Here is a 115343-nt window from a genome sequence, read left to right on the forward strand (position 1 = left end):
TTCTAAATCTTCGGTAGCAATACGGGTCGATGCCAATAAACCAAATCCGGTATTGATTCCATAAGCCGTACGCTTCTCTGCCAAAATGGCCTGGACGCAATCTACACTTTGCTGAATGGCAGAATGAGCACTTTCATCCAGAGTGATATGCACGGGATGCTGATAAATATGCCGCAAATCAGCCAGCGTCATTTGGCCGGGACGCAGGGTCATTGTTTCGAGAGTTGTTTTCATTATTGTTTACCTCGTGTCGCGGCAACCATTGGCAAGTTCAGCCCCTGCTCTTGTGCACAATTAATGGCGATGTCATAACCCGCATCAGCATGGCGCATCACGCCAGTTGCCGGATCATTATGTAAGACTCGAGCGATACGTTCAGCGGCTTCATCGCTGCCATCACACACAACTACCATGCCCGAATGTTGCGAGAAGCCCATTCCTACCCCGCCGCCATGATGCAGTGACACCCACGTTGCGCCACTCGCTGTGTTCAGTAGCGCGTTAAGTAATGGCCAGTCCGATACAGCATCGGAACCGTCCTGCATGGCTTCAGTCTCACGGTTAGGGCTAGCAACCGAGCCAGAATCCAGATGGTCACGACCAATCACGATGGGGGCCGACAACTCGCCGGTACGCACCATCTCGTTAAAAGCCAGCCCCAACTTCGCACGCTGACCTAAGCCGACCCAGCAAATACGTGCGGGTAGCCCTTGGAAGCTGATTCTTTCACGCGCCATATCCAACCAATGATGTAAATGTTCATCATCAGGGATAAGTTCTTTAACTTTTGCATCTGTTTTATAAATATCGGTAGGATCGCCGGAAAGTGCAGCCCAACGGAACGGGCCAATACCACGGCAAAACAGTGGGCGGATATAAGCAGGTACAAAACCAGGGAAATCAAAAGCCTGAGTAACACCCATATCTAGTGCCATCTGGCGAATATTATTGCCGTAGTCAAATGTTGGGATACCCATGTTGTGGAAAGCCAGCATCGCTTCAACATGTTCTGCCATTGATTTCTTAGCAGCATTGACCACGAGAACCGGCTCACGTTGAGCACGCTGACGATACTCTTCCCAACTCCAGCCTTTTGGCAGATAACCATTCAACGGGTCATGGGCGCTGGTTTGGTCTGTCACCATATCCGGGCGAACCCCACGGCGAACTAACTCAGGTAAAATCTCTGCCGCGTTGCCACACAAGGCGATGGAAACCGCGTCACCCGCAGCGGTGTATTTTTCAATACGCGCGAGTGCATCATCCAGATTAGCCGCTTGTTCATCGACATAACGAGTTTTAAGACGAAAGTCGATACGGCTCTGTTGACACTCAATATTGAGAGAACAAGCACCGGCCAAGGTTGCCGCCAGTGGCTGTGCGCCGCCCATCCCCCCTAATCCTGCCGTTAATACCCAGCGCCCTTTTAAGCTACCACCAAAGTGCTGCCGACCAGCCTCTACGAAGGTTTCATAGGTGCCTTGCACAATGCCCTGACTCCCAATATAGATCCAACTACCAGCGGTCATCTGGCCATACATGGCTAACCCTTTAGCATCAAGTTCGTTGAAATGTTCCCAATTAGCCCAATGAGGAACTAAATTTGAGTTAGCAATTAAAACTCTAGGTGCATTACTGTGAGTTTTAAATACGCCGACAGGCTTACCAGACTGAATCAGCAATGTTTCGTCGTCGTTCAGATGAGTCAGACTTTCTACAATTTTGTCATAGCATTCCCAGTTACGGGCCGCACGGCCAATACCACCGTAAACCACTAATTCTTTAGGATTCTCAGCCACTTCAGGATCAAGATTATTCATCAGCATGCGCAGTGGGGCTTCAGTTAACCAACTTTTAGCCGTCAGCTTTGTACCACGCGAGGCTCTAATCTCATTATCACGGAATCTGTTTTGGGCAGTCACGGCAATTTCCTTCAACCAGTTTTTCAGGTATCGACGACATTACTTAGTTTGAACATTTATTAACATATACTCGTATAGACAAGTACAATCAAGCACGGAGAAAAAGAGAATGGGAGATTTCACACCACAAACACAGAGACATTAATACCATTTAAAATCAAATAGATATTGATCACCACTTTCTAACTTAAAGTCAAACAAGAGGATTTTCGGCATGATTTCGCTGTTGAAAGCAGCATAAAATTGGTTTGTTTTTGCGCACGAAGTCACATATATTTCACACGAATTTTACATTGAAACACTAAAAATGCGCGATATCTCGCTTAATAGTTGTGGGGGATTTGTCGCCGAAGTGGAGAAGGTTTACCGTTAGGGAAGATAAGAAGAGGGAGCAATAAGAGTTGTAAAATTCGCCTTTAGCCCTCTCTATTTATTATTTATGGTGAATCTGGCTATCAACAGGTGCATGTTCTCTTTCTATTAATCCATAGTCCCGCACCACTGTTGCCACTCGTAGACGATAACCAGAGAAGACACCCTCACGCCCTGCAGCTTGCGCGATACGGTGCTGTTCAATATTCCGCCATTTTTTAACTGCATCTTCATCTCGCCAAAATGACAGTGAGAGTAATTTCTTTGGGTGACTCAAACTCTGGAAACGTTCAACTGAAATAAAACCATCTATTTGTTCCAGCAAAGATTTTAATGTTGCGGCGTACTCTAGATACGTGTTGTATTCACCTTCTGCAGGCTCCACTTCAAAGATGACAGCAATCATAATTTACTCCTGCAAGTAGGGCATTGGTTGGACAAAATGACATACATAAAAGTATCAACATGCCTCAAGCGATTCCCTCTAGTCCACTGTAATAGATAAAAAACTAGCCCCAAAATGATAAAAGCCCCGACTACATTTAGTCAGGGCTTTTAAGGTACTACAAATTTAAAATTAAACATTAATCAACTTAATAACGTGATACTAACTTTCATACTGTTTATAAAGATGTACATGTTTTACAGGAATATTTTCGTTTGTAACTAACTTTGCCCTCCAATATATTAACTGAATGGTAACATTCCTCGTTTAATTTAATTTAGCCATGTTTTTGATAACACTAACTAAATTAGTACACCACCCTCGCGATATATACTCTTTGTTACGTGGCTTTACTTTCGTCGCGATATCCTCGATCTCATACTAACGTACACAAATCGCGAACATTACTATTAACAACAAAGCCTTAACTCATCGCGTATCGTCCACAAAATGCGATTATGAAGATTTATTGCATGGCTTTAAAGCATCATCGCATGAGTTAAATATATGAAAACTCAAAGCGAATCTCACATAAAAAAATATTTCGTGACCTTTATCGCATTATTTTAAATCTGCTACATGGACACCGGGTAAATAAAAAGCTTGCTACTAATTGCACCGGTGTTGAATTCTAATTTACGTGTTCTACATGAGATGTCAATACTGTTTTTAAGCACATGTCTTTATTATCAGTACCACTGAAAAACCGAGATCATTTTATTGATTTAGATCAGCATAAATTCCCCATGATCTGTTGTCTGGCATAAAAAGACCGCAGTAATCTGTATTGATAAAAATCCAGCGAAGAATTTCTTCTAAATGAGAGCAAATTCATAGACTACGCTATAGAGAAAGAATATTGCGGTGATATTTTTGATGACATCGATACTAAGGATCTCAATATAATGCAGCTAAAATGGACAACTCAGTGGATTCCTGGGCTCGCAACTTTCATCCATTATGATAAAGCTTATCTGAAGCCCGATATTCGTTCAGGGCTTTCGGTCGCAGCGGTCGCATTACCTACCGCTATTGCCTATACCGAACTAATGGGCATCAATGCCATTATTGGGCTTTATGCCTGCATTTTACCCATGATTGTTTATGCCTTATTTGGCACCTCAAGACAGCTGATTGTCGGCCCTGATGCAGCCACTTGCGCGGTCATCACTGCAGCAGTTGCTCCTCTTGCTCTTGGAAACCAAGACACGATTTGGCAAATGGCCATTATCATGACAATGATGACTGGTTTTTGGTGCGTCATTGCGGGTCGTTTCCGTCTCGCCATCTTTGCTGACTTTCTTTCTCAGCCTATTCTACAAGGGCTTTTAAATGGTGTTGCCATCACCATTATGGTTGGGCAAATTGGTAATATTCTGGGGTTGAACTCACTACCGTCAGATTTAATTAAATGCCTGATTGCATTGCCCGGTAAGTTATCGGAAATACATGAGTTAACATTAGTACTGTCAATTACCTGCCTTGCCATTCTGTTTATTTTGAAAGTATTACGCCCCAAATGGCCAGGACCCCTTATTGTGATGACGATTGCCACATTGTTAAGCTGGTACTTAGATTTCAATGCTGCAGGAATCACCATTATTGGTAGCCTAGGCCAAGGGTTGCCACATATTACCATGCCCCATTTCGACCCCATTTTATTACGTGAACTTGTCGTTCCGTCACTCAATCTTGCCGTAATCAGCATTGTCAGTTTTATGATGACGGTACAAAGTTTCGCTAGTAAAAATGGTTATGAAGTCGATATTGATCAGGAACTACGTGCCTTGGGTTATATCAATATCGCCGCGGGGCTATCACAAGGATTCGCGGTCAGTGCAGCAACCAGCCGCACTGCAGTTAATGATGCCAACGGTGGCAAGTCTCAAATGGTTTCAATAGTGGCAGCGCTGACGATCGCTTTGGTGCTTTTATTCCTGACACAAACACTGAGCTTCATTCCATTAGGAACACTCGGTGCTGTACTTATTTATGCTGCATGGTCCATGTTTAGTTTCAAAGCTATTTTTTCCATGCGAAAACATAACCGTTCGGCCTATATTCTGACCGTATTTACGCTAATCGCGGTGTTAGTGGTTGGTCTTATCGACGGTATCGGCTTTGCTATTATTCTTGGCATACTGCAATTCCTTCGTACTGTTTTCAAGCCAACAGATCAGTTACTCGGAGTGGACAATCAAGGGATAATCCACTCTGTTAATGCAGGTGAACATATTAAACCTATTGATGGTTTAATCATGTATCGCTTCAATTCTATCTTGACCTATTTTAATTCGACCTATTTTAAAAAACGCGTCATTGCGTTAGTTAACAGTGCACCAACGCCACCACGGTGGGTCGTGATCGATGCGGCTACATGCTTTACTTATAATGACGCAAGTGTATTTGCCATGCTTAAAGAGCTTATTCCGACTCTGAAAGCGAAAGGGGTGACACTAATTCTTGCTGGCCGTGACACGGAACTCACAGACTGGTTAACGAAGAACGATATGTCACCTTTTGCAGAAGAGATTATTGTAGTGCCAGATCTCTATCTTGCTGTCCAAATCACTCAGAAGAATGATATTCAGACTGAAGTTAAGAGGCAAAAAACAGCAATAGAGTCCGCTCAGGATGTTTAAACGATGTTGATTTCAACGAAGTAGTGAATGCTCCCCGTGCAGGTAGAGGCCAAATCCTACCTGCATACCAACCTCAATAAGCCACCTTATCTCACATCGAATCTGATTCTTTTCTTCATAGAGGTCGCCTCATTTTCTTTGGCTACGTTAGCCGATCATATTTTTCACAAACCAAAAACATAGTGATGCGGATCTCTCTTCGTGACAATTCTATTGGTCGAATAAAAATATCCATCCTATGATGAATTCATAAATCCGAACAGTGTACGCATATACGAACAAGGAGATAAACATGCCATTTGATTACATGAACCCAGTGAAATTTTATTTTGGTGCAGGTAAGTTCAAGCTAGCCGGTACAATCGCCGCCACATATGGCACGAAAGCGCTGATCGTGGCTTCTGATAGTGCCAAACCCACCGGGCAGTTAGTTTCATTGCAGGAATATCTCACCCAAGCCGGGATCACCTTCAGCCTATTTGATCGTTTCATGCAAAACCCACTTTCAACGTTGGTTGCTGAGGGAGCAGAGATGGCTAATCGCGAAGGATGCGATTTGGTCATTGGCATCGGTGGAGGCAGTGCTATGGACATGGCAAAAGGTATTGCTTTTTCAGCCCAAAATGAAGGCAGCATCTGGGATTATGTTTATGGTGTAAAACAGGGAACCTCGGCGCTGCCCGTGGTATTAATCCCTACCACAGCAGGCACGGGAAGCGAAGCAAACCGCACTGCGGTCTTCACCAATCCTGAAACCAACGATAAGAAAGGCTTGGTCAATCCACTGATTTATCCCAAAGCGGCAATTATTGATGCAGAACTGATGCTGACACTACCAAAACGTGTCATCGCAGGCCCTGGTGCGGATGTGCTGTTCCACGCATTGGAATCATTTATTTCTAAAAATGCACACCCAATGAGTGAGATGTTGTCTTTAAAAGCCATCGAGCTTATTGCACAAAATCTGCCTCGGGTTTATGACGATGTTAGCGATTTAGCAGCATGGGAAAATGTCACATTTGCCAGTTCATTGGCTGGCATGGCAATTGATTGTGCAGGAACAACCCTACCTCACGCATTACAACACCCAATGGGGGGGTTATTAAATGTCGTTCACGCGGAAGGTATCGCCGCCATGTATATGCCATTCATGGAATATACATGGCCAGCAGCACCTGAAAAATTCGCGGCTATCGCGCGTGCGATGGGTGTCGATACCCGTAATATGAGCATCGAACAAGCCGCCGCCAGTAGTGTGGACGCCGTAAAAAGTCTCCTAACTTATATTAATATGACACCAACACTGACTGAGCTTGGTGTCAAAGAGGAGCATTTTGACTGGATGGTGAATAATGTGCTTACCACCATGAAAGTCGTGTTATCCAACAATCCCAAAGTACCTGATGCTGAAACAATAAGAGATATTTATCAGCACAGCCTTTAATAAAAATAATCATTTAAATGAGAGATAGTTCATCGTTATCTCTCAAGAAACAACACGAAAACGCCAGGGAAATTAATATGTATATAATTATTGATTGCGGTTCAACAAATACTCGATTGTATTTAGTTGAGCAGGAAGAGGTAAAAGACAAACATGAAATTACTATTGGGGTAAACAGCACCGTTAGTGATGGAAATAATGAACGACTGAAACAGGCACTCACTCAGGCAATTGAAGATTTATTGGGTAACAATGCGCTTTCGTTGCATGATGTCGATTTTGCTATTGCCTCAGGCATGATTACTTCCAATCTGGGGTTGCTGGAAGTTCCTCATCTGATCGCGCCAGTGAATATCAATGACTTTGCTCAACATACTTGCCGGGTCGCAGGATATAAAGTTTTACCGATTGATCTTCCTATTATATTCATTCCTGGTGTGAAAAATGATATTGGCGAAGCCACTTGGGAAAATATCAGGAAAATCGACCTGATGCGTGGGGAGGAGACGCAAGCTATTGGTGTCATATCCAGCATGTCATTAACGTTACCAGCAACTATTGTGGAACTTGGTTCAACGACAAAAATTATACATATCAATAAAGATGGTGCAATTGCTGGCAGTATTACGTCCTTGAGCGGGCAAGTTTATGCCGCAGTAAAAAAAGAGACCTTCATAAACTCAAGTATGATCGATTCTGACAATGATACTGAGGATTTCTACTGCTCTGATATTCTCAAGCATGCTTACCAATGCGTCAGTAGTGCAGGTTTGTTACGGAGTCTTCTCTTTACACGTTTTATTCAATTTTCATTACCAACGACAGCAGCAGAAAGAAAATTCTACTGCGAATGTACAATAGCAGCTGATGATATGAAACTTTTTGATGAAGCAGAAGAACAAGGGTTTGCACTGACAGGCGATATTATTTTTATCGGCCAATCTGCGCGATGCAAAATATATCAAGAAATGTTAAAAGAAACCAAAAAGATTAACAACCATATGATTTCAATTACTCAGCCGGAAGAAATAGCTTTACTGAGTATAAAAGGGGCGTGCTATATCGCTAAATCACAGATTAATTAATGTAATAAATAAAATAACAATCACCTACAAATAATAGCCGAAATTAATAAAAATCCTTATTTTTAAAATGAAGAGATTGTTAAAACATAGCACATTAAAAAATAACTAGTGCAGTATTAATCGGTATTCACTTAACCTCTGGGACTTTACTATGTACGTTATAACCATAGATACAGGGACAACAAATACACGTGTTAGTGTATGGAAAGACAATGACATTATTGCCAAGTCTTTCCAACCCGTGGGTGTCCGCGACACGGCAATCAGTGGGAGCAAAAACACGCTAATTAATGGTGTTAAGGTGGCTATTGATGACGCCATGAAACAAGCCAACATTACCTATAACGATCCTCTTATTCTGTTGTCATCTGGGATGATCACCTCAAATGTTGGCCTGTATGAATTGGCACACCAAATTGCCCCTGCTGGAATTACCGAGCTTGCTCAAGGGATGGTAAAAGTAGACATGCCTGAAGTGGCTGAAAAACCCATTTGGTTTGTCCCCGGCGTGCGGAATAATTCGCAATCCGTATCGGTAGAAAACGTTGAAGCCATGGACATCATGCGCGGCGAAGAAACGGAAGTCATTGGCGTTGTTCAATCTATGAATTTGCAAGGACCTGCGCTGATTATATTGCCGGGTTCACATTCAAAATTCATTCGTATTGATGAGAAAAACCGCATCACTGGTTGTGTCACCACCATTGGCGGAGAGCTTCTAGATGTTATTACACAAAATACGATTCTAGCCAGTTCACTACAACACGACTTCGCTGACGAAATAGACAGGACAGCTCTCTTACAAGGCAGCCGGACTTGCCAAAAAGTCGGCCTTTCCCGGAGTTGTTTTTCAGTTCGTATTCTCGACATGTTTGCGCATCAGTCAAAAAATCAAAAAGCTAATTTTTTATTAGGTGCTGTGTTATCCAGTGATATTTCCGCTATTAAAAATAGTGATGCGCTGAATATAACGCCCGGTATGACGATTGTCATTGGTGGAAAGAGAATCCTCAAAGAGGCTTTCAGCACACTGATTAAAGATGATTCATTCTTTACCGGAGAAATACGTGTTATTGATGATAATCCGAAGCCATTATCAGGCCTTGGCATTATAGCCTTAGCACGATTTAAACAACTTTTGTAATCACTCTATCCTACGAATGAAGTATTAATAGGGCAATCACCATGAATACAACCGTAAAAGCAACGGTAGTTGCTAATAAAGTCGGAAAGAAAAGATGGTTTGTTGTATTTCTATTATTAGTCGGCGGTATTATTAACTATATAGACCGGGCAAGCTTATCTATCGCTGCACCGGATATGATGAAAGACTTGAATTTAACGAATACAGATATAGGTCTGATGGGTTCCGTTTTCGCACTGATTTATGCAATGTGTCAACTTCCCTCAGGCTGGCTGGTTGATAAACTTGGTCCCAAAAAAGTCTACGGCTGGGCTATTGGATTATGGAGTGGTGCAACCATGCTCACCGGAGCATGTAGCAGTCTGGCAACCTTGCTTTTTGCTCGTGCGTTATTGGGTGTCACCGAGGCTCCTTGCTGGCCTGGTGCAGCAAAAATAACGGCAACTTGGTTCCCGAAAAAAGAACGCGCATTGGCTACCGGCTTCTGGGATGCGGCATCAAAATGGGGCCCTGCAATAGCACCACCTATTTTAGTTGCTATTATTGTTCCTTTCGGCTGGCGCTCTCTCTTTTATATCGCTGGTGCACTTGGGTTAGTCTTCTTAATTTTCTTCATTTTTCTTTATCATCAACCAGAAAAGCACCCAACGATTACTGAAGAAGAATTAGATTATATTAAAGAAGGTGGTGGTGGCACCGCCGTTGGTAACGCGATTGGTGATGATGGTAAGAAAATAACCTGGGGTTCATTATTCAAATATAAATGTGTGTGGGGAATGATATTAGGCTGGTTCTGTTACGTATGGATGATGAATATTTTCACAACGTTTCTACCACTTTATTTAATGAAAACCCAAAATATTGAACTTAAATCATTGGGTATCTACGCCAGTATTCCTTACTTTGGTGGCATTGTTGGTGCTGTAGTCGGGGGATATATTTCAAAATGGTTAATGGACCGCGAAATATTTAAAGATTCCTTAGTCGCGAAACGCGTCACCATCAGCGTCTCTGCCATATTAGCCGGTATTACTGTGGTCTGTATTCCCTTCGCAACCAGTTTAACTTCGACATTAGCATTATTGGTTATTGCGATGGCATTACTTTCTGCACTTTCCGCAACCGGTTGGGCATTACCGGGTGATGTTGCTCCGTCAGCGATGGTCGGTTCTGTGGGTAGTATTCAGAATTTTGGTGGCTATTTTGCCGGTTCGCTATCACCACTGGTCACCGGGATGATTGCAGATGCTACTGGTTCATACACGCTGGCATTTGTTAGTGGCGGTATCATCGCCGGATGTGCGGCTTTGTGCTACTGGTTCCTCGTTACTAAGCCTATCGCGGCAACCCATTAAAGAGTGTGAATTTGATGACGCCAGTAGATAGCGCAGACGCCTATTCTACTGGTTATTAACGCTATATTTCCCGATGAGAAGGAAAATGCTTTGATTAAGCAAAAAGTTATTCAGGCCATAGAAGATACCGGGATCATCGCGATTGCGCGCCATATTACACCAGAGCAGGTATTGCCGCTGGCACAGGCATTATATGACGGCGGTATTCGAGTGATTGAAGTCACCTGCAACACGTCTGGGTTCTTACAATGCATTGAAATGTTGTCCACAGAATTTGGCGATAAAATGTATGTGGGCGCCGGGACGGTATTGAATCCAATCATGGCTCAATTGGTGCTAAATGCCGGAGCCAATTTTGTCTTAGCACCTGATTTTAATCCCGATGTTGTAAAAATAGTTCATGAACATCAGAGGCTTATGATTCCTGCTGTCGTTACGCCTAGTGAGATGATGCAAGCTTGCCGTATGGGAATTGATCTACTTAAGCTGTTCCCAGCCAATGCCTTAGGTATTGATTACCTTAAGGAAATTAGGGGACCACTCGATAACCTCGCCCTGATTGCCGTTGGTGGCGTTACTCTCGCGAATACTGAAAGTTTCGCAAAAGCAGGCGCATTTGCGGTAGGTGTCGGTAGCGAACTTATTAATAAGCAAATGATTGCAGACGGGAATTGGCAAGGCTTAACCAAACTTGCTGATAATTTCGTCGCAACATTTCGCCAAGGCAAATGTATGCCAACCTAATTTTTACAGCAGTACACCACGAAAATAAATCGACGTCCGGCAGCATAACCCTGCCGGGGTTGTGATCAAGGCGCTGATAAAGCGTCCTTTTTTTACGCATTTTGAGGGGGTAGATACGCTATAATAGTGAAAATTTTTCTAAAGGCATGTCTTCAATGGACAAATTTAACCGCTCAGTGGGGCGGGCGATTGAGATCCTCGAACTGCTCGCTCACAGTCCAAATGAATTAACCATCACAGAAATTAGTAAAAGTCTGGCTATCCCGAAAAGTACTGCGTTCGATATTATCTATACGCTAGTGAATAAGGGGTATCTTGAGGTGGCGGATGAGCGGCTTAAGTCGTTCCGTTTAGGGGTCAAACTTTTCCAGGTTGGTTCTGGATATCGCGATAAAAAGCCATTCTATGACGTGGCGAAATCCGTTCTCGAGAAGATTACCGCTCAGGTGAATGAAACCTCATTTCTGGCTATTGAAAGTGGTGGAATGCTGGTTTATCTGGATAAAGCGGAAAGCGAAAGTTCTGTTCGTACTTCCTGCAAACTGGGATCAAATCGCCCAATGTATTGCACCGGTTTAGGTAAAGCCCTGCTTTCTGCCTATTCTGATGAGCGTTTGCTTGATATTGTCCGTCGAACCGGTGGCATGCCTCCGATTACCCCCACCACTATCACCACCGAAGAGCGCCTTCTTGAAGAGATGAATCAATCGCGTCAGCGGGGTTATGCTATTGACGATCGTGAACACAATATGGATGTCTTTTGTGTAGCAGCGCCGATATATGACTCACGCAATGCACCTCTGGCGGCAATCAGTGTGGCATGCCTTTCATCAAAAATGGTCGGAAACCCAGAACGGGTAAAAGAGTTAGGAACGCTGGTTTCGCAGGCTGCGTTATCCATTTCTCAGAGAATTGGATTCACCGGTGATCGGTTATATAACGTGCGTTAATATGGAGGTCGATGATATCGGTGTGCTACCCAACAAAAGCCGCCATCGCGGTCATTAACTCTTTGAAAAGGCATCTATCACGATGCCTTTTTGCATTTTGGCCGTTATGCCGTAGTTTCTAAAGATCTCTAAATATGAATGGCACGACTATGCGGAATACTTACCGTTTTGACCAATAGCATAGAGGCCGGCTCCATCAGCTAGCTTATAGGGTTATCCCGCGCTTTAGCTGTACGCACCTTAACATCCGTTAGGGGCATGATTTCTCCTTCTGGGGATAGATTTCAGCAGACACTGCTTGACATCAGGAGAGAAAAAATACAAGTTAACCATTGGTTTATATGGATTTTTATTGACTTGAGTTGACGTAAAAAGAGGACTTTTGGCGGAAGATCACAGGAGTCGAACCTGCCAAGGACCGCTGGCGGCCCCATCTGGATTTGAAGTCCAGCCGCCCCACCGGGGACGATGATCTTCCATAGGGAAGAGTGAGTCAGGGGGGATTATAGCGTTTTTATTGTATGGCGCTATCCATTAGATAAACATGATGAATAAAACTGCCCGATAAGGTGGATTGTAGAATCATCACCGTCAGAACCAAGCAGCTAATAACTCACTTCGCCATATTTATCGCGGTGTTCTTTCGGCGTGATCGAATACCCTTTTTTGAAAACCGAATAGAAATATTGCAATGATGGATAGCCACACATCTGTGAAATCTCATTGATAGGCAATGATGTTGCAGACAGCAAATTGCGCGCCCTATCCAGTTTTTCTTCATGAATAACACCATGAATAGTCTGCCCTATATCATCTTTAAAGCGCTTTTCCAGATTTGAGCGCGACATGCCCACCGCATCCAACACCTGTTCGACCTTAATCCCTTTGCAAGCATGATGGCGAATATAATGCATGGCCTGAATCACTGCCGGATCGCGTAATGAACGGAAATCCGTGGAACGCCGCCCCATCACTTTGACCGGCGGCACCAGAATACGCTGCAATGGAGGGGCTTCTTGTTGCTTTTGGCGTTGATTAAGACGCTGATGCAACAACTTAGCCGCTCGATAGCCCATCTGTCGTGTGCCTTGTACTACCGACGAAAGTGCCACTCGCGATAAATAACGGGTTAACTCTTCATTATCAATGCCGATAACACTTAACTTCTCCGGTACTGCAATATCCAGATGCTCGCAAACCTGCAATAAATGGCGCGCTCTTGCATCGGTGACCGCAATGATACCTGTCTGGTGCGGCAACGTTTGTACCCAGTCTGCCAGCCGATTTTGTGTGTATTGCCAATTAGCAGGGGCGGTGGCCATTCCCTGATAAACGACCCCCTGATATTGTTCTGCGGCCACTAATTGTCGAAACGCATATTCCCGCTCCTGTGCCCAGCGTTTATCGCTGCTGGCGGGCAGCCCGTAAAACGCAAAGCGATTTAATCCTTTTTCTTTCAAATGCATAAATGCTGCTTCCACCAAGGCGGCGTTATCTGTCGCAATATAATCTACCGGTGGATAATCTTCTATTTGATGGTAAGACCCCCCCACACCAATAATCGGGACATCGACATTCGCCAGTAGCTGCTCTATTTGTCGATCATCAAAATCCGCAATCACCCCATCACCCAACCAATCCCTAATGTTATCGATGCGGCAGCGAAAATCCTCTTCAATGAAAATATCCCAGTCACATTGCGAAGCCTGCAAGTACTCGCCAACGCCCTCCACCACTTGTCGGTCGTACACTTTGTTGGCATTAAATAATAAGGTTATCCGGTAGCGTTTCTCAAACATGGAATAGCTCCTGAAAGGGGTGGGATAGCAAAACTGAATGCGCAAAGAGACCAAAGCAATATCGCGTTGATCTCTTTGCGATGGGTAAAATTACACCCGGCGTTTTGTGGCGGAATCCATCCACACAGCCAGCAGCAAAATTGCACCTTTGACAATGTACTGCCAGAAAGTCGGCACATCTAGCATGCTCATCCCATTGTCGAGAGAAGCCATGATAAATGCCCCCATCACCGCCCCCGCCACACTGCCGATCCCGCCAGCAAGACTGGTGCCCCCGATGACACAGGCGGCAATCGCATCCAACTCGGCAATATTCCCCGCAGAAGGTGAACCCGCCCCCAAACGTGAGCTAAGAATCAAACCGGCCATGGCGACCATCAATCCATTGATTGCAAATACCGCCAATTTGGTGCGTTCCACATTAACCCCAGACAAGCGGGCAGCATCAATATTGCCACCAATGGCATAGATCCGGCGGCCAAAAGCAGTTCGAGTGGCCATAAATATTCCGGCCAACATTAGGGCAGTAAGAATCAACACCGGAGTAGGTACGCCACGATAATCATTTAATAAATATATGGCACCAAGAACGATAACGGCGGTAATCGATTGGCGGGTGATATCCCCTTGCGGAGCTGCAACAGGCAGGCCCAACCGAATACGATGGCTACGCCGACGCCACTGCCAGGCCACAAATAGCATCAGGCCAATGGCACCAATACCAAATCCTAGGCCATTGGGTAGATAGCTTTGACCAATCTGTGACATGGCATTGCTGGTAGGTGATACCGTGGTGCCATTGGTGATGCCGATTAAGATACCGCGAAAAGCCAACATCCCCGCGAGGGTGACAATAAACGAGGGGACTTTGCGATAAGCAACCCACCACCCATTCCATGCGCCGAGCACCAACCCCAGCATCAGTGTGACAACGATGGTCAGCGGTAATGGCCAGCCAAGCCACACATCAAAAATTGCCGCGACACCCCCTAATAACCCCATCATTGAGCCAACGGATAAATCGATTTCTGCCGAGATAATGACAAAAACCATCCCCACGGCCAAAATTCCGGTAATCGCTGTTTGTCTCAGTAAGTTAGAGATATTTCTGGCGCTGAGATAAGCCCCTTCAGTGGTGAAAGTAAAAAACAGCATAATAACGGCGATAGCCGCCAACATGACAAAAACTTGCAAATTAAGCGATTTTAGCCGAAATAGTGGCTTTTTATCGCCATTTTCTGGTGTGTTGATATCCGTTTGATTAGCTTGCGACATGGGTTTCACTCCTGAGTGCGGCTTCCATGACCTTTTCTTGAGTCAGGTTATGGTTAATGAGATCGGCCTTGATGCGCCCTTGGTGCATGACCAGTACGCGATCACTTAATCCCAAGACCTCCGGCAATTCAGAGGAAATCACAATGACCGCAATCCCCTGCTGGACCAATTGGTTGATAAGTTTATAAATTTCATACTTTGCACCAATGTCGATACCGCGCGTCGGTTCGTCGAGAATCAAAATGCGCGGATTTAACAACAGGCACTTTGCAAGAATGGCTTTTTGCTGATTCCCCCCGCTCAGGCGAGCTATCGCCAGTTCCGAAGAAGACGTTTTTACTTTTAAACGAGCTAAGGACTGCACAATAGTCGACTGCTCTTTCGCGTCATCCAGCATGCTGAAAGAACCGGTGAAGTCATCTAATGCAGCCAGTGTGATATTGGCCCCTACCCCCATGACCGGCACGATGCCATCTTTTTTGCGATCTTCCGGCACCATGGCAATGCCCAGTTTCATAGCCTGCTGACAATGGTTAATGGTGACCGCTTGACCATCAATAAAAATATCGCCCTGCCAGCGACCAGGGTAGACACCAAACAAGCATTGCACTGTTTCTGTCCGGCCAGATCCCACCAATCCAGCCACCCCCAAAATCTCACCACGCTTCAAGGAGAAAGAAACCTCGTCTACCCGACGGATATGGCGGTTTACCGGGTGCCAGGCGCAGAGATTTTCCACGCGGAGAATTTCTTCACCAATATGATGGGCTTCATGTGGATAAAGCTCTTTCAGTTCACGACCAACCATCATGGCAATGATGTCATCTTCAGTCATGGCCGCTGCGGGCCGAGTGCCAATATGGCGGCCATCACGGATCACGCAGATATCGTCCGATATAGCTTTAACTTCATTTAATTTGTGCGAAATATAGATGCAGGCAATACCGTGATTACGCAGATCGCGAATAATATCCAGCAAAATAGCCGTTTCGCTTTCTGTTAGAGAGGCCGTCGGTTCATCCAATACCAACAACCGCACTTGTTTATTTAGCGCTTTCGCAATTTCAACCAACTGTTGCTGCCCCAGCCCCAGTTCACCTACTGGCGTATGCGGGTCTACGACCAATTTCACCTGCGCCAACATCCGTTGGCAACGCAAATACATGGCATCGTAATCCATAATGCCAAAACGCCCCCATTCGGAACCGAGGAACATGTTTTCCAGCACAGACATTTGTTTCACTAGTGCCAATTCTTGATGAATTATTGCAATGCCTTTTTGCTCTGTTTCCCGAATGTTTTTGGCCTGAAGCGTTTCACCTGAGAAGATTATTTCGCCTTGATAAGAACCCGTAGGGTAAATACCACATAACACTTTCATCAATGTGGACTTTCCGGAGCCATTCTCCCCGCATAAAGATAATACCTGCCCAGCCTCAAGTGTCAGACTAATATTATCAACGGCTTTAACAACGCCGAATTGCTTCGTTATTTCTTTCATTTCTAGCAGGTAGGGCATAATTCCCCCATATAACCTTCATCCTCGAAGTTGCAGGGTGTTAACTGCAACTCCAAGAACTTTGGCATATATGAAATAACAGCTAATTTAATCACCGGATAAAAACTAGCGGTAAGTTAATTAATATATATCTGCTTTCTTGTGGAAACCATCAGCAATAATTGTGCTGTCGATATTGTTTTTGTCCACTTGGATCGGTGTTAACAAATAAGCCGGAACATCTTTAATGCCATTATTTAATTTACTGTTCGATTGCGGTTGTTCACCTTTACCTAAAGTCACAGCAATTTCTGCGGCATCATTCGCTAATTTGCTGATTGGCTTATATACAGTCATGGTTTGAGTGCCTGCAACAATACGTTTTATTGCAGCTAAGTCAGCATCTTGCCCGGAAATAGCCACTTTACCTGCCAACCCCTGTGCCGCCAATGCCTGAATCGCACCACCTGCGGTCGCATCATTAGAGGCCACAACGGCATCAATTTTATTATTGTTGGCTGTTAATGCGTTCTCCATGATTTTCAAAGCATTTTCCGGTAACCAGGCATCAACCCACTGGTCGCCAACAATTTTTATTTTTCCGTCTTTTATCAATGGATTAAGGACTGTCATCTGCCCTTGGCGGAACAGTTTGGCATTATTATCAACAGGCGAACCGCCCATCAGGAAATAATTGCCTTGCGGTACCCGCTCAACCAGGCTCTTCGCTTGCAACTCACCGACTTTCTCATTATCAAAGGAGATATAAAAATCAATATCAGCATTATTTATCATACGATCATAAGCTAAGACTTTTATACCTTCTCGTTTTGCTTCAGCAATAACATTACTTAATACTTGTCCGTTATAGGGAATAATAACAAGAACATCCACACCACGGTTAATCATATTCTCAATCTGCGACATTTGAGTTTCTTCATTGCCATTTGCTGATTGAACAAATACTTTAGCACCGAGGGATTCAGCCTTGTTAACAAAAATATCGCGATCTTTCTGCCAACGCTCAAGGCGTAGATCATCTATCGCCATACCGATTTTAATTTCTTTACTGAAGCCTGGCTGGCTAATCATTACCAGTGCGGCGCAAGCGGAGAGTAAAATGTTCTTAAATTTCATCTTTCAGTACCTTTCTTATTGTGCAAGCAGGGTAAGAGAAACGGTAAACATCAACTGCATTAGGGATTGTTGACGCTTATTTGCTCATCGGCAATTACAGATTTTCATCCACCAATTATGTTTTTTGGTTTAATGTTAATTTTATGATAACGATCATGTTTTCTTTCCTAGAAAATACATAATTCCACCAAGAGATGTTATCAGTGCAATGAATATTAAGGTATTTTTATAATTAATCGTTTATTTATGAGATCTACACCACAATTAATAATTCTCTGAATTTAAGTGTGAAATAACGTAATTGAGAGAATAACAAACAACTCCGAAGATAAAAGCTCACCAGCCCGGTCATGCGGGCCAGCTTCCAAGGAGTATTGCATGCAATCTTATTTTGATGAATTAGAACAAGTGCGTTACGAAGGCAGCCAGAGCACTAATCCGCTGGCATTTCATCACTACAATCCGGATGAAATTATCCTTGGTAAGCGGATGGCAGACCATCTGCGCTTTGCGGCTTGTTACTGGCACACATTCTGCTGGGGTGGGGCTGATATGTTTGGCAGCAATGCCTTTGAGCGTCCATGGCAACAGCCGGGTGATGCACTCACCCTCGCTAAACGCAAAGCTGATGTCGCATTTGAGTTTTTCCACAAATTAAACGTACCTTATTACTGCTTCCACGATGTGGATGTGTCACCAGAAGGCTCATCTCTTAAAGAATATCTGAATAACTTCGCTACCATGACTGATGTTTTGGCCGAGAAACAAGAGAGCAGCGGCGTAAAATTATTATGGGGCACAGCCAACTGCTTTACTCACCCGCGCTACGGTGCCGGTGCCGCAACCAATCCAGATCCAGAAGTTTTTAGCTGGGCTGCGACTCAAGTTTTCACAGCAATGAATGCAACCCAAAAACTCGGCGGTGAAAACTATGTGTTATGGGGTGGCCGTGAAGGTTACGAAACCCTACTAAACACCGATTTACGGCAAGAACGCGAACAGATTGGTCGCTTTATGCAGATGGTGGTTGAGCACAAACACAAAACCGGTTTTCAGGGCACACTGCTTATTGAGCCAAAACCGCAGGAACCGACCAAGCATCAATATGATTATGATGTTGCGACTGTTTATGGCTTCCTTAAACAGTTTGGGCTGGAAAAAGAAATTAAAGTCAATATTGAAGCCAACCACGCCACTCTGGCTGGGCACTCCTTCCACCATGAGATTGCCAGTGCGATTGCGCTCGGCATTTTTGGCTCGGTAGATGCGAACCGTGGCGACCCACAACTGGGTTGGGATACCGACCAGTTCCCTAACAGTGTTGAAGAAAATGCACTGGTCATGTTTGAAATCCTGAAAGCAGGTGGTTTTACCACTGGTGGCCTGAATTTCGATGCTAAAGTGCGCCGTCAAAGTACTGATAAATATGATCTGTTTTACGGCCATATTGGGGCAATGGACACCATGGCGTTGGCACTAAAAATTGCCGCCAAAATGATTGAAGACGGGCAATTGGATCAACGGGTTGCGAAACGTTATGCCGGTTGGAATACTGAATTGGGTCAACAGATCCTGAAAGGTAAGTTGTCACTGGAAGATTTGGCCCGCTATGCCAGCCAGCATAATCTGAACCCGCAGCATCAGAGTGGGCATCAAGAGCAGTTGGAAAATCTGGTTAATCGCTATCTGTTTGGTTGATGGTCAAAAGGGGCACACGGTGCCCCTATCTCGTATAAGGAAAACACATGTACATTGGCATCGATCTGGGCACCTCCGGCGTTAAAGTCATTCTACTGGCTGAAAACGGGCAAGTGATTGCCAGCCAAGGTGCTGCGTTATCCGTCTCTCGCCCACATCCTTTATGGTCAGAACAGAACCCTGCTGATTGGTGGCAGGCGACTGATCACGCCATGCAAGCTCTTGCCGCGGAGCATAATTTACAACAGGTCAAAGCCCTCGGCCTAACTGGGCAAATGCACGGCGCAACCTTGCTGGACCACCAGCATCAAGTGCTGCGTCCCGCCATTTTATGGAATGATGGTCGCAGCTTTTCCCAATGTTTGGCGCTGGAAAAAGCAGTACCAGAATCACGCCAAATTACGGGTAATTTGATGATGCCGGGTTTTACCGCGCCGAAGCTGAAATGGTTGGCGGAACATGAGCCAGATATGTTCAATCGTATCGATAAGGTGCTGTTACCAAAAGATTATCTTCGTTTTCTCATCAGTGGCGATTTTGCCTCTGATATGTCCGATGCCGCTGGAACAATGTGGCTCAATGTTGCCAAGCGCGACTGGAGCGATGAAATGCTGGCGGCCTGTGGCCTTAATCGCCAACACATGCCGACCCTATTTGAAGGCAGCCAGATTACCGGCCATGTCAGTGCTGATATAGCACGCCGTTGGGGAATTAAACAGGTGCCTGTCGTTGCAGGCGGAGGTGATAATGCTGCCGGTGCCATCGGTGTTGGGTTATACCAAACCGGGCAAGCCATGTTATCGCTGGGTACATCAGGCGTCTATTTTGCGGTCAGTGATGGTTTTCTGAGTAACCCTGCTAGTGCAGTGCACAGTTTTTGTCATGCATTGCCAAATACCTGGCATTTGATGTCTGTCATGCTAAGTGCGGCATCCTGTCTGGATTGGGCTTGCCAGCTCACTGGCGTGGAGAGTGTTCCAGCACTCATTGAAGCCGTGGAAAATACGCCTTCCGCCAGCACGCCCGTGTGGTTTCTGCCCTATCTCTCCGGTGAACGGACTCCCCATAATAATCCGAATGCTAAAGGCGCTTTCTGGGGCTTTACTCACCAACATGGCCGAGCAGATTTGGCCCGTGCGGTGTTGGAGGGCGTAGGATTTGCCTTAGCCGATGGGATGGATGCTCTGCATGCCAGTGGATTGCAGCCCAAAGCGGTCACATTAATTGGCGGTGGTGCACGCAGCTCCTATTGGCGGCAAATGCTAGCAGATATCAGTGGCCAGACACTGGAGTATCGCACCGGAGGTGACGTTGGCCCTGCCTTGGGTGCCGCTCGGTTAGCGCAAATTGCCCTGAATCCAGATATTCCATTAGCCAATTTATTACCACCATTACCACTGGAACAGACCCATTATCCTGATGCACAGCGGCACCGCGATTATGCCGCTCGTCGGAGCACGTTTAAAAAGCTCTATCAGCAATTACTGCCATTATGTGAGTAGTGGTTCTGAATCTGGTCTCTTTTACTCCCTATGATGGCCGGATTTGGCATTCCACTTAACATAAAACACGGTGATGATGGCCCTCTACCTACACGGCGGAGGGCCGAAAATGACTCACAGTGCACTACTTATCATTGATGTCCAACAATCGTTTGAACATAAAGATTTTTGGCAGCAGCAAGATTTACCTGCATTTTCTGCGGCCTTAAACCAGCTTATCGCTGGGTGTAAGCTGCGAGGTGTCGCTCTGGTGGATATCTTTCATGTGGCGGCTGAAGGCCCGTTTTCTCTGGCTTCCGGCTATGTTAAGCCCATGTCACTGGTGTCCCATCAAGCAGATGTTACTGTGCAAAAACGGGTACATAATGCGCTGACAGATTCAGGGCTGGATCAATGGCTCAAGGAGCGGCATATCAATCATCTGATTATTGCCGGAATGCGCACCGAACAATGCTGCGAAACGACGGCTCGCGTGGCATCAGATCTAGGCTATCAGGTGACGTTTGTCACTGAAGCGACGCTGACCTTCCCTATGACCCAACCGAATGGCGTAATACTCAGCAGTGAAGAATTGAAGCTACGCACTGAAACGGTGCTCGTTGACCGGTTTGCCACCCTTAAAAGTGTTGCCCAAACCTTGGATGCGCTGGATTCACAACCGCCTATTACAACCAACGAAACACCGATCAGTTGGCAACCACAGCCTTACTTGCCCAGATCCATTACGCCTGCGGGAATTAAAAATCTTAATTGCTGGCAGTTGAAGCGCTATGTCATTCGTTATTCGCAGGCCCAAGGGGCGGTACCCGATTACACTCCGGCTTATCAACTCGTTAAACAGTGGTTACCTAATGAAGCTGAAACGGTAAATCGCCCCGGAGTGGGGTTGGTGATTGAACATCAAGGCAAAACGCTGAATTACCTGATTGTCGGATGGTGGGATAACGAAAATGAATTGCGCGTAAAAGTCTGGGTACAGGAGCACGGAATTTGGCGCGCAGCACGAGACGAATCTTTCTGTGTGTGGGATTTGCAAGTAATCGCCTTTGAACGCGATGCTTTTGTTGATACTTTGCTACAGCCTATCCCAGATATTCTGGCTTATATGAACCGTTATCTGACGATAACTGTGGATTAATTATGCAACGAAATGTCTACTTTCTCTTGCTGCCCGGCGTGCTATCGCTGGATTTAACCGGCCCTGCTGAAACTTTGCGGTTGGCTGGGGCGTTTACACTTTCCTATATCAGCCCGTTACCGGAAGTGATGTCATCTACCGAGATGATGTTGGGCCAGCTACAACCACTCCCCGATAGCTTGCCAGAAGGTAGCTTGTTGGTGGTGCCGGGAGTGAGTGATTCGCGCCACTATTTTGCCACCGAAACGGCTGGCGTGGCTCGCCAGTGGTTACAGCAACAGAAAGCAGCCATCGCGCAACAAAAAAACATCTTAGTTTGTGTCTGTTCTGGTGCGCTGTTAGCCGCCCAAGCCGGATTACTGGATGGTTACCAATGCACCACCCACCATCATGTGTTGGAGCGATTGCGCCAACAAGCGCCACGCGCGCAAACCAAAGAGAATCGGATTTTTGTTGAAGATCGTGGGGTGTATACCAGTGCTGGGATTACGGCGGGGATTGACCTATCTTTGCACCTGATTAGCCGCTATTGCAGCCCACAGACGGCATTGGAAGTGGCGCGGGAAATGGTGGTTTATTTTCGCCGCTCTGGTGATGATCCACAGCTTTCTCCTTGGCTCCGTTATCGTAATCATCTTCATCCCGCGGTTCACCGCGCGCAAGATGTGATGTCGGCAGAACCCCAAGCGGAGTGGTCGCTGCTTGATGTTGCGCAAAAAGCCCATGTCAGTAGCCGCCACTTAACCCGACTATTCCGGGAACATGTCGGGATCAGCGTGCGCGAGTTTCACGAACAATTACGGGTAGCGGTAGCGGAAGTTCGGTTACAGGAAGGATTAACACTGGAGAAGGCAGCACTGGCGGCCGGGTTCTCCTCCGGTCGCCAATTACGTCGCGCGCAACAGCGTGGATTGGTTGTGGTTAACTGACCAAACGCCGCTTATCAATGCGCTGCAACCCCATCGATAATAACGTACTCAATGCCAGTGCAAGCGCAAAGACATAGAAAATGTCCAAGATTGGATAGGCGGTGAAATCGTAATGATGGGTGCGGATAAAATGAATAATCAGCGCATGGAACCCATAAATCGCCAATGAATGCCCAGCAAGCCAGCTTAACCAAGCAACAGGTCGATTCAGACAATTTTTAAACCACACCAACAGTGATACAGCAGCAACAAAAACCAGCGGGCCACAATACATATAGAAAGTATCTGCAAAGCTGCCATTAATTCGCGTCTGTTTCTCCGTCGAAATGGCAATCAATATAACGCTCACTATAAACAGCGATGCGGCCCCCCAACTGATGACTCGCCCTTGAGTATCCAGCATCCCTATTGCCCGCCCCAGCAGCGCATACAACAAATAGTAGAAAGTATCGCCGTAAATATAGAGATTTATTGGTAGTAAATGGAAGTCGCCCATCGAGTATTTACTGGTTTGTGGGTTAGCCAGCACGGCCAACAGCAAGATGATTACCGCCAGATAGCGTCCCGATACCGGCTTGACGTTAATCAACGGTGAAACCAGATAGACCACGATAATGGCGTAAAAAAACCACAAATGATAAAACACCGGCTTTTGCAGAATATTGTTCAGGGAAGCCCAACCATTGATGGAGGTCAGGGTCGAAATGTAAATCAGCGCCACTACGCTATAGAACAACAAGCACAGCCCGATGCGGGTAAAATGCTTTGATTGCGCGCTTTTTTCACCAAAGAACAGATAACCAGAGATCATAAAAAACAACGGAACACAGGCACGAGAAGCCGAATTCAATAAATTGGCAATGTCCCAATTGGTTTCCCCTACCAGCGCACCGCTGGTGACGTAATAGGTTGTGGCATGGATCATAACCACCATAATGCAGGCCACTGCGCGCAAATTATCAATCCAGCCAATCTTATTGGTCATGCATACTCTCTATCACTCGAGTTATTTTCTTGTTATTTAGGATGCCAATCATCAGGCTGCAAACAATAACGTAAATTGAGTGATATACACAAAGTAAATGGTATTGCAGCTAGCATGTCCGCAACATCAAGTCCGTAAGGAGGGTTGCTATACTTGAACATTGACGGCAAAATAGCCGTCCCGACATGCTCTGACTGTATATCCTGCCTGAGCAGTCCCATTTTTTTGTTTACTATTAATAGCTTAATCTATGCAAACTTCATTTTCACCCGCGACGCGTTTAGGTCGGCGGGCGCTTTTATTTCCCTTGTGTTTAGTGTTGTTCGAATTTGCTGCGTATATTGCCAACGATATGATTCAGCCCGGAATGCTGGCCGTAGTGGCTGATTTTAACGCCAGCGTAGAGTGGGTTCCGACATCCATGACGGCTTATCTGGCAGGCGGTATGTTCTTGCAATGGCTGCTTGGCCCGCTGTCGGATCGCCGTGGGCGACGTCCGGTGATGCTGGCTGGAGTCGCATTCTTTGTTGTGACATGCCTGGCTATTTTACTGGTCAATACCATCGAGCAATTTATAGCCATGCGTTTCCTGCAAGGAATTGGCTTGTGCTTTATTGGTGCAGTGGGTTACGCCACGATTCAGGAATCATTTGAAGAGGCGGTCTGTATTAAAATTACCGCGCTAATGGCAAATGTGGCATTAATCGCCCCACTACTTGGCCCACTGGCCGGGGCAGCACTGATTCATGTTGCGCCGTGGCAGACAATGTTTGTGCTATTTGCTGTGCTGGGAGCCATTTCGTTTGTGGGTTTGTGGCGCGCTATGCCAGAAACTGCCTCGCGCAAAGGGGAAAAACTGTCCGTGGGGGCCATGTGGCACGACTATAAACTCGTGCTCGCCAATCGCCGCTTCCTATGTGGTTCTCTGGCGTTGGGCTTTGCCAGTCTGCCGTTGCTGGCGTGGATTGCACAATCCCCGGTGATTCTGATTAGCGGCGAGCAACTCTCAACGGTTGAATACGGTATCTTGCAGGTTCCTATTTTCGGTGCGCTGATTATTGGCAACCTGACACTGGCGAGATTGAGCGGTAAAACCAGCGTTCCACAGCTTATCCGCTACGGCGCAGGCCCGATGATTGTGGGATTGATGATTGCCGCAGGCTCTACACTCTATTCATCTCATGCCTATCTGTGGATGACTGCCGGGCTGAGTCTCTATGCCTTTGGTATTGGTTTGGCGAATGCCGGATTAGTCCGACTGACTCTATTCTCCAGCGAGATGAGTAAAGGCACTGTATCAGCCGCCATGGGGATGATCAGTATGATGGTCTTCACTTTTGGCATTGAGTTTGCCAAAGTCGCCTATCTGTGGGGCAACAGCGGCATCTTTAATCTGTTCAATCTGATCAGTGGATTACTGTGGCTGGGCTTGGTGGTGATATTTATTCGCCGTCAGCCAAAGACATTGGCAGCGGAGTAATTTCAGAAATAGTCTACCGACATAATACAATGGCCTATATTGATGATATAGGCCAACCTATCTGGATTGATTAACGCAGTGACAACCACTGGCGAAGACGGTTTCTTGCCCAGATAATTTCGATGATGAAAACAAGGCTGTCATTAATCTTTTAGATCAATAGATTTTAGTCTATTGGAGCAAACAATCCGCGGTCGCGCAGTAAATGGTCATTGCCCCGGCGTCGGGTAAATCCACTGCGGTCAAAGAATTCGAGAATCTGAATAGCCAACTTGCGGCCAACCCCCAGCCGATCACGAAAGTCTGAAGCACTGGTGCTGCCTTGGCTGGCATCCAACTCACGGACCAAATCAGCAAACTGCTCAATCCTCTGGCTTAGGTAATAGCGATCTGGAACAATTGCCGTGATAAAACCCAGTTGCGCCGCTTTTCGCAACAGGCTCCGCATCTCACCTTCATCGATTTGCAGTGCCGTGGCTAAATCCCGTACCCACCACGGTGAGTCAGTAAAATAAGGTGCGACTTGCTGCCATAGCCCCTGTTCTTGCTCTGTGAATGCCAAACCATGCTGTGGTAGATGCAGCCAGCCTCGGGTATTTTTTAATTTTCCCTCCGCCAGCAAAGTGTCAATCAAGCGAAAAACCAACGCTTCATCCAGTGTCGGCAAAGCCATACGCCGTAAACGCGCCCGCCCTAGCCCCAATTGATCACTATGTTGCTGATGATACAAACATAAAACATGCAATAGGGTTTGCTGTGCCTGTTGGGCATGAGGAAATGACAGCGCGATATCACCCGCCACAATGCTATTGGTGCTTGCCAGTAATGTGGCCGTATCACTCTCTTTCAGCTGACGCGCCCAGCTGAATTTTCGTAAAGAAACTGGCCCCTGCGTTAAATGCAAATCCAACACTTCACGATCACTCGTTGCCTGTGCCAGCTCGGTGAGCCAAGTTAAAAATGCCGGTTGCCGCTTACCCCGTTTAGGTACGGACAAATGAATGATCCGCGCACCACCCAATGTCTTTTTCGCCGCGATATCCCGCAGGATCACCCGGTCATTTTCAGCCAGCCAGAGTGGGTTATCCAGCAACAGTTCGGCCAGCACCCATTGAGGTTTCCCCTCCTCAAACTGTGGATTGTTGAGCAGCGAAAAGCGCCCGGTAATATGGCTGGCTGCATGATGCAAATGTAGCGGTTGCCAATGTTGTATCGGTGCGTCTGCATCAACGACAACCAGCACGCGATCAACCACCTCTGGCGGCCGCTGCGCCAGCAACCAATCGCCACGGTTAACCTGCTGCTTACTGATATCACCACTAATATTTAGAGCAATACGCTGGCCGGCTCGCGCTTGCTGGGTATTTTGGTTTTGGGCGTGGATGCCTCGCACCCGCACCGGGCAATCACCACCGGTGAGCCATAATGTATCCCCCACCGCGACCTTGCCTGCCAACGCGGTGCCTGTTACCACTAAACCGGCCCCCTTAACACTAAATGCGCGGTCGATAGCCAAACGAAAGCATCTTTGCAACCGGTCATTATCTTCATCTTGCTGATAACATTGCGCTAAATGTTCTCGCAATTCGTTGATCCCACGGTCTGCCACTGCCGCTGTAACAAACAGAGTGACGCGTTCAACCTGCCAACCTTGTGCCACCAGTTCCGCCATGACTTGCTGGCGAACCTGCTCAATACGCTCGCCATCAACTCTATCCGCCTTGGTTAGCGCCACGGTGAGTGTCGGATGCCCACTCAGTCGTAAAATAGCCAGATGCTCGCGGGTTTGTGCCATCACGCCATCATCACAAGCGACCACTAGCAAGGCATGGTCGATGCCACCTACGCCAGCGAGCATATTGGCTAAAAACTTTTCATGGCCGGGAACGTCAATAAACCCAATGATGGTGCCATCAGGCTGTGGCCAGTAAGCATAGCCTAGGTCAATCGTCATCCCGCGCTGCTTTTCTTCCGGTAGACGATCAGCATTGACCCCGGTAATCGCCTGTAAAAGCGTCGTTTTGCCGTGATCAACATGACCCGCTGTGGCAATAATCATAGTGCCAGTTCCCTGAGCAATTCGGTTTCATCTTCAAGACAACGCAGGTCCAGCCACAAACGCCCGTCAGCAACACGGCCAATGACGGGTTTGGCTAGCCCACGCAAGCGCTCCGTTAGCGCCTCTAAAGCCCGCCCACTCCCCTCTTTGGGCGTAAAGGTCACCGCCCAACTGGGTAATCTATCGACGGGCAATGAACCACTACCAATCTGCGATGAACAGGGCTCAACAGCCAGAGTAAAATCAGTATAGTAACCAGCCAGCCCGGCCTGCACTCGACGGGCGCTCTCGGCAATGGCCTCTCCCGGGCGTGTCAGTAACCGCATGGTCGGTAATTGTTCAGTCAATCGGTCTGGTTGCTGATAGAGACGCAAAGTCGCATCCAGTGCAGCGAGAGTCATTTTATCGGCCCGCAGTACTCGTTTAAGGGGATGCTGTTGTAATTGCTCAATCCACTGTTTTTTGCCTAGAATAATCCCCGCTTGAGGGCCACCCAGCAACTTATCGCCGGAAAAAGTCACCAAATCGACACCCGCCGCAATCAATTGTTGTGGCATAGGTTCGGCAGGCAGGCCATAGCAGGTCATGTCGATAAGTGAACCGCTGCCCAGATCGGTTGCGGTCGGGATGGCAAACTCGCGTCCTAACGTAGCCAGTTGCTGCTCTGCAACCGAGGCAGTGAAACCCTCAATGCTGTAGTTACTGGTATGAACTTTCATTAGCAGGCCAGTATGTTCATTGATAGCCTGACGATAATCTTTCAGATGAGTACGGTTGGTCGTCCCCACTTCCACCAGTTCACAACCCGCCTGACGCATCACATCAGGAATGCGAAAAGCGCCACCAATTTCAACCAATTCCCCACGAGAAACCACTACCTGTTTCCCGGCTGCCATCACAGTTAACATCAGGAATACTGCCGCGGCATTGTTATTGACGATGCAAGCATCCTCAGCCCCGGTCAGTTCACAAAGCAAGTCAGCCACCGCCCGATCACGATGGCCCCGCCGCGCGCCACTTAACGAGTATTCCAACGTCACTGCGCCACGCATCGCGTCATCCACAGCAGAAATGGCTGATTCAGCCAACAACGCACGGCCTAAATTGGTATGCAAAACTGTACCGGAGAGGTTAAAGACAGGTTTTAGCGCGGGCTGGCGTTGGCTTAACCGTCGACGTAGAGCAGCAGGCCAATCTGTACACCAGTCAGGCAATGTATCGAATTGGCGGATATGATCCCGTGCCTCTAATTGTAACTGGCGTAGGGTTTCAGCCAATAGAACAGAGCCATACTCCGCCACCAAAGATGCCATTTCAGGCTCGTGCAGCAGGCGATCAATTGCCGGTAACTGACGGTATAACAGATGTGATTCTGCGCTCATAGTCACTCTGGGATTAGTGATAGTGAGGTCAAAAGAGCACCTAGTAGAGCTAAGTACTCTGACGGATAAATTAGTGCATTATGCTTAAATAAGCCGCATATGACACTAACACTAGGTATCAAGATGATAACTTTACCATCAAATACACTCACCTGCTGTTGATTGGGGAAAAGTTTAGATCAACAAGATGTTGTTATAATGAAAAACAATAAGCTGTATTGGAGTAATCAATACTCATACATTATTATCTTAGTGGATGACATTAGTGCGAAAATTAAACAATAACAATATAAAACATATAGATATGTCATCATCAAGATAAGAGTTTACTGGGGAAATAAAAAGAAATGACTAAAAGTCATCTTAAACATCTTTTGACATGAAATGTACCAACTTGTTTCTTTTCTTAACCCCTGCACAATCTTTGCGAAAAATAGCTACCTTTATTATATTCTTAGCTACCACAAAGCTAAAACTTGAACGATAATTGAAGTTGACTACATTCCCCCACCGTTTAAAATACCTCACTTTCATCGCTGGATTAAACTAATGCAAGGTAGTTCTATACAAGTCGCCCTCAAAGATATTACTGCTGCAATAAGACGTTTCTCATTAGTAGGAATGCTTGGTTGGCAGGACGTAAGACAAAGATATCGCCGCTCAACATTAGGTCCCTTCTGGTTGACCATCAGTATGGGGGTAATAATCGGTACTATTGGTATCGTATTCGGCTCTATCTTCAGAGCACCACTTTCTGAGTTTTTACCCTTCCTTGCTTGTGGCATGATTCTTTGGACTTTTTTCACTACAACAATAAATGAGGGTTGTGCTGGATTTATAAGTGCAGAACGCATTATTAAACAACTTCCCATTCCCTTGTTTGTACATATATTAAGAATACTTTGGCGTAATATTCTTATATTAGGTCACAATATTGTCATCCTTCCATTAGTATTTTTAGCTGTTGGTAAGCCATTAACATTATATGCTTTTCTAGCGATCCCGGGGTTTATGTTAACAGCATTAAATTTAACATGGATGGCACTTGTTTTAGGGATATTGTGTGCAAGGTATAGAGATCTTCCCCAAATTATTGCCAGCCTTCTAAATGTAATATTTTATTTCACGCCAATAATGTGGATGCCTCATTTAGTCCCAGAACGGGTCGGGGTATATATACTAGGTTTAAATCCTGTGTTCCATCTGATAAATATTGTCCGCGCACCATTACTTGGTCAGTTACCTGGCGTTGCTAGCTGGGGTATATCACTTGCTCTTGCGGTACTTGGATGGTCATTCGCACTTATAGTTTACGGGCGCTATAAGCGTCGAATTGCTTACTGGTTATAAGAAGACTTATATATGGCTTTTGTTGAATTCAATAACGTTTGCGTAGACTTCCCTATTTACAATGCCGATGGTCGTTCATTGAAAAAACGATTATTACAAGTGGCCACTGGGGGGCAATTAGGTTCGGATCAACAAGGAAGAGTTGTTGTTCGTGCAATTGATAATTTGTCATTTGTACTGAGAGATGGTGATCGAGTGGGTCTTTTAGGACACAACGGTGCGGGCAAAAGTACACTTCTTCGTCTGTTAAGTGGAGCATATGAACCGTCATCGGGCACAGCAAAAACTTCAGGCGAGATTGGTTCATTGATTGATATTTCTCTCGGGATTGATGCTGAGGCAACGGGTAGAGAAAACATTTACCTCCGAGGTGGTTTATTAGGTCGTTCTCGCGCTGAAATCACTGCTCGACTAGATGAAATTATAGAATTTTCGGAATTAGGTGATTTCGTTGATATGCCGGTACGGACATACTCTACTGGTATGCATTTACGTTTGGCTTTTGCTGTTTCAACAATTGTTCGGCCAGAAATCTTGTTAATGGACGAATGGCTTTCTGTTGGAGATGAAGGATTTAAGCAAAAGGCAGAGACTCGATTAGGGGAAATGGTGCAAGCGACTAATATTTTAGTTATTGCATCTCATTCTAAGAGTCTGGTAATGAAAACCTGTAACCGGGCGATATGGTTAGAACATGGGAAAATTTTCATGGATGGAGATGTCGAAGAAGTTTGTTCTCGCTATTTTGGTTAACAAAATATTATGGGGAATGTACACTTATGGCAATTACATCCGAATTATGTGAGTTTGTCGCGACCGCGACTTCACAGGCATTGCTTGAAAAAAAACCTTCATGGGTTAGTGGAAATATCTCAGAACTTGACCAGCTATTAGTGATAGGTCTCACCAAACTAACACGCCCCAAAAAAGTGGTAGAAATCGGTATTGCCAGTGGCTGGAGCGGATGCAGTTTTATAGAAGCCCTAGAAGCAAATAATCAATCAGCCGAATATATTGGTATTGACCTTTCCCCAAATTATTATCTTGATCAATCTAGGGCCACTGGAGCAGCAATTTCAGAGTTATTCCCTAATACCTCAATTAACGTTAGGCTTTTGCTTGGATCTTTCGCTGTAGATTTACAAAAAGAGATTGGTAAAGGTGTTGATTTAGCATTTATCGACGGGGACCATATGCACCCTTGGGCGATATTAGATCTTTTGTCGTTAATGCCAATATTAAGTCCATCTGCATATGTACTAATACACGATTTAAATCTTTCTACATACGAACGACATAATCAGACCAATAGAGGCCCGAAGTATTTGTATGAATGTTGGCCATTCGAGAAACTTCATTCCTCGCAAAATTTGCCTATGATTGGTGCCGTTAAAATGCCACAACAAGTTGATGATGAATTTCTTTTACTCCTACTGAATACAACCTATACACCATGGGAGACAAGAATTGACCCTTCAATTCTTGTAAAGATATCTTCTTCTATAGGACGTGAGTTTGGTTCTAGCTGGGAGAAAAAGTTTCAACGGGCATTTGACCAAATGAACTTGAACACAACAAATTTTTCGAAAGATAATGATCATCAAAATTTTATTGAGGAACTCATACGTATTGTTTCTCGTAACCCAAACTCGCCCGCCCATTTAGAAATGTTACATTCTGCTACCTTAGTTTTCCCAAAATCAGCTAAACTATTCCACCAGTTATCAGTATTACAATATAGAGCAGGCAATATTGAGGGTTCATTAACATCATCATTACAAGCCATCAACATATGTGATACAAATACACATTTTATTTCCTTTCTTGGGGAGATATATTTAGCTTTAGGTGATCTGAAAGAGGCTGAAAAATATTTACAACAAGCGATTCTCTTACAGGAAAACGTTTCTATTTTTCACTATCGCCTTGCATTAATGTACGAAAAATCCGGTCTTTTGAATGAAGCGATTACTGCTGCGCGTAGGGCTAATCAATTAACATCCAATAATCCTGATTTTGAAAAGCTGCTTCGACGTCTTTCAGACTAACAACGATCACCGAACACCTTTGGGAATATCCGAATAGCTGTACTAAATAGATAAATAATTACGTTACGTTATTAATAATTTTTATTGCATTTATTTTTTGATTATTAAATCAGGATATTATGAAAAAAATAGTACATATCAAGATTTCTGACTCCGGTTGGATCCTTGAAAAACTCGCGAGTGAAATAACCAATCGATTACCCTACGTTAGCTTTGGTCTCGATACTGATAGCTCCGCTGAAATTCAATATTACATGACATATGGATGTCGGCAAGACAGAGTTTCCCCTATTGAAGTCGCGTTATTTACACATAAAGAACACGTACAGGCGGCGGCAGAAAAATTTGATTCTGTGGCATCAGAAGTTGATTTCTGCATAGCGCAATCTCTAGCAACAGAAGAGATAATCCGCAAAACTGGCCTGACAAATGTGCAAACTATTTCACCTGGGGTCGATTTAAACCATTTCACTCCAATTGTTCGTATAGGGATCGTTGGCCGAACATATCATACTGGCCGCAAGGGTGAAAACCTAGTTGCACAGGTAATGGATATTCCAGGTATTGAATGGTATTTCACCGGCTCTGGTTGGCCTGGCCCAGCCCATTTTATCGATGATAATAAACTCCCAGAATTCTATCGCTCACTTGATTATATACTCGTACCAGCATTAATTGAGGGTGGCCCTATGTGTGTGCTTGAAGCACTTGCAAGCGGCTGCAAAGTTATTGCTTCGCCCGTAGGCTGGGTTCCACAATTTCCACATATTGAATTTAAACTGGGTGATGCTGATGATTTACGCCGGGTTCTGCTGCAAGTTCTTGATGAGAAGCTGGCATTAAGAAGAAGTGTTGAAGGCTATACTTGGGAGTCATGGGCTAATAACCATCACAACCTTTTTAGTCAATTGCTAGGACGAGATCCCAGTTTAGAAAAAAATAAAAATCAACCACAGATACTAAATACTAAAATGAAAACTGCTAATACGACCAATAAACTCAGCGCACTAGTTGCAGTCCATGGTCAAGAAATGACGGCCTCATTAGGTGGCCCTTCTATACGGGCACCGAAAACAGTCGCTGCGTTACGTAGTATTGGCTTAACAGCTGACTTTATTTCGAATCGCAATTTCTCTGTAGATAATGTTGATATCGTGCATGTTTTGAACGTTTGGCATCCAACAGAATGTGAAGTATTACTCAGACAAATAGAGAAAAACAATCGTCCCTCAGTACTGTCCCCTATATTCCTCGACCTCTCTGAGCTGAATTTTTACAACATCAAAGTTAGACAAATCCTGTCAAATAATGAAGATCTCAGCAGTGTGAATAAAGAGCTTTCCGCTTTACGCCATGAGATCACTGCTCATCGGAATAAGCCGATGATGGAACGTGAACCTCTTCCAAATTATTTTGCATCTGTTCGCCGCTTGGCTTCTTATGCTAACCATTTAATTCTACTAAGTGAGCTTGAGAAGAACTTACTTGAAAAAATTGGTGTTTCACACCCTTCAGTAAGTATAGTCAAAAATCCTGTAGATGCTTCGGTATTTAACAACGGTGACCCACAATTATTCAGAGAACTAATCGGAGTAGAGGATTATGTACTTTGTGTCGGTAGAATTGAATCAAGAAAGAATCAGGCATTACTTGCGCTAGCATTGCGAAACACCAATGTCCCACTTGTCCTCATCGGTCATGAAGCAGATTCCAAATACGCCGATTTAATAAGAAAATGGGGCGGAGAAAATGTTATCTTTGCTGGCCGGATCGAGGCAAATAGCCCAATGCTAGCTTCAGCATTTGCTGGCGCAAAAGTATTCTGCTTACCTTCCTGGAGTGAAGGCGCACCATTAGTTGCTCTTGAAGCTGCTGCTGCTGGATGTAATATGGTTCTGAGCAACCGCTCGTCTGAATCAGAGTATTTTGGTGATTTAGCTCGCTATATTGAACCTGCAGATCCGGATGATATACGTGCAAAAATTTTAGATGCGTGGAATGACTCTACAGCACTTAAATCTGCTCGTTCAGAGCAACTTAAAGAAAAAATGCGTACTCAACACAGTTGGGAAAATTATGCAATACAGACTAAAGATGCTTATGAGTCAGCATTAAAAGTAGAAGCAAATAAACCATTATCATTACCCACTGTTGGACAACGAAATAAACGTATTTTTGTCGATCTAACCACAATGGCCCACCATAATGCTACGCCGACAGGTATTGCTCGCGTTGAAAGCCGTTTGGCAAATGAACTGCATAAATATTATGGTGCTGAAATACATTATATTGTTTGGAACTCATTCTATCGTAAGTTTATTGAAGTCAGTTTCTCTGAGTTTGAAAATGGTAATATTAGAAACTTTGCTGGCAAAAAAAATCCTAGCACTAACAATAGCATTCCGCGTTCTGCCTGTAGTTTTCAAAAAGATGACGTATTGCTCGTCTTTGGTGGAGCATGGATAAGAAATACTCACTATTTAAAAGATCTACGAGCATTTAAATTGATGTTTGGCGTAACACTTGTCACAACAGTTTACGATGTCATTCAACATAAGCTGAAATTCTTATTCCCTGAAGGAGTTGGAGATCAGTTTGCGGTAAATTGCCGTCAAATACTCTCGATTTCCGACATGGTACTAACCTGCTCTGACCAAAGCCGTAAAGATATTGTAGATTTCTGTCTTGAAACTCAGACACCATTGTGTCCAATTTCTGTTTTCAGATTAGGTGATGAGGCTGTTTATTCTAATCCAACTCCGAATATTGAACTTCAGAGAGAAGGACTTACAGATTTAGCAAGTGATGACAAATTTGTTATGTTTGTTAGCACGATTGATGTGCGAAAAAATCATGCTCTCTTGCTGATGTTATGGAAAGGTTTGATCAGCGAATATGGTGATGCAGTTCCTAAGCTCGTTTTGGTTGGTGGTGTGGGTTGGCGTGGCGAAGAAGCGATAAGTATCCTTAATGATAACCCAACTCTCAAAGATAAAGTCCTGATGTTGCATGGTATAGAAGATTCAACTTTAGATTGGCTTTATACAAATTGTCTCTTCACCGTCTTCCCTTCCCGTTATGAGGGTTGGGGATTGCCAGTTGCTGAAAGTTGTAGGTATGGTAAGTTTTGTATTTCTTCAAATGCGGGTTCATTACCTGAAGTTGCACCAGGTCATGCTGAATATATAGACCCTCTGGATTGTATTGCTTGGTATAAAGCATTACAAAAGTATTGCTTTAATCCTGAATTACTGGCTGAGAAAACTAAATTAGCACAAAGTTATAAGCCAACATACTGGCACTCCACTGCAAAACAAGTCATTGAATCAATTGATGATATACATACAACAGAACGTATGTCTTCGCTCAGTATTGGCGATAAAATTAGCTTTAGCCGTAACCCTAAATCTAACTCGTTGAAAAGTGATAAATTTACTCTCAAAGGTTGGTCTAACAACGAGACTGATGGTACATGGACTGTCGGAAAGCAAGCGATACTAGGCTTTCAATTTGATCAAGCTAGTAAGAATAATTTAGCTTTAAGTTTCAATGCGTTTGGTTATGTTCCAGCAGGTGAAGCTATCAATGTTACCGTACTGGTTAATGATGTCACTGTCGCAAAATGGGTTGTTGATGGTGTGGCATCAGATTTATTGGCACCAATACCTTTATCCATTCTGCAATCGTCACATAACCTTAAAGTCGAACTTAAGATAGATAATCCTAAATCCCCTACACAATTTGGCGCATCCGATTGGCGTTCACTGGGGCTACATGTGCGACATATGACTCTGCTCCAGCAAAAAGAAACGTCTACAATGCCATTGTTGGTATCAACGGTCATTGCAGAAACACCTGTTATTGTTACCCAAAAACCAAGTATTGCACATAAGATCAAAAATCGATTGAGAAGGCTCAATAATACAATTAATAGCATGAAATAACTGAACTTATCTTGGATAAACCGATGAGTTTGGAAAACACATTACTCCACATGCGAATAAAATGCAGTGGAGTAATGCGTCATTCTCACCATGGATAAATTCAATGTTCTTGGCATCTCAGTATAGATTTTTGGGATTTACGCGTTAGGAATGAATAAATGAAAGTACTTGTAACTGGCTCTGCTGGCTTCATTGGTTCTGCTTTGGTTATTAGACTATTAAAGCGGGGTGATACTGTTATAGGAATTGATAATCACAATGATTATTATGATCCTGCAATCAAAGAAGCGCGCCTTGCAAGGCATATAAAACATCCAAACTACACTCATTTACGTGTTGACCTTGCTGATCATTTAGCTATTCAAGATTGCTTCGCGACACATAAACCACAACGAGTGGTAAATTTGGCAGCGCAAGCAGGCGTCCGCTACTCCATTGATAACCCACTTGCCTATATTAATAGCAATATCCTTGGCTTTGCGCATGTTTTGGAAGGATGTCGTCACAATGCTGTAGAACATCTTGTTTATGCTAGTAGCTCAAGTGTTTATGGGGCAAATACGTCAGTCCCCTTTTCTGTTCATCAGAATGTAAATCACCCTCTTAGCCTTTATGCAGCGACCAAAAAGTCGAACGAATTAATGGCACATACCTATAGTCACCTATATGGATTACCAACCACTGGCCTGCGCTTCTTTACAGTATATGGCCCATGGGGACGCCCTGACATGGCCTTATTTAAATTTACTAAAGCCATATTAGCTGGTGAACCTATACAGATATTTAATCACGGAAAACATCGTCGTGACTTTACCTATATTGATGACATTGTTGAAGGTGTAATCCGCGTATTAGATAACCCAGCCCAAAAAGATAAACAGTGGAATAGCGACATTCCTAATCCCGCGACCAGCAAAGCACCTTGGCGCATCTATAACATTGGTAATAACAAGTCTGAAGAATTAATGGACTATATTGCAGCATTAGAAAAAGCTCTGGGTAAAAAAGCCAAGAAAGAGTTACTGCCATTACAGCCAGGGGATGTTACTGATACTTATGCCAATATTGACGATTTCGTCGAAAATTTTCATTACACTCCGAAGATAGAAATTGATGAGGGAATTGGATATTTTGTTGATTGGTATCGTGATTACTTCAAATGATTGAAGTGGTAAAAACATAGAATTATAGGTTTTTATATTAATTATTCGTTGCTCGTGTAACTTGGAATATTGATTGTGAAAATTGCTATAGCAGGAATCGGTTATGTCGGTCTATCAAATGGTATTTTACTGTCACAACACCATGAAGTCGTGGCTTTGGATATCATTCCAGAAAAAGTTGCGATGCTTAACCGTAGAGAGTCAGTAATTGTTGATACGGAGCTGCAAGATTTTTTAAAAAATAAACAGCTTAACTTCAGAGCGACCTTGGATAAGCATGAAGCCTATGAGGGGGCAAGTTATGTCATTATTGCAACCCCAACTGATTATAACCCTGAGACAAATTATTTTAATACCAAGTCTATTGAGGCTGTCATTCAGGACGTTATGGCGATTAATCCTGATGCGGTAATGATTATCAAATCAACTGTACCAGTAGGTTATACAGCAAAAGTAAAAGAAAGCCTTGGTTGCGATAACTTGATCTTCTCGCCTGAATTCCTGCGTGAAGGGCTTGCCCTGTATGACAATTTACACCCTTCTCGTATTGTTGTTGGGGAGCGTTCGAAGCGAGCCGAAGTTTTTGCTAATTTATTAAAAGAGGGTGCAGTTAAGGAAAACATACCAACTCTATTTACTGATTCTACTGAAGCTGAGGCGATTAAGCTCTTTGCAAATACCTATTTGGCTATGCGGGTTTCCTATTTTAATGAGCTGGATACTTACGCCGCGTCACATGGATTAGATACTCGTCAAATTATTGATGGTGTCTGCCTCGATCCTCGAATTGGGACGCATTATAATAATCCATCTTTCGGCTACGGCGGCTATTGCTTACCTAAGGATACGAAGCAACTCTTGGCAAATTACTGCCATGTCCCACAAAATCTTATTAATGCGATCGTACAGTCGAACACTACGCGAAAAGATTTTATTGCAGCTGATATTTTACGGCGCAACCCCAAAGTTGTTGGCATCTATCGTCTTATCATGAAAAGTGGATCTGATAACTTCCGGGCATCAAGTATTCAAGGGATCATGAAGCGCATTAAGGCCAAGGGAATTGAAGTTATCATCTATGAACCGACACTCAATGAAACAGAGTTTTTCAACTCTCGAGTATTGACTGACTTAGATAAATTCAAGAAAGAGTCCGATCTCATCATCAGTAACCGGATGCGTGATGCATTAAATGACGTGAAAGACAAAGTTTATACTCGCGACCTATTTGGCGATAATTAACAAGTGGCTATTTGATTGTGCTGAAAACAAAATATTCAGCACAATCAATACTAATGGATAGCGATTACTCGCCAGGGAACAAAAACGGATTGATGCTGCTGCGAGCAAAACCTTCGCCTTCCATCTTGGCATCGAGAATCAGCGAGGCCAGATCATCGGCGACAGCTTCTACCTGCGGATCTTTTTCCTGATACAAAATCTTCAGGTAAGTGCCACAATCGCCACAGCTTTCGGCTTTCACCGCAGCCAGCTCACTGTCCAGTGACCAGTAGTTCAAATCACGCGTTTGTTCGCAGTTACTGCATTTAATCCGTACTACATGCCACTCGCTTTCGCACAAGTTACAGTGCAAATAGCGCAAACCATTGTTAGTGCCAATATGTACCACACTGGATACCGGAATGCTGCCGCATACAGGGCAGAATTGACGGTGTTCACCATACTCAGCCCGTGCTTTTCCGGGGATTTGGCTGGCCATCTGCGCCCAATACAGCGATAACGCGGCCCAGATAAATGGCGCTTTTTCGCTGCCGATTTGCCCAAATTCGCGATTTAGCAGGGCATCGGCGTACAGTTCTAGCTCGTGCACTGAAGACTTATCCAGATTATCCAGCACCGCCAGAATATGGTCGGGCGCATCTGGGCGCAGCTCAGCAATTAGCGCTGACAGTAACTTGCGCCAATGTTCGGTACGAGGGAAAACGCTTAAATCCAATGGTGGCTTACCGCTGGCCGCAGATTGTGCCAACTCCGCTTGCATATCCAACACCAGCGGATGGTCATGCAGCGCTTTTTGCTGTGCTTGCGTAATCTTAGCCGCAAAATCCAAATAGTCAGCGAGTGGATTATCCAACGCTAACTGCTGCAAACGCTCGGTACGCCGGGTATACAGGCTTTTTAAATTCGCGAAAAGTAACGGCGGGATATTCCCCGCCGTTGTACCTTTTTCGCGCTGCTGCCCAAGTTGATCTTTAGGGACAATGCGAATACTCATCAGGGTTTCTCTTCCTGTTTTTTCTGAAGCTGCCTTTTGGCGCTAACCTCACGATACCAACGCGGGTGGTGCTTTTTAGCCCATGCATCAGGGACCCAGCCTTCCACCATCGCGGTAATCGTGCCTTTCACCCACAGGGCGGCATAGATATGCACCATAATCACGATAATCAGTCCAACTGCCGCCAGAGAATGCACCAGCAGAGCCAGACGAATCAGCGGGATTGGGAAAGAAGGCGCAAAGTAAGGCCGCCAAATGACTACGCCACTGGCCAGTAACAATACCAGACTGATAATAGCAGCCCAGAATACGCACTTCTGACCAAAATTATAGCGTCCAGTGTCGCCCACTTCCTCATTCAAGGCAATTTTGTGGATATTTTTCGCCCACTCCAAGTCTTCCTTGTTGATCAGGTTGTGTTTCCAGTAACGGAAAAACATGATCAGGAAGGCAGCGAACATAATCACCCCGGCAAAGGGGTGAAGGATACGCGCCAACTGAGGAGTACCAAAAATATTCATCAACCAGTTAAATGATGGGAAGAAGAACCCTAATCCACTGATAGCGGCCAACATAAAGCAGAAGGCAACTATCCAGTGGTTGATTCGCTCCGGCGCACTATAGCGCTGGATCCGCTTTTCTTTTTTCATTTCCGCGTCTCCCCGTCGTCTGAGTGTTCAGCGGTTGTCTGCTCTGGTTCCTTGGCGGTAGTGTCAGAAGGCGTGGAGTCCGGTTTATGCTCTTCGTCCTCTTCTTCCTCAACCCGGTTCGGGCCAACACCAACATAGTGGAAGATACTGGCCGCAAAGGTAGCAGCGAAACCAATAGCTGCCAGCGGTTTCCAGATCCCTTTCCAGAAGGTCACTGTTGGGCTGATAGTCGGGTTCTCCGGCAAGCCGTGATAGAGCTGGGGCTTATCCGCATGATGCAGAACATACATCACGTGAGTGCCACCAACACCCGCAGGGTCGTATAACCCAGCGTTATCAAAGCCACGGGTTTTCAGTTCCGCCACTCGGCCTGCCGCCACTTCTTTCATCGACTCTTTAGTACCAAAGTGAATCGCCCCGGTCGGGCAGGTTTTCACACAAGCAGGTTCTTGACCGACACCAACGCGGTCAACACACAGGGTACATTTGTACACTCGGTTGTCGTCTTTGTTCATGCGCGGCACATCAAACGGGCAACCCGCGATGCAATAACCACAACCGATGCAGTGCTCTGACTGGAAATCGACGATGCCATTAGCGTACTGAATGATTGCCCCTTCCGACGGACAGGCTTTCAGGCAGCCCGGGTCAGCACAATGCATACAGCCATCCTTACGGATCAGCCATTCCAGCTTGCCGCTCTCTTCGTCTTCAACTTCGGAAAAGCGCATCACTGTCCATGATTTGGCTGTCAAATCGGCGGGGTTATCGTACACCCCGACGTTATAGCCCACTTCATCACGGATATCGTTCCACTCTGAACACGCCACCTGACAGGCTTTGCAGCCAATACAGGTAGTGACGTCGATAAGTTTCGCCACCTCTTCCTGATGGTTACGATCCTGTGGCGGCGGCGTAAGGGAGTTGGTGCCGGAGCGCCGGATAATGTCTTGAGTTTGCAGTGACATAGGTTCTCTCCGTTACACCTTTTCCACGTTGACCAAGAACGCCTTAAACTCTGGCGTTTGCGTATTAGCATCACCGACAAACGGTGTCAGGGTATTGGCCAGGAAGCCTTTTCTTGCCACCCCTTCGTATCCCCAGTGAATCGGAATACCAATGGTGTCCACTTCCTGTCCGTGGACATTCAGTGTGCGAATCCGTTTGGTCACCACCGCCTTGGCCTTGATATAGCCACGGTTGGAGCTGACTTTCACGGTATCTCCCTGCTTGATGCCCTTCTTCGCGGCCAGTTTCTCGCCAATTTCCACAAACTGCTCTGGCTGCGCAATTGCGTTGAGTAACGCATGCTTCGTCCAGTAGTGGAAATGCTCAGTCAGGCGATAAGTGGTGCCGACATACGGGAATTGCTCATGAGATCCCATCGCAGCCAAATCGTCTTTAAATACACGAGCGGCTGGGTTGGATATCACATTCGGGTGCAGCGGGTTAGTGCCTAGCGGCGTTTCGAATGGCTCATAGTGTTCTGGGAACGGCCCTTCTGCCATTTTATCGATGGCAAACAGACGCCCCATTCCTTCAGGCTGCATAATGAACGGTCCGACATCACTGCCTGGCGCGGCCGCGCTGTAGTCAGGAATATCAACTCCGGTCCATTTGGACCCGTCCCACTCCAGCAATTGGCGTTTCGGATCCCAAGGTTTGCCCTGCGGATCGGCAGAAGCACGATTATACAAAATGCGGCGGTTAAGCGGCCATGCCCATGCCCAACCCAGCGTATTGCCAAGCCCTGATGGATCTGCGTTATCACGCCGTGCCATCTGGTTACCTGCTGGCGTCCAGCTACCGGCAAATATCCAGCAACCACTGGCGGTGGTACCATCATCACGCAAGTGAGCAAAGGTACTGAGCTGCTCGCCTTTTTTGACCAGTATCTTGCCATCGGCATCAGTGATATCGGCCAGCGCTTTACCGTTGCTCTCCATAGCCACTTCTTCTGGCGCAGGATTTTCGGGAGTCAGGTAATCCCAAGTCATATTAAGCACTTGTTCTGGCACTGCACCGCCTTCCCGGCGATACATTTCACGCATACGCATGAAGATACCCGCCAGAATTTCACCGTCGTTCAGTGCTTCTCCTGGGGCATCCGCGCCTTTCCAGTGCCATTGCAACCAGCGGCCCGAGTTGACGATGGAGCCGTTTTCCTCAGCAAAGCAGCTTGATGGTAAGCGGAACACTTCGGTCTGAATTTTTGATGGATCGACATCGTTAAATTCACCGTGGTTTTGCCAGAAGTTCGCTGTTTCAGTATTGAGCGGGTCAATCGTGACCAAGAACTTCAGTTTCGACAGTGCCGCGACCACTTTATTTTTGTTCGGGAATGACGCTACCGGGTTAAAGCCTTGGCACAGATAGCCATTCACTTTACCCTGCGACATCATTTCGAAATACTGCAAGACATCGTAGCCTTTATCCCACTTCGGCAACCAGTCGTAGCCCCAGCCGTTTTCCTTCTGAGCTTTATCGCCATAGAAGCTCTTCATCATACTGACGAAGAATTTCGGATAATTGCTCCAGTAGTTAACTTGGCCCGGCAACAAGGTTTTCGGTGTATTGGCCTTGAGGTAAGTATCAATATCTGGCTGTTTTTCTGACGGCAGGTTCATATAACCCGGCAGGCTTTGCGACAGCAAGCCGAGGTCAGTCAGCCCCTGAATATTGGAGTGACCACGTAAAGCATTCACACCGCCGCCCGCCATACCCATATTGCCTAGCAGCAACTGAATCATCGCCATAGTACGGATGTTCTGCGCACCCACGGAGTGTTGCGTCCAGCCCAAGGCGTACAGGAATGATGCCGTTTTATCCGCAGCACTGGTTTCCGCAATATATTCACACACCGTCAGGAAATCTTCTTTCGGCGTACCACAAATATTGGACACCACATCCGGTGTGTAGCGGCTGATATGTTCTTTCAGCAGATTCCACACACAGCGTGGGTCTTGCAGCGTGACATCGCGTTTCGCAAAGCCGTTTTCGTCCAACTGGTAATTCCAGGTGGTTTTGTCGTATTTGCGGTTTTCGGCGTCATAACCACTGAACAAACCCTCTTCGAAGGTAAAATCTTCCCGCACCAGCAAGCTGGCGTTGGTATAGGCTTCGACGTATTCGCGGTTAATTTTGTTGTTGGTGATCAGGTACAACAATACGCCGGACAGGAACGCTATATCAGTACCGGAACGAATTGGCGTGTAGAAATCAGCCACCGATGCAGTACGGGTAAAGCGCGGATCTATCACGATCAGCTTGGCATTGTTATGGATCTTGGCTTCCATCGCCCAGCGGAATCCCACCGGATGCGCTTCTGCCGCATTACCGCCCATGACGATAATTAAATTCGCGTTCTTGATATCAACCCAGTGGTTGGTCATCGCACCGCGACCAAATGTTGGAGCAAGACTTGCTACCGTTGGTCCGTGTCAGACACGTGCTTGGTTGTCTACGGCAAGCATGCCGAGAGCGCGACTAAATTTTTGGGTCAAATAGCCCGTTTCATTGCTGGATGCCGACGCACACAGCATACCGGTACTCAGCCAACGGTTGACGGTGACACCGGCATCGTTGGTCTTAATGAAATTAGCGTCCCGGTCTTCTTTCATCAGCTTGGCAATGCGCGTAAAAGCATCGTCCCAAGTGATTCTCTGCCATTTATCAGAACCCGGAGCCCGGTACTCTGGGTATTTCAGGCGGCCTTCGCTGTGGATAAAGTCCACCAGACCAGCACCTTTTGGACAAAGTGCCCCACGGTTTACCGGATGATCCGGGTCCCCTTCAATGTGGAAAATACTCTCTTTGGCGTTTTTTGCGCCGTCGCCGAGGCTATACATCAAAAGCCCGCAACCGACAGAACAATATGTGCAGGTATTCCGCGTTTCACGGGCGCGCAGCAATTTATAATTGCGCGTTTCCGCTAGCGCCACTGACGGCGTAAAGCCGAGTGCCGCGACCGTGGTTCCCGCCATACCGCCAGCGCAGATCTTAAAGAACTGCCTTCTGCTGACCTGCATGGGTCTCTCCTTCATCTCACGATTGTTACAGTGTTTACCCTTCATATTTCGAGCGACATGTGTGTTGGCTGCTCTCTCACCCGAATCACTGACTTAAGTCAGCTCATCGGGACTTATTCGCTTGCCACCTTCCTGCAACTCGAATTATTTTGGGTATGAATTTAAAATTCAGTCCACGCTTCCCTCAACGAAATGGGAGGCGCTAAAATCGCTGACGCGATATCCAGCTTTTCCGTGTGGGATACATTTTTAATAACAGAATATAGCCACACTATTCTTGATGTGAATGTTACCACATTGTGATTATGGGTTATAACTTTCAGGACCGCATAGTGAGCCAGATCAAACCTTCAGAAATTGACTTCTCCACCGAAATTTGCGGTGCCAAGCAACTTAACGTGCTACAGCGCCATCATATGGCGGAACCACAACAGGATTGGCTAGCGGAAGAAGTACCAGTAGCGCTGGTGTACAACGGTATTTCTCATGTGGTGATGATGGCCACCCCCAAGGATTTAGAGGCTTTTGCTCTGGGATTTTCGCTATCAGAGGGCATTATCACCGCACCACAAGAAATTTATGCCATTGATGTCACCCCTAGCTGCAACGGTATAGAAGTTAACATTGAGTTATCCAGCCGCCGTTTTGCTGGTCTGAAAGAGCGTCGCCGCGCCATGGCCGGCCGTACAGGATGTGGTGTCTGCGGTATTGAACAATTGGATGACATTTTCCGGCCTATCGAGCCACTGCCTTTCACTCAAACGTTTAATCTAAATCAACTAGATAGCGCACTATCACAACTTAAGCAGGTACAAACTGTAGGCCAATTGACCGGCTGTACCCATGCTGCTGCCTGGATTACGCCTCAAGGGGAATTACTGGGGGGCTGCGAAGATGTTGGTCGCCATGTAGCTTTGGATAAACTACTGGGAATTCGTGCGAAACAGCCTTGGCAACATGGTGCGGTGCTGGTCTCCAGCCGTGCCAGCTATGAGATGGTGCAAAAAACCGCCATGTGCGGGGCTGAAATTTTATTTGCTGTTTCTGCTGCAACAACCTTAGCCGTTGAAGTGGCAAACCGCTGTAATTTAACCTTAGTCGGCTTCAGCAAACCCGGCAGAGCGACGGTATATACCCATCCACAGCGCATCAATGAATAGAAAGACCATACAGAATGTACGGCATTGATAATCATTTTCAATATCATTTAATTAACTATAATGATCCGAATGCTTACGCGGTGCTTACTTTTTTTGCACCGCCCTACACCTACGGAGACGATGATTATGAGTTACTCACTGCCATCCCTGCCTTATGCTTATGACGCCCTGGAACCCCACTTCGATAAGCAGACGATGGAAATCCATCACACCAAACACCACCAGACCTATGTTAACAACGCAAACACGGTGTTGGAGAGCTTCCCTGAGCTGGCAAAACTGAGTGTTGAAGATCTGATCAAGGATCTGGACAAAGTCCCTGCTGAAAAACGTACTTTCATGCGTAATAACGCCGGTGGCCACGCTAACCACAGCCTGTTCTGGAAGGGTCTGAAACTGGGTACGACGCTGACGGGTGATCTGAAAGCCGCTATTGAGCGCGATTTCGGCAGCGTAGACAGCTTCAAAGAAAAATTTGAGCAAGCTGCGGCAACTCGTTTTGGCTCAGGTTGGGCTTGGCTGGTATTAAAAGACGACGGCAAACTGGCGGTTGTTTCTACTGCTAACCAAGACAGCCCGCTGATGGGTGAAGCGGTTTCTGGCGCATCAGGCTTCCCGATTGTTGGCCTGGATGTGTGGGAGCACGCTTACTATCTGAAATTCCAAAACCGCCGCCCAGACTACATCAAAGCATTCTGGAACGTGGTTAACTGGGACGAAGCAGCAGCACGTTTCGCACAAGCTAAATAAGACTCAATATGGGCAGCTAAATTTGGCTGAGACCCATCGTTAGAGTGAAATATCATGCCGGCAAGGTTATCTTGCCGGCATTTTTTATTGCTAAAGTTTAGCCAATTCCTGCCGATAGATTGTACAAGAAGGTTGCTGGTATTTATGGTGTAACTCTATGAATGCAGTTTTAAAACGTTTGGGAAAAGCACTCTTGCCAAGGCTGCCCCACGTTCAACCAGCCCCCTCATTCCTCTAATAATTAGATCCCCCAAAACTCACCTACGCTGATTGATTTGCAGCAAAAACACCGCATAACGGAGAAGAACATGGCAGCATTTAGCAAAGTTTTTGGTAACTTTGAAAACGTGAAAGTCGGCAAGAAGCTGGGATTAAGCTTTTTTCTGATGTTGTTGTTGGTTGGGATCATCGCTGGGACCACCGCTTATCATTTCTCCGTCATTGAAGAACATGCGTATAAAGTCGATCTCAGTTACAAAATCAACGATGAAGCCAATCAGGCAAAATATAATCGTGCGCTCTATGAGCGAACTTACGATCTGAAATACATCAAAGAAAACTCACAGCACATCAATAACATAAAAAACCTTCTGACCCAAAGTGAAGCTCTTAGCTGGTCGGAAGAGAACCGTAAAATCATCAGCGGCATTGCCGATGTCGTTGACGAATATCTGCAACAACAGAGCAACTTTGTTAATGCCGTCGCCCATAAAGATGATGTGCGTAAAAGTTGGAATATTTCTGAAACTCAGAATAATCTCAATGAGTTACAGCAAAGTTTGCTCAATGAAGGGGCGGACACCAATACCCAGATTCTGCTAGCTGAGATGAATCAGAAACTCATGACCGTGCGCTATAACGCACGCGGCTTACTGCTAGACCGCAATCAAGATGCCGAATCCTCGTTGATTACCTCCATCAATATTGCCAACAGTGCTGCCAATGCTTTTATGCCCGTGTTATCCGCTGAACAGCAAAAATTATTAGCCCCTGTTATCTCGAGCCTCAGCGCCTACAAAGACAACGTGCTGGCCTATTTACCGGCTTATCAGCAAGAGCTGGAAGTCGGTAAAGTGATGGAAGACAATGCCAATGAGTTGAATAAGCTCGCCACCCATCTGTTTACCCAAGAACTGCAAGGCACTCATGACGAAATCAATAACGCACAATTGCAGTTAACCATCGCGGCGATTGCGGCTCTGCTGTTTGGTCTGCTGATTTCATGGCGCATGACTCGCCAAATTACTGTGCCACTTCGTACCACACTGGCGATGGCTGAACGTATCGCTACGGGTGATTTAACTGCTGCAACCACATCAAACCGTACGGATGAATTGGGCTTATTGATGAATGCCGTTGCACGGATGAATGAAAATCTGCGCGCCATGATTGATGATATCCGTATTGGTGTCAGTCAGGTCTCGCATGCCTCTGGCGAGATTGCGGCCGGCAATACTGATTTATCATCTCGCACTGAAGAACAAGCCGCTGCCGTAGAAGAAACGGCTGCCAGCATGGAGCAATTAAATGCCACAGTGAAACAGAATGCTGATAATGCCCATCACGCGAATCAACTGGCGACCGAAGCATCACAAACCGCACAACAAGGCGGCAAGCTAGTTAACGATGTCGTGCGCACCATGAATGATATTTCTGGCAGTTCCAAACGTATTTCCGAAATTACTTCCGTGATTAATAGCATTGCTTTCCAGACGAATATTTTGGCACTGAATGCTGCCGTTGAAGCCGCTCGCGCGGGTGAGCAAGGGCGTGGATTTGCCGTGGTCGCAAGTGAAGTGCGTAATTTGGCACAACGCAGTGCGCAGGCGGCAAAAGAAATTGAAGGGCTGATTGGTGAATCGGTATCTCAGGTGAACGCAGGCACATCATTGGTACAAAATGCGGGTCAAACCATGGAGGATATCGTCCGCTCTGTCACCCATGTGCGTGATATCATGGCAGAAATTGCTTCAGCCTCTGATGAGCAAAGCCGCGGCATCACGCAAGTGAGCCAGGCCATTTCTGAAATGGACAGCACCACACAACAGAATGCCGCCTTAGTGGAAGAGTCTGCCGCCGCCGCTGATTCACTGGCAGAACAGGCTATTTTATTGGCACAAGCGGTCGCGGTGTTCCGGCTATCCGAATCGGAAACAGAAATACCTCAAAATCATAGCGCAGCACCATTGATGCCAAAAGACGCAACACCACCCCGCCCAACCCCAGAGATTCGCAGTAGCAACCAGCAGGATAACTGGGAAACCTTCTGATTTCTGGCTAAACCTTGGAACCCTGCCATCAGGCAGGGTATTCTGGCTCTCCCTTCCAGATACAGACAAGGAGAGCAGATGAAGTACCCACTGGTTTATATCGGTAAAATCGAACCTTACCGCGGCAGTTCCCCAAGTGCGATTGGCAAACGTCAGGTGCAGGGGAGTGTCATGCTCACGTCACTGGGATTAGAGGGGGATGAACAAGCAGAAACCCGCTTCCACGGCGGCCCGGATCGCGCGCTATGCCATTATCCTCGTGAACATTACCAGCACTGGGTGCAGCAATTTCCTGAACAAGCCGATATTTTCTCTGCACCGGCCTATGGCGAAAATATATCGACCCTCGGTATGACTGAGAAAAATGTGTATATGGGGGATATCTATCGCTGGGGTGACGCCATTATTCAGGTCACCCAACCACGCTCTCCGTGCTACAAACTCAACTTCCATTTTGCCATTGAAGAGATGTCGGTGTTGATGCAACAAACTGGCTATTGTGGCTGGCTGTATCGCGTGATTTCACCCGGTAAGGTCAGCGAAAGCCATCCATTGACACTGTTAGTGCGCACCAGTGAGATTTCGGTATCTGAAGCCATCGCTATTGCCTGGCATATGCCATTCGATGAAGAACAGTATCGCCGCTTATTGGCCGTCTCAGGGTTATCTGCCAGTTGGAGTAAAACCATGCTGACGCGAATTGCGGAAGGAAAAATTGAGGATTTTAATCGGCGTTTACTGGGAAATAGCAAGGTAGCAAGACGTGATTAATGGTTAAACATCGTCAGCACTCTTGGAATGATGAACCGACAAAAACAAGCCGGGCGGTGACTATGCCACGTACCCGGATTGATCAAAGGCTGTTATCAGAAGGCTTTTTTGGCGTAACCGGTCACTTCTTTCAGGCCCATTTCACGACCTAATGCGGTCATTGGATGTACCACCACAATGCCGCGTACCGCTTTCTTCAAAGAGCCCATATCGGCCTGCTCTTTCTTGGTAATTGGGCGGCTGAAGGGCAGCTGAGCCAGTTTTTGGGCTTCAGCACTGAGGTTTTTGACTCGCACTTCTTTCAAACGCTGAATTTCAGCCGCCAGTTTCTCTTTTTCTTTCATATGCTGCGCGATTAAATCCACATTTCCCTGCTGGATAACAACCGGATCTTTGTGGTTCAACGCATCCAGCATATCGCTTAGACGTTTGATTTCTGCATGTTCTTTCATAGTATTGGCCCGTACATGCCGCTAATGGGCACGATATTTCGCTAAAGTTGGAGATAGAATAGCACTGATTGTGCATCAAGATGGATAGTGTATCAGGATGCATGCTTTTCGGCAGTAGCCTCCTGTCGCGGCCGCCACTGCATTCCAGCGGGTTCCCCACTCATTTCACAGGCAACCGCCCCCAACCTCTCCAATGCCCCGGTATAGTGGCTGTTGAACGGATAACAGCATGACAGGCGGAAAGCATTGCGATAACGACCACTGGGCGAATAAAGCGTACCGGGCGTTAAGCAAATCTGCTCTTGCAATAATTGATGGAACAACGCGACAGTATCGACACTGTCAGGTAGCTCTACCCAGAAAACGAATCCACCGGCAGGCTGCGTCACTTTGGTCCCACGTGGGAAACTGCGAGTAATGACTTGCTGGGCAAGCTGAACTTGCTGTGCATAACGCCGACGCAAACTGCGCAGATGATGGTCATAGCCGCCAGACTCCAAAAATAGTGCCAATGTTTCTGAGAGCAGCATCGGTTCCGCCATTGAAGATACCGCTTTTAGCTTATGCAAAGCTTCAGCGAAGCGCCCGCCGTCAATCCAGCCAATACGAAAATCGGGTGCCAGCGTTTTGGTGAAGCTGGAGCAAAACAACACCCAGCCATCCCGATCAAAAGATTTAACCGCTGGGGATAGTGTCGAACCAAATTGAATTTCGGCATATAAACCATCTTCAATCAGTGGCACCTGATGATCGTTCATCAACTGTGCCAGCCGTTTTTTCGCCGCCAGTGGCATCGTGTAACCCAATGGGTTCTGCACTGTTGGCATGGCAATTAAGGCATTGAGCCGCTTTTCCTCAAGCAGTAACTCCAGTACATCCAGTGATAAACCTTGCTGCGGGTCAGTGGGGATTTCCACAGCCTTTAACCCCAGACTGGCCAGCAATGGCATCAGATAAAAATACGTCGGTGACTCCAGCCCAACACAATCTCCCGGCTTGGTCGTCACCCGCAGAGCCAATTGCAGCGCTTCCATACAACCATGGGTAATAGTGATATCAGCCGGGCTGGCCAGCATCCCCAATGTCATGGCTCGACGGGCAATTTGCTGCCGTAGTCGTTGGCTACCGGGGGGCAGAGAATATTGGCTAATTAACTGTGGTTCACGGCGTAATAGCGACGCCATAATGCGCCCCAGCTTGGCACTAGGATAAAAATCTCCGGTCTGTGGGCAGGCGAGCGAGATGTTGGTAAAGCGCGGATTTTGTTGTGCAGCAAACACCGTATCGATCAAGTCCAGCACTTCATCTACCGGCTTACCCACGGTGGCGGTTGGCACCACGGCGGTTGATGGGCTACAAACATAAAAACCGGACTGCGGTCGGGCTTCAATTAAACCGCGATCTTCCAATGTCCGATAAGCCGCCACCACAGTATTGATACTCACCTGATGACTTTGCGCATAACCCCGAACCGATGGCAGCCGACTCCCCGCCAGCAGACTGCCGTTTTTAATGGCTTGCGCTAAATTGTCGGCCACTTGCAAGTAGCGAATTTCATTCATAACCAGGGACATGGTGACAGTTCTCCGCAGGATCAATGGGTACAGTTTTGGGTTATGCAAACTGTACCCATAACAATAGATAACTTCTGCTTCTGACGCCATAACGGATTGCTGTTTATGCTGAATCTCTTGGCAAGACATACAACAATAGACTCAGGAAAATTCTCATGCTGGACAGTGCTTTTATCAGTTACGTTACCGTTATGTCGATCACGCCCGGCCCGAATAACCTGCTGTTGGCCGCCTCTGGCGTCAATTTTGGTTTGCGCCGAACCTTGCCAATGATGCTGGGAATTACGTTTGGCTGCGCCTTACAATGCGCATTGACCACGACACTATTGGCGCTAATTCTCAGCTGGGTGGGTGTTATTCGTCTGCCTTTAGTGACGTTAGGGGGCGGTTATTTATTGTGGCTATCGTGGAAAATTTATCATTCCGGTACACCCAATGCGCGAGATAGCGAGCGGCCTATGGGGTTTATTCAAGGGGCTTTATTCCAAGCGGTTAATCCTAAGGCCTGGTTGATGGCAATGAATGTCGCCATCTTATTTACACCACGCGAAGGGGCGACATTGAGCCATACCTTACTGATTATGACTGGTTTTGCTTTATTGAATCTGCCTTGTGTGGCCGTTTGGGCCGTGATGGGCGACCAATTACGTCATGCACTGCGCATCAATTGGAAATTGCGGTTATTCAATGGTGTGATGGGCGGTTTAATGGCCGTCACCGCACTATGGCTGCTAGTCGATGAATGGCTGAGTGTCTTAAATCAGGCGTGACCGAGTGGTGAAAGTTTTGAAACTTGTTTTTGGCTGATGCGGGAGAGCAACTCAGTAATCGAAAGCACCATGGTTGAACGCACCATTTGCTGATAACGCTGGCGTTGCATTGCAATCAGCGAAGCATCGGCTTCGTCAGGGCGCAAGAACGTTGGCACCGGTGGCAGTTCCACCACACAATGTAATTCACCAAATGGCCCGAGAATTTCGTCATCCGTAAAGCGATACTCGGTGCCATCATGGTTGAGTTCTTCACGCAGCGCCATGAGTAACTCGGCATCTTCATATTCATGTCGGGTGATGACACCCAAGGCATACACCAACTTCAATCTGACGGATAGCTCGCCGAGTGGACCATCCCCAACCAGCAATGGCTCTACGGCATATTTGACCGCATAGTCATCTTTACGAAAAACCTGCACCACGAGAATATTGAGCGCCTCTGCCAATAATTCGACAGCTGCCATTAAGAAGCTCCGAACGGTTTTCCCCGCGTTCAGATGCTCAAGTACTCGATTCTCAAATGCCTGTGTTTTTTCAATCATCGCTTGTCACTGGATGTGTGGCTACGAAAGGATAAATACCGCGCAATAAGACACGGTATTTATCACCTAACGCGCCGGTTTGGTTCTTAACGGAATCAGTGCGTCAGCTTGTCCTGCATGGCGTTATACACACTCACCGCCTGTTCGACAACCTCACTATCAGCAGGCAGGCCTGAAATTTGCGCTAACGCAGCTTTCGGCCCTAATTTCGCCAATAATTCAACCAGTTCCTGTGCTTGTGGGTCTTGCTCACTACGATAACTCATTGCCGCAGCAATACCTGTGACCAAATTATCGTGCGGTAACTGATATTCCAATGTCCCCAGCAGCGGTTTGATCAAACGGTCACCCGCACTCAGCTTACGCAGCGGCTGACGGCCCACGCGCTCAACATCGTCATGCAAGTAAGGGTTTTCAAAGCGGGAGAGGATTTTATTGATATAAGCGGCATGTTTTTGTGGTTCAAAAGCATAGCGTTTAATCAGCACCGCACCACTTTCTTCCATCGCGCCTTTCACCGTCTGACGTATCGCCGGATCCAGAATAGCATCACGAATGGTTTGGTGACCGGCAAGCTGGCCCAGATAAGCGGTAATGGCATGGCCAGTGTTCAGCGTGAACAGTTTTCGCTCAACAAAAGCCATCAGATTATCTGTGAGTTCCATGCCAGCAATTTTCGGTGGCTGCCCTTTAAACTGGGTACCATCGACTATCCACTCACTGAATGTTTCTACCGTCACAGCCAGAATATCTGTACTGCCCGCCTCCGATGGCGGCACAATGCGGTCTACCGCAGAATCAACAAAACCAACATGTTGCTCAACCCACTCATGCTCACTTTCTGGCAAGGCGGCAAAAACATGCTGTTTTAGTTGGCTAGTGCCACGCACCATATTCTCGCAAGCAATCACGTTCAATGGGTGGGTGTTGCCTTGTTGGTGACGGGCAATCAGACCTTGCGCCACTGTGCCTGCGATACGGGCCAGAATTTGTGGGCCAACGGCGGTAGTGACGATATCGGCTTGCGCTATCAGCTTCACCACTTCTGGGCTACCACTATTCACCGCGCTGACATTTTTGACTTCTTCAACACGCGCTTGCTCGCCAACAATATTGACCGGATAACTCTTACGTTTGTTCAGCTCATCCAACAGGGGTTGGTTAACATCTGCGAAAGTCAGTTGCGCACCGGCATCAGCAAGAAGTTTACCAATGAATCCCCGGCCAATATTACCTGCGCCAAAATGCAATGCTTTCATATTCGTTACCTTTTGCTGTAAAAGGGCCGTTTACTCCCAACGACCCTATTCAGATTGCGATGGTTACCCGGCACCACCGGATAACCGCTATCGCTATTCAGTTATGGCTTGCTTACTTTTTACCGCCCAGCAAATCCAGAACTTCTTGTACGCTGGTTGTTTTACTGAGGCGCTCAATAACAGAATCATCATCCAGCGCATTTGTCAGGCTGGTAATAACTTGAATGTGTTCATTATTACGAGCTGCAATACCAATAACCAAACGCGCCACTTCGTCTTCTTCTTCGCCAAAGCGCACGCCGTCAGGGTATTGACAGAACACAACACCGGTTTTCAGCACGCGATCTTTCGCTTCAATCGTACCGTGTGGTACGGCAATAGATTCGCCCAGATAAGTGGAGGTCAGTTTTTCACGTTCCAACATCGCTTCAACGTATTCTGGCTCAACATAGCCCCCTTTCACCAACTGCTCGCCAGCAAAGCGAATCGCCTGCTCTTTCTCCGTCGCATGCTGATTGAGGAAGACATTCTCTGCGCCCAGTCGGAACAGATTAGCTTCTGAGGGTTCAAAGCTATCATCCAGCGTTTCAATGACTTTCTGAGCCTTCGTCGCAGCGTCACTGGCTTCAACCAGACGTGCCGTCAGGTTGCTATACAGCTGACTGTCGAGGAAGTTAGTCAGCGAGATATGCTGTGCCTGCGGTGCATGGCGCATCGCTCGCTCAGTCAAATCACGGTGCGTGATAACCAAGTCCACATCTTCCGGCAAGTTGTTGATGGCACAGTTAGTGACAGAGATATACTTCAGGCCTGCATCTTGCACTTTTTTGCGCAACACACCGGCACCCATGGCACTAGATCCCATACCCGCATCACAAGCAACGATGATTTTACGCACAGTACTCAAGTCGCCTGCAGCAGCGGCTGCATTGGCTGCTTGTGCGCCTTTAGATTGCGCTTTCATATCCTGCATACGACGAGTTGCGTCTTCCAGGCTATCTTCATCTTCGTCTTTGACTTTAGAGGTTTTCAGCAAGATAGCTGACACCACGAAAGACACGGCAAACGCTGCGGCAACAGCAGCAATGTTAGCGAAATAGGCACCTTTAGGTGTCATCGCCAATACTGCCAGGATAGAACCAGGAGAAGCTGGAGATACCAGACCGCCGTTCAGCAGAGTCAGAGTAAACACGCCAGTCATACCGCCCAGAATGACCGCCAGCAATAAGCGTGGGTTCATCAGAACGTATGGGAAATAGATTTCGTGGATACCACCGAAGAAGTGGATGATCGCCGCGCCGCCAGCAGACTGCTTGGCGTTACCTTTACCGAAGAACATATAAGCCATCAACACACCCAAACCTGGGCCTGGGTTAGCTTCGATCAGGAAGAAGATAGACTTACCGGTTTCTGTCGCCTGCTGGATACCCAGAGGTGAGAAGATACCGTGGTTAATGGCGTTATTCAGGAACAGGATTTTAGCCGGTTCAACAAAGATAGACGTCAATGGCAGCAGGTTATTCCGCACCATGACATGCACGCCTGCGGCCAACACTTTAGACAGCACTTCTACCAATGGGCCAATCGCCATAAAGGCCAAAATCGCCAACAGCATACCGATAATGCCGGCCGAGAAGTTGTTAACCAGCATCTCAAAGCCGCTTTTGATTTTACCGTCAACCCAACGGTCAAAGCGCTTGATTGCCCAGCCACCTAATGGACCTGCAATCATCGCACCGAGGAACATTGGCATATCCGCACCAACGATAACCCCCATGGTGGTGATAGCACCCACCACACCACCACGATCGCCACCGACTAAACGACCACCGGTAAAACCGATCAGTAGTGGAAGCAGGTAAGTGATCATCGGGCCAACCAGTTTGGCTAGCGTTTCATTTGGCAGCCAACCCGTTGGTATAAACAGTGCGGTAATAATACCCCAGGCGATAAACGCGCCGATATTGGGCATAACCATGTTACTGAGGAATCGGCCAAAATTTTGAATTCTGACCTTTGCGTCTGGTGAAAACATAAAACACCCCTATTGGTACGCGCTAGCAATAAGAGCGCGATATAATTGTTTTGTTGAGGCAGTTCTGCAAAACCCGCCGGTGTTATCGGATACAAACACACTGTATGCAAAACAAACTTTAGCATGCTCCTTTAGCCACGCGTAGCTCACGCCAATTATGTGATGAATATCACACTATACATACCAGTATCGGGGTGGATTTGGTGATCAAGATCACAATATTGAAGTGTAAGAAAGCCACAGAGGATGATTTTTAAGCTAAAAACCTCATTTAACGTGATTAAAATCACATTTTTAAGTGGAGACTTTGTTTTTAAAATGTGATGTTAATCACAAGTTATTTTTGCGCTCAGAGGAGAGATGAGACATTAGTCCATCTAATGTTGATGGTGGGGCAAACCATTTAGGAAATGTGTAATAAAACAACAGTGGTAAATGAACGTCAGACTTTTTGGTTTTAAAGTTGAATTGGAACCTCAGTGCAGAATGACAAAAGGGGCCAAGAGGCCCCCCATTATCAAAACTCAAAACATTACTGAATAATATTCAAGACACTTTTCTGTGCTGCCATCATTGCTGGATACTTGGCCACCAAGTTAGCCATCATTGCGTTGTACTGTGCAGCCTGCTGTGCGGTTTGGAATTGAACGCCGCCATTATTAAACGTGACTTGGTTGCCCTGCTGTTGCAGGAAATCACCAACCTGTGCCAAATCTTGCACAAAGGAGGAAACGACCGGAACAGCTGGAATCAACACATTGGTCGGCTGAGTCACTACGTTTTCAAACACTTTATTAAACACCACTTTCAAATCATCTGGCTGCTTCAACGCCGCCACTGCGTTATCGGCTTGTGTTTTAGCGGTACGAATCTGTTGCACTAACAGGTTCAGAGCACCCGCTGATTGCTGCAACACGTCACGCTTATTCAGGTAGTCTTGTGCTACACGAATCTCATTGATTTGCGCGATAGCAGGCGTCAGGCTGGCATCCACGGATTTACCGAGTTGCTGTGAAAAAGTCACCAAAATCGCGTAATCACTGACATAAGGGCCGAATTTCTGCTTTTGATCTTCACTCAACGTCGGCAGCTTCATCCCGCTGCGCATGACGGTGTTTTGCAGATAATCAATAAAAGCTTTACGTTGCTCTGGTTCTTTATCGCCGCAGGCGGTCAATTGGAACACCACCAGTAATGCCAGCAATGGCGCAAACCAACGTGAATATCGGGTCGTATTCAATGCAAAAGTCATGTGAAACTACTCCTGTAATAAGTACTTATTTTCACAAAATCCTACTCTTATCGCTCACACCCACAGATAAGAATAGCTAAGGGGAGCGATATACGCTCCCCTGTGATTAGCCGAGTACAGGATTACTGCAACAGCGAAATATCAGCAACCTGCAAGAACAGCTCGCGTAACTTACTCAATAAGGTCAGGCGATTAACCCGCACCGCATCGTCTTCGACCATCACCATCACGTTATCGAAGAAAGCATCGACGTTTTCACGCAGCGCCGCTAACTCAACCAATGCTTCCTGGTAGCGACCGTCAGCAAACAACGGTGCCAGTTGGTCACGTAGCACAATCAGGTGAGTAGCAAACTGCAATTCGGCAGGTTCTTTCAGTACCGCGGCATTTACACGGTCTTTTAAGGTATCCGTAGATTTCGCCAAGATATTCGACACACGCTTATTCGCCGCAGCCAATGCCGCAGCAGCATCCAGCGTGCGGAAATACGTTACCGCTTTCACCCGGGCATCAAAATCAGCCGGTCTGGTTGGACGGCGAGCCAGAACAGCTTGGATGGTGTCGACACTGTAACCGGCTTCCTGATACCAAGCGCGGAAGCGGCCCAGCATAAACTCAACCACTTCATCGACTGCCTTGGCATTGGTCAGCTTGGTGCCATACAAACGCACAGCTTCTTCGGTCAAGGTTTGCAGATCCAGCGGCAAGTTCTTCTCGACGATAATACGCAGCACACCCAATGCCGCACGGCGCAGCGCAAATGGGTCTTTATCGCCTTTCGGATGTTGACCTATGCCGAAAATACCGGCCAGCGTGTCCATTTTGTCGGCAATCGCCAATGCACAAGCCACTGGGTTAGACGGCAAGTCATCACCAGCAAACCGCGGTTGATATTGCTCATTCAGCGCAACCGCGACATCTTCAGCTTCACCATCATGACGGGCGTAATGCATCCCCATGACACCTTGGGTGTCAGTGAATTCAAACACCATATTGGTCATCAGGTCGCACTTGGACAGCAAACCGGCACGGGTAGCATGGTTAACATCTGCACCAATTTGTGCAGCAACCCAACCGGCCAGCGCTTGAATACGATCGGTTTTATCACGCAAAGTCCCCAGTTGCTGTTGGAACAGCACGGTTTCCAAGCGCGGTAAATTGTCTTCCAGACGTTTTTTGCGGTCAGTGTTAAAGAAGAACTCAGCATCCGCCAGACGTGGGCGCACAACTTTCTCGTTACCAGAGATAATTTGCTGCGGATCTTTAGATTCGATATTGGTGACAAAAATGAAGTTTGGCAGCAAGTTACCGGCCTTGTCATACACTGGGAAATACTTCTGGTCACCCTTCATGGTGTACACCAGCGCTTCCGCAGGAACAGCCAGGAATTTCTCTTCAAACTTAGCCGTCAACACCACCGGCCACTCAACCAGTGACGCGACTTCTTCCAGCAAGCTATCACTCAGATCAGCAACACCGCCAATTTTTTGCGCCGCCAGCTCTGCATCACGTTTAATGATAGTTTTACGTAATTCATAGTCAGCGATGACTTTGCCGCGCTCCATTAACACTTGCGGATATTGATCAGCATTATCAATGGTGAATTCGGCTTCGCCCATAAAACGGTGACCGCGAATAATACGGTCTGAATCGATACCCAACACGGTGCCGGGGATCAATTCGCTGCCGAGCAGCATAGTTACGGTATGGACCGGACGGACGAACTGGGTTTCTTTATCACCCCAACGCATCAATTTGGGAATAGGCAGTTTGCTCAGTGCCGTATTGACCATCCCCGCCAGCAACAACTGCGCGGATTGCCCTTTTACATGAGCGCGATACAGCAGCCATTCGCCTTTATCGGTAACCAAACGCTCGGCCTGATCCACCGTAATACCACAGCCCCGCGCCCAACCTTCAGCTGCTTTACTTGGTTTGCCTTCAGCATCAAAAGCTTGTGCGATGGCAGGGCCACGTTTTTCAACTTCACGATCGGCCTGAGCCGCACTTAAATTAACCACTTTTAACGCCAAACGACGTGGTGAGGCATACCAAACCACCTCACCATGAGGCAGATTGGCATTGTCCAATTCAGTGGTGAAGTTGGTAGCAAAAGATTCGGCCAGAGAACGAAGAGCCTTCGGCGGCAACTCTTCCGTGCCGATTTCCACCAGGAAAGTCTGTTGAGTCATGACAGCCTCTTAGTTCTGATTCTTTTTGCACATAGGGAAGCCCAACGCCTCGCGGGAGGCGTAATAAGCCTCGGCGACAGCTTTGGTCAGCGTACGAATGCGCAGAATATAGCGCTGACGCTCGGTCACCGAGATGGCTTTACGTGCGTCTAGCAGGTTAAACGTATGGCCCGCTTTCAGAATGCGTTCATAAGCTGGCAACGGCAGCGGGACTTCCAGTGCCAACAGTGACTGAGCTTCTTTCTCATACTGCTCAAAGCAGGAGAACAGGAAGTCCACATCGGCATATTCGAAGTTATAGGTGGATTGCTCCACTTCATTCTGATGATAAATATCGCCGTAGGTGGTTTTACCCAGTGGGCCGTCGCACCAGATCAGGTCATAAACGCTGTCTACGCCCTGAATGTACATTGCCAAACGCTCCAGACCATAGGTGATCTCGCCGGTGACCGGTTTACATTCCAAACCGCCCACTTGCTGGAAGTAAGTGAACTGAGTCACTTCCATACCATTGAGCCACACTTCCCAACCCAGACCCCAGGCACCCAATGTTGGGTTTTCCCAGTTATCTTCGACAAAGCGAATGTCGTGAATTGTCGGGTCCAGACCCAGCTCTTTCAAGGAACCTAAATACAGTTCCTGAATGTTGTCTGGTGAAGGTTTAATGATCACCTGAAACTGATAATAATGTTGCAGGCGGTTAGGGTTCTCGCCATAGCGACCATCAGTCGGACGACGTGAAGGTTGTACATAAGCGGCAGCAATTGGCTCTGGGCCAAGTGCGCGCAGGCAGGTCATTGGGTGGGAAGTACCCGCGCCGACTTCCATGTCCAGTGGTTGAACAATGGTGCAGCCTTGGCGCGCCCAATAGTCCTGTAACGTCAGGATCAGGCCCTGAAAGGTCTTGGTATCAAACTTTTGCATGTTGGATTCGCACGCGATACAAGTGGATTAAAATGGAATGGGTCAGTATACCCGTTGACCGTAAGATATACAGCCAGAATCCGGCAAGATGCAAGAATCAGGGTGAATTTGTCGATAAAACAGACCATTCATTAGTTTCCAACTAATAAATCTCCTCTATAGCGTCACTACCAAAGTGTGGGTTTGTTGGTTGCTAATCATCCGACGAACAGCGATCATCCCATGATAGGTCCCCTACTGGAGTTATGAATATGGATTTACAACGCTGCGGCTGGGTCACGACAGACCCGCTCTATATCGCTTATCACGACACGGAATGGGGGATCCCACGCACGGATAGCCAAGCGCTATTTGAAATGTTGTGTCTGGAAGGGCAACAAGCAGGACTTTCATGGATAACCGTGCTGAAAAAACGCGAGCGTTACCGCCAATGCTTTCACCATTTTGATCCGGTGCAGGTGGCAAAAATGGGGCCACAGGAGATAGAAACATTGATGCTAGACAGCGGTATTATTCGGCATCGGGGTAAAATCCAAGCCATTATTACCAACGCCCAAGCCTATCTAGCCATGGAAGCCAATGGAGAAGATTTTTCACGCTTTATCTGGAGTTTCGTTGAGGGTGAGCCAAAAATTAATCATTGGTGGTGTCTGGCGGAATGCCCAGCCACAACACCTATTTCTGATGCTATGTCTAAGGCACTGAAAAAGCGTGGATTTAAGTTTATTGGATCAACTATCTGCTATGCATTTATGCAAGCTAGCGGTCTGGTGAACGATCATCTGGCAAGCTGTTTCTGTCATCCGGATAATGCGGCGAAATGATTAGAACTTATCAACCAGAGGATCTCGATCCTCTGATGCAATTATGGTTGACCAGCACTATCGCCGCTCACCCTTTTATTGCCGAACAATATTGGCATGAAAGCGCCCCGTTAGTCCGACATACTTATCTTCCCGCTGCGCGTACTTGGGTGTATTGGCAACCGGGGGAACATAGGGAAGCGACCGCTGATAATAATAAGCTTGTTGGATTTATCAGTATTCTCGAAGAGCAATTGGTGGGGGCGCTATTTGTTGAGCAGTCTTTCCACGGGAAAGGCATTGGTAAGAAGTTGATGAACCATATCCAGCAACACTATAACGCGCTGACACTGGAGGTGTATCAAAAAAACCGCCGAGCCTACCACTTTTATCGCAAGCAAGGATTTGTCGTCGTCGAGAGAGCCTATAATGCAGAAACTAAAAATACGATTTTAACAATGCAGTGGCAGCGTTCTGTTTAATTCTCCACAGATCAAACACCCTAGATTAAACATTTCATATTCCTTCATTAATAAAACATATCACTTCAAACATAGAAAAGAATAAAAAACAAATAAAGAGATAATTGAAGGATTTATTTCGCCTCTATTCTCTATAGTGGGGTTAAATTTCTTATTTTAAACCACCCATAAATAGTCTCTAATTTAATACGAGGTTATCATGTATCATAAATTTACTTCGTTACTTTATACTTTATCTCTATTGCTACCTTCCGTCGCATTTTCCACAACAGAGATGGCCTTTGATTACATTGTTCCACCAATAGACAGTGAGTCTCATTGCTCTCATTATTATCATGATTTTTTAGATGAAGAATTTTGTGCTTATCAGACAGACCGTATTTATCAGGAAAAGATGGATATTATTGCCGAAAATAATTATCCTCTTAACTGTGTTAAAGAATGTGTTATATTGAGTAAAATGGTTATCCCTTTAGGTGATATTTTTCATTCTTCAACACTTGATGTTGAGCACTCCAAAAAGGTTGCATTATTCAGTTTTGAGATAGACAGTAACTCCACCTTTAATTTAAATTTGGTTAATCATGTTGATATTACTGTTGATGATAATCAGATACATATTCTTAATTCCGAGGTGAAAAATCAACCAATAATTCACGACCTCCATCCTGATACCACCTTTATTTCATTCATATTTGAGGTGTCAAATTCTAGTTTAAAAATAAACTATATGGAAAATAGTCAACATCAAAGAGGCATACTCTCACCGACGCTTATTTTCCACACAAAGCAAACTCGACATCCCACGATATTTCCTGATCTAGTTATTTATAATAATATTCTCAGTGGTCCCTTAATGATGAACCATCATTTGATGACCGTAATGCGAGATCACCCCAGAATCAAACGCGGTGCAGCCGGGGCCATAGGTTGTCTACTGTCCGGACCCTTGGCGCTTTATAATGTCGTGGTGCATGGGCGCTGTAATCAGGTGGAGTCAGCCTGGAGCAGCATTAAATCTTTTTTCAGCGGTAATGATAAAGCAAAAATGCAGCTGATCGCTGGCACTGCTACCGTCTTAAAACCTATTCAAGCCACCACGAAAAAATCAGAGGAACAGGCAGAAACACTAGCATTAACGCACGTAGATTTACCGTCATTACATCAACAAAGCCTAACGCTACCGGCGGTGGCCAACGCGTGTAATGTTCCATTGGAGAATCTTGTTAGCAGCCGCTTCCCTCGTCAGATAGAAGGCCCCGCTTGTGGCTCTTGGCTGTCACGTTTACTGGCTGATTTTACTTTATTGTTTGGGAACAGTTTGCGTGATTGGTCCATTGAACACTTACGCCGAGTTTTGGATAACGCCATTGATTCAGACAGTACAGGGTATGCCGTTGTAGATATTGGCACAGAGCAACGCTTGCTCCAAGGCATTAGAAGAGGCGTGCGAGAACTGGGCCGAACAGAGGCCACCCAGCAGATCACCAATGCATTCCAGTATGCTGAAAGTGCACTCGCCCAATACTACTTACATACCCATGGTGAAAATACTGCACCTTCGGCTGCACAAAACTTACCTTTAGGGCACTATATTTTGTCTCTTGATTCCTATACAGCCAGTACCGAACCGGTACGTATCCGCAGAAATGGTGCATGGGAAATATCTGACTCATTAACATTTCAGGTAGACATTATCTCAGGGGAAAATCAACAGAGTGAGAGAGAACTTCGCTCAGAATCCCTTGCCGTTATCAATGAGTGGTTTGAAAAATATTATTCTCTCATCTATGGCACGATGCTGGTTGAGGACGATAAAAACCAGAAAAAAATCAGAGTTCCGGTTACCGCAAGTGACAGAATCATTTATTCAGCACGCATTACTAGTGATTCATTGAAGACACATCTCGAAAATAGTACGCCGGGATATTTGTTTGTTATCGTTAAAATCAATGGCGGTATTATTCATATGTTGGAGGCAAGAAAATACACGATTAATGATGAGGAGCAAGAAGGGCACTATTATTTGGCAAACTTTCTCACCAAGCCAAAATTTATTATAGATGCCGAGGCTGAAGGCAGTATTAGGGGAGCGGGTACTGCGGCAGTTCATGGGCTAGCCAGTTACCTTAAAAATAAGGGAATAAAATTTATACACTCTGATGTTCTCTCCCCTCCCTCTGCCAGAGTAAAAACAAAACTGGGTTTTGAACATGATGAGCTTTAAATAACAAAGATTGGTTCTAATTTTTATCGAAAATCTAAATCATGGAAGAATGTCGATATGAATAAATTACTTTTACTGTATATCATCATATATTCAATAAGTTCCCAAGCTAATGAATACATGTCACGTGGGTCTCTACCTGCTTGCTTTTATACTGAAGATAACTTTCAAGGCCAATCTATTTGCTTAACAGCACCTAAAGCAATCGATCTCTATGACCCAGAGTATAAATATTTTACTCTCCCCATTTCTTCAATAAAAATCCCTAAAGGTATACAAGTCACAGTCTATAAAAATGATAGCTTAAAAAACAATCATTACAATTTAACCGAGTCCGTTAACTTGGCTTTACTTGATGAAATTAGTATGTCAGAGCAAATCAGTGAAATTAAAGTTTTGGAAACACCGGGATTTTGTGGTTCAAATTGCGTTATTGTTAATAATCAAAAGCTAGAGATTAATAATACGTTCAGTAAATATACATCAGAATTAGACGATATAAACAAACTCGTTCTACTGAATTTTAATATTAATGATAAAAGTAACTTCATCGTGGGAACCATTGATTACCCACAAATTATCGTCATCGGCAGAAATCTCTTTTTTTATACCACAGGAGATCATAACCCGATCAATATGAGATTAAATGGCAACACTGAGCATTTATCTTTTCTTTTTAAATTTAATAAAAAAAATTTACAATTTCAATACCTTGAAGCTAACGATACTGAACCTCTCAATATTCCTTTTTGGATCAGCACCCAATATTCTCCTAAAAACTCAGTGAATTTATATATTACAAATGGAGTTTCTGATAATGACCAAGGTCTGCCTCCAGAAAATATCCCTCCCTTGATACTCAATAAAACGATAATAGCTATTAATAAACATGCTCATCGCGATAAAAGAGGTGCGTTGGGAATAGGGGGTTGCATCGGTTTGCCCTGGCTGGCAATTTATAATTATGTGGTTCAGGGGCGCTGTAATCAGCTTGATAAACTCGTTGGAATAAACGAATTTTCTCACCCTGATGGCGCAGGAAAAACGCTAGTCATAGCAGCGACTGCCCCACCACCCACCATTGAACATGACGCCAGCACTGCTGTAGATGATCCGCGCTCATCGATGCTGGTATTAACGCATATTAATACACATCTCTATAATCAATCACTTACCTTACCGGCAGCAGCAAAAGCTTGTAAAACCTCCGTCCTAAATATCCTCTCCGCCCGTTATCCGCGCCAAACGCCCTCATCAACAGCATATTGTGGACGTTGGGTTTCCGAGGTGATGGCCGATTTTGTGCTGTTATTCGGTTCACAGCTAAGTGCCTGGACAACAGATTATTTTCGCCACGTAGTCACTGGCATCCTCGATACCGGTAATATTGAGCTTCCCCCGTTGAATAGCAATGATCGCCAAATAGCCGTCACCGCCATAGAGCGGCATTCTGATGTCGTCCAGAGGCTTATTATCAACATCCAATCACATAATATTACTCAGGAAGATACTGCCCATATTATTCGGCCACTGACCCAAGCATTTAATCGCACACAGATGAATTTAGCTAATTATCAGTTACAGAACCGTCATTCCCACCCAACCGTTTCAGCAACAGAAGCACAATTATTACCCTTGGGTTCCTATGAATTATTATTAGCTAATTTTGTTTATCAAGAAACGTATCCCCGCGTATTACATAATGGTGAGTGGACAACATCCGATACTGGATTCGAGATAGAAATTATTGATGATATCAGCACGATTACGTCGGATACTCTTAATGAGTTACGCACCGTACTAAGCGAATGGAGTGATATTTATAAAACGTATCGCAGAGAGAGAAATGAACAGCGAGAGAATACCTTTCAAGCGGGATGCAGTATCGCATCACAATGTCTGACTCCTAGGGATGAAACCCTCATAGTAGGATTAGAACTGATCGATATTATGCGAACTGATATTGCATGCCTTCCTCTTGAACCCAATCACTGGGTTATTGTGCGACATAACAACCAGATTATTAGCTTGCTTGTGGCCGACAGCGAGGATATTGAGGATAACCGGTACGGATCAGGTTCGGTTGAAATTTCAGCATCAGTTAGCCACCCCAATTATGTACTTAACCCAGAGAATGAAGGAACAATAAGAGGAGCCAGCACCGCGGCTTTTATGGCTTTCGCGCAACATATGAAAGCAAAAGGCAAAACAAAACTGTATTCCGAGGTCATCACTCAGCCGTCAGCCAAAGTAAAACTCAAACTGGGTTTTTCACATAAAAAAGATGAGCTCTAGACCCACTATTCCGCCATGTGTCGAAATGAATATCGAGACATGGCTTTATTTATTCCACAGACACTAAATACACGCAGCGGCGAGAGCCGGAAAGAATATGTTCAGTTCGCTCAACGGGTGCCTGTAATGCTTGGCGAAAGACATCCAATTCAGCTCGGCAGAAACCCTGACATGTGGCGGCAGCCGCACAAATAGGGCAATGATTTTCAATCAGCAAAATCGACCCATCGGGCTGAGTTTGGCTCTCTGCCATATACCCTTCCCGCGTTCGAATAGCCACCAGCCTTTGCACCCGTTCATCAATACTCTTGGCCCCTTCCATTGCCAAACAATACTGCTCACGGGTTTCATCCTCACGAGTCTCAATCAGTAAATTAAGCGCTTGTTCGCCTAATTTTGTACGCACCATTCGCAATAATTGCACTGTTAACTCGCCGTGAGTATCAGGAAACCGAGTGTTCGCAGCATCAGTCAACTGCCAAAGTTGGATAGGTCGCCCAACACCTTTCGCCTGCGCAACAGCAACAACCAGCCCTTCTTTTGCTAATTTGACGAATTGCTGTCGGGCCGCTTCTCCCGTCGTTCCCAGAATTTTGCCCGCATCCGTGGCTTGCAAAGGGCCGCGAGTCTTTAGCAACAACAGCAAACGTTCGGCGACAGACTGCGGCTGGCGAGTCGAACTATCGATATTCATATCTTCCCCAGTATCGTTAGTGCGTTTTTTATTTTTAATGATTTATTGCCAGCATAACATTTAACAAGCATATGCTTGACTTATTGTTAGTAACTGACCTAACTTATTCCAAGAATTTACTTGTTTAACTTTACCGCAACAACAATCTCAACTCAATAACCAGATCTCTGGCAGGATGGAAACGTGATAATGAATGATGCAAGCCGATGGAGTGATTTGTTCTCCGGTAAAAATGCGGCTTTTGCTATAGCTCTGTCGGGTGGTGTTGTTTTACATGCCATCAATATCTACATCGCGACGACTATTTTGCCTTCCGTGGTGCTGGAGATTAATGGCCTTAACCTCTACGCCTGGAATACTACCCTATTTGTCACCGCCTCTATTCTTGGCTCCGCGCTTTCTGCTCGGTTACTCAGCGGTTACGGTGCACGTAGCGCATATTTGTTTGCCTCGCTGACCTTTATGCTGGGCAGTGCTCTGTGTGCTATGGCTCCCAATATGCCTTTTATGTTAGTTGGCAGAACGGTACAAGGTTTAGGAGGGGGGTTCCTGTTTGCTCTCTCTTACGCCATGATTAATCTGGTATTTGTGCAGTCATTATGGCCAAGAGCAATGGCACTGATTTCGGGGATGTGGGGAGTTGCGACCCTTATTGGTCCGGCGATTGGCGGTATATTTGCAGAGATGGACGCTTGGCGCTTTGCTTTCTGGACTTTACTACCAGTGACGCTAATTTATGCCGTTTTTACTTGGCGCATCCTGCCCGCGGGTAAATCCAATACGGCAGCCACCTCAGCGTTACCCATCACCCAATTAGTGCTATTAACGGCGATCGTGCTGACCATTTCCGCTAGCAGCATTGCCAGCAGTGGTCTGACGAATTTAGCCGGGATTGTATTAGCCACCTTGCTGCTAATCCTATTACTGCGCATCGAATCCCGGGCAACTTCACGTTTGCTACCCAAGGGAGCATTGCGCCTTAACTCCCCATTGGCAGCACTTTATATCACGGTTTCGCTACTGGCTATCGGCATTACCTGCGAGATTTTCGTTCCTTATTTCCTCCAAACGCTGCACGGTCAGTCACCCCTTATTTCCGGTTATATTGCGGCCACAATGGCCGCGGGCTGGACGATTTCTGAGGTTACCAGCGCGGGTTGGAAAAAAGCAGGTGTTCGTTGGGCGATTATCAGCGGCCCCATTATTGTTCTGATAGGGATAGTAGCACTGTCTATCCTGATGCCGGCGAGTTCGCTGGGTGGCTGGCAACATATGGGGCCGATTGCTATCTCACTGACGTTGGTTGGGTTCGGTATTGGTTTTGGCTGGCCACATCTGTTGACCCGCATTCTGCAAGTGGCTGCTGAAGAAGATAAAGATATCGCTGGGGCGTCAATTACCACGGTACAGATGTTTGCCACCGCGGTGGGCGCGGCCATCGCCGGGATGGTGGCTAACCTCTCCGGGTTAAATGCCCCCGGAGGTGTCGCAGGTGCAGAAAATACAGCTCACTGGCTTTTTGCCCTGTATGCCATTGCCCCAGCACTGGCAATTGTGACGGCGATCCGCTGCGCGTCTATCCGCTCACATACCCTTTCAGTTAAAAACACCATCAGTAACGAAGCTCAATAAAACGATATAACCAACCGGCCAAAGCGGGTTGGTTTTTTCATTCGCTGTAACATTATGAGGGTGATTAGCGCTTGATCCCACCGTGGTGATCACTGTTATGCTGGCTTTAATCCCACCCCGTCATGGAGTTGCACTTGTGATGAAGCCTTCCATTGTTCTGTACAAAAGTATTCCCGCCGATCTACACCAGCGTTTAGAGCAACATTTCACAGTAAACAGTTTTGATGGCTTATCGCCGGAGAATCAGCCCGCACTCTTATCAGCCCTGCAAAAAGCGGAGGGGCTTATTGGTTCCGGTGGCAAGATTGATCATGCTTTTTTGCAATTAGCGCCGCACTTACGTGCCGCCTCCACCATTTCTGTTGGCTATGATAATTTTGATGTGGACGCCCTAAATCAGCGTGGTGTTGCATTGATGCACACACCAACGGTACTAACGGAAACGGTGGCTGACACCATGATGGCATTGGTGCTCGCGAGTGCTCGCCGTGTCGTGGAGCTGGCTGAACGCGTGAAAGCCGGCGAGTGGCAAGACAGTGTTGGTGAGGATTGGTATGGCGTGGATGTGCACCACAAAACCATCGGTATCCTCGGCATGGGCCGGATTGGTATGGCGCTGGCTCAACGCGCACACTTTGGTTTTAATATGCCTGTGCTGTACACCAGCCGTCGCCCACATGAAGAAGCGGAAAAGCGCTTTGGTGCTCGGCGTTGTTCACTGGACACCTTACTGGCTGAGGTTGATTTTCTCTGTATTACACTGCCGATGACCGAGCAGACTTATCATATGATTAGCCGTGAGCAGTTAGCCAAAATGAAGCCCAGCGCCATTTTGATCAATGCTGGCCGTGGGCCGGTGGTTGATGAACAGGCGCTGATAGCTGCCCTGCAAGATGGCACAATTCATGCCGCCGGGCTGGATGTCTTTGAGCAAGAACCACTGCCAGTGGATTCACCCCTACTCAAATTGCGGAATGTGGTTGCCGTGCCACATATTGGATCTGCAACTACAGAGACCCGCTACAACATGGCCGCCTGCGCCGTGGATAACTTGATTGCCGCACTAACCGGCACCGTCACAGAAAACTGTGTAAACCCGCAAGTGTTAAAAAAGCAGTAAGTTAAAGAAATCCTAAACAGAATAAATAATTCTAATGGCCTGCTTGCAGGCCAAATCTCCCTCCTCCATCCTCCTCCTCCCTGTAAAAACGGCGCAAGGATGAGGCTATTTATTCACCAACCGGCACACTGCTCTTTATAAAATTTTATCTCTTTTCAGACCCAAGGAAGATGTGTCATGAAGCATCATCTCAGCCTCTCTATGCTCCTCCTTATATCACCAGCAGTGATGGCTAACTGGTCACTACAGCATTTCCCGGCATTTACTGAGCAAGATAGCGGGGTTTTTGTCAGCAGCAGTGCGCTAACCAAAGGTGAATATTCGCTCAAGTTTTATCAAAATAAGCAGTGTTGGCAACCCACTGGTCCTGTAAAACTGAATCAGACGTTTTCACTGCAACCTTGCCAGAATCAGACCGATATTCAGTGGCGACTGTTCCGCGATGGTCAGTATCAGGTGCGCATTGATACGCGCAGCGGCACCCCAACACTCACCTTGAATATCAAAGAGCCAGTAGTCGAAGCTATCAGTGTCGTGGCACACAGCTGTCAGCGCTGGGATGGTAAACCCGTAACCCTTAATGTGAGCAAAACTTTTTCTGAAGGTGAAATGGTACGGGAGTTCTACTCCGGTCAAATCGCGAAAGTTTCTCTTGGAAAAATCACACTGCAACCCAGCCCGGAGAGTGGCGGTTTACTGCTGCTGGAATCAGCGCAAACTCAGCAAGCCGCACCATTCAGTTGGCAGAATGCCACCGTCTATTTTGCGCTGACGGATCGATTCAAAAATGGCAATCCAGCTAATGACCACAGCTATGGTCGCCATGGCGATGGTATGCAGGAAATCGGGACTTTTCATGGTGGGGATCTGGCTGGATTAACGGAAAAACTTGATTATCTGCAACAGCTTGGCGTCAATGCATTATGGATAAGCTCACCACTAGAGCAAATCCACGGCTGGGTTGGGGGAGGCACCAAAGGCGACTTCCCACATTATGCCTACCATGGCTATTATGGGCTGGATTGGACACGTCTGGATGCCAATATGGGCACCGAGAAAGAGCTGCACAATCTGGTTGAACAAGCCCACAAACGCGGCATTCGCATTCTCTTTGATGTGGTAATGAATCACGTCGGATACGCCACCTTGGCCGATATGCAAAGTTATCAGTTTGGTGCCCTTTATCTGCAAAACGATCAGTTAGAAAAAACCTTGGGTAAAAACTGGACAGACTGGACTCCCGGTAAAGGACAAACTTGGCATAGTTTTAATGATTACATCAATTTTAGTGATAAAACCGCGTGGGATAATTGGTGGGGCAAGAAGTGGATCCGCACCGATATTGGTGATTATGACTCCCCCGGCTATGACGATTTAACCATGTCGTTAGCTTTCCTGCCGGACATCAAAACAGAATCGACCCAACCCAGTGGTCTGCCCGTATTTTACCGCCACAAACCGGATACCGCAGCACGGGAAATCCCCGGGGCCACACCGCGAGATTACCTCACACAATGGTTGAGCCAATGGGTTCGTGATTATGGTATCGACGGTTTTCGGGTTGATACCGCCAAACATGTTGAGAAACCCGCCTGGCAACAGCTTAAGCAGCAAACTACCGCAGCACTGGCAGCCTGGAAAGCGGCTCATCCTGATCAAGCGCTGGATGACTTGCCGTTCTGGATGACAGGAGAAGCCTGGGGTCATGGGGTAATGAAGAGCGATTACTACCAAAATGGCTTCGATGCCATGATTAACTTTGATTTTCAGGATCAAGCCAAACAGGCACTAACGTGCTTCTCATCCATTGATGGTACTTATCAACAAATGGCGGATAAGCTGCAAGGTTTCAATGTATTGAGTTACATTTCATCTCATGATACGCGGCTATTTTTTAAAGACGATGCACAACAGTCTTTGGTGAAACAGCAACGGGCGGGTGATCTGCTACTGCTGGCACCGGGAGCAGTGCAAATTTTCTATGGTGATGAAAGTGGGCGAGAATTTGGCCCAACGGGGTCTGACCCATTGCAGGGCACGCGTTCTGATATGAACTGGAATGAGCTGACCGGCGCCAAAGGTGCACTATTGGCACATTGGCAGAAAGTCAGCCAATTCCGCGCCCGTCACCCCGCCATTGGTGCTGGGGTGCAGCAATCCCAGCAAACGGCTGATTATTATGCCTTTAGTCGCCAACACCAAGGCGATAAAGTGCTGGTCGTTTGGGTTGGCGACAAAAAAGAGTGAATTAGCACATTATTCCGCAAAAACACTTCCTGCCGATATTTTCACGCGGCAGGAAGAAATCTTTCCGCATTGCACCCGCTTTTATCTGCGAGTATGGTACTTGTTCACTTACGGATAACAATAAATTTTCATCTTATGAAGTTCTCACTTTTCGGCGACAAATTTACCCGCTATGCGGGTATTACCAGACTGATGGACGACCTCAACGACGGCCTAAGAACCCCCGGTTCAATCATGCTTGGCGGGGGTAATCCGGCACATATCCCTGAGATGGATGCTTATTTCCAGCAACTGTGTCAGGAGATGCTGGAGCGCGGTCAACTGACCGAAGCGTTGTGCAATTATGATGGGCCACAAGGCAAAGATTTGCTGCTAAAAGCGCTGGCAAAAATGCTACGTGACGAGCTAGGTTGGCAAATTGAGCCACAGAATATTGCACTGACAAATGGTAGCCAAAGTGCATTTTTCTACTTATTTAATTTATTCGCTGGCCGCTACGCTGATGGTAGCCGTCGCCGAGTATTATTCCCACTCGCACCTGAGTATCTTGGTTACGCTGACGCGGGTCTGGATGAAGACCTATTTGTCTCTGCCAAACCTAATATTGAGTTACTGCCAGAAGGCCAATTCAAGTATCACGTTGATTTCGAGCACCTCAATATTACCGATGATATTGGGCTTATCTGTGTCTCGCGGCCGACCAACCCGACCGGTAATGTTATTACTGATGAAGAGTTAATCCGCCTTGATGCTATTGCTCAACAGCGTGATATTCCGCTATTGATTGATAATGCCTATGGTGTCCCCTTCCCCGGCATTATTTTTACTGAGGCAACACCGCTGTGGAACCCGAACATTATCCTGTGCATGAGTTTGTCAAAACTTGGCCTACCGGGATCGCGTTGTGGGATTGTGATTGCTGATGAGAAAGTGATTTCTGCTATCACCAACATGAATGGCATTATCAGTTTATCACCGGGCAGCATGGGGCCAGCTATCGCCGCGGAAATGATTGAACGCGGTGATTTATTACGTCTATCCAACGAAGTGATTCGTCCCTTCTATTTTGATCGGGTGCAGCAGACCATCGCTATTTTGCGTCGATATCTCCCACCTGAGCGCTGTCTTATCCACAAACCAGAGGGGGCCATCTTCCTGTGGTTATGGTTTAAAGATTTGCCGATCAGTACCGAGTTGCTCTATCAGCGCCTGAAAAAACGTGGCGTGTTGATGGTGCCCGGCCACTACTTCTTTCCCGGACTGGGATATGACTGGCCGCACACCCACCAGTGTATGCGAATGAACTATGTGCCGGAACCTGAGCAGATCGAAAAAGGGGTAGCCATTTTAGCGGAAGAAATTGAGCTGGCGTTTCAGGGAGCGGAGTGATTTCTCGAAAGCAATTAAAACATCCCCTGCGGACTTGAGCCCGCAGGGGATGAGTTAGCTACATCGTAGTCCAAAACAGTACCGCCAAAATCTGTGGCGACATTATTCGTAAGAACATCGCCAACGGATAAACGGTGGCATAAGACAGCGCCGCCGCACCGCTGGTTGGGTGTAAGCCATTAGCAAATGCTAGCGCCGGAGGATCGGTCATTGACCCGGCGAGCATGCCGCACAATGTCAGATAGTTCATCTTGACCAGCATGCGCGCCAGAATACCCACCGTCAGTAATGGTATCCCCGTTATCATCGCGCCATAACCAATCCACGCCAGTCCATCTCCATTTACCAGCGTATTGATAAAATCACCGCCGGATTTCAACCCTACCACGGACAAGAACAGCACAATCCCCAACTCCCGCAACGCCAAGTTGGCACTCGGTGGCATAAACCAATACAACTTCCCAATACTACCAATACGTCCAAGAATTAATGCCACAACTAGCGGGCCACCCGCCAAGCCTAAACGCAATGCTGCCGGAAACCCCGGTATAAAGAGCGGAATGGATCCTAATAACACTCCCAACCCAACGCCGATAAAGACCGGGAGCATTTGCACTTGTTGCAGTTTCTGTTGTGCGTTACCAACCACAGCCGAGACTGCCTCAATCGCTTCTGGGCGACCAACCAAATTAAGGATGTCACCGAATTGCAGACTCGCGCTATTACTGGCAACCAGCTCAATGCCCGCACGATTCAGACGGGTAATAACCACGTCATACTTTTGCTTCAAGTTAAGGTCACGAATTTTTTTACCCAACACCGCCTCGTTGGTGACCACCACGCGGGCTGTTTGCAGCGTGGTACCGGCGGTAGACAATGTGACATCGACCTCTTCCCCCACCACCAGCCGCACTTTCTCCAAAGCATCACGCTGCCCCACTAAATGCAGATAGTCCCCCAGCTCAATGACGGTGGCTGGCAACGGCACCATCAGTAAATCTCCTCGTTTTAACCGAGAGCAGACCACTTCATCACTGTTGAGCAGCGGCACATCCTGCACGGATAAACCATTCAAATTAGGGTTACGCACCGCCACGTTCATGGTCTGGAGCAATTCACGGTTTTGCCCGTGGCTGCTATCAAAATCTTTCGCTTCACGATCGACGTTGATTTTAAAGAATAAACGGATCAGCCACATCACAAGCAAAATGCCACAAATACCAAATGGATAGGCCATGGCATAGCCCATCCCCATTTGGCTGACCAATTGAGGTGGTGAACCTAAATCAGTGAGAATTTGCTGTGCCGCCCCGAGTGCTGGGGTGTTAGTGACTGCACCGGAAAATACGCCCAAAATAATAGGCAGTGGCACAGCGAACAATTTATGGATAATTGCCGTGACTAACCCACCAACAATCACCATCAGAATGGCAAAACAGTTGAGTCGTAGCCCTGATACCCGCAGTGAAGAGAAGAAACCCGGTCCCACCTGAATCCCGATAGTGTAAACAAACAGAATCAGACCAAATTCTTGGATGAAATGCAGCATGTCCCCATTGAGTACCAGCTGATATGTTTGTGCAAAATGGCCCACAATAATGCCACCAAAGAGCACTCCGCCAATACCTAACCCCACACCATAGATTTTCCAATTACCGATCCATAACCCCAATACGGCGACCAGCGCCAACATACTGACGGTAAGGGCGATAGCACTCATAAATCACTTCCTTGCCTAAGTTTAAAAACGGGTCGGCCATGTGGAATATCGCTCATGTCATACATGGCCTTAAATTCTTACAATTAGTAAGGATTCTGTCAGAAGGGGGGGCGGTTGAATGTGGGATGCACCACAAAATGCACCGGAGAGCGGGGAATCTCTCCGGTGAAAAAATTAACAGATAAAAAGCATGACGCTAAAAGGACACAACAAGGAGAGGGTAAATCTTACCGGCACCCCGGAGAGAGGTGCCGGTCATCATAATTACTGCTGTTCACTTGTCGCCGGATTATCTAATACCGGGCGCTCTTGAGGTGCAGCACTGCCGATACTAATGCGCTGTGGTTGCAACGCTTCTGGCACTTGGCGCAGCAAATCAATGTGCAGCAGGCCATTCTCAAATTGAGCATTATCAACATTCAGATGCTCAGCCAGAGTGAAGGTCAATGAAAACTCTTTACGAATCAGACCTTGATGCAGGTATTCAACCTGTTTTTCCGCTGGTGTTGGCTTACCGCGAACAGTTAAACGCGGGCCTTCAACTTCAATATCCAGTTCGCTCTGTTTAAAACCGGCCAATGCCAGTGAGATGCGATAGTGGTTATCGTCAGTTTTCTCAATATTGTATGGGGGGAACCCCTGAGCATCCTGACCGCCCTGCATTGAGCTGGCTAATTTATCAAAACCAATCCACTGACGAAGCAAAGGTGACAAATCATAATTACGCATAAATATAACTCCTTCTTTGAAGCGAGATAAGATAATAAACAGTCACGAATTTTCGATATAAAAAACCCTAACGCAAAATGCTGGCGTTATATTATTTTTCACTCTCAATTCGTCACCGGTTAGCCCCCGATTACGGCAGGCCAAACTCCGTATTAATAATGCGACTAGCTCACATTATTCAGCAAATTACTTAATTTCAATACGACGTGGTTTTAAGCTTTCTGGTACTAACCGCTCCAGATCGATATACAGCAATCCATTCACTAAGTTGGCACCTTTGATTTTAATATGCTCTGCCAACTGGAATTTCCGCTCGAAATTACGTTCAGCGATACCTTGGTATAAATAGGTTTTCTGTGCAGGTTCACCAGCGTGAGCACCACGAACAATCAACATATTATCTTGTGTGGACACGTCCAGTTCCTGCTCTGCAAAGCCTGCCACCGCGATAGCAATGCGGTAGTTGTTTTCGTCGACCAATTCGACGTTATAAGGAGGATAACCGCCATTGCTTTGGTTCTGGCCGGATTCTAATAAATTAAATAACCGGTCAAAGCCGATAGCTGAACGATAGAGTGGTGCAAGCTCGGAATTACGCATAAAGACTGCCTCCTAAATATATTAGCAAGGGTGTTATCATATTTTCTATTAAGCCTTCCACCAAGGACAGGCTTGTGGTCCGAATACCCTGTCGGCGTATTCTTTCTGACCTGATAATAAAATGGGTCCTACCTTTTTCTTTTCAAGAGCAAAATCAAAAAAAATTTAAGGAAAAAATCCTAATCAGATGTTTATTAATATAATAATTCGATAAATGCGTTGCCATAACTTACACTTAAAAGCTGTTACGCCAGAAGATTGAATCTTTGACCATAGGAACTGTCTGTAAGAGGGTATGAAAATCGTGACAAAACCTGATACTGATAGCAAATGAGTTCATATAACCTATTTATCAATACTGACCCTATAGCCTGATAATCGCCCGGTATGATGAGAGCTGAATAAAATAATGAGAAATACAGTTATCCCTTTTGTTACCGGCTGTTCGCTACTTTTATCTAGCGGATGCTCCAGCATTATGACGCACACGAGCAGCAGTCAAGGTTATTACTCAGGTACAGAAGCCAATGTGGCCATGCTCAAAGATGACAATACCGGCTGGGCATTGCGCCCCTTGCTGGCAGTGGATCTACCATTCTCTGCGGTAATGGATACCCTGCTACTACCCTATGATTATTTACGTTCTGACAGTGAGGATAAAATGGCCAACTCACCGCGTGAACGTGTCCGCCAGTCTGAAACTGAAAATCAGACGGCAACGGCTCCACCACAATAACCCATACCCTTCTCCGTTATATTCGCAGCGCTCTTACCAATGTAAAAGCGCTAGCCGCTCACTCAGGCACATGTACGGTAAAGATTTGAGTGAATCCGTCTATTTCCCGCATGAATGCAATTTGAGTTCCATCCGGTGAAAATACCACTGCATCCGCCAATGGTGCCACAGCACTTCGCGCGGTTAACCGCTGTAATTGGCCGGTTGTGCTATCACACAGCATCACACTGTTATCACTAACAAATGCCAAACAATGGCCTTGTGGATGCCAACTAAAAGCCGATTGAATCCCCTGCTCAGTCAATGTTAGCTGCCGTGGTTCCCCCCCATTTGGTGAAACCAACCACATCTGCACTATGCCGCTATCATCCTTCATCAGACAAGCAATGGCACTGCCGTCAGGTGATGCGCGCAGCCAGTGCCGAGGGCTGGTGGCAAGACCGGGGAAGCGCCGCTCGGCAGTAAACGTTATTCGCCGCTGACTGACGCCCATAGGTGGGGCTGGCAACGTGGTTTTCGTTCCCTCAAGTGGCTCTGCCCCAGCTTTAGCATAATCCCTATCATGCTCAGGTAAATCGGCAATATAGATTTCTGGAATTTTTTCACCTTGTGCCGAAAGCGTATCGCCAATAAATGCCAGCGCCCAACGCTGGCGGCGGCCATCGGCCTTCATATAACCTTGCGTACCGACCCACCCCTCTTCATAAGCACGGTTTATCTGGTCACTGCCCGCCTGTGGCGTAGGTGTAGTGCGAGTGACTAACACACAGAAATGACTACCATCATATTCCCGCGGATGTTGTTTGGGTGGGTTGACACCATGTAACGGTAGAGCCACCCCCACATTGCGGCAATCCAACGCGGGATCTAACTCGTGCAATACGTGGTCGTTATAGGTAAAACTCAGGCGACTGCCATCAGGGCTAAAAACATGCACATGGCTACCACCACGTAATGCGCCAGCTGTATAAGGTGCGCTAATATCCATGGCATCCAGTGTCACCGCCAGTTCCCTGTCCGGTTCTGTCACAATCACCCCTCGGCGATGATGAAAATCATAATGCCAGTGGCTATCCGGATGCTCTGGCCCGTGGATAAACACATAACGTGCAGGCTCGTCCGGACTTACCGTCACCACACCCACATGCGCCCCCTGCTGGGCTCGATAAATAACTTCAATATGACGAGTTGAGCAATTAACTCGCTCAATGGTTAAGCCACTGAACGTACTGCCGTTAGGCCGCACATCATACGCCAGCCACTGGCTATCCGGTGTCCAGACATTGATATTGGTCAGTTGATGGCCCCTGGGAGCAAAGGTGAGTTGTTGTTCGTGAAAGGCCATACTGACTCCGGAGACGATTGTGTTAGCGATTATTCATTACGCTAAATTATATCACCCCCACTTCCCATTAATGTAAAAGCGAGTTGGCAATTATCAATAGCATTTTAGAAAAAAAAGTCTAATATGGATTTTAAATTCCAGAAAAAGTCCCCTCAATGCTTAACCGATGCCAGCCCATTGCCGATGCAATCGCCACACTGTTCTCCCCCTATGCAGAAGTTGCTATTCACGACTTAACCAGCCAGAAACTGGTTTATGTCGCTAATAACTATTCACAAAGGGAATTGGGGGAAGACTCCAATCTCAGTGACCTGCAATTTGACCAACACTCGCAGGTCATCGGCCCATACCAAAAGCGTAACTGGGATGGTCGGCAATTGCGCTCAATAAGCACCGTGCTGCGAGACGACACAGGGCAACCAGTCGGTCTGCTGTGTATTAATCTGGATATTACCGTCTTTGAAAGTGCCAAAGCGGCGCTGGATATGTTCCTATCGGGACATCAATTACAGCCCCAGCCTGATGTCTTGTTCCAAGATGATTGGCAGGAACGGATCAACACTTACACTCATCACTGGCTTCAACAGCAGCAACTGACACTGGCGACGTTAAACAGTGTCAGCCGCCGTAAGCTCATTGAGGCGCTTTATCAGCAGGGAGCATTTAACGGCAAAAATGCCGCAGGCTATGTCGCAAAAATCCTTAATATTGGCCGGGCTACCGTTTACAACCAGTTGAAAAACATCAAAAACAACTGAAAATTTAAAGGAACCGCTATGAATACGCTATTCGATGCCATCAAAGAGGCCCACCAAGTATTGCGCCCACAAGTGAGAGTGACACCACTGGAGTACAGCCCACTGCTGTCTTTGCACAGTGGTTGTGAAATCTATCTCAAATGTGAGCATCTGCAACACACCGGTTCTTTTAAATTTCGCGGGGCCAGTAACAAACTGCGTTTACTTACTGACGAGCAGCGCCAACAGGGAGTAATCACTGCTTCTACCGGTAATCATGGTCAGGCGATGGCTCTGGCGGGTAAACTGGCGGGAGTGAAATCCACAATTTATGCGCCCGAGCAAGCCGCAGCTATCAAGTTAGAGGCTATCCGCGCCTTAGGGGGTCATATTGAACTGATTCCTGGAGATGCATTAAATGCAGAACTGGCGGCGGGTGCTGCCGCGCAACAGCAAGATAAAGTCTATATTTCCCCTTATAACGATAAGCAGGTCATTGCTGGACAAGGCACTTGTGGTATGGAGATGGTTGAGCAACAACCTGATCTTGATGCTGTTTTTGTGGCGGTGGGCGGCGGTGGCCTAATTTCCGGTATTGCGACGGTATTAAAGAAACTCTCTGATAAAACGCAGGTGATAGGTTGCTGGCCAGCCAATGCAACCAGCATGTATACCTGCCTGGAAAGAGGTCAAATTCAGGATGTTGCCGAGCAAGAGACACTGTCCGATGGCACTGCGGGCGGGGTCGAGCCGGGTGCTATCACCTTTGCGCTGTGCCAACAGCTAATTGACCAAAAAGTGCTGGTGAGCGAGCAGGAAATTAAAGAAGCCATGCGTTTAATTGCCCGCACTGACCGCTGGATGATCGAAGGGGCCGCAGGTGTCGCTTTAGCCGCCGCGCTAAAACTGGCACCACAGTGGCAAGGTAAAAAAGTCGCGGTAGTGCTATGCGGGAAAAATATCGTACTGGAAAAATATCTGGGGGCCGTCAGCGAATGATTATCCTGAGTAAACAGCAAATTCTCGACAAGTTCGACGCTGATGCCATCACCTTGCTGCTCAAAGACGGTTTTATTGCTTTCAGCCAAAAGCAGGTACAAATGCCCCCAGTACAACATTTACTGTTTGAGCAAGCCAATGGTGATTGCTGTATTAAAAGTGGCTATTTACAGGGTGACAAGCTGTTTGTGGTAAAGGTCTCAAGCGGTTTTTATCATAACCCCGCTCAGGGTCTTGCCAGTAATCAGGGAGTGATGATGGCATTTTCTGCACAAACGGGCGAGCCACAAGCCCTGCTATTGGATGAAGGCTGGCTAACCGCGCTACGTACCGCGCTCGCCGGGCGTATTGCTGCCGAACTTTGTGCGCCACGAAATATTCGTGCTATCGGCATCGTTGGTACAGGTATGCAGGCACGCCTGCATCTGATGTACCTGAAAAGTGTCATTTCATGTCGCCAGCTATGGGTCTGGGGGCGCAGTGAAACGGCATTAGAGGAATATCGGCAATATGCTCAAGCGGAAGGTTTTGACGTTAATACCACACAAAATGCCGCAGAGTTAGCCCGTCACTGCCAATTGATCGTCACCACCACACCAAGCCGGGAAGCCATTTTGCATGCCGTGGATATTCAGCCCGGCACTCACATTACCGCTGTCGGAGCCGATGGCGCAGGCAAGCATGAGTTAGCGCCTGATTTAGTCGCAAAAGCCGATAAAATATTGGTGGACTCATGGGAGCAATGCACTGAATTTGGTGAAATTTCTCAAGCATTCCAGCGAGGAATGTTAGCCCATCATTCCTTGACTGAAATTGGGGTGGCTTTAGCGCAAAACGGGCCTTTTAGAAATAACGATCAGCAGATTACCTTGGCTGATTTAACCGGTTTGGGCATTCAAGATGTGCAAATTGTGAAAGGCATTTTAGAATAATCTCGCCACCTGATTTAGGCTGATATCCTCACTGTTGAGGCCGATAAACAGCATTTATCGGCCTCAACAAAATTAAATGACAAACTTCTCAATAGCCATCGCCACACCATCTTCGCTGTTGGTTCCGGTCACAAACTGCGCGATTTCTTTCAGTTCAGGAATGGCATTTCCCATCGCCACACCCACACCAGCATAATTAACCATGGCGATATCATTGCCCTGATCACCCAGAGCCATGACATTCTCTTGCGCGATGCCCAAATGCTCTGCCAGCATTTTTACCCCCGTTCCCTTATCAACCCGCTTACTCAAAATCTCTAGGTAAAAAGGCGCACTCTTCATGATGGTGAAGCGCTCAAAAGCCTCGGCAGGCATCATCTCTAATGCATGATCCAGTTTTTCAGGCTCATCAATCATCATCACTTTTGGGAAGCGCAGTGTTGGGTCCATCTCTTCTACCGCGCGGTACTTCAATGGAATACCGGTCAACATCACTTCGTGCAGAGTATATTTACTGATATCTTTGTTTGCGGTGTATAAGGTATCAAAATCAAAAGCTTGGAAACTCACCCCCATTTTACGTGATAAAGCCTCAAAATAGAGATAGTCTTCAAAACTGATCGTTTCCTGCAAAATACATTCACCGGTCGCTGCTTTTTGTACCAAAGCCCCGTTATTGCTGATGCAATAATCACCGCTACCTTCCATATTCAACTCACGCAGATAACGTTGAACCCCGATATAAGGGCGTCCCGTCGCCAGTACCACGCAAACACCTTTCTCACGAGCAGCGGCAATCGCCTGTTTTACCCGTGGGGTCACTTCATGCTGTGGATTAAGCAACGTGCCATCCATATCAATAGCGATCAGTTCAATAGCCATAAGGCCCTCATTTATATTTAACTCATAACCGATGCTAACGCGATATTGCGATCAGATTCTAATGAGTCCGTGCGCCGCATCAGTACCACAGAGAAAGGAATTCCGAATTGCGTCCTATCCACGCAAAAAAAACCCAGAGACAGCTTCCTGCTCCGGGCTTTCTATCAGACAATAATCAATCTGATCAATTAGATATCGATATTCGCTGCACGCAGCGCATTCTCTTCGATAAAGGCACGACGAGGTTCAACCGCATCACCCATCAGAGTGGTGAATAATTGGTCTGCTGCAATAGCGTCTTTAACCATCACACGCAGCATACGGCGGCCTTCTGGATCCATGGTGGTTTCCCACAATTGTTCCGGGTTCATCTCGCCCAACCCTTTATAGCGTTGGATTGCCAGACCACGACGAGACTCTTTCACCAACCACTCTAACGCGCCTTCAAAGCTGGAAACCGGTACACGGCGGTCACCACGCTCAACAAAAGCACCTTCTTCAATCAGGTCTCGCAGTTTGTCGCCGAGCAGACAGATTTTGCGATACTCACCACCGTGGATGAAATCAAAGTCCAGCTCATAATCCGTATCAACCCCGTGGGTACGAATACGTAATATTGGCTCGAACAATTGACGCTCACGGTTTTCGCGCACCACTGAACTGTAGCTACTGCCATGCTGTTCTTTTTCATTCAGCATGGACACCAGCGAATCAATCCACTGCGTCACAACCTCTTTATTGGTTAAATCTTCTTCTTTCAGCGTTGGCTGATAAATCAGGTTATTCAGCAAAGCACGCGGATAACGGCGTTCCATACGCGCGATGGTTTTCTGTACGCTGTAATGTTCAGCAACCAGTCGCTCTAATGGCTCACCGGACAATGCAGGCGCATGTTCATTGATGTGCAATGCTGCCCCATCCAATGCCAATGTCATCTGATACTGTTCCATCGCATCATCATCTTTGATGTATTGCTCTTGCTTGCCTTTCTTCACTTTATACAATGGCGGTTGAGCGATATAGACATGACCGCGCTCAATAATTTCCGGCATTTGGCGATAGAAGAACGTCAGCAGCAAAGTACGGATGTGTGAACCATCCACGTCGGCATCGGTCATGATGATGATGCTGTGATAGCGCAGTTTGTCCGGGTTATATTCATCCCGACCAATACCGCAGCCCAACGCAGTAATCAGGGTGGCAACTTCTTGTGAAGAAAGCATTTTGTCAAAACGCGCTTTCTCAACGTTCAGAATTTTACCTTTCAGCGGCAAAATCGCCTGATTCTTACGGTTACGGCCTTGCTTCGCAGAGCCGCCCGCAGAGTCCCCTTCCACTAAGTAGAGCTCGGACAATGCAGGGTCACGTTCTTGGCAGTCAGCTAACTTACCTGGCAAGCCACCTAAATCCAACGCCCCTTTACGACGGGTCATTTCACGAGCTTTACGCGCCGCTTCACGGGCACGGGCTGCATCGATAATTTTACCGACGACGATTTTGGCGTCAGTCGGGTTTTCCAGCAGATACTCAACCAGCTTCTCGTTCATCAGCGTTTCAACCGCCGTTTTCACCTCAGAAGAAACCAATTTATCTTTGGTCTGTGAGGAGAATTTAGGGTCTGGCACTTTCACGGAAACCACAGCAATCAGGCCTTCACGGGCATCGTCACCGGTTGCACTGATTTTCGCTTTTTTACTGTAGCCTTCTTTATCCATGTAGCTGTTCAGAGTACGGGTCATTGCCGTACGGAAGCCCACTAAGTGAGTTCCCCCATCACGCTGCGGAATGTTGTTGGTGAAACAGTAAATGTTTTCTTGGAAACCGTCGTTCCACTGTAAGGCCACTTCTACGCCGATATCGTCTTTCACGGTGGAGAAATAGAACACTTTCGGGTGGATCGGGTTTTTATTTTTGTTCAAATACTCAACAAACGCCTTAATACCGCCTTCATAGTGGAAGTGGTCTTCTTTATCGTTACGTTTGTCTCTTAGTTTGATGGAAACCCCAGAGTTCAGGAACGACAGCTCACGCAGACGTTTAGCTAGGATTTCATATTGGAATTCAGTGTTATTGGTGAAGGTCTGGAAACTCGGCCAGAAGCGCACGGTTGTCCCGGTTTGATCGGTTTCACCCACCACTTTCAGTGGTGCCTGCGGCACACCCATTCTGTAAGTCTGCTCGTGAACTTTACCTTCACGGCGGATCACCAGCTCCAGTTTTTCAGACAAGGCGTTAACAACCGACACACCTACGCCATGCAGACCGCCGGAAACTTTGTACGAGTTATCGTCAAATTTACCACCAGCATGCAACACAGTCATGATGACCTCTGCCGCCGATACCCCTTCCTCGTCATGCATGCCGGTTGGGATACCACGACCATCATCCTGTACGGAAACGGAGTTATCCGAATGGATGGTCACCACAATCTCTTTACAGTGACCCGCGAGGGCTTCGTCGATAGCGTTATCCACAACCTCGAATACCATGTGGTGCAGACCGGTACCGTCATCAGTATCACCGATATACATGCCCGGACGCTTACGAACCGCATCCAGCCCTTTTAATACCTTGATACTTGAGGAGTCATAAGTATTCGACATCAACGTTTCTCGCTCATTTTTAATCCTGTGGTTGAACCTCTATTTTGCCATGTTCCACACGGAACATCTTGCCCTTTTCGCCCACCATGTCAGTCACTTGTTCAGCGCTCACTGCGCTGACAAAAACCTGTGCCTGAGTCGCCTTTAAACGCTCGGCTAATAATCGACGACGACCGGTGTCTAATTCGGAAGCAAAATCGTCAAGCAGATACAGGCAACGCCGCCCGCTCTGTCGGGTGAGAAACTCACCCTGCGCTAACCGCAGTGCGCACATCAGCAACTTCAGCTGACCGCGCGATAGCAAATCTTCTACCGGCGTACCATCGGCCCGAATGCGAAAATCCGCTTTATGTGGCCCGACGGCGGTATAGGTTAGCGCTCTGTCACGCTCAAACTGGCGTTCCAGCAACTCACCATAGTCACTCTCTTTATCCCAGCCGCGCTGGAAAGAGAAACTCAGGGCGAACTCTGGCAGGAACAGGGCGCATGTAGCTGAAATATCTGCCGCAATTGCATCACTGTATGCCGCCCGCCACTCACTAATACGTTCAGCCAGCGGGATAATTTCTTGATCCCAAGCCCGGATTTGCGCATAGCGACTAACCTGGCGCAGCGCGGCGTTACGCTGCTTAAGTAATCTTTTAAGATTGCTCCAGGCCGTAAAAAAACCGGGTTCATTATGAAAGCAACCCCAGTCCAAAAAAGCGCGCCGAAACTTTGGCCCACCATTCAATAACGTAAAACCCTCAGGGGTAATCAGTTGCATCGGCAGCATTTGTGCCAATTCAGCCACTTTATGGCCATCAGTGCCATCAATGCGCACTTTGGTATCACCCTGCCGGCTTTTGCTCAATCCCACGGACGATTCGCGCTCATTGGCATCAACCCGACCATGTAAAACAAACTCAGCACATTCATGACGAATCACACGACCGGCCTGTAAACTTCGAAAAGCGCGACCATGGCCAAGGGTATAAATCGCCTCCAACACACTGGTTTTACCACTGCCGTTGGGGCCGACTAAAAAATTAAAACCCGACGCCAGCGCTAAGTCTGCCGATTCAATGTTGCGAAAATCTTTTATCAGTAAACGCGTCAACGCCATGAAACTGCTTCTTATTCTTGTATCCCTGACCTCGGGCGTAATTGTCGCAGACAGATTGGGCGCAGACAGCGCACTGTCACCGGAGCGTACTTCAGCTCAATCCCAAGCTGGCAAGTAAAATAACCCGCTATAGATCACAGACGCATTGGCATGACAACATAAGCTGCAGCCTGGCTCGCCCCATCTTCAATCTGCACACTCGATACCGAGTCGGTCAGTAATAGGTTCACATCTTCGCATTTGAGCGCATTCAGCACATCAAGCACATAGCTGACGTTGAAACCGATCTCCATTTCCTCCCCATCGTAGCTAACATCAAGAATCTCTTCCGCTTCTTCCTGCTCAGGGTTATTAGCGGTGATTTTAAGCTGATTTTGGCTAACATACAGCCGCACGCCACGAAACTTCTCGTTAGACAAAATGGCGGCGCGAGAAAAGGCCTGTTTCAGTAAATCACAGCTTGCCTGTAGCGTTTTATCAGGATTTTTCGGCAAGACACGACGGTAATCCGGGAAGCGGCCATCAACCAGCTTCGAGGTGAAAATGAAATCACTCACATGTGCGCGAATATTGTTACTGCCAATTTGTAGACGCAGCGGTGTATCTCCGCCATCCAGCAATCTCACCAACTCCATCACACCTTTACGCGGCACGATCACCGAATGTGAAGGTAACGTCTGGCCCACTGGCATTGAACAAACCGCCAACCGGTGACCATCAGTTGCGACAGTACGCAGCTCTTCGCCTTCAGTCTCAAACAGCATGCCGTTCAAGTAATAGCGCACATCCTGATGGGCCATTGAGAACTGGGTAGACTCAATCAGACGTTTCAATGTTGCTTGCGGTAAAGTGAATTCAACTTCACTCTGCCAGTCATCCAGATTCGGGAAATCTGCCGCAGGTAAAGTAGACAGCGAGAAACGACTACGGCCAGAACGCACCAGTAGGCGATCACCATCTAATGCAACGGTAATTTCAGCCCCTTCCGGCAACCCGCGCCAGATATCAAAAAACTTCCGTGCAGGCACTGTCGTTGCACCCTGAGTATGGGGCTGAGACAGCGCCACGCGCGCGACCATCTCCATTTCTAAATCGGTGCCGGTCAGCAGCAAAGAGTCTTCAGTGACTTGCAACAACAAGTTACCCAAAATTGGCAACGTAGGACGTCCACCCAGCGGGCTACTGACCTGTTGCAGCGGTTTTAGCAGATGCTCACGTTCAATGATAAATTTCATAGCGCTAGGAGGATAATGTTCTGATTAAGTTAGAGAAATCTTCTTTGATGTCGTGGCTTTCCTCACGCAATTGCTCAATCTTGCGGCAAGCATGCAACACCGTGGTATGGTCGCGGCCACCAAACGCATCGCCGATTTCAGGCAGGCTGTGGTTGGTTAACTCTTTCGCCAGTGCCATCGCCATTTGGCGTGGACGGGCCACCGAACGGGAACGCCGTTTGGAGAGCAGGTCAGCGACCTTAATTTTATAATATTCAGCAACTGTCTTTTGAATATTATCGATAGTAACCAGCTTTTCCTGCAATGCCAGCAAGTCACGCAGAGCTTCACGAACAAAATCAATCGTGATGGCCCGGCCCGTAAAATTGGCATTGGCGATCACCCGATTCAATGCCCCTTCCAGTTCACGAACATTGGAACGCAGACGCTTGGCAATAAAGAACGCAACCTCACCCGGCAAGCGAATATCATTTTCATCCGCTTTCTTCATCAGTATCGCGACACGGGTTTCCAGTTCCGGCGGCTCAATTGCCACCGTCAGGCCCCAGCCAAAGCGCGATTTCAGACGATCTTCTACCCCGTTGATCTCTTTTGGATAGCGATCTGAGGTCAAAATGATCTGCTGATTGCCTTCCAGCAAGGCATTAAAGGTGTGGAAAAATTCTTCCTGAGAACGCTCTTTATTGGCAAAGAACTGAATATCATCGATTAATAATGCATCAACCGAACGATAATAGCGCTTAAATTCTTCTATTGCGTTGTTTTGCAAGGCTTTAACCATATCCTGTACAAAACGCTCCGAATGCATATACACCACTTTGGCATTGGCTTTACGCGCCATGATGCCATTCCCTACTGCGTGTAACAGGTGGGTTTTACCCAAGCCTGTTCCGCCATAAAGGAATAGGGGGTTATACGCACCACCCGGATTATCAGCAACCTGACGTGCAGCAGCACGCGCCAGTTGGTTAGATTTACCTTCAACGAAGTTATCAAATGTGTGCTTAGGGTTCACATTCGAACGGTAAGAAAGTTCAGGCTGCGCGGGCGAACTGTCCCAACTCGGACGCACAGGGGCACTGCGGGTAACCGGAGCAACAGGCGCGCTAACACTGGCTGTCACTGGATGACTGTGTGCTCTTACCGCCGGTTTGCTGCCCACTTCAAAACGCAGCAAAGGCACTTCGGTGCCACAGAAATCATTCAGCAAGCCATTGATATTGTTTAAGTACTTATCACGGACCCAGTCCAGTACAAAACGATTAGGTGCGTAAAGCGCCAGAGTATTGTCACTCAGTTCCGCCTGTAGGGGGCGTATCCACATACTAAATTCTGTGGCAGGTAACTCATCCTGCAATCGGGCAAGACACTGCTGCCAAAGCGAAAGTGACACGGCGGACTCCACTCGAACAAGATCAATAAAAGAAAGAAATCAGGATTTTTTGTAACTCATCGTTTTTGACACACGCCAATATGGCCTGTAGCAAGCCAAAGTGACATGCGAACCGTTTTTCGGTTGTTTTACGACTCACACCCTCCCAAGATCCCGGAGTAGTGATCCCAGAGTAGTGGATGCGATCGGAATGGCGGATCATAGCGCAAAAGGCGCAATAGATCCTCCCCTTCCTCACAGATTAGATCCTTTTTATCCACAGGGCACAACTTCTGTTCGGAGTGTAACCTAGCGCACAGCTTTTCGTGCCCCTCATCATCAGCGATCCCAAAATATTTCAGAATATACTGAAATCACTTTCCTCTTTTCTGGCAACTGATCCTCATTAATATTTTAAGGATCACGCGGCGATCCTTGCGATTTATCCGGGAGTCCGTATAATCCTCAGCCCTACGTGTGATGCCTGATCTCTTGATGGCTTTGGCCAAAAAGAAACCAGCGGTGAACACGGACAGGCTCTTGGTAAACTCCCGATACAGAAAACTTCTGTGCGGGCGGACGCAATGTCAATTGACTCAGGACTGTACAATTATTACAATCCCGCTTCTTTATATGTTGCGATTGAGGCGTCGGTGTCTTCACTCCGAGCAGCCAAACGCGTTTACTGAATCAGTAATTATTTTAAGTTTAGGTAGAAATCGCTATGAAACGCACTTTCCAACCGTCCGTATTGAAGCGCAACCGTAGCCACGGTTTCCGTGCTCGTATGGCCACCAAAAATGGTCGTCAAGTTCTGGCTCGCCGTCGTGCGAAAAGCCGTTCTCGTCTGACTGTTTCTAAGTAATAAAAGCTAACCATCTAAGTGGTTAAGCTAGCATTTCCTAGGGAGTTACGTTTGTTAACTCCCAGTCATTTTACTTTCGTCTTCCAGCAGCCACAACGGGCTGGCACGCCGCAAATCACCATCCTCGGCCGCCTGAACGAGCTGGGGCATCCCCGCATTGGTCTCACCGTCGCCAAAAAACATGTCAAACGTGCTCATGAACGTAATCGGATAAAGCGCCTAGCGCGAGAAAGTTTCCGTTTGCATCAGCATACTTTGCCATCAATGGATTTTGTCGTTTTGGTGAAAAAAGGTGTGGCTGACCTCGATAACCGTGCGTTGACGGAAGCTTTGGAAAAATTATGGCGTCGCCACTGTCGCCAGGCTCCCGCATCCTGATCGGGCTAATCAGGGGCTATCAGCTCGTGATTAGTCCGCTGCTGGGGCCGCGTTGTCGTTTCCATCCGACGTGCTCTCATTACGGAATTGAGGCATTGAGCCGGTTTGGGATGATAAAAGGCAGTTGGTTAACACTGAAACGCGTATTAAAATGCCACCCTTTGAACCCAGGTGGCGATGATCCCGTGCCGCCGAAACCCGACGATAACAGAGAACACTAACGATGGATTCGCAACGCAATCTTCTACTCATCGCTCTGCTGTTCGTGTCTTTCATGATCTGGCAAGCCTGGCAAGTGGATAACAACCCACAACCAGCTGCTCAGACCACGCAACAGACTGCGAATACTGCTACCGGTGATAAAGCAAGCCAGGCTGTGCCAGGCAGTGGTCAGGGTCAACTGATTACTGTAAAAACTGATGTGCTGTCTCTGACCATTAATACCCGTGGCGGTGACATCGAGCAGGCTAACCTGCTGGCTTACCCGGATGCTCTGGGTTCAGACAAAACTTTCGAATTACTGGAAACCACCCCTGCGTTCATTTATCAGGCACAAAGTGGCTTGACGGGCAAAAGTGGTCCAGACAACCCAGCTAACGGTGAGCGCCCGCTGTTCGAGGTGCCTCAAACCAGCTTTGTATTGGCTGATGGTCAAGATGAACTGCGCATTCCACTGACCTTCACCGGTAAAGATGGCTCTGTTTTCACCAAGACTTTCGTGCTGAAACGTAATGACTACGCCATTGGTGTGGACTACCACGTTAAAAACGCCTCAGAAGCCCCGCTGGAACTGACGCTGTTTGGTCAATTAAAGCAAAGCATCAACTTGCCTAAACACCGTGATACTGGCAGCAATAACTTTGCGCTGCATACTTATCGTGGTGCGGCTTACTCTTCTGATGAAACTAAATATAAAAAATACAGCTTTAGTGATATCGAAGACAAAAACTTGGACATCACCACCAAAGGTGGCTGGGTAGCGATGTTGCAGCAGTATTTTGCAACTGCATGGATCCCAACAGCTAACGAAACCAACACGTTCTACTCCGCTGATTTGGGTAACGGCCTCGCAGCGATCGGCTTCAAAGGTGCGCCTGTTGTCATTCAACCCGGCGAGCAGAAGCAACTGAGTGCAACCTTATGGGTTGGTCCAGAAATTCAGGACAAAATGGCGGCTATCGCGCCACATCTGGACCTGACTGTTGATTATGGTTGGTTATGGTTTATTTCTCAGCCACTGTTCAAACTGCTGAAATTCATTCACAGCTTTGTCGGTAACTGGGGCTTCTCCATCATTGTTATCACCTTTATCGTGCGCGGTATCATGTACCCGCTGACAAAGGCGCAATACACCTCGATGGCAAAAATGCGTTTGCTACAGCCTAAATTGGCTGCCATGCGTGAGCGTATCGGTGACGATAAGCAGCGTATGAGTCAGGAAATGATGGCGCTGTACAAAGCTGAGAAGGTTAACCCACTGGGTGGCTGCTTACCGCTGATCATTCAGATGCCTATCTTCCTGGCGTTGTATTACATGTTGATGAGCTCTGTTGAATTGCGCCATGCGCCGTTCATCTTGTGGATTCATGACCTGTCAGCACAAGACCCGTACTACATTCTGCCGATTCTGATGGGTATCACCATGTACTTCATTCAGAAGATGTCACCAACGACCGTGACTGACCCAATGCAGCAGAAGATCATGACCTTTATGCCGGTCATCTTCACTGTATTCTTCCTGTGGTTCCCAGCAGGTCTGGTACTGTATTATATCGTCAGTAACTTGGTGACCATCCTGCAACAGCAGTTGATTTATCGTGGTCTGGAAAAACGTGGTTTACACAGCCGCGACAAGAAAAAATCGTCTTAATATGATAAATGCCCAAAGTAATTGGAGTGACGGTTAGGCAGCAAACAAATGACTCCCGATGAGCTGGTGCAGGTCAGTGATTCGGGTGACCAATCTGCCGAAAGCAGATTGAACGCTGTAACTTCAAGAGCCAAGGGTATGATAGGGCGGTCAATATGACCGCCTTATTCTTTTAGAAGAGAGAAATAACCATGAGCACCACTGACACTATCGTGGCACAAGCAACCCCCCCCGGCCGTGGTGGCGTTGGCATTTTACGTGTTTCTGGTCGTGCTGCCGCCACCGTTGCACAGACCGTGTTGGGTAAATTACCCAAGCCGCGCTATGCCGACTATCTGCCTTTTAAAGATGTTGATGGCAGCACATTGGACCAAGGTATTGCTCTCTACTTTCCCGGCCCGAATTCCTTCACGGGCGAAGACGTGCTGGAACTGCAAGGCCATGGCGGCCCAGTTATACTGGATTTGCTATTAAAACGTATTCTGGCCCTTCCAGGGCTGCGGATTGCCCGTCCTGGTGAATTCTCTGAGCGCGCATTTTTAAATGACAAACTGGATTTGGCGCAAGCAGAAGCTATAGCTGACCTGATTGATGCCAGCTCAGAGCAAGCGGCGCGCTCGGCAGTGAATTCATTACAGGGTGCATTTTCTGTCCGTATCCACCAATTGGTGGAAGCACTCACTCACTTGCGCATCTACGTCGAAGCAGCCATTGACTTCCCTGATGAGGAAATTGATTTCCTTTCAGACGGGAAAATTGAAGGCCAGTTAAACGGCGTAATGGCGGATTTGGAGCAAGTGCGCACAGAGGCCCGTCAAGGTAGCCTGTTGCGTGAAGGGATGAAAGTGGTGATTGCTGGTCGCCCTAATGCCGGTAAATCCAGTTTACTCAATGCATTAGCTGGCCGTGAAGCTGCCATCGTGACTGACATCGCTGGAACAACCCGTGATGTGCTGCGAGAACACATTCACATCGATGGTATGCCACTGCATATCATTGATACCGCCGGTTTGCGCGAAGCCAATGATGAAGTTGAACGCATTGGTATCGAACGGGCTTGGCATGAGATTGAACAAGCGGATCGCGTGCTGTTTATGGTTGATGGCACGACCACTGATGCGACTGAACCCGCGGCTATCTGGCCGGAGTTTATGGCGCGGTTGCCTGCAACATTACCCATAACAGTGGTGCGCAATAAAGCCGATATTACCGGTGAAACCTTGGGTTTAACCGAAGTGAATGGTCACTCACTAATCCGCTTATCCGCACGAACGGGTGAAGGTATTGACCTGCTACGTGACCATCTAAAACAAAGCATGGGCTTTACCAGTAATACTGAGGGGGGGTTCCTGGCTCGCCGTCGTCATTTGCAAGCACTGGAAACCGCCGCACAGCATCTGGTTCAAGGCCATGAACAGTTAGTAAGTGCTCACGCAGGTGAGTTGCTGGCAGAAGAATTACGTTTGGCACAACAGTCTTTGAGTGAAATTACGGGCGAATTTAGCTCGGATGACTTACTGGGGCGCATTTTCTCCAGTTTTTGTATCGGAAAATGAGTGTGACGCCATAGAGCCAACACAGATTATCGCTAATTTTGATAGTCTTGCTCTCTGAGTCTAAACAATTATACCCTTTATCCTTGAAGTTACAGGCAGCATAGCCCCTGCAACTTCAAGGATAAAGGGTATAGGCGCTCGAACACTTAACTCTATCTATAAATTGAGGTATCCATGATTATAAAACCACGTGTACGCGGCTTTATCTGTGTGACTGCTCATCCGGCGGGCTGCGAAGCTAACGTCAAAAAGCAAATTGACTACGTCACTGCAGAAGGCGCAATCGCTAATGGCCCAAAACGAGTATTAGTGATTGGTGCGTCAACTGGATACGGGCTAGCCGCCCGCATTACAGCAGCATTTGGTTGTGGTGCCGATACACTGGGCGTTTTCTTTGAACGTCCGGGTGAAGAAGGCAAACCGGGTACCTCTGGCTGGTATAACAGCGCAGCGTTCCACAAATTCGCTGAACAAAAAGGTCTGTATGCGAAAAGCATCAATGGTGATGCTTTCTCTGATGAGATTAAGCGCCTGACTATTGATGCTATCAAGCAAGATTTAGGTCAGGTTGATCAAGTTATCTACAGCTTGGCTTCACCACGTCGTACTCACCCAAAAACCGGTGAAGTGTTTAACTCCACACTGAAACCCATCGGTCATGAAGTGAAATTCCGTGGCCTTGATACCGATAAAGAAGTGATTAAAGAAGCGGTTCTGCAGCCAGCTACCCAAGCAGAGATCGACAATACCGTAGCTGTCATGGGCGGTGAAGACTGGCAGATGTGGATTGATGCCCTGCTGGAAGCTGGCGTACTGGCACAAGGCGCGCAAACAACTGCGTTCACTTATCTGGGCGAAAAAATCACCCATGATATCTATTGGAATGGCTCTATTGGCGCGGCCAAGAAAGACTTAGACCAAAAAGTTCTGGCTATTCGCGATAGCTTGTCTGCCCACGGCGGCGGTGATGCCCGTGTTTCCGTGCTGAAAGCGGTTGTAACTCAGGCCAGCTCTGCTATCCCAATGATGCCGCTGTATCTATCACTGTTATTCAAAGTGATGAAAGAGAAAGGAACGCACGAGGGTTGTATCGAGCAAGTTTATTCACTGTACAAAGATAGCCTGTGTGGCAGCACACCACATATGGACCAAGAAGGCCGCCTGCGCGCTGACTACAAAGAACTGGCTCCTGAAGTTCAGGAACAGGTACAACAGTTGTGGGATCAAGTCACTAACGACAACATCTATCAGTTGACTGATTTCACTGGCTATAAGACCGAGTTCTTAAATCTGTTCGGTTTTGCTGTTGATGGCGTGGATTATGATGCTGACGTTAATCCCGTGGTAAAAATCCCTAATCTGATTCAGGGCTAATCACTCAAAAACCCGCCACACCATGTGTAGCGGGTTTTTTATTACAATTCTACTTCTCCCCATAATCTTATTCTGATAACGCCCTATTCTATATCTTGATAATTTCTATATATCGAGAATAGATAAGCTAAGTCTATATTCTTCGTTTACGGACAACCCAATAGCCTGCAACCTTATCAATATATTCTCTTTTAGAATCTGAATTAATATTTATTTCACTGGGAAATTATGATGAAAATGCATTCATTGGCGATACCACTATTCAGTTTAATTATTTTAACTTCACTGAATGCTCATAGCGAAGAGAAGAAAACCATTAAGCTAGGGTTTAATCCTGGCCCTTATAAAGAGCAATTCGAGAAAGGCGTAGCACCCTATTTAACAAAGAAAGGTTACCTTATTGAATATAAAGATTTTAATGATGGCATTCAGGTAAATAATGCGGTCAGCACTGGCGAAATTGATGGCAACATCATGCAGCACCCCATTTATCTACAAGCCATTAATGATCGCCTACGTATTGATAATACGGGTATTGTTCAAGTACCAACCCCGCCGATGGGACTATATTCTGATAAACATAAAAAGCATGATAAGCCGAAAGAGGGAGCGTGGATATCAGTGCCAAATCAACCCTCAAATGAGTACCGTGCAGCTCTTTTACTACAATCTATTGGTTGGATAAAATTAAAAGAAAAGATTGATCCCGCGACTTTCTCTCAAAAGGATATTGCAGAGAATCCATATCATTTAGTGATTAAAGAAATGGATAATGCCCAGCAAGTTAGAGCATTGCCTGATGTTGACTTTGGTGCTATTCAAGGAAACTTTGCAGTCTCTAATGGTATAAAACTTACCTCGGCCCTGCAACTTGAAAAACCGACTCCTCAGTTTGTTAATGTGGTAACGGTTGCCGGGAAAAATAAAGATGCTAAATTTGCCAAGGATATTATTGCTGGATATCACTCACCTGAATTCAAAAAATACATTCTGGAAAATGAAAAGTATGCCGGTTATATGCTGCCTGCTTATCTGAACTAATGGAATAACTTGATGATTGAGCTTCAGCATATTTCTAAAACATTTGAACGCAAAGGGATAAAACTTCAGGCGCTTGATGATGTCAGTTTAACTATCGACGATGGCGATATATTTGGCATTATCGGCTATAGCGGAGCGGGAAAAAGTACCTTACTGCGGATGGTCAATTCACTGGAAAGTCCTACGTCAGGAAATGTCGTGATTGATGGTAAGAATTTGCATGAATTTAACCATGAACAGCTTAGACTCCTGAAAAAAAACATTGGGATGATATTCCAAAATTTTAATTTACTGGAATCAAAGACCGTTTTTAAAAATGTCGCTATGCCGCTTATCTTATTAGGAAAAAATAAAAAATTTATTCAGGAGCGAGTTGCTGAATTACTGGATTTTGTTGGGTTGGGTGATAAAAGTCATAGTTTCCCAAGTGAGCTATCGGGCGGTCAAAAGCAGCGGGTCGGCATAGCTCGCGCACTGGCAACGAACCCTTCAATTCTATTATGTGATGAAGCAACGTCATCACTGGATCCGCAAACTACCGCTCAGATTTTACTCTTACTGAAGAAAATAAATCAGCAATATAATATTACCGTGCTGCTGATTACCCATGAAATGTCAGTCATCCAAAAGATATGTAATAAGGTGGCAGTCATGGAGAACGGCCAGATCATTGAACAAGGCTCAGTATTAACCGTCTTCGGTCATCCTACTCATCCTACAACCATTAACTTTGTACGTACCGTAATAAAAGACAGTTTGCCTGAGAGTGTAAAAAAACAATTAGACAGCAGTCATGCCGGTCGCCAATTCAGATTAGCGTTTATGGGAACTATCGCCACACAACCGGTCATTAACCAGTTAATCAAACAATATGACATCGACGTCAACATCCTGTTTGCCAACATGTCAGAGATACAGGACACCACGCTGGGTCATATGGTGCTGCTATTAACCGGAGATAACCACACGATTGAAAGCGCCATCACTTATCTGGCAGAAACAGGAATTGATATACAGGAAATAAATTGATGATCGAAACGGCAATTACTCTGGAGCAATTTATCCAGGCACTGCACGATACCTTGGTGATGGTCAGTATTTCTTTGGTGATCGGTTCTCTTATTGGTATTCCTTTAGGTATTTTACTGGTGGTGACCCGGCCTGGCGGGCTTATTAAGAATCGTGTTTTTTATAATATTCTTAACCCTATTATCAATATTATCCGCTCACTGCCCTTTATTATTTTGATGGTGGCGATCATTCCGCTGACCCGCCTGATTGTGAATACCACCATAGGCACTTCAGGGGCGATTGTGCCACTGATTATTTTTATCGCACCTTATATTGCTAGGCTGGTCGAAAATTCACTGCTGGATGTTAACCCCGGAATTCTGGAAGCCGCAAAATCGATGGGGGCGACGCCATTACAAGCCATTTGGTATTTTTTGTTACCTGAAGCTCTTTCATCGTTAATATTGGCATTGACCACCGCAACCATTGGCCTGATTGGTGCAACAGCGATGGCCGGTACTGTCGGTGGTGGCGGGATTGGCGATTTGGCGATTACTTACGGTTATCAGCGTTTTGATACTTTCGTGACGGTAACCACGGCCATTGTATTAATTATCACCGTGCAACTCATCCAGTCGCTGGGGAATTTATTTGCTCGTAAAATTCGTCGTGAGTGATCAAAAAACCCCTTTTGTTTATCAAAAGGGGTTTCGATTTTTTGCATCTTCGTGAGGAGTGAATTAAACCTTAAAGCCGCTGATCACCGTTTCCAACTGCAATGTTTGATCCTGCATAGCTTGAGCCGCAGCCGCTACTTGCTCCACCAGCGCCGCATTTTGCTGTGTCGAGTTATCTAACTGATTAATTGCCAAGTTAACCTGTTCGATCCCCAAGCTTTGCTCCTGACTGGATGCCATAATTTCATTCATCAATGCCGCCACATTGGAGACACCGCTCATCAGGTCATCCATGGTTGTTCCTGCGTCAGCCACTAACCCCGTACCAATAGCAATATCCGCGACCGAGTCTTCGATCAGCTTTTTAATTTCGCGCGCAGAAGTCGCGGAGCGTTGAGCCAAATTACGCACTTCGGAGGCCACGACAGCGAAGCCACGCCCCTGCTCACCCGCTCTGGCGGCCTCTACTGCCGCATTCAGCGCCAGAATATTGGTTTGGAAAGCGATGCTATCAATCACACTGATGATATCGACTATTTTTTTCGATGAATGATTGATAGACCCCATAGTATCCACGACTTGTTTCACTACCGTGCTGCCTTTTACCGCAACCGTTGAGGCATCCATCGCTAATTGGTTGGCGTGGCTAGCATTATCCGCATTTTGTTTCACTGTACTGGTGAGTTCATCCATTGATGCAGCAGTCTGTTCAATGGAGCTGGCTTGATCTTCAGTTCGGGCGGATAAGTCCAGATTACCACTGGCGATTTGGCGAGAAGCAGAAGCTATCGCCAAACTGCTTTCACCCACTTTCCGCATCATTTGCTGCAAATAGTCGATAAAATCATTGAAGCTCTGGTTAATGGCATTGAACTCCGGACTTGTACTTTGTGGCAAGCGCTGGGTTAAATCAGCCCCACCGGCTGACAGTGCGGTGATATTTTCTTTCAAAACCGCCAGACGTTTCATAAAGACACGGATAGAAAATACCAAGAAGAGCAGCAATAACAACATAATGGGGATCTGCACTAACCCCAAATGCATCAGAATGCTGTGGCTCTGTTTAACCAATAAGCTGGTAGGCAAATCAGTGACCAGATACCACGGACTATTGGCGATAGGGCGGATGAACAGTGTGTGTGATGTTCCATCGACATCAAATTCACTTTCCAGTGATTTCTGATCTTTCACCTGCGCCAGTAGCCGCTGTGTTTCTGCTGCCATCGGCGAACTGCTGGCAAAATCTGACAAGTTCTTTAACTCAGCTTTACCGTCGGCCAAAGCACTGCTACCCACAATTTTGCCATCAGCTTCAACAATCAGAATGGTGCCATTCACTTTCTGTTCCATCTCTTTAACCAGGCGGTTAAAGAAACCTAAAGTGACGTCTATGGTTGAAACACCATATACCTCGTCACCTTTATAAATCGCCATCGCGCAGTTTGTCCTCGGTTGCGGGCTGGCATCATCTTGATAAGCCTTAGCCCAGGCACAGAAACCTTTGGGAGCATTGAGGCCATCTTTATACCAAGGTTGTTCAAAGTAATTTTGTGACTCTGGCGAGTTCCAATGGGTGTTAACGGTTAATTTATTATCCCCATTGCGGGCAAAGAAGGTGCTGAATTTAATCACCCCTTGCTCACGTTTATTCGGTAATGGCCAAATCCCACCACCAAAGACATTACTGTCGCCATATTGATCCACTAACCCCGGTAATAATTGGTCGATGGTATTACTGTCCATTATGGCAACAGCCTGCGTAATACTACGGGCTTGTGCTTCTACTTTATTCATTTGCGCCGTTATAGCCGTCGCGATTTGGTCGACGCTGTTGCCAATAATGGTGCTTTCAGACTGTTTGAGTTGTGGTGTCACAAAAAACTGAATAACCACCACGGTGATTATCAGCAAGAAAATGAAAAACGCACTAACGAGTAGGGTGAATCGGGCTTGAGTGGTTTTTAGCATTATCGAGTCGCTCAATGTAAGAGAGCTGGATAGCTCCAGATCTATTAACGGCATTTCTCGCACAGACTTGATAACACAAAGAAACGATTTTTTCGTTCCTCTCCTGTGATCACAATTTCAGTGTAATAAACCCGCAACTAGCACTGATTTAAGTGAAATTTAAAGAGATAACACCGTAGATAGTCATTGTTTTATCGTGCAATTCTGGCCTACTCTTGAAGAAGATCATGTGTGTTTTTAACTCAATGGGAGTATGTCATGTCACAGCAACCCCTTAAAATTGTTACCTTGCTGGGTAGTTTACGGAGTGGTTCCTACAACGCCATGGTGGCACGTGCACTGCCCAAATTAGCACCCGCGGGAGTGACGATTGAAGCCCTGCCTTCTATCCGCGACATCCCACTTTATGATGCTGACGTGCAACAGGAAGATGGATTCCCAGCCGCCATTCAGGCTATTGCTGACCAGATTCGTCAGGCCGATGGGGTCATTATCGTGACTCCGGAATATAACTATTCCGTTCCGGGTGGGCTGAAAAATGCCATCGACTGGCTATCTCGTTTACCTAACCAACCCTTGGCGGGCAAACCAGTGGCGATTCAGACTAGCTCAATGGGGCCTGTGGGTGGCGCACGCTGCCAATATCACTTACGCCAGATTTTGGTCTTCCTTGATGCGATGGTGATGAATAAGCCTGAATTTATGGGTGGCGTCATTCAAAGCAAAGTCGATGAGCAATCCAAAGAACTGATTGACCAAGGCACACTGGATTTCCTCACCAGCCAGCTTTCTGCCTTTGCTACCTATATTGATCGCGTTCGTGTGAAATAATCTGTCATCAAAAAAACCCTCACGGCTTTGCGGCCTTGGGGGTTTTCTCCCTGTCACGACACATGTTATCAATAGCCACCTTCTCTTTTGTGGATACCCCTGACTGATGGCCATTAAAATCACGCTTTGGCTTATTCTGACCCTAATATCCACTTCCTGGCTGAGTTGGTACGGGCTAAACACACAACAAGCCGAACGTGAAGCAGAGTTCCGCACCACTCACCGTGAACTGAGCCAACAACTGGCCCAGCAACAGGCTATTTTATTTTTGGCGTTAGAACCAAGCCAGCTAACGCAATTGCAGCGTCATTTTCCACAGTTGGTAGCGATAAACCAAATCCCCGCAGACAGCTCAAAAGCAGGTCAACTTAGCTTGCACATTCAGGGGGGGGATTACCGACTATCTAACTCATACAGTGGCAGCGGTTTACAAGTTAATGGCCAAAAATTACTGCAAGTGGTGGGCTTACCCGCGCATTTTGACAGTTTAGTGTTGCTCTATCAGCAGCATCAACTGGCTGTTTTGGGCCATTCATCAGCCGAGAGCTTCTGGCAGTGGCAAAAACCTTTGGGGGATGGAGCGCAATCTTTCACTTTAGTCGCCCATGCAACCCCGGCTTGGCGTGATTTACCTTGGTTCACCGCCCTGCTATTTTCGCTAATAACTGCCGCCGCACTCTATGGCTGGCAACGCTGGCAGCAATTGGCACAATATCGTGCACATGCCGAGCAACGCGCCAAATTTGCCGACCAAGCCAGACTGAATGCCATGGGGGAAATTGCGACCGGGATCGCCCATGAATTAAACCAGCCACTGACCGCTACGCTGACTTATAACCAAACCGCACTAAGATTATTGCCACCACAAGATGAGAAAGTGGCACCATTGCTGGTGGCTTCAGTGGCACAAATCAAACGGATTGCTGCTTTGCTGGATCGCCTGCGCACTTTACTCAGCCGTGGGCAGATAAACTTGCAGCCAGTGATAGTGGCCGATATCTGGCAACGCGTTAACGTGTTGTTGAGCCATGAAATCGCCGCAGCTAACGTCACCATTTTAAACACCATTCCAGCTCATTTACCTGCACTCCAGAGTGACCCTCTGTGGTTGGAACAGGTTCTACATAACTTACTCAGCAATGCGATTCATGCGATACAAAAGACCCCCACGCCAACGGTTTATTTCACCGTTAGCCGGCACACCAAGCAATGGGTTATTCAGATTGAAGATAACGGACCAGGGCTCACTCAACAGCAACTCGATCACTTGTTTACCCCCTTCTATACCACTCGAGAAAGTGGCTTAGGATTAGGGCTGACGCTATGTGAAACATTAGTACAGCGAATGGGAGGTGACATAAAAGCTGGGAACAGCGAACATGGCGGAGCCTGTTTTAGCCTGACTTTTCCTCTGATTACTGGGAGCGCGCATGACCAAGCACATTTATCTGATTGATGACGATGAAGGCGTACGAGCGGCCTTGACCGCGCTACTCACGACCATGGGTTGGGAAATTAACGCCTTTAGTGACGGCCAGGCCTTCCTCGATACTTTGGTTGTGACCCAGCCCAGTTGTGTGTTGTTGGATATTCGTATGCCGGGTAAAAGCGGAATGACGATATTAGAAGCTATTCAATCTAGTGATAGCTCACTCCCGGTCATCATTATGACAGGGCACGGCAATGTTGAATTATGCCGCCGGGCTTTTAAAGGGGGAGCGCTGGAGTTTTTAACCAAACCCATTGATGCCGATGTGCTCATCGAAACCATCAGCATGGCGCTGGAACAACACGAGCAGGCACTGACGACTCAGCAACAGCAGGCCAGCTATCAACAATTGCTCGGTCAACTCTCTGCTCGTGAACGAGAAGTTGCCGCACTGATTATTCAGGGTGAAACCAGCAAGCAAATTGCACATATATTGTCACTTTCACCGCGAACCGTGGAAGCGCATCGCGCTAACATTTTTGCCAAGCTAGATGTTAGCTCACTGGCCTTACTTATTCATCACTATGCATCACTGATATCTCGTCATTCCTAGCCCTACAGGCACGTCGAGTACGCCGGAGATAGGTAGAAATACCTAGCAAAACGGGTAGTTAGCCGAATGTTTTTTCACCACTTTTCGCCGTAGGATAGCGCCACAGTGATGAAATCACTTCGCTAACAATAAGGATTTTATATGATCAAGCCTATCGCCCTGACCTCCGCCTTATTCATTGGCCTGATAACTCAAGCCTCTGCTGCGGGTTTAAACACTGAACGCAACCTCTCTTTGGCGCTAGCCACTGATTTAGCCAGCCGTACCCTCGCGGTATGTCAGGCCGACGGCTATAACGTTGCTGTCACAGTTGTAGACCGTGCTGGCATCATCAAAACCGTGCTGCGCGCTGATAATGCTGGGCCACATACGGTAAAAGCCAGTGAGCAAAAAGCCTTTACAGCCTTGTCGACCAAAACCCCTAGTGGACAGGTGATGGAAAATAGCCAGAAAACGCCAGCTGCCAATAACCTGAAAGACATTCCTGGTTTCTTGCTGTTAGGTGGCGGAGTGCCCGTGAAAGCGGGTGATGAAGTGGTGGGTGCGGTCGGTGTTGCCGGTGCACCGGGCGGGCATTTGGATGCACAATGCGCCACGCAGGCTCTGGAACAAATCAGCGCTCAGTTGAAAGCATAAAAACACAAGGTTATAAACAAAACGCCCCCCATCAACCAAGATGGAGGGCGTTTTCACGGCAACTTGCCAGTCATGAATTATCAGTGATCAACAAAAGCAATTTTCAACACAAACAGCAATGCAACCACGACTACACATGGGCTAATTTCACGCCAACGCCCCGTACCCAACTTCATCAGACAGTAAGAGATAAAGCCCAGCGCGATCCCCTCAGTAATTGAGAAGCTAAATGGCATCATCACCGCAGTGACAAACGCCGGAACCGCTTCAGTTAAATCATCCCATTTCACCCGAGATAGGCTGGATGTCATCAGCACGCCGACATAAATCAGTGCGCCAGCAGCGGCATACGCAGGAACCATCCCGGCCAGTGGGGAAATAAACATAACCAGCAGGAATAGGATCCCAACCACCACGGCAGTTAAACCAGTACGGCCACCAACTGACACACCTGAGGAACTTTCGATATAAGCGGTGACTGACGATGTACCAATAAAAGCACCGGCAACCGAGCTGATGCTATCCACATACAGCGCTTGTTTCATACGCGGGAACTTGCCTTTATGGTCGGTCAAACCGGCTTTATCCGTCACACCAATCAATGTGCCGGATGAATCAAAAAGGTTAACCAGCATGAACGAGAAAATAATCCCCGCCATACCAATATTCAGTGCACCGGCTAAATCGACCTGCCCAACCACTGACGTCACACTTGGCGGCATGGAGAAAATACCGGAGTAATGCACATCACCCAGCGCCCAGCCAATTAAGGTGGTTACCACAATAGAAACCAGCACCGCAGCATGAATATTACGTGATGCCAGCACCGCGATAATAAAGAAGCCCAATGCTCCCAACAGCACACTGTGAGAGGTCAGATCCCCTACCATCACCAACGTATCCGGATTTGCCACCACGATACCGGCATTTTTCAGCCCCATCATGGCAATAAACAAGCCAATACCACTGGTGATCCCCACCCGTAGACTCAATGGAATGTTAGCAATCATCCAGTAACGAATGCGGAAAATGGTCAGTAAAAGGAAACCGATTGCGCCCCAGAAGATAGCCCCCATGCCCACTTGCCATGAAATCCCCATCGCACCAACTACAACAAAAGCGAAGAAAGCATTAAGCCCCATCGCCGGTGCCAACGCGACTGGCAGGTTAGCCAACAGGCCCATAAAAATACTGCCGAAAGCGGCAATCAGGCAGGTGGTCACAAACACAGCCTGCACATCCATCCCCGCAACCCCTAAAATTTGCGGGTTGACGAATACGATATAGACCATGGTCAGGAATGTGGTCATACCCGCAATTAGCTCAGTGCGCGCGGTTGTACCGTGTTGTTTTAGTTTAAATACACGTTCGAGCAGCCCCTGCTCAGTATCAAGGTTTGGTTTACTCATTCGAGGCGTTCCACAAAAGGGAGTGATAGTTGGGGATATCCTATAACAAAAAAACCGTTGTTTAGAGCGAGATCACACTCTTTTTGGTTGTTTTTTATCTCCCTTGTTGCGCAACAAGTGTTTAGATATTAACCATGTATTATTCAACTTATTGAATTTTAGTCATTTGATATGAGTTATATTGCTAGCAGGGTAATTATTTATCGCATTATTGGGCAGGATGGTTAAAGTGAAGTCAGCCATCATTTATACAATTCGTGATTTATACCATTAAAGGATGAGATGTGAACCAGATAGAATGCGTCATGTTCGATTGCGATGGAACCTTGGTCGACAGTGAAGTTCTATGTTGTCGGGCGTACGTCGTGATGTTTGCCCATTATGATATTCACCTGTCACTGGAAGAGGTGATAAAGCGTTTTAAAGGGGTGAAACTCAATGAAATCGTCGCGCTTGTCAGCCAAGAAAATGGTTTAGATGAACCGATAGACACATTGGAAAAACTCTATCGAGCTGAGGTAGCGCGTTTGTTCGATGCGCAATTGCAGCCTATCGCCGGTGCCAAGGCGCTATTAGAGCAAATAACTTTACCGGTTTGTGTGGTGTCCAACGGGCCAGTGAGCAAAATGCAACACTCCCTTGGTCTGACCGGCTTACTGCCCTTCTTTGAAGACCGGCTGTATAGCGGTTACGACATCCAACGCTGGAAGCCAGATCCAGCCCTGATTTACCATGCCGCACAAGAGATGCAGGTTGCCACCGAGCATTGTATTTTGGTCGAAGATTCTGCTGCCGGAACTCATGCAGGGGTAGCGGCGGGTATTCCTGTGTTTTACTACTGCGCCGATCCACATAACCAGCCTATTCACCACCCCTTGGTCACCATGTTTGATGATATGCAGCAACTGCCCGAGTTATGGCGCGCCAGAGGTTGGGATATCACTCGCCACTGATTATCGCCACATATTGGTGACGCTGGGACATAGCACCAGCGTCATCAGTAAGCTAACTGGGTACCAGTGCTGATAAAGGTTTATTCTATAAAACCAAGTTTGAATACTTCCTTACCTGCCAAAGACTCTAAATTTGGTCGCTCTGGATAAAAGGGCAATAGCGGGAAGAAAACCGAGCCACCAATAATGCTTCTGCTGCTCGAATCTTTAGGGCGCAATCCCCAAATATTCTGATATGTCATCGGCACCTCCTCTCCATTAACAGTAGCGTTACCGATATACAGCATAATGTGACCCTTAATATAAATCAGAGTGGTAAAAGGTTTACCGTGATCTTTTAGATACTTTATACGCTTATTAAGTAGCTCTTTGCTGAGGTCAACCACTCTGATTTCCTGTATCTGTTGTGCAGAGTTTCTGGGTAGAAATAGACCAAATGGCATCATCAGGCTGCGTATTTCTGCTGAACAATCATTATAAAAATGATAATTTCCCCAACCATATGGCCTGCCACTCATTGATTTCATTAAAGTCGCTATATTGGCGGGCGTCATTTTCCACGGCATGGCTGTGAATTGATCTTTTTTCAGGGTGACCCAGTTAATTTCCACATGGCTGTCACCTTTTCGAACAGGAATGGCAACCTGATAACCACCTGATTTCTCACTACTGAAAGGTAGGATAGTCCCGGGGCGGGCAGTAAAATAGAACTGTTCACCTTTATGCACCGATACGGGCTCTTTGATAACAGCGCCCAGGTTTTTCTCCGCCAGTGATATCCATTCAGCAATAAACTTCGGCCCCACAACAGCGACATCATCACTTTTTACCCATCCCGTTACAGTGGGAGAGGCAATATATTTCCAGTTTTTATCCTGGCTGGCGGCAAAAACATAAATGGGAGTGCCGGGCCTGACCGAAGAATCCTGTAAGTTATCAAAAGGATATCCCTGCCCCGCCTCACGAGGGTCATCATAAGCAGGATCGTCCGTTGGCAACATTCTAACTAACGTCTCTCTGAGAGTGATACCCCGGCCTGAAGGGTGATAAATGCCATCAATATTGATATCGGCATTATTTCTTACCGTCTCTTTCCAGACGGAAGAGTTCACTCTAAAATTTTCACCATAAGAAATACTGTCTTGACTCAGAAACTCTTTTATTATTTTATCATGCTCAATTATGACAGAATCACTTCCACTCAGAATGGATGATATATAATAGGGATTCCAAGGAGAATGATCCTCTTTATTCATTCCGAAATAATGCGATTTTAAGTTAGCGAAATTTCGCGTCTGAGTCACTCCATCCATAACCGGAATGTTTATTTTCTCCGATTTTGGGGATATCCATTTATCAACAGATTGCGAATAATTATCCATCGGGAAAATAGTCTTGGTTGGGTCGACATAATCTAACCCCTCTGAGTTTTTAGTGGTAACAGTGCCGTCCACCAAGCCCTGTGGCTCTTTCGCGGTCAAGGAACAAGAGACAAGACAAATAGATATCAGTAAAAGAAAATAAATTTTCATTGCTGCATCCCTGTAATGTAAAAAACCAATTTACCGTACTATAAGGATTTTCTGGGTAACGCAAATTCTATTCTTATTTCATTTAGCTAACATTTATTTATCAAGTAAAATTCACAATAATAACCATCATGGGAATTATTATCTCCATAATGATTATTATTTATTAAAATCTGGTAGCACTTCTTAGATAGGCATTACTTTTGAATTGCCGGTTAATAACCGTTTGAGGGTATTTTGCTTCTTGATGGCATGTTGTGGGCTAAAACGACGATTCAGGCCATTTGCCAGCAGATCCAGTGCCAGACATAACACAAAGTAGATCAACGCCACAAACAGGAAGACCTCCATTGGGTAAACCATACTGCGGTTGTTGACCTGAGTAGCCAAAAACGTCAACTCATTCACCCCAACAATATATGCCAGCGAGGTATCCTTAATCAGCGAAATCCATTGATTAATAAAGGAAGGCACCATCATGCGCAGTGCTTGTGGTAAGACAATAAACCACAATACCTGCCAGCGATTGAAACCTAGCGACAGGCCAGCCTGCCATTGGCCCGCACCAATCGCGACAATTCCCGCTTTTACAGCATGGGCTAAATAAGCAGAGGCAATCAATGCCAGTGCGCACACGACAGTGGTGATTTCAGGAATATCCACGCCGAAGACAATCGGCAGTAGAAAATAAGTCCAGAAGATCAACATAATGACGGGAATTGCGCGGAAAAAACCTAAAACAGCCGCTAATATACCAGCCCAAACACCACGGGACATTGCCAGCAAGACGCCCAAAATCGTACCTAAAATAGCTGAAGCGACTCCCGCCATGAGGCTTATCAGCAAAGTTAAGGCTGCTCCCCCCAGTGGACCATCAGGGAAAGTCCCCCACAGCAGATAAGTCCAGTTATCGGCAATAATCGTAAAATCCATCTCAATGCCCCTTGATTGCTGCTGTTCGCTGTTGACGCCACATGCCCCACGCTTCAATCAGCGCAATAATTGCGATATATAACACCGTTGCCACGCCAAAAGCCTGGAATGTCCGCAATGTCTCCGTCTCAACTTGGCGAGATGCATAAGAAAGTTCGGCCACACCAATCGCCATCGCTAATGACGAGTTTTTAATAATGTTCATATATTGACCCAGCAAGGGCGGCATCGCGATTTTCAGCGCTTGTGGCAGGACGACATGCCGCATGGCTTGCCACCCGGTCAACCCTAAGGCATGGGCTGCATATTTTTGCCCTTTTGCAACCCCACTGATGCCAGAGCGCAGCTCTTCAGCAATAAATGCCGTGGAGTAGAGAGTCAACCCGATGAAACCGGCTAAAAACTCAAATGAAGGCCAGTTCAAGGTTAAGCCGAATACACTGATTTCATGAGGGGTATTGAGCCAAGGAATCCAAGATGCAGGCAAGAATTGGCTAGCCGCAAAGTACCAAAAGAATAATTGGATCAGTAAAGGGGTATTGCGAAATAGCGTACTGTAACCCATCGCAAACCATTGCAATGTTTTGAGTTCACTGTCTCTGGCTGCGGCCAACAGAAAACCCAAAAGTGTGGAAGCCACCACCGTGCAGGCGGAAATCCACAACGTCAGTAGAAACCCATCCCACAACCAACTGAGATATTGTGGGGCCAACAACCAATCAGTGAGATGATGTAGATTCATGGCCAATCATACCTATATTGCCCTGATACCATCCCCCTAATAACATGAGTTTTAAATTCCATCTTATTTTTACTTCCTGACTCAACATATCAATACGTTATAGGGGTATACCTAAAGTAATGGGTATTGCAGGTAGGCTGCCAACAAACAAAGCCCGATGAGCTTACGTGGTAAGTGATTCGGGTGAATGAGCGCAGCTAACATCCCTGCAACGTCAAGTACCAAAGGTACAACGCCCCGCATTGTGACAATGCAGGGCTTATCTCTTCTCAGTTCAACACCCAATTATGCTTTAGGCTGTTGATCCAACGGTGCAAATTTAAATTCACCACGTGGTTGAGCTGCGTTGGTTGCCGGGCCAAACCAGCGGTCGTAAATTTTCGCGGCTTCACCGTCTTTTTCCAGCTTAACGAGTGTTTCGTTCACACTGGCAGTTAAACGATCTTCACCTTTAGGAATACCAACACCTTGATATTCTTTGGTAATACTGAAGGGAGATATTTCAAAATCGGCTTTTTGTGCTTCAGGCAGATTACCCAGCAAGCCAACTAATTTGGCATCATCTTGGGTGATAGCTTGGACATTCCCATTACGCAGAGCAGTAAATGCCAGTGGTGTATCATCGTAAGAAATAACTTTAGCCGTTGGATAATGCTCACGCAGGGTTATTTCCTGTACTGTGCCTTTATCCGCACCAATACGTAACTTGCCGATATCTTCTGGTGTTTTCAGCACACCTTTATGAGCAATAAATTTCTGGCCGGTTGCGAAATAAGGCAGGCTGAAGTTCACTTCCTTGGCGCGTTCATCTGTAATTGTGAAGTTAGCGGCAATCAGATCCACTTTCTTAGATGTCAGTAACGGGATGCGGTTAGCCGGGTTGGTTGCCCGCAATTCAACTTTTACACCTAAATCTTTAGCAATTGCATTCGCAACATCCACGTCATATCCCACCAGCTTTTTAGTCTGTGGATCGATATAACCAAATGGGGGATTGCTATCGAAAACAGCAATTCGCACTACACCAGCTTGTTTAATATCATCAAGTTTATCCGCGTGAGCCACACCTGAAAGTGTTGCCAGACTCGCTAATAGCGTTAATGCCAGAACATTTTTTTTCGTGGACAAAGAGTGCTTCATTGAAAGCTCCTAAAAGGATTGAGATGTTGCGATATGTGTAAGCTATCAAGTCAGCGTTAGGTCAGGAAATAATATAAAACGATATATTTATAACCAATTAATCTCAGTGAATGAGTCTGTTTATATTGAAAATGAAAGAGAGATCATTGGCAGGCTAATAACGCGATTATGACTATAAATTTCAGTCCAATCGCGCAATTAGCACAGAGTAGATAGGCCATGCGAAAAGGATTATTTGCTGCTATTTTTAACTTCTGTAGTAACTTCTTCGGTTGATGCTGCTTCCTGATAACCTGCAGTAGCCGGTTTCGCTTTAATTCTGGTTCTGCCAACAGGCTCCTCAGTAATCTCTGACTGACCAATGAAGATACCGCCTTTTTGGATGGAAAAGTTACAGCCTTTTACAATGCCGTTTAAACGGCCATTTTCCAGAATTTCCAGATGGTCAGAAATACAAACGCCCTCAATAGACCCATCAACCGTAATCTGTGGTGCGGTTAGATTCCCTTCAATACGGCCACTGCGCATTAATCTGATTGTTCCTTCATTTACGGTGATATTACCGTTCACGACGCCATAAATTTGAATATCACCATCAAGGTTGATATCACCTTTTAATTTTGTTCCCGCCGCGATAATCGTACTGGTTTTCACCGTATCAGAGGTCGGGGTTAGTGAGGGGTTACCCACAGAGGATTCTTCTTTATGATTATTTATTTTCTTTTTGAACATAGTATTTATCAAGATAAAAATGAGAAGTAAGGTTGGGGCAAGAAGAAGATAAAAAAATAAATTGTAGACTACATAGCCCACTAAACATGCGATCCATAGCACCCATAACAGGTTAAGGGCCACATTTGTTGGTCTATATAGACATATACTCACTTATTCCGCCCAGTGTAAAAACAAATTAAATTTGATTTAATATCATCTTATACAAAAGCATTAAATTACGGTCTAAAGAACAGTAGAAAAATAGAATCATTCGCAAAAGGAAGTTTTATTTCCACTAACAATGCATAAGACTTGAGTATTATGTCAATCAATAGAGGGGGAAATATAAACGAATATTAAACGAAATTAAATTAACTTATCATGATGTTAAATTTGGGGGGAAACCTGAGAGGGCGTTTTGGTGAAATAACCCCAATCAAATATACAAATCTATCTGATTGGGGACATGCTATTATTTTTCAGGTTTATCAGTAGAAAGCAGTTTCTCTAAAGCATCGCCACCAAGGTGACGGAAGTCCTGACCTTTAACGAAGTAGAAAATGAATTCACAAATGTTCTGGCAACGATCCCCAATACGTTCGATTGAACGAGCACAGAACAAAGCAGTCAACACACTCGGTATTGTTCGCGGATCTTCCATCATATACGTCATCAATTGGCGTACGATGCCTTCATATTCTTGGTCAACTTTCTTATCTTCACGATAAATCCGGATAGCTTCATCCAAATCCATACGCGCAAAGGCATCCAATACATCATGCAGCATTTGTACCGTATGACGGCCTAAAGACTCTAGGCTGACCAACAGAGGTTGGTGTTGGTGAGAGAATTTTTCCAATGCAGTTCGGCATATTTTATCCGCCACATCACCAATACGTTCCAATTCTGAAATAGTCTTGATAATCGCCATCACCAAGCGCAAATCACTGGCAGTTGGCTGACGTTTAGCGATGATGCGCACACAAGCTTCATCAATGGTCACTTCCATCAAATTGACTTTGCTATCGCCCTCAATGACGCGTTTTGCTAACTCACCGTCCTGATTATGCATAGCGGTGATGGCATCAGATAATTGTTGTTCCACCAGACCGCCCATAGCTAATACTTGGGTGCGGATATGCTCAAGTTCTGCGTTGAACTGGCCGGAAATATGTTTATTAAGATTCAAGTTATCCATGATACTTCCCATACGTATTAGTGGGCGAAATGAACATAGTCGACACTAAGGCAATCAACCATAGCGACCAGTAATATAGTCTTCGGTCTGTTTTTGCTGTGGTGCAGTGAACAGCGTGTCTGTATCACTGAATTCAATTAGCTCACCTAGATACATAAATGCTGTATGATCTGAACAGCGCGCGGCTTGCTGCATGTTATGTGTGACAATCACCACGGTATAATCAGACTTCAACTCGCTGATAAGCTCCTCGATTCGGCCGGTAGAGATAGGGTCAAGCGCCGAACAAGGTTCATCGAGCAACAACACATCGGGACGAATGGCGATACCACGCGCGATGCATAAGCGCTGCTGTTGCCCACCCGACAAGCTGTAACCACTCTGGTGCAATTTATCTTTCGTTTCATTCCATAATGCCGCTTTAGTTAGCGCCCATTGCACGCGCTCATCCATATCAGCACGAGACAGATTTTCAAATAACTTCACGCCAAAAGCGATGTTATCGTAAATTGACATCGGAAACGGCGTTGGCTTCTGGAAAACCATGCCCACTTTCGCCCGCAACAACGCGATATCTTGCTTATCGGTCAAGATATTCTGCCCATCCAGTAAAATATCGCCTTCAGCACGTTGGTCTGGATACAACTGGTACATTTTATTAAATGTCCGCAGCAGGGTCGATTTACCACAACCTGATGGTCCAATGAATGCCGTGACCTGATTTTTGGCAATATCCAGCGAGATGTTCTTCAGCGCATGGAATTTGCCGTAGTAGAAGTTCAGATCGCGAACCTGAATTTTGCTGTTGTTGATGTCAGTAGCCATACTCATCAAGACTTCTCTCTTTTAGCCAATGCCGCCGTAGCCGCATTTTGGAATTTATTGGCGAATCGGTGTTTTCATGACTTATTGCTGATGTTTTCTCAGCCAATCAATGCTTTTTCTTCGCGAAAACAACCCGAGCCAGAATATTCAGTAACAGTACACACAGGGTAATCAGAAGCACCCCTGCCCATGCTAATTGCTGCCATTCTGCAAATGGACTCATGGCAAACTTAAATATGGTGACCGGCAAGTTAGCAATAGGCTGACTCAGATCGGTACTCCAGAACTGGTTGGAGAGCGAAGTGAACAGTAATGGTGCCGTTTCACCAGCAATGCGCGCCACAGCCAGCAAAATCCCCGTCAAAATACCTGAAATAGAAGCTTTCAACGTAATAGCTGAAATCATGCGCCATTTTGGTGTTCCCAATGCATAGGCGGCTTCTCGCAAACTATCTGGAACCAATTTCAGCATATTTTCGGTCGTACGGATGACAATTGGCACTTGTAACAGCGCCAGTGCAATCACCCCAGCCCAGCCAGAGAAATGTTCCATCTTGGCCACAACAATGGTGTATACAAATAGGCCGACCACGATAGAAGGCGCGGATAATAAAATGTCGTTGATAAAACGCGTGATTTCCGCCAACCAGGATTTACGCCCATATTCGGCCAGATAAATCCCCGCCATAATGCCCAGTGGCGTACCAATAACGGTTGCCCACAGAATTAACAAACCGCTCCCCGCAATGGCATTGGCCAATCCCCCCCCCGCGGTATTGGGTGGCGGTGTCATCTCGGTAAATAATGCCAGAGACATGCCGTCGATACCTTTGGTCACCGTGGAGAACAAAATCCACACTAACCAAAATAAACCGAATGCCATGGTTGCCATTGAAAGAATTAAAGCAATCCGATTCTTCTGACGACGCCATGCCTGCTTTTTACGGCGGGTTTCCATCAGCGTCGCATCACTTTGCATATGCATCGTTGCCATCTTAGCGCCCCTCTTTCTTAGCCAGACGCGAAATCATCAGCTTAGACAAAGCCAGTACGATAAAGGTTATTACAAACAAGATCAGACCCAACTCCATCAACGCCGCGGTATGTAAACCGGACTCAGCTTCAGCAAATTCATTTGCTAATGCAGAGGTAATGCTGTTGCCTGGCATGAACAGCGAGAAGCTGTCGAGTTGGTAAGTGTTACCGATGATAAATGTTACCGCCATGGTTTCACCCAATGCGCGGCCCAGCCCTAACATCACGCCGCCAATCACACCATTTTTGGTATAAGGCAGCACAATGCGCCAGATAACTTCCCACGTGGTGCAGCCAATGCCATAAGCTGACTCTTTCATCATCACTGGAGTTTGTTCAAACACATCGCGCATCACGGCCGCAATGTAAGGAATAATCATGATGGCTAAAATAACGCCGGCAGCCAGAATGCCGATACCAAACGCAGGTCCGGAGAATAGCACCCCAACAATAGGAATACCGGACATCACGTTACCGACAGGCTCTTGGAAATAGCGAGCAAAGAGGGGAGCGAAAACAAATAAGCCCCACATCCCGTAAACAATACTTGGGATTGCCGCCAGTAACTCAATCGCCACACCCAGTGGGCGTTTTAACCAGTTTGGTGCTAACTCGGTCAGGAACAGGGCAATACCAAAACTGACAGGAACCGCAATGAGCAAGGCGATAACAGAGGTCACAATGGTGCCGTAAATCGGGACTAATGCACCAAACTGTTCAGCCGGAGGATCCCATTCTTTGGTCCACAGGAAAGCAAAACCAAACTTTTCAATACTTGGCCAGGAAGCCACAATCAATGAAACGATTATGCCGCCCAGCATAAATAGGGTTATCAGCGCAGCCAGTTTAACCAGCGCACTGAAAATGATGTCACCGTATTTACTCGGTGCTTTGATCGTCGGCTTATAAGCAGCCATAGACTCTCTTCTCATCCGGGTGTTATATCCCTCCCCATTCGTTGGGGAGGGACAATTAATGAAACTAATATCAATCTATTTACTGCTTTCTTCGGTTCTGACCAGATTAGAACAATGCTTTGCCTGAACTGTCTTTGATATTGGTTTTCCAAGCTGCACGAACCTGTTCAACCACTGCGGCTGGCAATGTTGCATAATCCAAGTCACTGGCTTGTTTTGCACCGTGGGTATAAGCCCAGTCGAAGAATTTCAGCACTTCAGCGCCTTTCTCTGCATTTTTCTGATCTTTATGTACCAGAATGAAGGTGGTCGAAGTAATTGGCCATGCCCCCTCGCCTTTCTGGTTAGTCAGGTCTTGTGCAAATGTCTTGCTCCAATCAACACCTTTCGCTGCTGCACTGAAGTTCTCTTCTGTTGGGCTAACAGGCTTCCCATCAGCAGAAATCAGTTTGGTGTAAGCCAGGTTATTTTGTTTAGCATAGGCGTATTCCACATAACCAATCGCACCAGGCAGACGTTGAACAAATGCCGCAATACCGTCGTTACCCTTGCCACCTAAGCCGGTTGGCCAATTCACTGTAGAGCCTGCACCAATTTTTTCTTTCCATTCCGCATTCACTTTAGCCAAATAGCTGGTGAACACGAATGAAGTGCCTGAACCATCAGCACGACGCACAACTGCAATATTCTGATCTGGGAGTTTTACACCTGGGTTTAACTTAACAATAGCGGGGTCATTCCACTTTTTCACATTACCCAGATAAATATCACCCAGTGTTTTACCGTCTAAAGTCAGTTCACCAGATTTAATGCCTGGGATATTGACGGCTAACACCACGCCACCAATCACTGTAGGGAATTGGAACAAACCATCAGCCGCCAATTTTTCATCTGTTAATGGCGCATCAGAGGCACCGAAGTCGACAGTATTGGCAATGATTTGCTTCACGCCACCTGAAGAACCGATCCCTTGATAGTTAACTTTGTTACCTGTTTCTTTCTGATAAGAATCTGCCCACTTGGCATACACCGGCGCGGGGAATGTCGCACCTGCACCTGTCAGGCTTGCAGCAGCGAACGCGGACACGGTGGTCATAGATAAGGTCGCTGCCACAATGCTGGCTACGGTGGTACGCATCAGTTTCATAATCCCTCCTAATGGGATATTAGAATCAACTCTAAATTGTTTTCATCAGATTAAGTATGGTGCAGGAGGGAAAATAGGACAGTTTAATGACAGAAAAATGTACGGAATATTACAGTTATATGACAAGTGGTTTGATAGTTAATAAAAATTATATTTATCAGTCTCTTACGTTTTATTTTAAGTGATTATTTAATCTTTTCATTCAAAATAATATCATTTTTAGTTCAGAGGTCACTCAAATATATGATTATTTTTTAGTCTAAAATGACAATTCATTACTGAGTACTGAAAGTACAAAAAAGCCGACAGA

93 protein-coding genes and 1 tRNA gene (1 of these 94 only partly in view) are annotated in these 115343 nt (G+C 46.5%); 49 read left to right on the forward strand and 45 right to left on the reverse strand.

Features of this window, described 5'->3' with window-relative positions; genetic code table 11:
• From hutH to HUZ92_RS09675, 3 genes are all read right to left on the reverse strand, one after another.
• Positions 1-234, reverse strand: the start of a protein-coding gene (gene hutH / locus HUZ92_RS09665) for a histidine ammonia-lyase (protein WP_174846816.1). The gene continues 1311 nt to the left of window position 1, outside the view; 234 of the gene's 1545 nt are visible here — the first part of the coding sequence; it begins with the start codon at positions 232-234; the stop codon falls past the left edge of the window.
• Complete coding sequence (gene hutU, locus HUZ92_RS09670; RefSeq protein WP_050099461.1) at positions 234-1922, reverse strand: urocanate hydratase; 1689 nt, start codon at positions 1920-1922, stop codon at positions 234-236. Before hutU ends, hutH begins: the two co-directional genes overlap by 1 nt.
• Before the next feature lie 433 nt (positions 1923-2355).
• Entirely contained in the window at positions 2356-2700 is a 345-nt protein-coding gene (locus tag HUZ92_RS09675; RefSeq protein WP_050099460.1) for an antibiotic biosynthesis monooxygenase family protein, read from the reverse strand.
• A gap of 944 nt (positions 2701-3644) precedes the next feature.
• Here HUZ92_RS09675 and HUZ92_RS09680 point away from each other — a divergent pair.
• From HUZ92_RS09680 to HUZ92_RS09710, 7 genes are all read left to right on the forward strand, one after another.
• Positions 3645-5381, forward strand: coding sequence for a SulP family inorganic anion transporter (locus tag HUZ92_RS09680; RefSeq protein ID WP_050099459.1), 1737 nt, complete (start codon positions 3645-3647; stop codon positions 5379-5381).
• Positions 5382-5673: 292 nt separating this feature from the next.
• Positions 5674-6825 (forward strand): iron-containing alcohol dehydrogenase, encoded by a 1152-nt coding sequence (locus HUZ92_RS09685; protein ID WP_050099458.1) that lies wholly within the window; start codon positions 5674-5676, stop codon positions 6823-6825.
• A 77-nt stretch (positions 6826-6902) separates the two neighbouring features.
• Entirely contained in the window at positions 6903-7910 is a 1008-nt protein-coding gene (locus HUZ92_RS09690; protein WP_174846817.1) for a 2-dehydro-3-deoxygalactonokinase, read from the forward strand.
• Between the two features lie 151 nt (positions 7911-8061).
• The gene (locus HUZ92_RS09695; protein ID WP_050099456.1) at positions 8062-9054 is read left to right on the forward strand and encodes a 2-dehydro-3-deoxygalactonokinase; all 993 of its coding nucleotides are present in this window, start codon (positions 8062-8064) and stop codon (positions 9052-9054) included.
• 41 nt (positions 9055-9095) lie between these two features.
• Positions 9096-10409, forward strand: a complete 1314-nt coding sequence (locus tag HUZ92_RS09700) for an MFS transporter (RefSeq protein ID WP_050099455.1) — start codon at positions 9096-9098, stop codon at positions 10407-10409.
• 90 nt (positions 10410-10499) lie between these two features.
• Positions 10500-11153 (forward strand): bifunctional 4-hydroxy-2-oxoglutarate aldolase/2-dehydro-3-deoxy-phosphogluconate aldolase, encoded by a 654-nt coding sequence (locus tag HUZ92_RS09705; protein WP_050099454.1) that lies wholly within the window; start codon positions 10500-10502, stop codon positions 11151-11153.
• Positions 11154-11308: 155 nt separating this feature from the next.
• Complete coding sequence (locus tag HUZ92_RS09710) at positions 11309-12103, forward strand: IclR family transcriptional regulator (protein ID WP_174846818.1); 795 nt, start codon at positions 11309-11311, stop codon at positions 12101-12103.
• Between the two features lie 383 nt (positions 12104-12486).
• Here HUZ92_RS09710 and HUZ92_RS09715 read toward each other — a convergent pair.
• The 5 genes from HUZ92_RS09715 to xylF form a co-directional block, all read right to left on the reverse strand.
• Positions 12487-12581 (reverse strand) — tRNA-Sec (locus HUZ92_RS09715).
• 127 nt (positions 12582-12708) lie between these two features.
• On the reverse strand, positions 12709-13902 hold the full coding sequence (gene xylR / locus HUZ92_RS09720) for a D-xylose utilization transcriptional activator XylR (RefSeq protein ID WP_050099446.1): 1194 nt from the start codon (positions 13900-13902) through the stop codon (positions 12709-12711).
• Between the two features lie 90 nt (positions 13903-13992).
• Positions 13993-15177, reverse strand: a complete 1185-nt coding sequence (xylH, locus tag HUZ92_RS09725) for a xylose ABC transporter permease XylH (protein WP_050099445.1) — start codon at positions 15175-15177, stop codon at positions 13993-13995.
• On the reverse strand, positions 15164-16696 hold the full coding sequence (locus HUZ92_RS09730) for a xylose ABC transporter ATP-binding protein (RefSeq protein WP_050099444.1): 1533 nt from the start codon (positions 16694-16696) through the stop codon (positions 15164-15166). Before HUZ92_RS09730 ends, xylH begins: the two co-directional genes overlap by 14 nt.
• Before the next feature lie 120 nt (positions 16697-16816).
• Positions 16817-17812, reverse strand: coding sequence for a D-xylose ABC transporter substrate-binding protein (gene xylF / locus HUZ92_RS09735; protein WP_050099443.1), 996 nt, complete (start codon positions 17810-17812; stop codon positions 16817-16819).
• Positions 17813-18190: 378 nt separating this feature from the next.
• Here xylF and xylA point away from each other — a divergent pair, with 378 nt between their 5' ends.
• The 4 genes from xylA (at position 18191) to HUZ92_RS09755 (ending at position 23079) form a co-directional block, all read left to right on the forward strand.
• Positions 18191-19510 (forward strand): xylose isomerase, encoded by a 1320-nt coding sequence (xylA, locus tag HUZ92_RS09740; protein ID WP_145524607.1) that lies wholly within the window; start codon positions 18191-18193, stop codon positions 19508-19510.
• Positions 19511-19557: 47 nt separating this feature from the next.
• On the forward strand, positions 19558-21012 hold the full coding sequence (xylB, locus tag HUZ92_RS09745; protein ID WP_050140066.1) for a xylulokinase: 1455 nt from the start codon (positions 19558-19560) through the stop codon (positions 21010-21012).
• A 109-nt stretch (positions 21013-21121) separates the two neighbouring features.
• On the forward strand, positions 21122-22150 hold the full coding sequence (locus HUZ92_RS09750; protein WP_174846819.1) for an isochorismatase family protein: 1029 nt from the start codon (positions 21122-21124) through the stop codon (positions 22148-22150).
• A 2-nt stretch (positions 22151-22152) separates the two neighbouring features.
• The gene (locus tag HUZ92_RS09755; RefSeq protein ID WP_050099439.1) at positions 22153-23079 is read left to right on the forward strand and encodes a GlxA family transcriptional regulator; all 927 of its coding nucleotides are present in this window, start codon (positions 22153-22155) and stop codon (positions 23077-23079) included.
• On the opposite strand, the gene HUZ92_RS09760 is transcribed toward HUZ92_RS09755, so the two are convergent.
• Positions 23072-24064, reverse strand: coding sequence for an acyltransferase (locus HUZ92_RS09760; protein ID WP_050295641.1), 993 nt, complete (start codon positions 24062-24064; stop codon positions 23072-23074). The two genes, HUZ92_RS09755 and HUZ92_RS09760, sit on opposite strands and share 8 nt — an antisense overlap.
• Positions 24065-24314: 250 nt before the next feature.
• Between HUZ92_RS09760 and HUZ92_RS09765 the strand changes: the two genes are divergently transcribed.
• Positions 24315-25544 (forward strand): MFS transporter, encoded by a 1230-nt coding sequence (locus HUZ92_RS09765; RefSeq protein ID WP_050099437.1) that lies wholly within the window; start codon positions 24315-24317, stop codon positions 25542-25544.
• A 166-nt stretch (positions 25545-25710) separates the two neighbouring features.
• On the opposite strand, the gene selB is transcribed toward HUZ92_RS09765, so the two are convergent.
• Together selB and selA are read right to left on the reverse strand one after the other, a co-directional pair.
• Positions 25711-27603 (reverse strand): selenocysteine-specific translation elongation factor, encoded by a 1893-nt coding sequence (gene selB, locus HUZ92_RS09770; protein WP_145524599.1) that lies wholly within the window; start codon positions 27601-27603, stop codon positions 25711-25713.
• A complete protein-coding gene (selA, locus tag HUZ92_RS09775) occupies positions 27600-28985 on the reverse strand; it encodes an L-seryl-tRNA(Sec) selenium transferase (protein ID WP_145579517.1) in 1386 nt (461 codons plus the stop codon). Before selA ends, selB begins: the two co-directional genes overlap by 4 nt.
• A gap of 549 nt (positions 28986-29534) precedes the next feature.
• On the opposite strand from selA, the gene HUZ92_RS09780 reads away from it, so the two are divergent.
• The 6 genes from HUZ92_RS09780 to HUZ92_RS09805 all read left to right on the forward strand — a co-directional run bounded on the left by HUZ92_RS09780 (position 29535) and on the right by HUZ92_RS09805 (position 38732).
• The gene (locus HUZ92_RS09780) at positions 29535-30335 is read left to right on the forward strand and encodes an ABC transporter permease (RefSeq protein WP_050099434.1); all 801 of its coding nucleotides are present in this window, start codon (positions 29535-29537) and stop codon (positions 30333-30335) included.
• A gap of 12 nt (positions 30336-30347) precedes the next feature.
• Positions 30348-31088: an ABC transporter ATP-binding protein gene (locus HUZ92_RS09785; RefSeq protein WP_050099432.1), complete on the forward strand. Its 741-nt coding sequence runs from the start codon at positions 30348-30350 to the stop codon at positions 31086-31088.
• A gap of 26 nt (positions 31089-31114) precedes the next feature.
• The gene (locus HUZ92_RS09790) at positions 31115-32383 is read left to right on the forward strand and encodes a class I SAM-dependent methyltransferase (protein WP_050140071.1); all 1269 of its coding nucleotides are present in this window, start codon (positions 31115-31117) and stop codon (positions 32381-32383) included.
• 119 nt (positions 32384-32502) lie between these two features.
• A complete protein-coding gene (locus HUZ92_RS09795) occupies positions 32503-36327 on the forward strand; it encodes a glycosyltransferase (RefSeq protein ID WP_050099428.1) in 3825 nt (1274 codons plus the stop codon).
• A 158-nt stretch (positions 36328-36485) separates the two neighbouring features.
• A complete protein-coding gene (locus HUZ92_RS09800) occupies positions 36486-37490 on the forward strand; it encodes an NAD-dependent epimerase (RefSeq protein WP_050099427.1) in 1005 nt (334 codons plus the stop codon).
• Between the two features lie 75 nt (positions 37491-37565).
• On the forward strand, positions 37566-38732 hold the full coding sequence (locus tag HUZ92_RS09805) for a nucleotide sugar dehydrogenase (protein ID WP_050099426.1): 1167 nt from the start codon (positions 37566-37568) through the stop codon (positions 38730-38732).
• A 64-nt stretch (positions 38733-38796) separates the two neighbouring features.
• Here HUZ92_RS09805 and fdhE read toward each other — a convergent pair whose 3' ends face one another.
• The 4 genes from fdhE to fdnG are packed head-to-tail and all read right to left on the reverse strand — an operon-like array spanning position 38797 to position 44404.
• A complete protein-coding gene (fdhE, locus tag HUZ92_RS09810; RefSeq protein ID WP_050295635.1) occupies positions 38797-39726 on the reverse strand; it encodes a formate dehydrogenase accessory protein FdhE in 930 nt (309 codons plus the stop codon).
• Positions 39726-40376: a formate dehydrogenase cytochrome b556 subunit gene (gene fdoI / locus HUZ92_RS09815; RefSeq protein WP_050099424.1), complete on the reverse strand. Its 651-nt coding sequence runs from the start codon at positions 40374-40376 to the stop codon at positions 39726-39728. Before fdoI ends, fdhE begins: the two co-directional genes overlap by 1 nt.
• Positions 40373-41344 (reverse strand): formate dehydrogenase subunit beta, encoded by a 972-nt coding sequence (gene fdxH / locus HUZ92_RS09820; RefSeq protein WP_050140074.1) that lies wholly within the window; start codon positions 41342-41344, stop codon positions 40373-40375. Before fdxH ends, fdoI begins: the two co-directional genes overlap by 4 nt.
• Before the next feature lie 12 nt (positions 41345-41356).
• Positions 41357-44404, reverse strand: a complete 3048-nt coding sequence (fdnG, locus tag HUZ92_RS09825; protein ID WP_087770197.1) for a formate dehydrogenase-N subunit alpha — start codon at positions 44402-44404, stop codon at positions 41357-41359.
• A 305-nt stretch (positions 44405-44709) separates the two neighbouring features.
• On the opposite strand from fdnG, the gene fdhD reads away from it, so the two are divergent.
• The 4 genes from fdhD to yiiM all read left to right on the forward strand — a co-directional run bounded on the left by fdhD (position 44710) and on the right by yiiM (position 49355).
• Positions 44710-45564: a formate dehydrogenase accessory sulfurtransferase FdhD gene (gene fdhD, locus HUZ92_RS09830; RefSeq protein ID WP_174846820.1), complete on the forward strand. Its 855-nt coding sequence runs from the start codon at positions 44710-44712 to the stop codon at positions 45562-45564.
• A gap of 126 nt (positions 45565-45690) precedes the next feature.
• Entirely contained in the window at positions 45691-46314 is a 624-nt protein-coding gene (gene sodA, locus HUZ92_RS09835) for a superoxide dismutase [Mn] (RefSeq protein ID WP_050099416.1), read from the forward strand.
• 308 nt (positions 46315-46622) lie between these two features.
• Positions 46623-48584 (forward strand): methyl-accepting chemotaxis protein, encoded by a 1962-nt coding sequence (locus HUZ92_RS09840; RefSeq protein WP_050099414.1) that lies wholly within the window; start codon positions 46623-46625, stop codon positions 48582-48584.
• Between the two features lie 78 nt (positions 48585-48662).
• Complete coding sequence (yiiM, locus tag HUZ92_RS09845) at positions 48663-49355, forward strand: 6-hydroxyaminopurine reductase (RefSeq protein ID WP_050140077.1); 693 nt, start codon at positions 48663-48665, stop codon at positions 49353-49355.
• Between the two features lie 95 nt (positions 49356-49450).
• On the opposite strand, the gene HUZ92_RS09850 is transcribed toward yiiM, so the two are convergent.
• Both HUZ92_RS09850 and HUZ92_RS09855 read right to left on the reverse strand, forming a co-directional pair.
• Positions 49451-49807 carry a YibL family ribosome-associated protein gene (locus HUZ92_RS09850; RefSeq protein ID WP_050099411.1) on the reverse strand — a complete coding sequence of 119 codons (357 nt, stop codon included), beginning with the start codon at positions 49805-49807 and terminating at the stop codon, positions 49451-49453.
• 92 nt (positions 49808-49899) lie between these two features.
• Positions 49900-51381, reverse strand: a complete 1482-nt coding sequence (locus HUZ92_RS09855; protein WP_050099615.1) for an aminotransferase-like domain-containing protein — start codon at positions 51379-51381, stop codon at positions 49900-49902.
• A gap of 155 nt (positions 51382-51536) precedes the next feature.
• Here HUZ92_RS09855 and HUZ92_RS09860 point away from each other — a divergent pair, with 155 nt between their 5' ends.
• On the forward strand, positions 51537-52151 hold the full coding sequence (locus tag HUZ92_RS09860) for a LysE family translocator (protein ID WP_050099409.1): 615 nt from the start codon (positions 51537-51539) through the stop codon (positions 52149-52151).
• Here the strand turns inward: HUZ92_RS09860 and HUZ92_RS09865 are convergent.
• From HUZ92_RS09865 to glyQ, 6 genes are all read right to left on the reverse strand, one after another.
• The gene (locus HUZ92_RS09865; RefSeq protein WP_050099407.1) at positions 52142-52696 is read right to left on the reverse strand and encodes an MltR family transcriptional regulator; all 555 of its coding nucleotides are present in this window, start codon (positions 52694-52696) and stop codon (positions 52142-52144) included. The two genes, HUZ92_RS09860 and HUZ92_RS09865, sit on opposite strands and share 10 nt — an antisense overlap.
• Before the next feature lie 95 nt (positions 52697-52791).
• Entirely contained in the window at positions 52792-53955 is a 1164-nt protein-coding gene (locus HUZ92_RS09870; protein WP_050099405.1) for a mannitol-1-phosphate 5-dehydrogenase, read from the reverse strand.
• A 112-nt stretch (positions 53956-54067) separates the two neighbouring features.
• Complete coding sequence (locus HUZ92_RS09875; RefSeq protein WP_050099403.1) at positions 54068-55990, reverse strand: PTS mannitol transporter subunit IICBA; 1923 nt, start codon at positions 55988-55990, stop codon at positions 54068-54070.
• A gap of 532 nt (positions 55991-56522) precedes the next feature.
• Positions 56523-57242, reverse strand: a complete 720-nt coding sequence (locus HUZ92_RS09880; RefSeq protein WP_050140080.1) for a DUF3053 domain-containing protein — start codon at positions 57240-57242, stop codon at positions 56523-56525.
• A 122-nt stretch (positions 57243-57364) separates the two neighbouring features.
• Complete coding sequence (glyS, locus tag HUZ92_RS09885; protein WP_050099398.1) at positions 57365-59434, reverse strand: glycine--tRNA ligase subunit beta; 2070 nt, start codon at positions 59432-59434, stop codon at positions 57365-57367.
• 9 nt (positions 59435-59443) lie between these two features.
• The gene (gene glyQ, locus HUZ92_RS09890) at positions 59444-60358 is read right to left on the reverse strand and encodes a glycine--tRNA ligase subunit alpha (protein ID WP_050099397.1); all 915 of its coding nucleotides are present in this window, start codon (positions 60356-60358) and stop codon (positions 59444-59446) included.
• Positions 60359-60609: 251 nt separating this feature from the next.
• On the opposite strand from glyQ, the gene HUZ92_RS09895 reads away from it, so the two are divergent.
• The 4 genes from HUZ92_RS09895 (at position 60610) to HUZ92_RS09910 (ending at position 66165) form a co-directional block, all read left to right on the forward strand.
• Positions 60610-61182 carry a DNA-3-methyladenine glycosylase I gene (locus HUZ92_RS09895; RefSeq protein ID WP_050099394.1) on the forward strand — a complete coding sequence of 191 codons (573 nt, stop codon included), beginning with the start codon at positions 60610-60612 and terminating at the stop codon, positions 61180-61182.
• Positions 61179-61643 carry an N-acetyltransferase gene (locus HUZ92_RS09900; RefSeq protein ID WP_050099392.1) on the forward strand — a complete coding sequence of 155 codons (465 nt, stop codon included), beginning with the start codon at positions 61179-61181 and terminating at the stop codon, positions 61641-61643. The genes HUZ92_RS09895 and HUZ92_RS09900 overlap by 4 nt, the downstream gene beginning before the upstream one ends.
• Before the next feature lie 199 nt (positions 61644-61842).
• A complete protein-coding gene (locus HUZ92_RS09905; protein ID WP_145579519.1) occupies positions 61843-63870 on the forward strand; it encodes a hypothetical protein in 2028 nt (675 codons plus the stop codon).
• A gap of 57 nt (positions 63871-63927) precedes the next feature.
• Positions 63928-66165, forward strand: coding sequence for a hypothetical protein (locus HUZ92_RS09910; RefSeq protein ID WP_050295627.1), 2238 nt, complete (start codon positions 63928-63930; stop codon positions 66163-66165).
• 49 nt (positions 66166-66214) lie between these two features.
• Here the strand turns inward: HUZ92_RS09910 and HUZ92_RS09915 are convergent, their stop codons facing one another.
• Positions 66215-66859, reverse strand: coding sequence for a helix-turn-helix transcriptional regulator (locus tag HUZ92_RS09915; protein ID WP_050099384.1), 645 nt, complete (start codon positions 66857-66859; stop codon positions 66215-66217).
• A 189-nt stretch (positions 66860-67048) separates the two neighbouring features.
• Here HUZ92_RS09915 and HUZ92_RS09920 point away from each other — a divergent pair, with 189 nt between their 5' ends.
• The 4 genes from HUZ92_RS09920 to HUZ92_RS09935 all read left to right on the forward strand — a co-directional run bounded on the left by HUZ92_RS09920 (position 67049) and on the right by HUZ92_RS09935 (position 73247).
• Entirely contained in the window at positions 67049-68491 is a 1443-nt protein-coding gene (locus tag HUZ92_RS09920) for an MFS transporter (RefSeq protein ID WP_050099382.1), read from the forward strand.
• Between the two features lie 139 nt (positions 68492-68630).
• Positions 68631-69611, forward strand: a complete 981-nt coding sequence (gene ghrB, locus HUZ92_RS09925) for a glyoxylate/hydroxypyruvate reductase GhrB (protein ID WP_050099614.1) — start codon at positions 68631-68633, stop codon at positions 69609-69611.
• A gap of 177 nt (positions 69612-69788) precedes the next feature.
• On the forward strand, positions 69789-71858 hold the full coding sequence (locus tag HUZ92_RS09930; protein ID WP_145579520.1) for an alpha-amylase: 2070 nt from the start codon (positions 69789-69791) through the stop codon (positions 71856-71858).
• Positions 71859-71993: 135 nt separating this feature from the next.
• Entirely contained in the window at positions 71994-73247 is a 1254-nt protein-coding gene (locus HUZ92_RS09935) for a valine--pyruvate transaminase (protein ID WP_050295620.1), read from the forward strand.
• 58 nt (positions 73248-73305) lie between these two features.
• Here the strand turns inward: HUZ92_RS09935 and HUZ92_RS09940 are convergent, their stop codons facing one another.
• The 3 genes from HUZ92_RS09940 to ibpA all read right to left on the reverse strand — a co-directional run bounded on the left by HUZ92_RS09940 (position 73306) and on the right by ibpA (position 76296).
• Complete coding sequence (locus HUZ92_RS09940; protein WP_050099376.1) at positions 73306-74967, reverse strand: putative transporter; 1662 nt, start codon at positions 74965-74967, stop codon at positions 73306-73308.
• Positions 74968-75231: 264 nt separating this feature from the next.
• On the reverse strand, positions 75232-75696 hold the full coding sequence (gene ibpB / locus HUZ92_RS09945) for a small heat shock chaperone IbpB (protein WP_050099375.1): 465 nt from the start codon (positions 75694-75696) through the stop codon (positions 75232-75234).
• 186 nt (positions 75697-75882) lie between these two features.
• Complete coding sequence (gene ibpA / locus HUZ92_RS09950) at positions 75883-76296, reverse strand: small heat shock chaperone IbpA (protein WP_050099374.1); 414 nt, start codon at positions 76294-76296, stop codon at positions 75883-75885.
• A gap of 409 nt (positions 76297-76705) precedes the next feature.
• On the opposite strand from ibpA, the gene HUZ92_RS09955 reads away from it, so the two are divergent.
• Positions 76706-77032 (forward strand): YceK/YidQ family lipoprotein, encoded by a 327-nt coding sequence (locus tag HUZ92_RS09955; RefSeq protein WP_050099372.1) that lies wholly within the window; start codon positions 76706-76708, stop codon positions 77030-77032.
• Between the two features lie 58 nt (positions 77033-77090).
• Here the strand turns inward: HUZ92_RS09955 and HUZ92_RS09960 are convergent, their stop codons facing one another.
• Positions 77091-78377, reverse strand: a complete 1287-nt coding sequence (locus HUZ92_RS09960) for a DUF3748 domain-containing protein (RefSeq protein WP_050295617.1) — start codon at positions 78375-78377, stop codon at positions 77091-77093.
• Between the two features lie 155 nt (positions 78378-78532).
• On the opposite strand from HUZ92_RS09960, the gene HUZ92_RS09965 reads away from it, so the two are divergent.
• From HUZ92_RS09965 to HUZ92_RS09975, 3 genes are read left to right on the forward strand one after another with little or no spacing between them, the layout of a single operon-like run.
• Positions 78533-79135, forward strand: a complete 603-nt coding sequence (locus HUZ92_RS09965) for a helix-turn-helix transcriptional regulator (RefSeq protein WP_050099368.1) — start codon at positions 78533-78535, stop codon at positions 79133-79135.
• A gap of 18 nt (positions 79136-79153) precedes the next feature.
• The gene (locus HUZ92_RS09970) at positions 79154-80113 is read left to right on the forward strand and encodes a threonine/serine dehydratase (RefSeq protein ID WP_050295615.1); all 960 of its coding nucleotides are present in this window, start codon (positions 79154-79156) and stop codon (positions 80111-80113) included.
• Positions 80110-81045: an ornithine cyclodeaminase family protein gene (locus HUZ92_RS09975; protein ID WP_050099364.1), complete on the forward strand. Its 936-nt coding sequence runs from the start codon at positions 80110-80112 to the stop codon at positions 81043-81045. The genes HUZ92_RS09970 and HUZ92_RS09975 overlap by 4 nt, the downstream gene beginning before the upstream one ends.
• A 72-nt stretch (positions 81046-81117) precedes the next feature.
• Here HUZ92_RS09975 and yidA read toward each other — a convergent pair whose 3' ends face one another.
• The 5 genes from yidA to dnaA all read right to left on the reverse strand — a co-directional run bounded on the left by yidA (position 81118) and on the right by dnaA (position 88263).
• On the reverse strand, positions 81118-81927 hold the full coding sequence (gene yidA, locus HUZ92_RS09980; protein ID WP_050099363.1) for a sugar-phosphatase: 810 nt from the start codon (positions 81925-81927) through the stop codon (positions 81118-81120).
• Positions 81928-82115: 188 nt separating this feature from the next.
• Positions 82116-84530: a DNA topoisomerase (ATP-hydrolyzing) subunit B gene (gene gyrB, locus HUZ92_RS09985; RefSeq protein ID WP_050099361.1), complete on the reverse strand. Its 2415-nt coding sequence runs from the start codon at positions 84528-84530 to the stop codon at positions 82116-82118.
• Positions 84531-84549: 19 nt separating this feature from the next.
• Positions 84550-85635, reverse strand: a complete 1086-nt coding sequence (gene recF / locus HUZ92_RS09990; RefSeq protein WP_050099358.1) for a DNA replication/repair protein RecF — start codon at positions 85633-85635, stop codon at positions 84550-84552.
• A gap of 134 nt (positions 85636-85769) precedes the next feature.
• Entirely contained in the window at positions 85770-86870 is a 1101-nt protein-coding gene (gene dnaN, locus HUZ92_RS09995) for a DNA polymerase III subunit beta (protein ID WP_145579521.1), read from the reverse strand.
• A 4-nt stretch (positions 86871-86874) separates the two neighbouring features.
• Complete coding sequence (gene dnaA / locus HUZ92_RS10000; RefSeq protein ID WP_050099354.1) at positions 86875-88263, reverse strand: chromosomal replication initiator protein DnaA; 1389 nt, start codon at positions 88261-88263, stop codon at positions 86875-86877.
• Between the two features lie 703 nt (positions 88264-88966).
• On the opposite strand from dnaA, the gene rpmH reads away from it, so the two are divergent.
• From rpmH to HUZ92_RS10045, 9 genes are all read left to right on the forward strand, one after another.
• Positions 88967-89107, forward strand: coding sequence for a 50S ribosomal protein L34 (gene rpmH / locus HUZ92_RS10005; RefSeq protein WP_002220736.1), 141 nt, complete (start codon positions 88967-88969; stop codon positions 89105-89107).
• Positions 89108-89125: 18 nt separating this feature from the next.
• Entirely contained in the window at positions 89126-89485 is a 360-nt protein-coding gene (gene rnpA, locus HUZ92_RS10010) for a ribonuclease P protein component (protein WP_005161101.1), read from the forward strand.
• Entirely contained in the window at positions 89449-89706 is a 258-nt protein-coding gene (yidD, locus tag HUZ92_RS10015) for a membrane protein insertion efficiency factor YidD (protein ID WP_005161103.1), read from the forward strand. Before rnpA ends, yidD begins: the two co-directional genes overlap by 37 nt.
• Positions 89707-89708: 2 nt before the next feature.
• On the forward strand, positions 89709-91355 hold the full coding sequence (yidC, locus tag HUZ92_RS10020; RefSeq protein ID WP_050099350.1) for a membrane protein insertase YidC: 1647 nt from the start codon (positions 89709-89711) through the stop codon (positions 91353-91355).
• Between the two features lie 191 nt (positions 91356-91546).
• The gene (gene mnmE, locus HUZ92_RS10025; protein ID WP_050295608.1) at positions 91547-92911 is read left to right on the forward strand and encodes a tRNA uridine-5-carboxymethylaminomethyl(34) synthesis GTPase MnmE; all 1365 of its coding nucleotides are present in this window, start codon (positions 91547-91549) and stop codon (positions 92909-92911) included.
• 174 nt (positions 92912-93085) lie between these two features.
• The gene (gene fabV, locus HUZ92_RS10030) at positions 93086-94285 is read left to right on the forward strand and encodes an enoyl-ACP reductase FabV (protein ID WP_050099347.1); all 1200 of its coding nucleotides are present in this window, start codon (positions 93086-93088) and stop codon (positions 94283-94285) included.
• Positions 94286-94516: 231 nt separating this feature from the next.
• Positions 94517-95326 carry a MetQ/NlpA family ABC transporter substrate-binding protein gene (locus HUZ92_RS10035; RefSeq protein ID WP_174846823.1) on the forward strand — a complete coding sequence of 270 codons (810 nt, stop codon included), beginning with the start codon at positions 94517-94519 and terminating at the stop codon, positions 95324-95326.
• Positions 95327-95338: 12 nt separating this feature from the next.
• A complete protein-coding gene (locus HUZ92_RS10040; RefSeq protein WP_050295600.1) occupies positions 95339-96355 on the forward strand; it encodes a methionine ABC transporter ATP-binding protein in 1017 nt (338 codons plus the stop codon).
• Positions 96355-97014, forward strand: a complete 660-nt coding sequence (locus HUZ92_RS10045; RefSeq protein WP_174846821.1) for a methionine ABC transporter permease — start codon at positions 96355-96357, stop codon at positions 97012-97014. Before HUZ92_RS10040 ends, HUZ92_RS10045 begins: the two co-directional genes overlap by 1 nt.
• Before the next feature lie 63 nt (positions 97015-97077).
• Here the strand turns inward: HUZ92_RS10045 and HUZ92_RS10050 are convergent, their stop codons facing one another.
• Positions 97078-98982: a methyl-accepting chemotaxis protein gene (locus HUZ92_RS10050; RefSeq protein ID WP_050099340.1), complete on the reverse strand. Its 1905-nt coding sequence runs from the start codon at positions 98980-98982 to the stop codon at positions 97078-97080.
• A gap of 258 nt (positions 98983-99240) precedes the next feature.
• On the opposite strand from HUZ92_RS10050, the gene HUZ92_RS10055 reads away from it, so the two are divergent.
• From HUZ92_RS10055 to HUZ92_RS10070, 4 genes are all read left to right on the forward strand, one after another.
• On the forward strand, positions 99241-99813 hold the full coding sequence (locus HUZ92_RS10055) for an NADPH-dependent FMN reductase (protein ID WP_050099338.1): 573 nt from the start codon (positions 99241-99243) through the stop codon (positions 99811-99813).
• Between the two features lie 106 nt (positions 99814-99919).
• Positions 99920-101269, forward strand: a complete 1350-nt coding sequence (locus tag HUZ92_RS10060; RefSeq protein ID WP_145579524.1) for a sensor histidine kinase — start codon at positions 99920-99922, stop codon at positions 101267-101269.
• Positions 101244-101855 carry a response regulator transcription factor gene (locus HUZ92_RS10065; RefSeq protein WP_145579525.1) on the forward strand — a complete coding sequence of 204 codons (612 nt, stop codon included), beginning with the start codon at positions 101244-101246 and terminating at the stop codon, positions 101853-101855. Before HUZ92_RS10060 ends, HUZ92_RS10065 begins: the two co-directional genes overlap by 26 nt.
• Positions 101856-101996: 141 nt before the next feature.
• On the forward strand, positions 101997-102491 hold the full coding sequence (locus HUZ92_RS10070) for a GlcG/HbpS family heme-binding protein (RefSeq protein WP_050099332.1): 495 nt from the start codon (positions 101997-101999) through the stop codon (positions 102489-102491).
• 80 nt (positions 102492-102571) lie between these two features.
• Here HUZ92_RS10070 and HUZ92_RS10075 read toward each other — a convergent pair whose 3' ends face one another.
• A complete protein-coding gene (locus HUZ92_RS10075) occupies positions 102572-103900 on the reverse strand; it encodes an NCS2 family permease (protein WP_050099330.1) in 1329 nt (442 codons plus the stop codon).
• Between the two features lie 284 nt (positions 103901-104184).
• On the opposite strand from HUZ92_RS10075, the gene yieH reads away from it, so the two are divergent.
• Positions 104185-104853, forward strand: coding sequence for a 6-phosphogluconate phosphatase (gene yieH / locus HUZ92_RS10080; RefSeq protein ID WP_050099328.1), 669 nt, complete (start codon positions 104185-104187; stop codon positions 104851-104853).
• A gap of 80 nt (positions 104854-104933) precedes the next feature.
• On the opposite strand, the gene HUZ92_RS10085 is transcribed toward yieH, so the two are convergent.
• From HUZ92_RS10085 to pstS, 10 genes are all read right to left on the reverse strand, one after another.
• A complete protein-coding gene (locus HUZ92_RS10085) occupies positions 104934-106385 on the reverse strand; it encodes an SH3 domain-containing protein (protein WP_145579526.1) in 1452 nt (483 codons plus the stop codon).
• 183 nt (positions 106386-106568) lie between these two features.
• Positions 106569-107315, reverse strand: coding sequence for an amino acid ABC transporter permease (locus HUZ92_RS10090; RefSeq protein WP_050099325.1), 747 nt, complete (start codon positions 107313-107315; stop codon positions 106569-106571).
• Between the two features lies 1 nt (position 107316).
• On the reverse strand, positions 107317-108057 hold the full coding sequence (locus tag HUZ92_RS10095) for an amino acid ABC transporter permease (protein ID WP_050140092.1): 741 nt from the start codon (positions 108055-108057) through the stop codon (positions 107317-107319).
• Positions 108058-108342: 285 nt separating this feature from the next.
• Complete coding sequence (locus HUZ92_RS10100; RefSeq protein ID WP_050099322.1) at positions 108343-109197, reverse strand: ABC transporter substrate-binding protein; 855 nt, start codon at positions 109195-109197, stop codon at positions 108343-108345.
• 231 nt (positions 109198-109428) lie between these two features.
• Positions 109429-110076, reverse strand: coding sequence for a bactofilin family protein (locus HUZ92_RS10105; protein WP_050099613.1), 648 nt, complete (start codon positions 110074-110076; stop codon positions 109429-109431).
• A 307-nt stretch (positions 110077-110383) separates the two neighbouring features.
• Complete coding sequence (gene phoU, locus HUZ92_RS10110; protein ID WP_050099319.1) at positions 110384-111109, reverse strand: phosphate signaling complex protein PhoU; 726 nt, start codon at positions 111107-111109, stop codon at positions 110384-110386.
• Between the two features lie 54 nt (positions 111110-111163).
• On the reverse strand, positions 111164-111940 hold the full coding sequence (gene pstB, locus HUZ92_RS10115) for a phosphate ABC transporter ATP-binding protein PstB (protein ID WP_004713904.1): 777 nt from the start codon (positions 111938-111940) through the stop codon (positions 111164-111166).
• 100 nt (positions 111941-112040) lie between these two features.
• Positions 112041-112928, reverse strand: coding sequence for a phosphate ABC transporter permease PstA (gene pstA, locus HUZ92_RS10120; protein ID WP_050099318.1), 888 nt, complete (start codon positions 112926-112928; stop codon positions 112041-112043).
• Between the two features lies 1 nt (position 112929).
• Positions 112930-113886 carry a phosphate ABC transporter permease PstC gene (pstC, locus tag HUZ92_RS10125; protein WP_050099315.1) on the reverse strand — a complete coding sequence of 319 codons (957 nt, stop codon included), beginning with the start codon at positions 113884-113886 and terminating at the stop codon, positions 112930-112932.
• A gap of 106 nt (positions 113887-113992) precedes the next feature.
• Complete coding sequence (pstS, locus tag HUZ92_RS10130; RefSeq protein WP_050099313.1) at positions 113993-115033, reverse strand: phosphate ABC transporter substrate-binding protein PstS; 1041 nt, start codon at positions 115031-115033, stop codon at positions 113993-113995.
• Positions 115034-115343: the final 310 nt, after the last annotated feature.

The sequence above is a fragment of the Yersinia vastinensis genome (genome assembly GCF_902726565.1).
Lineage (GTDB): Bacteria > Pseudomonadota > Gammaproteobacteria > Enterobacterales > Enterobacteriaceae > Yersinia > Yersinia vastinensis.

Coding starts and splice junctions, on each gene's coding strand:
- HUZ92_RS09675 (WP_050099460.1), bottom strand. CDS start 2,700: ATGATTGCTGTCATCTTTGAAGTGGAGCCTGCAGAAGGTGAATACAAC.
- HUZ92_RS09680 (WP_050099459.1), top strand. CDS start 3,645: ATGCAGCTAAAATGGACAACTCAGTGGATTCCTGGGCTCGCAACTTTC.
- HUZ92_RS09685 (WP_050099458.1), top strand. CDS start 5,674: ATGCCATTTGATTACATGAACCCAGTGAAATTTTATTTTGGTGCAGGT.
- HUZ92_RS09690 (WP_174846817.1), top strand. CDS start 6,903: ATGTATATAATTATTGATTGCGGTTCAACAAATACTCGATTGTATTTA.
- HUZ92_RS09695 (WP_050099456.1), top strand. CDS start 8,062: ATGTACGTTATAACCATAGATACAGGGACAACAAATACACGTGTTAGT.
- HUZ92_RS09700 (WP_050099455.1), top strand. CDS start 9,096: ATGAATACAACCGTAAAAGCAACGGTAGTTGCTAATAAAGTCGGAAAG.
- HUZ92_RS09710 (WP_174846818.1), top strand. CDS start 11,309: ATGGACAAATTTAACCGCTCAGTGGGGCGGGCGATTGAGATCCTCGAA.
- xylR (WP_050099446.1), bottom strand. CDS start 13,902: ATGTTTGAGAAACGCTACCGGATAACCTTATTATTTAATGCCAACAAA.
- xylH (WP_050099445.1), bottom strand. CDS start 15,177: ATGTCGCAAGCTAATCAAACGGATATCAACACACCAGAAAATGGCGAT.
- HUZ92_RS09730 (WP_050099444.1), bottom strand. CDS start 16,696: ATGCCCTACCTGCTAGAAATGAAAGAAATAACGAAGCAATTCGGCGTT.
- xylF (WP_050099443.1), bottom strand. CDS start 17,812: ATGAAATTTAAGAACATTTTACTCTCCGCTTGCGCCGCACTGGTAATG.
- xylA (WP_145524607.1), top strand. CDS start 18,191: ATGCAATCTTATTTTGATGAATTAGAACAAGTGCGTTACGAAGGCAGC.
- xylB (WP_050140066.1), top strand. CDS start 19,558: ATGTACATTGGCATCGATCTGGGCACCTCCGGCGTTAAAGTCATTCTA.
- HUZ92_RS09750 (WP_174846819.1), top strand. CDS start 21,122: ATGACTCACAGTGCACTACTTATCATTGATGTCCAACAATCGTTTGAA.
- HUZ92_RS09755 (WP_050099439.1), top strand. CDS start 22,153: ATGCAACGAAATGTCTACTTTCTCTTGCTGCCCGGCGTGCTATCGCTG.
- HUZ92_RS09760 (WP_050295641.1), bottom strand. CDS start 24,064: ATGACCAATAAGATTGGCTGGATTGATAATTTGCGCGCAGTGGCCTGC.
- HUZ92_RS09765 (WP_050099437.1), top strand. CDS start 24,315: ATGCAAACTTCATTTTCACCCGCGACGCGTTTAGGTCGGCGGGCGCTT.
- selB (WP_145524599.1), bottom strand. CDS start 27,603: ATGATTATTGCCACAGCGGGTCATGTTGATCACGGCAAAACGACGCTT.
- selA (WP_145579517.1), bottom strand. CDS start 28,985: ATGAGCGCAGAATCACATCTGTTATACCGTCAGTTACCGGCAATTGAT.
- HUZ92_RS09780 (WP_050099434.1), top strand. CDS start 29,535: ATGCAAGGTAGTTCTATACAAGTCGCCCTCAAAGATATTACTGCTGCA.
- HUZ92_RS09785 (WP_050099432.1), top strand. CDS start 30,348: ATGGCTTTTGTTGAATTCAATAACGTTTGCGTAGACTTCCCTATTTAC.
- HUZ92_RS09790 (WP_050140071.1), top strand. CDS start 31,115: ATGGCAATTACATCCGAATTATGTGAGTTTGTCGCGACCGCGACTTCA.
- HUZ92_RS09795 (WP_050099428.1), top strand. CDS start 32,503: ATGAAAAAAATAGTACATATCAAGATTTCTGACTCCGGTTGGATCCTT.
- HUZ92_RS09800 (WP_050099427.1), top strand. CDS start 36,486: ATGAAAGTACTTGTAACTGGCTCTGCTGGCTTCATTGGTTCTGCTTTG.
- fdhE (WP_050295635.1), bottom strand. CDS start 39,726: ATGAGTATTCGCATTGTCCCTAAAGATCAACTTGGGCAGCAGCGCGAA.
- fdoI (WP_050099424.1), bottom strand. CDS start 40,376: ATGAAAAAAGAAAAGCGGATCCAGCGCTATAGTGCGCCGGAGCGAATC.
- fdxH (WP_050140074.1), bottom strand. CDS start 41,344: ATGTCACTGCAAACTCAAGACATTATCCGGCGCTCCGGCACCAACTCC.
- fdhD (WP_174846820.1), top strand. CDS start 44,710: ATGGGTTATAACTTTCAGGACCGCATAGTGAGCCAGATCAAACCTTCA.
- sodA (WP_050099416.1), top strand. CDS start 45,691: ATGAGTTACTCACTGCCATCCCTGCCTTATGCTTATGACGCCCTGGAA.
- HUZ92_RS09840 (WP_050099414.1), top strand. CDS start 46,623: ATGGCAGCATTTAGCAAAGTTTTTGGTAACTTTGAAAACGTGAAAGTC.
- yiiM (WP_050140077.1), top strand. CDS start 48,663: ATGAAGTACCCACTGGTTTATATCGGTAAAATCGAACCTTACCGCGGC.
- HUZ92_RS09850 (WP_050099411.1), bottom strand. CDS start 49,807: ATGAAAGAACATGCAGAAATCAAACGTCTAAGCGATATGCTGGATGCG.
- HUZ92_RS09855 (WP_050099615.1), bottom strand. CDS start 51,381: ATGTCCCTGGTTATGAATGAAATTCGCTACTTGCAAGTGGCCGACAAT.
- HUZ92_RS09860 (WP_050099409.1), top strand. CDS start 51,537: ATGCTGGACAGTGCTTTTATCAGTTACGTTACCGTTATGTCGATCACG.
- HUZ92_RS09865 (WP_050099407.1), bottom strand. CDS start 52,696: ATGATTGAAAAAACACAGGCATTTGAGAATCGAGTACTTGAGCATCTG.
- HUZ92_RS09870 (WP_050099405.1), bottom strand. CDS start 53,955: ATGAAAGCATTGCATTTTGGCGCAGGTAATATTGGCCGGGGATTCATT.
- HUZ92_RS09875 (WP_050099403.1), bottom strand. CDS start 55,990: ATGTTTTCACCAGACGCAAAGGTCAGAATTCAAAATTTTGGCCGATTC.
- HUZ92_RS09880 (WP_050140080.1), bottom strand. CDS start 57,242: ATGACTTTTGCATTGAATACGACCCGATATTCACGTTGGTTTGCGCCA.
- glyS (WP_050099398.1), bottom strand. CDS start 59,434: ATGACTCAACAGACTTTCCTGGTGGAAATCGGCACGGAAGAGTTGCCG.
- glyQ (WP_050099397.1), bottom strand. CDS start 60,358: ATGCAAAAGTTTGATACCAAGACCTTTCAGGGCCTGATCCTGACGTTA.
- HUZ92_RS09895 (WP_050099394.1), top strand. CDS start 60,610: ATGGATTTACAACGCTGCGGCTGGGTCACGACAGACCCGCTCTATATC.
- HUZ92_RS09900 (WP_050099392.1), top strand. CDS start 61,179: ATGATTAGAACTTATCAACCAGAGGATCTCGATCCTCTGATGCAATTA.
- HUZ92_RS09905 (WP_145579519.1), top strand. CDS start 61,843: ATGTATCATAAATTTACTTCGTTACTTTATACTTTATCTCTATTGCTA.
- HUZ92_RS09910 (WP_050295627.1), top strand. CDS start 63,928: ATGAATAAATTACTTTTACTGTATATCATCATATATTCAATAAGTTCC.
- HUZ92_RS09915 (WP_050099384.1), bottom strand. CDS start 66,859: ATGAATATCGATAGTTCGACTCGCCAGCCGCAGTCTGTCGCCGAACGT.
- HUZ92_RS09920 (WP_050099382.1), top strand. CDS start 67,049: ATGAATGATGCAAGCCGATGGAGTGATTTGTTCTCCGGTAAAAATGCG.
- ghrB (WP_050099614.1), top strand. CDS start 68,631: ATGAAGCCTTCCATTGTTCTGTACAAAAGTATTCCCGCCGATCTACAC.
- HUZ92_RS09930 (WP_145579520.1), top strand. CDS start 69,789: ATGAAGCATCATCTCAGCCTCTCTATGCTCCTCCTTATATCACCAGCA.
- HUZ92_RS09935 (WP_050295620.1), top strand. CDS start 71,994: ATGAAGTTCTCACTTTTCGGCGACAAATTTACCCGCTATGCGGGTATT.
- HUZ92_RS09940 (WP_050099376.1), bottom strand. CDS start 74,967: ATGAGTGCTATCGCCCTTACCGTCAGTATGTTGGCGCTGGTCGCCGTA.
- ibpB (WP_050099375.1), bottom strand. CDS start 75,696: ATGCGTAATTATGATTTGTCACCTTTGCTTCGTCAGTGGATTGGTTTT.
- ibpA (WP_050099374.1), bottom strand. CDS start 76,296: ATGCGTAATTCCGAGCTTGCACCACTCTATCGTTCAGCTATCGGCTTT.
- HUZ92_RS09955 (WP_050099372.1), top strand. CDS start 76,706: ATGAGAAATACAGTTATCCCTTTTGTTACCGGCTGTTCGCTACTTTTA.
- HUZ92_RS09960 (WP_050295617.1), bottom strand. CDS start 78,377: ATGGCCTTTCACGAACAACAACTCACCTTTGCTCCCAGGGGCCATCAA.
- HUZ92_RS09965 (WP_050099368.1), top strand. CDS start 78,533: ATGCTTAACCGATGCCAGCCCATTGCCGATGCAATCGCCACACTGTTC.
- HUZ92_RS09970 (WP_050295615.1), top strand. CDS start 79,154: ATGAATACGCTATTCGATGCCATCAAAGAGGCCCACCAAGTATTGCGC.
- HUZ92_RS09975 (WP_050099364.1), top strand. CDS start 80,110: ATGATTATCCTGAGTAAACAGCAAATTCTCGACAAGTTCGACGCTGAT.
- yidA (WP_050099363.1), bottom strand. CDS start 81,927: ATGGCTATTGAACTGATCGCTATTGATATGGATGGCACGTTGCTTAAT.
- gyrB (WP_050099361.1), bottom strand. CDS start 84,530: ATGTCGAATACTTATGACTCCTCAAGTATCAAGGTATTAAAAGGGCTG.
- recF (WP_050099358.1), bottom strand. CDS start 85,635: ATGGCGTTGACGCGTTTACTGATAAAAGATTTTCGCAACATTGAATCG.
- dnaN (WP_145579521.1), bottom strand. CDS start 86,870: ATGAAATTTATCATTGAACGTGAGCATCTGCTAAAACCGCTGCAACAG.
- rpmH (WP_002220736.1), top strand. CDS start 88,967: ATGAAACGCACTTTCCAACCGTCCGTATTGAAGCGCAACCGTAGCCAC.
- yidD (WP_005161103.1), top strand. CDS start 89,449: ATGGCGTCGCCACTGTCGCCAGGCTCCCGCATCCTGATCGGGCTAATC.
- yidC (WP_050099350.1), top strand. CDS start 89,709: ATGGATTCGCAACGCAATCTTCTACTCATCGCTCTGCTGTTCGTGTCT.
- mnmE (WP_050295608.1), top strand. CDS start 91,547: ATGAGCACCACTGACACTATCGTGGCACAAGCAACCCCCCCCGGCCGT.
- fabV (WP_050099347.1), top strand. CDS start 93,086: ATGATTATAAAACCACGTGTACGCGGCTTTATCTGTGTGACTGCTCAT.
- HUZ92_RS10035 (WP_174846823.1), top strand. CDS start 94,517: ATGAAAATGCATTCATTGGCGATACCACTATTCAGTTTAATTATTTTA.
- HUZ92_RS10040 (WP_050295600.1), top strand. CDS start 95,339: ATGATTGAGCTTCAGCATATTTCTAAAACATTTGAACGCAAAGGGATA.
- HUZ92_RS10045 (WP_174846821.1), top strand. CDS start 96,355: ATGATCGAAACGGCAATTACTCTGGAGCAATTTATCCAGGCACTGCAC.
- HUZ92_RS10050 (WP_050099340.1), bottom strand. CDS start 98,982: ATGCTAAAAACCACTCAAGCCCGATTCACCCTACTCGTTAGTGCGTTT.
- HUZ92_RS10055 (WP_050099338.1), top strand. CDS start 99,241: ATGTCACAGCAACCCCTTAAAATTGTTACCTTGCTGGGTAGTTTACGG.
- HUZ92_RS10060 (WP_145579524.1), top strand. CDS start 99,920: ATGGCCATTAAAATCACGCTTTGGCTTATTCTGACCCTAATATCCACT.
- HUZ92_RS10065 (WP_145579525.1), top strand. CDS start 101,244: ATGACCAAGCACATTTATCTGATTGATGACGATGAAGGCGTACGAGCG.
- HUZ92_RS10070 (WP_050099332.1), top strand. CDS start 101,997: ATGATCAAGCCTATCGCCCTGACCTCCGCCTTATTCATTGGCCTGATA.
- HUZ92_RS10075 (WP_050099330.1), bottom strand. CDS start 103,900: ATGAGTAAACCAAACCTTGATACTGAGCAGGGGCTGCTCGAACGTGTA.
- HUZ92_RS10085 (WP_145579526.1), bottom strand. CDS start 106,385: ATGAAAATTTATTTTCTTTTACTGATATCTATTTGTCTTGTCTCTTGT.
- HUZ92_RS10090 (WP_050099325.1), bottom strand. CDS start 107,315: ATGGATTTTACGATTATTGCCGATAACTGGACTTATCTGCTGTGGGGG.
- HUZ92_RS10095 (WP_050140092.1), bottom strand. CDS start 108,057: ATGAATCTACATCATCTCACTGATTGGTTGTTGGCCCCACAATATCTC.
- HUZ92_RS10100 (WP_050099322.1), bottom strand. CDS start 109,197: ATGAAGCACTCTTTGTCCACGAAAAAAAATGTTCTGGCATTAACGCTA.
- phoU (WP_050099319.1), bottom strand. CDS start 111,109: ATGGATAACTTGAATCTTAATAAACATATTTCCGGCCAGTTCAACGCA.
- pstB (WP_004713904.1), bottom strand. CDS start 111,940: ATGAGTATGGCTACTGACATCAACAACAGCAAAATTCAGGTTCGCGAT.
- pstA (WP_050099318.1), bottom strand. CDS start 112,928: ATGGCAACGATGCATATGCAAAGTGATGCGACGCTGATGGAAACCCGC.
- pstC (WP_050099315.1), bottom strand. CDS start 113,886: ATGGCTGCTTATAAGCCGACGATCAAAGCACCGAGTAAATACGGTGAC.
- pstS (WP_050099313.1), bottom strand. CDS start 115,033: ATGAAACTGATGCGTACCACCGTAGCCAGCATTGTGGCAGCGACCTTA.